This is a genomic window from Desulfurivibrio nitratireducens (genome assembly GCF_044068515.1).
GTDB lineage: Bacteria > Desulfobacterota > Desulfobulbia > Desulfobulbales > Desulfurivibrionaceae > Desulfurivibrio.
In genome coordinates this window covers 1-98,667 of sequence record NZ_JBIPKI010000004.1, presented here as the reverse complement: position 1 = coordinate 98,667, position 98,667 = coordinate 1, and the positions used below count along the sequence as shown (strand labels likewise).

The 98,667-nt window shown below is 61.2% G+C and carries 79 protein-coding genes and 2 tRNA genes; 32 read left to right on the top strand and 49 right to left on the bottom strand.

What is annotated here, in order from left to right; all coding sequences use genetic code 11:
• On the top strand, nt 1-775 hold a 775-nt coding region (gene mtnA / locus ACHHTY_RS03045), incomplete at its 5' end, for an S-methyl-5-thioribose-1-phosphate isomerase (protein ID WP_395492585.1).
• 219 nt (nt 776-994) lie between these two features.
• On the opposite strand, the gene ACHHTY_RS03040 is transcribed toward mtnA, so the two are convergent.
• From ACHHTY_RS03040 to ACHHTY_RS03030, 3 genes are all read right to left on the bottom strand, one after another.
• Nucleotides 995-2,107 carry an osmoprotectant NAGGN system M42 family peptidase gene (locus tag ACHHTY_RS03040; RefSeq protein ID WP_395492584.1) on the bottom strand — a complete coding sequence of 371 codons (1,113 nt, stop codon included), beginning with the start codon at nt 2,105-2,107 and terminating at the stop codon, nt 995-997.
• 9 nt (nt 2,108-2,116) lie between these two features.
• Entirely contained in the window at nt 2,117-3,853 is a 1,737-nt protein-coding gene (gene ngg / locus ACHHTY_RS03035; RefSeq protein ID WP_395492583.1) for an N-acetylglutaminylglutamine synthetase, read from the bottom strand.
• A gap of 121 nt (nt 3,854-3,974) precedes the next feature.
• On the bottom strand, nt 3,975-5,759 hold the full coding sequence (locus ACHHTY_RS03030; protein ID WP_395492582.1) for an N-acetylglutaminylglutamine amidotransferase: 1,785 nt from the start codon (nt 5,757-5,759) through the stop codon (nt 3,975-3,977).
• A 489-nt stretch (nt 5,760-6,248) separates the two neighbouring features.
• Between ACHHTY_RS03030 and ACHHTY_RS03025 the strand changes: the two genes are divergently transcribed.
• Entirely contained in the window at nt 6,249-7,199 is a 951-nt protein-coding gene (locus ACHHTY_RS03025) for a hypothetical protein (RefSeq protein WP_395492581.1), read from the top strand.
• 163 nt (nt 7,200-7,362) lie between these two features.
• Here the strand turns inward: ACHHTY_RS03025 and ACHHTY_RS03020 are convergent, their stop codons facing one another.
• The 6 genes from ACHHTY_RS03020 to ACHHTY_RS02995 form a co-directional block, all read right to left on the bottom strand.
• Nucleotides 7,363-8,058, bottom strand: a complete 696-nt coding sequence (locus tag ACHHTY_RS03020; RefSeq protein WP_395492580.1) for an HAD-IA family hydrolase — start codon at nt 8,056-8,058, stop codon at nt 7,363-7,365.
• 148 nt (nt 8,059-8,206) lie between these two features.
• Entirely contained in the window at nt 8,207-9,136 is a 930-nt protein-coding gene (locus ACHHTY_RS03015; RefSeq protein WP_395492579.1) for a dihydroorotate dehydrogenase, read from the bottom strand.
• Nucleotides 9,137-9,141: 5 nt separating this feature from the next.
• Entirely contained in the window at nt 9,142-9,951 is an 810-nt protein-coding gene (locus ACHHTY_RS03010; protein ID WP_395492578.1) for a dihydroorotate dehydrogenase electron transfer subunit, read from the bottom strand.
• Between the two features lie 82 nt (nt 9,952-10,033).
• The gene (locus ACHHTY_RS03005; protein WP_395492577.1) at nt 10,034-10,921 is read right to left on the bottom strand and encodes a ParB/RepB/Spo0J family partition protein; all 888 of its coding nucleotides are present in this window, start codon (nt 10,919-10,921) and stop codon (nt 10,034-10,036) included.
• Nucleotides 10,915-11,796 (bottom strand): ParA family protein, encoded by an 882-nt coding sequence (locus tag ACHHTY_RS03000; RefSeq protein ID WP_395492576.1) that lies wholly within the window; start codon nt 11,794-11,796, stop codon nt 10,915-10,917. Before ACHHTY_RS03000 ends, ACHHTY_RS03005 begins: the two co-directional genes overlap by 7 nt.
• A 382-nt stretch (nt 11,797-12,178) precedes the next feature.
• Nucleotides 12,179-13,339, bottom strand: coding sequence for a M20/M25/M40 family metallo-hydrolase (locus ACHHTY_RS02995; protein ID WP_395492575.1), 1,161 nt, complete (start codon nt 13,337-13,339; stop codon nt 12,179-12,181).
• Between the two features lie 353 nt (nt 13,340-13,692).
• Here ACHHTY_RS02995 and ACHHTY_RS02990 point away from each other — a divergent pair, with 353 nt between their 5' ends.
• Nucleotides 13,693-13,854, top strand: coding sequence for an RCKP-type rubredoxin-like domain-containing protein (locus ACHHTY_RS02990; protein WP_395492574.1), 162 nt, complete (start codon nt 13,693-13,695; stop codon nt 13,852-13,854).
• Nucleotides 13,855-14,046: 192 nt separating this feature from the next.
• Nucleotides 14,047-14,247 (top strand): DUF2905 domain-containing protein, encoded by a 201-nt coding sequence (locus ACHHTY_RS02985; RefSeq protein WP_395492573.1) that lies wholly within the window; start codon nt 14,047-14,049, stop codon nt 14,245-14,247.
• A gap of 24 nt (nt 14,248-14,271) precedes the next feature.
• On the opposite strand, the gene ACHHTY_RS02980 is transcribed toward ACHHTY_RS02985, so the two are convergent.
• The 6 genes from ACHHTY_RS02980 to ACHHTY_RS02955 all read right to left on the bottom strand — a co-directional run bounded on the left by ACHHTY_RS02980 (nt 14,272) and on the right by ACHHTY_RS02955 (nt 20,052).
• Nucleotides 14,272-14,550, bottom strand: coding sequence for an acylphosphatase (locus tag ACHHTY_RS02980; protein WP_395492572.1), 279 nt, complete (start codon nt 14,548-14,550; stop codon nt 14,272-14,274).
• A 77-nt stretch (nt 14,551-14,627) separates the two neighbouring features.
• Nucleotides 14,628-15,218: a P-loop nucleotide/nucleoside kinase family protein gene (locus ACHHTY_RS02975; protein ID WP_395492571.1), complete on the bottom strand. Its 591-nt coding sequence runs from the start codon at nt 15,216-15,218 to the stop codon at nt 14,628-14,630.
• Nucleotides 15,202-16,227, bottom strand: coding sequence for a hypothetical protein (locus ACHHTY_RS02970; protein ID WP_395492570.1), 1,026 nt, complete (start codon nt 16,225-16,227; stop codon nt 15,202-15,204). The genes ACHHTY_RS02975 and ACHHTY_RS02970 overlap by 17 nt, the downstream gene beginning before the upstream one ends.
• Before the next feature lie 3 nt (nt 16,228-16,230).
• Entirely contained in the window at nt 16,231-18,033 is a 1,803-nt protein-coding gene (gene aspS / locus ACHHTY_RS02965; protein ID WP_395492569.1) for an aspartate--tRNA ligase, read from the bottom strand.
• A gap of 94 nt (nt 18,034-18,127) precedes the next feature.
• Nucleotides 18,128-19,381, bottom strand: coding sequence for a histidine--tRNA ligase (hisS, locus tag ACHHTY_RS02960; RefSeq protein ID WP_395492568.1), 1,254 nt, complete (start codon nt 19,379-19,381; stop codon nt 18,128-18,130).
• Nucleotides 19,382-19,605: 224 nt separating this feature from the next.
• A complete protein-coding gene (locus tag ACHHTY_RS02955) occupies nt 19,606-20,052 on the bottom strand; it encodes a CoA-binding protein (protein ID WP_395492567.1) in 447 nt (148 codons plus the stop codon).
• Nucleotides 20,053-20,208: 156 nt separating this feature from the next.
• On the opposite strand from ACHHTY_RS02955, the gene ACHHTY_RS02950 reads away from it, so the two are divergent.
• Both ACHHTY_RS02950 and ACHHTY_RS02945 read left to right on the top strand, forming a co-directional pair.
• Nucleotides 20,209-20,391, top strand: coding sequence for a CooT family nickel-binding protein (locus tag ACHHTY_RS02950; protein ID WP_395492566.1), 183 nt, complete (start codon nt 20,209-20,211; stop codon nt 20,389-20,391).
• A gap of 18 nt (nt 20,392-20,409) precedes the next feature.
• Nucleotides 20,410-20,658 (top strand): hypothetical protein, encoded by a 249-nt coding sequence (locus ACHHTY_RS02945; RefSeq protein WP_395492565.1) that lies wholly within the window; start codon nt 20,410-20,412, stop codon nt 20,656-20,658.
• Nucleotides 20,659-20,710: 52 nt separating this feature from the next.
• Here the strand turns inward: ACHHTY_RS02945 and ACHHTY_RS02940 are convergent, their stop codons facing one another.
• Nucleotides 20,711-21,211, bottom strand: a complete 501-nt coding sequence (locus ACHHTY_RS02940; RefSeq protein WP_395492564.1) for a hypothetical protein — start codon at nt 21,209-21,211, stop codon at nt 20,711-20,713.
• A 234-nt stretch (nt 21,212-21,445) separates the two neighbouring features.
• Nucleotides 21,446-22,078 (bottom strand): HAD family hydrolase, encoded by a 633-nt coding sequence (locus ACHHTY_RS02935; RefSeq protein ID WP_395492563.1) that lies wholly within the window; start codon nt 22,076-22,078, stop codon nt 21,446-21,448.
• A gap of 151 nt (nt 22,079-22,229) precedes the next feature.
• Here ACHHTY_RS02935 and nadB point away from each other — a divergent pair, with 151 nt between their 5' ends.
• The 3 genes from nadB (at nt 22,230) to ACHHTY_RS02920 (ending at nt 24,593) form a co-directional block, all read left to right on the top strand.
• On the top strand, nt 22,230-23,891 hold the full coding sequence (gene nadB / locus ACHHTY_RS02930; RefSeq protein ID WP_395492562.1) for an L-aspartate oxidase: 1,662 nt from the start codon (nt 22,230-22,232) through the stop codon (nt 23,889-23,891).
• A gap of 151 nt (nt 23,892-24,042) precedes the next feature.
• On the top strand, nt 24,043-24,363 hold the full coding sequence (locus ACHHTY_RS02925; protein WP_395492561.1) for a TusE/DsrC/DsvC family sulfur relay protein: 321 nt from the start codon (nt 24,043-24,045) through the stop codon (nt 24,361-24,363).
• A gap of 153 nt (nt 24,364-24,516) precedes the next feature.
• Nucleotides 24,517-24,593, top strand: a tRNA-Met gene (locus ACHHTY_RS02920).
• Nucleotides 24,594-24,667: 74 nt separating this feature from the next.
• Here ACHHTY_RS02920 and ACHHTY_RS02915 read toward each other — a convergent pair.
• Nucleotides 24,668-25,012 carry a hypothetical protein gene (locus ACHHTY_RS02915; RefSeq protein ID WP_395492560.1) on the bottom strand — a complete coding sequence of 115 codons (345 nt, stop codon included), beginning with the start codon at nt 25,010-25,012 and terminating at the stop codon, nt 24,668-24,670.
• A 208-nt stretch (nt 25,013-25,220) separates the two neighbouring features.
• Here ACHHTY_RS02915 and ACHHTY_RS02910 point away from each other — a divergent pair.
• A tRNA-Sec gene (locus ACHHTY_RS02910) sits at nt 25,221-25,318 on the top strand.
• 106 nt (nt 25,319-25,424) lie between these two features.
• On the opposite strand, the gene glyQ is transcribed toward ACHHTY_RS02910, so the two are convergent.
• The 7 genes from glyQ to ACHHTY_RS02875 all read right to left on the bottom strand — a co-directional run bounded on the left by glyQ (nt 25,425) and on the right by ACHHTY_RS02875 (nt 31,899).
• A complete protein-coding gene (gene glyQ, locus ACHHTY_RS02905) occupies nt 25,425-26,297 on the bottom strand; it encodes a glycine--tRNA ligase subunit alpha (RefSeq protein ID WP_395492559.1) in 873 nt (290 codons plus the stop codon).
• A gap of 199 nt (nt 26,298-26,496) precedes the next feature.
• Nucleotides 26,497-27,246, bottom strand: coding sequence for a DVU0298 family protein (locus ACHHTY_RS02900; RefSeq protein WP_395492558.1), 750 nt, complete (start codon nt 27,244-27,246; stop codon nt 26,497-26,499).
• Nucleotides 27,247-27,484: 238 nt separating this feature from the next.
• The gene (locus tag ACHHTY_RS02895) at nt 27,485-28,672 is read right to left on the bottom strand and encodes an FprA family A-type flavoprotein (protein ID WP_395492557.1); all 1,188 of its coding nucleotides are present in this window, start codon (nt 28,670-28,672) and stop codon (nt 27,485-27,487) included.
• Nucleotides 28,673-28,846: 174 nt separating this feature from the next.
• Nucleotides 28,847-29,422, bottom strand: a complete 576-nt coding sequence (gene rbr / locus ACHHTY_RS02890; protein ID WP_395492556.1) for a rubrerythrin — start codon at nt 29,420-29,422, stop codon at nt 28,847-28,849.
• 164 nt (nt 29,423-29,586) lie between these two features.
• Complete coding sequence (locus tag ACHHTY_RS02885; protein WP_395492555.1) at nt 29,587-29,976, bottom strand: Fur family transcriptional regulator; 390 nt, start codon at nt 29,974-29,976, stop codon at nt 29,587-29,589.
• Between the two features lie 216 nt (nt 29,977-30,192).
• Nucleotides 30,193-30,783, bottom strand: coding sequence for a hypothetical protein (locus ACHHTY_RS02880; RefSeq protein ID WP_395492554.1), 591 nt, complete (start codon nt 30,781-30,783; stop codon nt 30,193-30,195).
• A 117-nt stretch (nt 30,784-30,900) separates the two neighbouring features.
• The gene (locus ACHHTY_RS02875; RefSeq protein WP_395492553.1) at nt 30,901-31,899 is read right to left on the bottom strand and encodes a YhdH/YhfP family quinone oxidoreductase; all 999 of its coding nucleotides are present in this window, start codon (nt 31,897-31,899) and stop codon (nt 30,901-30,903) included.
• A gap of 212 nt (nt 31,900-32,111) precedes the next feature.
• Here ACHHTY_RS02875 and ACHHTY_RS02870 point away from each other — a divergent pair, with 212 nt between their 5' ends.
• Nucleotides 32,112-34,220: an elongation factor G gene (locus ACHHTY_RS02870; protein WP_395492552.1), complete on the top strand. Its 2,109-nt coding sequence runs from the start codon at nt 32,112-32,114 to the stop codon at nt 34,218-34,220.
• Between the two features lie 206 nt (nt 34,221-34,426).
• Here ACHHTY_RS02870 and ACHHTY_RS02865 read toward each other — a convergent pair whose 3' ends face one another.
• The 9 genes from ACHHTY_RS02865 to ACHHTY_RS02825 all read right to left on the bottom strand — a co-directional run bounded on the left by ACHHTY_RS02865 (nt 34,427) and on the right by ACHHTY_RS02825 (nt 45,875).
• A complete protein-coding gene (locus ACHHTY_RS02865; RefSeq protein ID WP_395492551.1) occupies nt 34,427-35,305 on the bottom strand; it encodes a YitT family protein in 879 nt (292 codons plus the stop codon).
• A gap of 13 nt (nt 35,306-35,318) precedes the next feature.
• The gene (locus ACHHTY_RS02860; protein WP_395492550.1) at nt 35,319-38,045 is read right to left on the bottom strand and encodes a CBS domain-containing protein; all 2,727 of its coding nucleotides are present in this window, start codon (nt 38,043-38,045) and stop codon (nt 35,319-35,321) included.
• Nucleotides 38,046-38,154: 109 nt separating this feature from the next.
• The gene (gene xerD, locus ACHHTY_RS02855; protein ID WP_395492549.1) at nt 38,155-39,147 is read right to left on the bottom strand and encodes a site-specific tyrosine recombinase XerD; all 993 of its coding nucleotides are present in this window, start codon (nt 39,145-39,147) and stop codon (nt 38,155-38,157) included.
• A gap of 26 nt (nt 39,148-39,173) precedes the next feature.
• Nucleotides 39,174-39,368: a 30S ribosomal protein S21 gene (gene rpsU / locus ACHHTY_RS02850; RefSeq protein WP_462346274.1), complete on the bottom strand. Its 195-nt coding sequence runs from the start codon at nt 39,366-39,368 to the stop codon at nt 39,174-39,176.
• A gap of 226 nt (nt 39,369-39,594) precedes the next feature.
• Nucleotides 39,595-40,956 carry an MFS transporter gene (locus tag ACHHTY_RS02845; protein WP_395492548.1) on the bottom strand — a complete coding sequence of 454 codons (1,362 nt, stop codon included), beginning with the start codon at nt 40,954-40,956 and terminating at the stop codon, nt 39,595-39,597.
• A gap of 116 nt (nt 40,957-41,072) precedes the next feature.
• A complete protein-coding gene (hisF, locus tag ACHHTY_RS02840) occupies nt 41,073-42,716 on the bottom strand; it encodes an imidazole glycerol phosphate synthase subunit HisF (RefSeq protein ID WP_395492547.1) in 1,644 nt (547 codons plus the stop codon).
• Entirely contained in the window at nt 42,713-43,399 is a 687-nt protein-coding gene (locus ACHHTY_RS02835; protein WP_395492546.1) for an XTP/dITP diphosphatase, read from the bottom strand. Before ACHHTY_RS02835 ends, hisF begins: the two co-directional genes overlap by 4 nt.
• A gap of 66 nt (nt 43,400-43,465) precedes the next feature.
• Nucleotides 43,466-44,842 carry a nucleoside recognition domain-containing protein gene (locus ACHHTY_RS02830; protein WP_395492545.1) on the bottom strand — a complete coding sequence of 459 codons (1,377 nt, stop codon included), beginning with the start codon at nt 44,840-44,842 and terminating at the stop codon, nt 43,466-43,468.
• Nucleotides 44,843-45,248: 406 nt separating this feature from the next.
• The gene (locus ACHHTY_RS02825) at nt 45,249-45,875 is read right to left on the bottom strand and encodes a peroxiredoxin (protein WP_395492544.1); all 627 of its coding nucleotides are present in this window, start codon (nt 45,873-45,875) and stop codon (nt 45,249-45,251) included.
• 283 nt (nt 45,876-46,158) lie between these two features.
• Between ACHHTY_RS02825 and ACHHTY_RS02820 the strand changes: the two genes are divergently transcribed.
• From ACHHTY_RS02820 to ACHHTY_RS02780, 9 genes are all read left to right on the top strand, one after another.
• Nucleotides 46,159-46,746: a shikimate kinase gene (locus ACHHTY_RS02820; RefSeq protein WP_395492543.1), complete on the top strand. Its 588-nt coding sequence runs from the start codon at nt 46,159-46,161 to the stop codon at nt 46,744-46,746.
• Between the two features lie 85 nt (nt 46,747-46,831).
• The gene (gene aroC, locus ACHHTY_RS02815; protein ID WP_395492542.1) at nt 46,832-47,908 is read left to right on the top strand and encodes a chorismate synthase; all 1,077 of its coding nucleotides are present in this window, start codon (nt 46,832-46,834) and stop codon (nt 47,906-47,908) included.
• Between the two features lie 37 nt (nt 47,909-47,945).
• Nucleotides 47,946-49,727 (top strand): glycogen synthase, encoded by a 1,782-nt coding sequence (locus ACHHTY_RS02810; RefSeq protein WP_395492541.1) that lies wholly within the window; start codon nt 47,946-47,948, stop codon nt 49,725-49,727.
• Nucleotides 49,728-49,993: 266 nt separating this feature from the next.
• On the top strand, nt 49,994-50,998 hold the full coding sequence (gene gap, locus ACHHTY_RS02805; RefSeq protein ID WP_395492540.1) for a type I glyceraldehyde-3-phosphate dehydrogenase: 1,005 nt from the start codon (nt 49,994-49,996) through the stop codon (nt 50,996-50,998).
• 150 nt (nt 50,999-51,148) lie between these two features.
• A complete protein-coding gene (locus ACHHTY_RS02800) occupies nt 51,149-55,447 on the top strand; it encodes a PEP/pyruvate-binding domain-containing protein (RefSeq protein WP_395492539.1) in 4,299 nt (1,432 codons plus the stop codon).
• Nucleotides 55,448-55,722: 275 nt separating this feature from the next.
• On the top strand, nt 55,723-57,474 hold the full coding sequence (locus ACHHTY_RS02795) for a hypothetical protein (protein WP_395492538.1): 1,752 nt from the start codon (nt 55,723-55,725) through the stop codon (nt 57,472-57,474).
• Nucleotides 57,475-57,820: 346 nt separating this feature from the next.
• Nucleotides 57,821-59,233, top strand: coding sequence for a sensor histidine kinase (locus ACHHTY_RS02790; RefSeq protein ID WP_395492537.1), 1,413 nt, complete (start codon nt 57,821-57,823; stop codon nt 59,231-59,233).
• A 93-nt stretch (nt 59,234-59,326) separates the two neighbouring features.
• Nucleotides 59,327-59,983, top strand: coding sequence for a response regulator (locus ACHHTY_RS02785; RefSeq protein WP_395492536.1), 657 nt, complete (start codon nt 59,327-59,329; stop codon nt 59,981-59,983).
• 62 nt (nt 59,984-60,045) lie between these two features.
• On the top strand, nt 60,046-60,837 hold the full coding sequence (locus ACHHTY_RS02780; RefSeq protein ID WP_395492535.1) for a TSUP family transporter: 792 nt from the start codon (nt 60,046-60,048) through the stop codon (nt 60,835-60,837).
• A 151-nt stretch (nt 60,838-60,988) separates the two neighbouring features.
• Here the strand turns inward: ACHHTY_RS02780 and ACHHTY_RS02775 are convergent, their stop codons facing one another.
• Complete coding sequence (locus ACHHTY_RS02775; RefSeq protein ID WP_395492534.1) at nt 60,989-61,786, bottom strand: undecaprenyl-diphosphate phosphatase; 798 nt, start codon at nt 61,784-61,786, stop codon at nt 60,989-60,991.
• 163 nt (nt 61,787-61,949) lie between these two features.
• Here ACHHTY_RS02775 and ACHHTY_RS02770 point away from each other — a divergent pair, with 163 nt between their 5' ends.
• Complete coding sequence (locus ACHHTY_RS02770; RefSeq protein ID WP_395492533.1) at nt 61,950-62,267, top strand: ArsR/SmtB family transcription factor; 318 nt, start codon at nt 61,950-61,952, stop codon at nt 62,265-62,267.
• Between the two features lie 223 nt (nt 62,268-62,490).
• Here the strand turns inward: ACHHTY_RS02770 and ACHHTY_RS02765 are convergent, their stop codons facing one another.
• The 7 genes from ACHHTY_RS02765 to dnaN form a co-directional block, all read right to left on the bottom strand.
• Nucleotides 62,491-64,014, bottom strand: coding sequence for a DUF3373 family protein (locus ACHHTY_RS02765; protein ID WP_395492532.1), 1,524 nt, complete (start codon nt 64,012-64,014; stop codon nt 62,491-62,493).
• A 228-nt stretch (nt 64,015-64,242) separates the two neighbouring features.
• Complete coding sequence (gene selD / locus ACHHTY_RS02760) at nt 64,243-65,286, bottom strand: selenide, water dikinase SelD (protein ID WP_395492531.1); 1,044 nt, start codon at nt 65,284-65,286, stop codon at nt 64,243-64,245.
• Between the two features lie 78 nt (nt 65,287-65,364).
• Nucleotides 65,365-65,598 (bottom strand): DUF3343 domain-containing protein, encoded by a 234-nt coding sequence (locus ACHHTY_RS02755; protein ID WP_395492530.1) that lies wholly within the window; start codon nt 65,596-65,598, stop codon nt 65,365-65,367.
• Nucleotides 65,599-65,630: 32 nt separating this feature from the next.
• Nucleotides 65,631-66,725, bottom strand: coding sequence for an NAD(P)H-dependent glycerol-3-phosphate dehydrogenase (locus tag ACHHTY_RS02750; protein ID WP_395492529.1), 1,095 nt, complete (start codon nt 66,723-66,725; stop codon nt 65,631-65,633).
• A complete protein-coding gene (gene gyrA, locus ACHHTY_RS02745; RefSeq protein ID WP_395492528.1) occupies nt 66,725-69,340 on the bottom strand; it encodes a DNA gyrase subunit A in 2,616 nt (871 codons plus the stop codon). The genes ACHHTY_RS02750 and gyrA overlap by 1 nt, the downstream gene beginning before the upstream one ends.
• A 109-nt stretch (nt 69,341-69,449) precedes the next feature.
• Nucleotides 69,450-71,846, bottom strand: a complete 2,397-nt coding sequence (gene gyrB, locus ACHHTY_RS02740; RefSeq protein WP_395492527.1) for a DNA topoisomerase (ATP-hydrolyzing) subunit B — start codon at nt 71,844-71,846, stop codon at nt 69,450-69,452.
• Between the two features lie 85 nt (nt 71,847-71,931).
• The gene (gene dnaN / locus ACHHTY_RS02735; RefSeq protein ID WP_395492526.1) at nt 71,932-73,062 is read right to left on the bottom strand and encodes a DNA polymerase III subunit beta; all 1,131 of its coding nucleotides are present in this window, start codon (nt 73,060-73,062) and stop codon (nt 71,932-71,934) included.
• Between the two features lie 373 nt (nt 73,063-73,435).
• Between dnaN and ACHHTY_RS02730 the strand changes: the two genes are divergently transcribed.
• The 10 genes from ACHHTY_RS02730 (at nt 73,436) to ACHHTY_RS02685 (ending at nt 88,105) form a co-directional block, all read left to right on the top strand.
• Entirely contained in the window at nt 73,436-74,545 is a 1,110-nt protein-coding gene (locus tag ACHHTY_RS02730; RefSeq protein WP_395492525.1) for a serine hydrolase domain-containing protein, read from the top strand.
• A 416-nt stretch (nt 74,546-74,961) separates the two neighbouring features.
• Nucleotides 74,962-77,256 (top strand): multiheme c-type cytochrome, encoded by a 2,295-nt coding sequence (locus ACHHTY_RS02725; RefSeq protein WP_395492524.1) that lies wholly within the window; start codon nt 74,962-74,964, stop codon nt 77,254-77,256.
• Nucleotides 77,256-78,563 carry a hypothetical protein gene (locus ACHHTY_RS02720; RefSeq protein WP_395492523.1) on the top strand — a complete coding sequence of 436 codons (1,308 nt, stop codon included), beginning with the start codon at nt 77,256-77,258 and terminating at the stop codon, nt 78,561-78,563. Before ACHHTY_RS02725 ends, ACHHTY_RS02720 begins: the two co-directional genes overlap by 1 nt.
• Nucleotides 78,564-78,661: 98 nt before the next feature.
• Nucleotides 78,662-79,252 (top strand): cytochrome c3 family protein, encoded by a 591-nt coding sequence (locus tag ACHHTY_RS02715; RefSeq protein ID WP_395492522.1) that lies wholly within the window; start codon nt 78,662-78,664, stop codon nt 79,250-79,252.
• 14 nt (nt 79,253-79,266) lie between these two features.
• A complete protein-coding gene (locus tag ACHHTY_RS02710) occupies nt 79,267-80,412 on the top strand; it encodes a cytochrome c3 family protein (protein WP_395492521.1) in 1,146 nt (381 codons plus the stop codon).
• The gene (locus ACHHTY_RS02705) at nt 80,409-81,512 is read left to right on the top strand and encodes a multiheme c-type cytochrome (RefSeq protein WP_395492520.1); all 1,104 of its coding nucleotides are present in this window, start codon (nt 80,409-80,411) and stop codon (nt 81,510-81,512) included. The genes ACHHTY_RS02710 and ACHHTY_RS02705 overlap by 4 nt, the downstream gene beginning before the upstream one ends.
• Nucleotides 81,502-83,247 (top strand): formate dehydrogenase subunit gamma, encoded by a 1,746-nt coding sequence (locus ACHHTY_RS02700; protein WP_395492519.1) that lies wholly within the window; start codon nt 81,502-81,504, stop codon nt 83,245-83,247. The genes ACHHTY_RS02705 and ACHHTY_RS02700 overlap by 11 nt, the downstream gene beginning before the upstream one ends.
• On the top strand, nt 83,247-84,194 hold the full coding sequence (locus ACHHTY_RS02695) for an NHL repeat-containing protein (protein ID WP_395492518.1): 948 nt from the start codon (nt 83,247-83,249) through the stop codon (nt 84,192-84,194). Before ACHHTY_RS02700 ends, ACHHTY_RS02695 begins: the two co-directional genes overlap by 1 nt.
• Before the next feature lie 260 nt (nt 84,195-84,454).
• A complete protein-coding gene (locus tag ACHHTY_RS02690) occupies nt 84,455-86,878 on the top strand; it encodes a cytochrome c3 family protein (RefSeq protein WP_395492517.1) in 2,424 nt (807 codons plus the stop codon).
• Between the two features lie 123 nt (nt 86,879-87,001).
• Nucleotides 87,002-88,105, top strand: a complete 1,104-nt coding sequence (locus ACHHTY_RS02685) for a hypothetical protein (RefSeq protein WP_395492516.1) — start codon at nt 87,002-87,004, stop codon at nt 88,103-88,105.
• Nucleotides 88,106-88,274: 169 nt separating this feature from the next.
• Here ACHHTY_RS02685 and ACHHTY_RS02680 read toward each other — a convergent pair whose 3' ends face one another.
• Together ACHHTY_RS02680 and ACHHTY_RS02675 are read right to left on the bottom strand one after the other, a co-directional pair.
• Complete coding sequence (locus tag ACHHTY_RS02680) at nt 88,275-89,423, bottom strand: iron-containing alcohol dehydrogenase (protein ID WP_395492515.1); 1,149 nt, start codon at nt 89,421-89,423, stop codon at nt 88,275-88,277.
• 57 nt (nt 89,424-89,480) lie between these two features.
• Nucleotides 89,481-90,314, bottom strand: coding sequence for a mechanosensitive ion channel family protein (locus tag ACHHTY_RS02675; RefSeq protein WP_395492514.1), 834 nt, complete (start codon nt 90,312-90,314; stop codon nt 89,481-89,483).
• A 300-nt stretch (nt 90,315-90,614) separates the two neighbouring features.
• On the opposite strand from ACHHTY_RS02675, the gene ACHHTY_RS02670 reads away from it, so the two are divergent.
• A complete protein-coding gene (locus tag ACHHTY_RS02670) occupies nt 90,615-91,685 on the top strand; it encodes a DUF481 domain-containing protein (protein ID WP_395492513.1) in 1,071 nt (356 codons plus the stop codon).
• Between the two features lie 166 nt (nt 91,686-91,851).
• On the opposite strand, the gene ACHHTY_RS02665 is transcribed toward ACHHTY_RS02670, so the two are convergent.
• The 5 genes from ACHHTY_RS02665 to ACHHTY_RS02645 all read right to left on the bottom strand — a co-directional run.
• Entirely contained in the window at nt 91,852-92,790 is a 939-nt protein-coding gene (locus ACHHTY_RS02665) for a mechanosensitive ion channel family protein (RefSeq protein WP_395492512.1), read from the bottom strand.
• A gap of 96 nt (nt 92,791-92,886) precedes the next feature.
• Nucleotides 92,887-94,725, bottom strand: coding sequence for a DNA helicase RecQ (gene recQ / locus ACHHTY_RS02660; RefSeq protein ID WP_395492511.1), 1,839 nt, complete (start codon nt 94,723-94,725; stop codon nt 92,887-92,889).
• 8 nt (nt 94,726-94,733) lie between these two features.
• The gene (locus ACHHTY_RS02655; RefSeq protein WP_395492510.1) at nt 94,734-95,966 is read right to left on the bottom strand and encodes an LL-diaminopimelate aminotransferase; all 1,233 of its coding nucleotides are present in this window, start codon (nt 95,964-95,966) and stop codon (nt 94,734-94,736) included.
• A gap of 248 nt (nt 95,967-96,214) precedes the next feature.
• Complete coding sequence (locus tag ACHHTY_RS02650; RefSeq protein ID WP_395492509.1) at nt 96,215-98,458, bottom strand: BamA/OMP85 family outer membrane protein; 2,244 nt, start codon at nt 98,456-98,458, stop codon at nt 96,215-96,217.
• Nucleotides 98,415-98,667 (bottom strand): hypothetical protein (locus tag ACHHTY_RS02645; RefSeq protein ID WP_395492508.1); only part of this gene is annotated, 253 nt, incomplete at its 5' end. The genes ACHHTY_RS02650 and ACHHTY_RS02645, both read right to left, overlap by 44 nt.

Sequence of the window (98,667 nt, the reverse complement as noted above, 5' to 3'; positions counted from 1 at the left end):
AGGGCTGGCGGCCAAACAGGAAGCCGCCCTGGCCACCGCCCTGGCCATCGCCGACGAGGATGCCGAGGCCTGCCGCCGGATCGGTGAACACGGCCTGGAGCTGATCGCCGCGGTCAGCCGGCAAAAAGGGGGGCAGCCGGTCAATATCCTCACTCACTGCAATGCCGGCTGGCTGGCCTTTGTCGATTACGGCTCGGCCACCGCCCCGATTTACGCCGCCCACCGGGCCGGCATTCCGGTCCATGTCTGGGTGGATGAGACCCGGCCCTGGCTCCAGGGAGCACGACTCACCGCCTGGGAACTGGCCGGCGAGGGAGTGCCCCATACCCTGATCACCGATAATGCCGGCGGCCACCTGATGCAGCACGGCCGGGTGGACCTGGTCATCGTCGGCACCGATCGCACCACCCGCCGGGGCGATGTCGCCAACAAGATCGGGACTTACCTGAAAGCCCTGGCGGCCCGGGACAACGGGGTGCCCTTTTACGTCGCCCTGCCCTCCTCCACCTTTGACTGGCAAATTACCGACGGCTTCCAGGAAATTCCCATTGAAGAACGGTCCGGCGATGAATTACGATATATCGCCGGGCTCAATGAAACGGGGCGGGAAGAGCGGGTGCTGATCTGCCCGCCGCAAACCCCGGCGGCAAACCCCGGCTTCGATGTCACCCCGGCCCGGCTGATCAGCGGCCTGATCAGCGAGCGGGGAGTGATGCGGGCCGACGAGGCCGACATTCTCCGGCTCTACCCCGAACGGCGCCCTGAACGGCCCTGAAAGGCCTTTGCCGGGCGACGTCCCTCTCTCCCAGGGCGATACTAGGCCCAATAGCGCAAACCAGGAGGCAACAGCATGGCCGAACACGATCACCACGCCCACGAACCGGAAGATCCCATGGTCTGTTTCAAGGTCGGCATTTTCTTCATCTGCGTCATGGCGGCGCTGTTCCTGCTGGCCCTCTTCAATTAACCGGCCCAAACCCCGGGGCCCGCTGAGCTAACTGCCGAGAGCGGGAAAGTTTTCCAGCGGCCCCAGTTCATCCTTGTCGCGCAGGAAGGTGGGAGCGCTCTGCATGTAGTGGCTCAGGAGCCGGGCCACGGAAAGCAGGGCGTCGATATGGGTGCGCTCGTAGCCGTGGGAGCTGTCCACCCCGAAGCTGACCAGGGCGGTGCGGATATCGTTGCCCGCCTCCACCGCCGAGGCCGAATCGCAGCGATAATAACGGAAAATATCGCGCTGATGGGGAATCTGGTTCTGGTGGCAGAGATCGATCAGCTTGTGGGTCAGGTGGTAGTCGAAGGGTCCGCTGGAATCCATCATCGCGATGGTCACCCCGAACTCCCGGGAGTTCTGGCCCTTGGCCGGGGTGGCGTTGTCCACTGTCAGCATCTCGGCCACGTCCCGGTGGAGCACCGCCGAGGCCCCGGAGCCGATCTCCTCGGAAATGGTGAACAGCAGGTGGCAGTCCACCGGCAGGGTGATCCCGGCGGCCAGCACCGCTTTGGTCGCCGCCAGCACCGCCGCCACCCCGGCCTTGTCGTCCAGGTGACGGGAATTGATAAAGCCATTGGCCATGATCTCGGTGCCCGGAGCCACCGCGACATAGTCCCCGACATGAATCTCCAGGCGGTTTAAATCGACCTCGTTTTCACAGGGCTCATCCAGCCGCAACTCCACCTGGTCCCAGCTCACCGGCTGGAGATCGACTTCCTGCTGAAAGGTATGGCCCGAGGCCTTCAGGGGCAGAACCGTGCCCTGATAGCGCCGACCCTGGTCGCTGAAGACCGTGACCCGGGCCCCTTCGGCGAAACGGCTGGACCAGTGGCCGATGGGCACCAGGGCCAGGCGGCCGTTGCTTTTCAGACGCTTGACCATGGCGCCGATGGTATCGAGATGGGCGACAATCCCCCGGTCCGGGCTTTGCCGCCGGCCCCGCAGGTCGGCCCGGATCGCCCCCCGGCGGGTGATTTCAAAGGGGATCTCCAGCCGCTTCAGCTCATCGCCGACAAAGTGGACGATATCGTTGGTAAACCCCGAAGGGCTGGGAATCTGCAGCAAGTCGTAGAGAATCCGCAGCAGGTACTGGCGGTCGATGCTTACTTCGGTCATTTTTTATTCCTAAACGGTTTGGGGAAAGAGAAAATCGACAAATCTTTCCGCCGTGGGCTGGGGTTCGTGGTTGGCCAGACCGGGCCGCTCGTTGGCCTCGATGATCACGTAATCCGGCCGGTTCACCGCCGTTACCATCAAGTCCAGGCCCACCACCGGGATGGCCAGAACCCGGGCGGCCTCTTCCGCCACTTTGACCAGCTCGGGATGGAGCTGCTCGGTGACGTCATGAATGGTTCCGCCGGTATGGAGGTTGGCGGTATTGCGGACCCGAATCTCCTCGCCGGCCGGGGGCGCCTGCTCCAGGGTGTAGCCGGCGGCCTGCACGCAGCGCCGGGTTTCCTCGTCCAGGGGGATCCGGCTCTCGCCGCCGGTGGCCGCTGCCCGCCGCCGCGACTGCTTGGCGATCAGCTGGCTGATGGTATGTTCGCCGGTGCCCACCACCATCGCCGGCCGGCGCAGGGCCGCCGCCACCATCTTGTAGTTGATCACGATCACCCTTAAATCTTCCCCGGGGCAGAACTCTTCCAGCAGCACCCGGTCTCCGTCCCGACCGCAGGCCGCCACCGCCTTTTCCACCTCGGCGGGACTTTCCAGGCGAACAAAGACATTGTGCCCCTGTTCGCCCTGGGCCGGCTTGACCACCAGGGCCCCATGCCGGTCCAGGAACTCCCGGTTGGCGGCGGCGCTGCCCGCCGCTTGCTGCCGGGGCACCCGCAGGCCGGCCCGGGCCAACAGCCGACTGGTGACTCCCTTGTCGGCGCAGCGGCTCATGGCGATGGCGGTGGTCAACTCGGAAAGCGACTCCCGGCAAACGATCCGGCGCCCCCCCATGGTCAGGGCAAAATAACCTTCCTCGGCGTCAAGCACCTCCACCCCGATTCCCCGGCGCCGGGCCTCCCGGATGATGATCAGGGCGTAGGGATTGAGCAGATCCTCGCCGGGCACCGGTCCGGTGAAAAGAGGCTCGTTGATCGGATTCTTGTGCTTGATGCAGAAGGCGGGAATCCGCTGAAATCCCAGCTTGCGATAAAGGGCGATGGCCTGGTGGTTGTCGTGGAGCACGGAGAGATCCATGAAGGCCCGGCCCCGGACGTGAAAATATTGGGCCAGATGATTGATCAGGGCCTGGCCCAGGCCGGGATGGGGCGCCTGGGGGTCCACCGCCAGGCACCAGAGACTGGAGCCGTTTTCGGGATCGGCGAAAACCCGGGTATGGTCGACCCCGGTAACCGAGCCGACGATCCGGCCGCTGGCGGTATCCTCGGCCACCAGGTAAATCAGGCGCCGCGAGGTCCGGTTCTTCCAGACAAAGGCCGGGTCGGGGGGGACCATTCCGCAGCGGGCGCAGACCCGGCTCAGGGCGGCGGCATCGGCCCGGGTCCGCAGCCGGCGGACCGTGAAGCCCCGCGAGCGCTGACCCAGGGGCCGGTATTGGGCCAGCCAGAGACGGTAAGTATCCGAGGGATCGAGAAAAAGCTCCTGGGGAGCCAGGGCCACCACCACATGGGGGTCCCGGACATAGAGCGCTATATCGCGCCTTCCTTCCTCCTCCGCCCCCAGGGCCTTGACCAGGGCTTCCGGCGACCGGAAGGTATGGGCAAAAAGCAAACGGCCCCAGCCGCAGTCGACCCAGGCGTTTTCCGGCAGGGTTTCCGCTTCCTGTTCGGAAATTTCCGCCCAGCTGCGGGCGGTGGCGGAGTGAAGCTTGTCAAAGCGGTGTTTTTTCAGAAAATCCCTGGGCACCGTTGGTCCTCCCGTTGGTCCGCTTGGGGCTCCGGCGGCCGCCGGCCAGGTGAAACCGGCCTTAAATCAGCCCTATGGCCAGCCGACCGGCCTGGGGTTCGCCCCGGGCCGCCATGATCCCTCACTGGATATTGTGCCGCTGCAGCCAGTATTCCAGCAGGGCAACCTGCCAGAGCTTGGATCCCCGGAGCGGGGTGATATGGGCTTCGGGATCCTGCAGCAGTTGGGCCAGATAGTCGCGGTTGAAGATCCCCCGCTTTTGGGCCGCGGGCTGGTGGAGAATATCCCGGACGAAGTCGAGCACCTCCCCCCGGATGTATTTCAGGGCCGGCACCGGGAAATAACCTTTGGGCCGGTCGATGACCGCGGCGGGGATTACCCGGCGGGCCGCCTCCTTGAGGACATGCTTGCCCCCTTCCGCCACCTTGTGACGGGCCGGAATCCGGGCGGCCAGTTCCACCAGATCGTGATCGAGAAAAGGCACCCGGGCCTCCAGGCCCCAGGCCATGGTCATATTGTCCACCCGTTTGACCGGATCATCCACCAGCATGATGGTGGTATCCAGGCGCAGGGCCTTGTCCACCGCCTCCGCGGCCCCGGCGGCGGCAAAATGGGCGGCGACAAATTCCCGGCTGAAGTCCCGTTCCAGCTGCGGAGCGGTCACCAGCGCCGCCGTTTCGTTGTGGTCCCGGTCGAAAAAGGCCGCGGCGTAAGCCCCCACCGGATCTCTCTGGGCGGCGGCGGTCATCATCTTGGGATACCAGTGATAACCGGCGAAGACCTCGTCGGCCCCCTGGCCGCTCTGGACCACCTTGATGGTTTTGGCAACCTCCTGGGAGAGCAGGAAAAAACCGATGGCGTCATGGCTGACCATGGGTTCGCTCATCGCCCCCACCGTCGCGGCCAGGGAGTCCAGCAGGCCCGCGTTTTCGACAAAGATCCGGTGGTGGCGGGTGGCAAAATGGTCGGCGATCAGGTCGGAATAGCTGAACTCATCGCCTTTTTCCTCGCCGACCCCGGCAAAACCCACCGAGTAGGTGTTGAGATCCCGCTGGCCGGCTTCCGCCAGCAGGCCGACAATCAGGCTGGAATCGAGCCCCCCGGAGAGCAGCACCCCCACCGGCACGTCGGCGATCAGGCGCCGTTTGACCGCGGTGCGCAAAGACTCCAGGACCAGATCCTGCCATTCATTGAAGGAGCGTTCCTCATCGCCGGGCCGGCGCGTGAAATCGGGCTGCCAGTAACAGCGGCTTTGCCGGGAACCGTCGGCCTCGATCCGCAGCAGGGTCGCGGGGGGCAGCTTGCGCACCCCCCGCAGAATGGTATGGGGGGCCGGAACCACGGCATGAAAGGTGAGATAATGATGGAGGGCCGCCGGGTCCAGGCTGGTATCGACATCGCCGGCGGCCAGCAGGGCCGGCAGCGAGGAGGCAAAGCGCAAGCCCTGCCGGCTTTCCTGGAGATAGAGGGGCTTGATGCCCAGCCGGTCCCGTCCCAGCAGCACCCGTCCACTGTCGCGCTCCCAGATAGCGAAGGCAAACATCCCGCTTAGCCGCTCGACAAAATTCTCGCCCCAGGCGTGGTAGGCCTTGAGCAGAACCTCGGTGTCGCCTTCGGAAAAAAAACGGTAGCCTCGGGTTTGCAGCTCCTGCTTCAGCTCCCGGTAGTTGTAAATGGCCCCGTTGAAAACGATCCCGAGACCCAGTTCCGGGTCCAGCATCGGTTGCTGGGAACGATCGGAAAGATCGATTATTTTTAAGCGGCAGTGGCCGAAGGCCATCCGGTTCTGGACCATAATTCCCGAACCGTCGGGACCCCGGCGCTCCATGGCCGTGGTCATCCTCTCCAGGGTCTGACCAGTTGGCTTAGCCTGACCAAAACTGATTTCTCCGCAAATACCACACACAGGCAAACTCCTTTTTTCCGGCGGCAAGCGGTAAGCGGGTTCGCCGCTATCGAGCCCCCGCTTCGGGCAGCAGGCAGAATGGGCAACCGCTGTTTGCTCGCCGCCCCGCTTTCCAGCTCCCTGAGTTTCAACAGAGAGAGAAGCGTTGCCGGTCAGCGGGGCGAAAACCTCTCGCAACCGCACATTTTTTCCAGGTTTATTATAGCATAACCGCTCAGCGATATTGCGCAAGCCCGGCCGAAAGTTCTGGCCCGCCCGCACCAGAATGACCGTGGCGGCGCCGCGGGAGTTAAGCGTGGTCCTAACCGTTCCCGGCCTTCATTTGCTCATTGCATCACCATAAAGTAAAAAAAATTGTACTTTTACAGCAAAGCCGCTTGACCCGGGATTACAGACTAATTATAATCTGATTAGAAAATTGCTGCCCGGCGAAGGGTCAACCACGATAATTCAGGAACATAAACCCATTCAGGTTTAATTTTAGCGACCATGAAATTCCGAATCCTCGGCATAGCCCTACTGAGCAGCGCCGCCTGCCTGCTGGCGCCGGCCTCATCCGCCCTGGCGGATGACCGGGACGGCAAAGGAGAGCGTTTCTTCTCCGGCCCGCTGCTCAGCCGTTTTCTGCCCGGCTTCGGAAACCAAAGCAGCTCACTGGCCGATCAGGCCCTGCCCTCCCGCTTCGCACTCGGTTACTATACCACCGGCCCGCTGGCGGATGAGGGTGATTACGGCCTGACCTCCTCATACCTGGCCCGCTATCCCGGCCCGCCGACCACAACCGGCGTCGCCAGCCTGGGTTACGGTTCCTACTATGGGGCAACCCGGATCGACACCAATCGCCTGGCCCCCTCCGGGCTCAGCGAGCATGAAAGCCTGAATTATTTTGCCGGCCAAGCCCAGGATCAAGGCCTGTCCCTGAGCCTGGAAGCGGGAATGAGCCACGAATCCTTGAATGCCGGCCTGCTCTATGCTTACCAGAGCGGTTACGCAGGCTCCTCCGCCGCTACCATCGGGGGATCTTTGCCTTATCCCGCCTACATTTTCGCTCCTCTGGGCGGGCCGGACCAGGCCCTTGAAGCAAGGGGCCATGAAGGACGCGCGGTATTCCTCTACCTGGGCTATAACCTCTCCCAGCAGCTCAACCTGCGCGGCACCTTGGGCGTTGCCAAAACCAATCGCGGCAGCGACGAAAAAATCCCCGGCCTCACTGAACAGAGCCGGCGCTGGGGGCTGGACATCGCCGCCACCTACAGGTTGCTGGACAACCTGGTTTACGAAGCCCACCTGGGCTATGTCAGCATCGACGATGCTCCCCCCGGCGCCCCGCCAATCCCGCAGCTGCATGGCGCATCCGACGGCGCTCCCCTCTCCTCCAGCGGGGGTCAGAACCCCGACGCCATTTACCACATCGGCAGTCATATCCGGATGACCTTCTAGCCTCGTCCCCTTTCCTGGCCGCTTCCTCCAGGCCTAAGCTTTGCCCTGTTGCTTGCACTGCTTTAAGGGGTCGTCGCCGGAAAAGCCGGTAGCCCCAAAGCGCATCGCCGCCTGCTCCCGGACCCAGGAACCTTCGCCTGCAAAGCAAACCGGAAGGTCAGGGTTAAAGCTGCTGGCTTGAGCCGGAGATCAATTCGTTGAAGAAGACAATGGAAGGATATTTGGCGGAAAACCGGTGCGGAGCCCGGCTGCTGGCCCGGGCTACATGGACCAGGTATTTGAGGCCGTATGCGTTTGCCTGGTCCAAAACCCGCTCAGTATCATCGACCAGCAGCGTTCGCTGTTTATCGTACCCCAGGTGCCGCTCAAGACGCGGCCAGAAGGCCGCTTCCTCCTTGGCCTGGCCGATTTGCTCGGCGCAGACCGCCTGGTCCCAGTATCCATTGAGGGCGGCTTTGGCCATCTTGATGGCCAGGGTTTTGTGATGAGCGTTGGTCACGAGATATATCATCTTATCGTTTTTACGACAGAATTCTAAAAAGTCCACCACATGGGGGTGGACGTCGACCAAGGCGTCCACCCGGCGCTTGAGTTCGGGAATATCCAACCCCAGCTGCTCGGACCAGTAATCCAGGTTGGTCCAGGCCAGGGTTCCCTCCTGGTTATCGTAAGCGCTGCGCAGGCGCCGCCGCGCTTCTTCGATTTCCAGGTCATGGAGCAGGGCGTAATTTTCCGGCACATAGCAATGCCAGAAGTAATCATCAAAGTGGCGGTCCAGCAGAGTGCCGTCCATGTCCAGGAGCACGGTGTCGATCTGCTGCCAGTCGATGTGCAGAGGGATTTTTTTAGCGCTGTTCATAACCGATTGCTTGCCTGCGGTAATTTTTTTGATTTGACGGGAATTCGTGGCGCAAGGATTAGCCCGGCCCCGGCGGCCGGCCGCTGGTTCATGATAATTGTTGATGGGCAGGTGGCATAACAACAGGGCCGACGGGCCGGGCGGCTGATCAGGCAAGAAGCAGCGATCCCCGCAGCTCGGTGAGGGAGGCAATGTTCTGCACCTGGAGATAATTGCTGATCCCGTCGACGATTTCCCCGGCAGCCTCGGGGTTGATGAAGTTGGCGGTGCCCACCTGGACGGCATGGGCTCCGGCAACGATAAATTCCAGGGCGTCCTCGGCGGTCATAATGCCGCCAATCCCGATCACCGGGATGCGCACGGCTTGAGCTACCTGCCAGACCATCCGCAGGGCCACCGGCTTGATGGCCGGCCCGGAAAGCCCGCCCACCACGTTGGCCAGCCGCGGCCGCCGGGTGCGCAGATCAATGGCCATCCCCAGCAGGGTGTTGATCAGGGACACGGCATCGGCGCCCTCTTCGGCCGCTGCCCGGGCCATGGCCTGGATGTCGCTGACATTGGGGGATAGTTTGATAATCAGGGGCAGTCCGGTGGCCCTGCGCACCGCGCGGGTCACCGCCGCGGCCATCCGGGGATCAGTTCCGAAAGCCACCCCGCCCTGCTTGACATTGGGGCAGGAAATATTGACCTCCAGGGCGGCGACGCCGTCCTCACCATCCAGCCGGGCCGCCAGAGCGGTGTATTCCTCCACCGTGTTGCCGAGAATATTGACCACCACCGTCGTTTTCCGTTTGCGCAACCAAGGTAGTTTGTCCACCAAAAAGCGCTCCACCCCGACATTTTCCAGGCCGATGGCGTTAAGCATTCCGCACGGGGTTTCCACCAGCCGGGGCGGCGGATTGCCCGCCCGGGGCAGTAGCGATATCCCTTTGACCACCACCGCGCCCAGGTGGTGAAGGTTAACGAAGTCTTTGAATTCTCGACCATAACCAAATGTTCCGGAAGCGGTCATGACCGGATTGCGCAGCACCAAACTGCCGATTTTTACCTTAAGATCAATTTGATCAGCGGTCATCATGGGCTTTATTCCCGGCTCCAGGCAATATCTTCGGCGGCAAACACCGGTCCGTCCTTACAGACATGCAGATAATCTTCCCCGCCGGCGCTGCCTTGGACGGCGCACCCCAGGCAGGCCGAAATACCGCAGGCCATCATGGTTTCCAGGGAAACCTGGCACTCCCAGGCCCGCTGGCGGCAATAGGCGGCGACCGCGGCCATCATCGGCCAGGGGCCGCAACAATAAACCCGCAGGCCGGGGCCATCTTGATTGGCCAGGCTGATCGCCAGCAACTCCGGCACCAGACCGCCGTAGCCCAGGGAACCGTCATCGGTGGCCACCTGGGGCTTAAGGCCTAGAAGCTGAAATTCTTCCGCTAATTGACTGACTTCCCTGGCAGTTCGGGCTCCCAGAAAAAGATCGCAGGGCACCGCAGGCTGCCGGCGCTGGAGTTCCCGGGCCAGAAAAAAGAGCGGCGCGATCCCCATTCCGCCGCCGATCAGGCAGAAGCGGCCGTTATCGGCCGGCGCTTCCAGGGAAAATCCCTGTCCCAGTGGGCCGACTACGCCGGCCTGGGCGCCGGGCTCGAGGGCCGCCAAGCGCCTGGTTCCTTCGCCGATAACCTTGAACAGCACCTGAATTTGGCCGTCGGCCATGACCTGGTGCAGGGAAAAGGGTCTGCTCAGCAGAGGATCCAAGGAGCGCCCGGAGCGCAGCATGACAAACTGGCCCGGCCTGGCGGCCGCCGCGATGTCCGGAGCCTGCAGGGTGAGCCGGAAAATATCGCTGGCAATCTTCTCTTTTTTCGTAATTTCAGCTAAAAGCTGTCCGGGCATCTTAATTCACCGCAATCAGGTAGCTTCAGGATCAGTGGTAGGCCTTCCGCAACGGGATAGCCGGATTTTGCTTCGAGACGCTTTAATCTGGGGCCGTCGCCAACATCAAACCAATAACCCGCTCCAGATCGTCGGGGGAATAATAGTCTATTTCCACCCTTCCCCGCTCGCCGTTCTGGACAATTCGAACCTTGGTGTCAAAGCGACGATGGAGATCGTTGGTCAGGGTTCGGCAATAAGAGTCGGGTATTCCATTGCGGTTTTTTCGGGTGCCGGTCCGACCGGCACCAGCTCGGCCACCCTGGCTGTTTTTGCGCCGGCGGGCCAGTTCTTCGGCCTGGCGGACGCTCAGGCCCTTGGCGACGATTTCATTCCGCAACTCGCGCATCAGGCTTTCCTCGCCCAACCCGAGCAAAACCCGGGCATGGCCCATGCTGAGCCGGCCGGTGGCCAGGTCATCCTTGGCAAATTCAGGCAACTGGTTAATCCGCAGGGCATTGGCCACGGTGGAACGCTCCTTGCCTACCCTTTTAGCCACTTCCTCCTGGGTCAGACCGAATTCCTGCACCAGACGGAGATAGGCCTCGGCTTCCTCCAGGGGATTAAGATCCTGGCGTTGAATATTTTCCACCAGGGCGAGTTCCAGTTGATCCTGGGGCGAAACGTCCTTGACCAGTACCGGCACCTCGCTAAGCCCGGCCAGGCCGGCGGCCCGCCACCGCCGCTCCCCGGCAATAATCTCGTAGCGATCATCGTCCAGTCGCCGGACCACCAGGGGAAGCAAAACGCCCTTTTCCCGGATGGATTCGGCCAATTGCGCGAGCCCCCCATCGTCCATCTGCTTCCGGGGCTGGCGCGGGTTGGGAGCGATGGCATCGAGGGGGCAGATAAGATAAGCCCGCTCACCGCTGTCATCATATGAGGGCAACAGGGCTCCCAGTCCCTTGCCCAAAGGATTTCTTTTTACCATGATTCGCTCGACCCTCCTTTATTAGCCGCACGGTTAAGCGCTGGAGCGGCCGGGGCCCTGGCCGCCGTTTTTTTCTTCTGCTGCCGCAAAAACTCCCGGGCCAGCTGCAGATAGCTGATGGCGCCGCTGGAGCGCCGGTCGTAGCTGATGGCCGGCCGGCCATAGCTGGGGGCCTCGCTGAGTCGGACATTGCGCGGGATCACGGTCCGGTAAAGTCGGCCTTTGAAATGCTCGTTGACCTCGGCGGCCACCTGGTGGGTCAACCGGTTGCGACCGTCGAACATGGTCAGCAGCAATCCCTCGATCACCAGGCGGTTGTTGTAGGAGTTTTTCACCAGGCGAATGGTCCGGACCAGCTGGCTCAACCCCTCGAGGGCGAAATATTCGCACTGCATGGGGATAACCACCGCATCGGCCGCGGTCAAAGCATTGATGGTCAGCAATCCCAGGGAAGGCGGGCAGTCGATAAAGACAAAATCGAAATCGGCCCGCACCGGAGCCAGCAGTTGCTCGAGGTACCGCTCACGCTTGCTGGCCCCCATCAGCTCCACCTCAACCCCGATCAGGTCGATCCGGCTGGGCAGCAGAGAAAGCTTGCCGGCCATCTCGGCCACCGGAACAATGGCCTCGGCCGCCGCCACTCCCTCGACCAGGCAATGATAGAGATGCACCCCCGCGGCGCCCTCCCCGGACGACGGAATCTCCTGGTAACCCAGGCCGCTGGAGGCATTGCCCTGGGGATCCGAATCCACCACCAGCACCCGCTTACCCAGGGTCGCCAGCGAAGCGGCCAAATTTATCGCCGTGGTGGTTTTCCCGACCCCGCCCTTCTGGTTGGCCAAGGCAATCACCTTGGCCTGTTGCGCACTTTTCATGCCAAGCCTCCCGCCCCCTCAGGCCTCACAAATTGACGATGGTACAACACCACCGCCACCAAACCAAAACCAGTCCCCATAAACGCCAGCCTGAATATCCCACCTGTGGCTGATTTTGGCAACCACCAAATTACCGCCTCCGGACCACCACCGCAACGGTGTTTCACGTGAAACACGGGAATTAATAGCGCTTTTTCAGCTATTTACACCTAGGGGCATGTGAGGCGGCGCCGAATTCGCCACAGCCGTTGAAGGGCGAGAACCTGGGGACGGAACGGCTGATGTGCAGCAACACCGCCTCAGTTAAAGGGGGCCGACAAAGGCCGGGACACCGCGGCCAGCCGGAGCCGGGTCATGGGGACCGGCAACCTCCTAACAGTGATTATGCCGGGTCCTGGCGGGCCAGGGCCAACAACAGTTCAGTGGTCCTGACCATGGCCTTCAGGGTAATGGACTCTTCGGTGGTGTGAACATCGGTCATCCCGGTGCCGAGAATGGCGGTGGGCAGCCCCTGAGCGCTGAAGATATTGGCGTCGCTGCCGCCGCCGGCCACGGTGAAGCGCAATTGGCGGCGCAAAAGCGCCGCGGCCCGAGTGAGCCGCTGCAGCACGGGATCATCCTGGTCCAGGGCCATGGCCGGGAACTGCTCCTCCACCAGAAATTCAAGCTGGGCCCGGCGCCGCCCGGGACCGGAAATTTCCCGGGGCAAAACGCCATGCCGATCGATGGCCAGCCGGAATTCATCTTCAATGGCGGCGGTATAGCGCGCCAGCTTCTTGGCACTGTGGCTGCGCACCTCTCCTTCAATCCGCACCTGCTCGGGAATGATATTAGTCGCCTTACCCCCTGTAATAAGGCCGATATTGGCCGTGCTGTCCTTGTCCAGGCGGCCCAGGGGAATCGCCGCCACGGCCAGGGACGCCAATTGGATGGCATTGATCCCGTTCTCCGGGTGGAGGCCGGCATGGGCGGCCAGGCCTTGAATCAGAGCGGTGAAGTGATTGGCCGCCGGGGCGGCGATTACCGCCAGGTCGATGCCGGCGCTGTCGAGGGCGTAACCCGAGGAGGCCCGCAACAGGGAAAAATCGAACCGTTTGGCTCCGAGCAGGCCGATTTCCTCGCAGGTAGTAAAGACAAATTCCAGCGGTACCTGCAGGCGGCTCTCGTCCTTTAGGCAGCGGGCCATTTCGATCAACATGGCGATGCCGGCCTTGTCATCGGCGCCCAGCACTGTGGGGCCGGTACTGGTGAAGGTATCGCCGATGCGCCGGACCTTAACGCCTGCGCAAGGCTCCACGGTGTCCAAATGGCAGTTGCAGAAAAAAGGCGGCCGTATTCCATCCCGGCCGCCGATCCGGACCACCAGGTTGCCGGTGTCGGAACCGGTTGCTCCGGCGGAATCGTCCTCCAGGATCTCGGCATTGAATTCGGCGGCGAAAAGGCCTTTCAAAAAGACCGCCAGGCGTCCTTCCCGGCGGGAAGGACTGTCAATTTCACATAGGCGGACAAAGGTTTCGGCCAGTCTTTCCGGATGCAGGGGCATAAAAATCTCCACCATAAACGATAGCGGTGCTAAGGGCTGCCGGGTTATTGGGGCCTGAAATCGAAAATTACCACAGAGCAAAGCTCGAGCACAGGGAAAAGAGGACTGCACGGTCGGCTTGGCTCCATAAATCAACCGGGGTGGGATTTCATTGTTGCCGGGGGGAGGAATTCAAGGCTATGATACCCAAAGCAGGCCCTCTGCCGCCGGGGCCGCCTGATTCCCAAGCCGGCGAGAGTTCGCTCCCTTGATCTTCCACCTAATCGGTTTCCGGAGCAGCGCAAGGGGGCGGCGTATGGAGAAATCAGCAAGACGGCAACAAAACCTTACCCTCAAGATCGAAGGAGAAAAAGATGGCTCTGTTTAAATGTGAAAAATGTGGTGCCACCAAGGAAGGCCGCTGCAAACCCCAAAAATGCCCCCAGTGCGGCGAAAGCGGCTGCATGCTCAAGGACGAAAGCGCCGCTCCGGCCCCGGCCGGGAAATGCGGAGGCGGCTGCAAGGCCCGCAAGTAGACAGGAAGCGGGATTTATCCTGACAAACCGGGCAAATGATCGCGGTAAACCGCCGACCGACGCCGGCGGCCGGCGAGGCTCCAGCAGGGCAGGGCGGTCATTTCAACAGCTAAGGCTCCGGAGCCGGGCAGCACCCCCGCCAAGGGGTCAGGCTCCCGGCGGGGTCCCGGCAAATCTCAGCCGAGCAACACGATGCAGCGAGCATTGATTGTCCTGGGCTTGACAGCACTGCTGATCGGCCTTTTCTGGCCCTGGCTGGCCAGATTGCCCCTGGGCCGCCTGCCCGGCGATTTTTTCATCGTGCGGGAAAACTTCCGGCTCTATTTTCCGCTTACCACCGGCTTGCTGCTCTCGTTGGCTCTGACCCTTTTGCTCTGGCTGCTGCGCAAATAAGCCAGGCAGCCGGCTCGGCCTGACCTAGTACCTGATCGCAAAGTCGCCGAATTCTCCCCTGTAGTCCAGCCACTGGACGGCAATACCGCTAACCTGGGCCGCGGGGGGCCCCTGGCGCAGATAAGCCAGGAGCCGCTCCAGGTCGAGTCTTTCGCCTTCGATGACCGCCTCAACCTCGCCGGCCGGGGTATTCCGGACCCATCCCTGCAGGCCGAGTTCAGCCGCCTTCTCGGCGGTAAAGGCCCGGTAAAAAACGCCTTGCACCCTTCCTGATATCAGCAGTTGCGCCCTTGCCTTGGCCATGAAGATCTCGCTCCCTTAAAAAAGGCTGAAACCGGCCCCTCAGACCCCCCGGAAACCTTTACCGCCCCGGCTGGAAGTCAAGCCAGTAGGCGGGCAAGTTCAGCGAGCAGTTGCTCCAGGGGACGGGCCGTATCGATTACCACCAGCTGCTCGGGCTTCAGTTCGGTGGGCGGTTGAAATTTTTCCCGCTGCCGCAGGTAGATGGCCCAGCTGCCGTCGGAAACCGCCCGGGAGTCCCGGGCCCGGATGGCCAGCCGTTCCCGTTTAACCTCATCCGAGCATTCACAGAGGACAAAATCGACCGGAACCCCCAGTGTCTGGGCCAGGGCCGCGACCCGATCACGCTCGGCCCGCTCCAGATAGGATGCATCCAGGACCACCCCCCGGCCCCGCCGCAAATCGCCGGCGGCCCGCTGCAGCAGTTCGGCATAGGTGCGGCGGCTGAATTCGGGCGTATAGATGCCCCGGTCGGCCTCCTCCCGGCAGCGGGTGGCGGCATCCAGGCCGGCCAACTCCTTGCGCACCACATCGGAATTGTAGTACTCCCGGCCGTGGCGGGCCGCCCAGGCCCGGGCCAGGGTGCTCTTGCCGGTGGCGATCAAGCCGAAAAAGACCTGGAGCCGGGGTTCGGTCGCCGATGGGACGGGGGAATCAAGCGCCGCGGGCATAACGTTCCGCCAGGGCAAAATAACGGCCGGCCTGGGCCAGGGCCCCGGCCTTGGTGGCCGGATCGACTTCCGGGGCATGGGCGGTGAAGAGCCCGATCTTGCCCCGGACATAAGCCCGGTAGCAGCAATAGAAGGGCAGCATTGTCATCAGGCCGGAATCATCGGACCGGGCGGCAAACTGCTCGACAAAGTAGCGGGAGAGGTCCTCCAGGCCGTGGAAATCCAGATCCATGGCCAGGAACGCGATATCTCCGGCCTGGTCGCAGCAACGGAAGCGCTGGTTGAATTCGATACAGTCGAAAATGTAAACCGCGGTCGGGCTGAAACAGATATTGGCCGAGTAAAGGTCACCGTGGCCCTCGCGAATCCGGCCGCCCTCCTGCCGCTGGCGAAACAGCTGCTCCCGCTGGAGGAAATCCCGGGAATAGGCCCCGATCAGGTCGAACTGGGCCCGGCTCAAGGCCGGACAACCGACAAAGCCTTCGGTCTGGGTGAAATTTTCCAGCACGTTGACCGCCACCGCCTCGGCGCTGCCCAAGGCCCTGATCTCCGGCCCGCCGGCCGCCGCCTGGTAAAAGGGGACCAGCCGATCAACGATCAGATCGAGGTGTTTTTCGGATAATTCTCCCCGTTCAACCATGCCGGCCATCATGCCCGCGGCCGGCAGCCGCACCATTTTGACGAGAAACTCCTCCGGCTCCCCGGCCCCGCCCAGGCTGAGCAAACCATCATCCCCCCGGCTCAGGCTCAGGACCTCCAGGTAGATTTCGGGGCAGAGGCGCCGGTTGAGCCGCAACTCCTCGGTGCAGAAATAGCGGCGCTTTTCCAACTCGGTGAAGTCAAGAAACCCGAAATTCACCGGTTTTTTCATCTTGTAGACAAATTCCCCGGCCAGGAAAACATAGGATATATGGGTCTGGACCAATTCCACCCGCTCCACCGGATGGGGGTAAGCCCCCGGCTCCAGCAGCAAACGGACCGCTTCGGGCAGGGTAGAGACTGCCGGCATAATTTACTCCTTCTTTTGCTTTGCATCCTGCCAGTCAGGGCGAAGATACAGTTCGGTCAACTGGCGCCGGGCCACCGGAGCCGGGGCCTCGGTGAGCGGACAGGTAGCCTTCTGGGTCTTGGGAAAGGCGATCACGTCACGGATGGTGTCGCGCCCGGCAATGATCATCATCAGCCGATCCAGGCCGAAGGCCAAGCCGCCGTGGGGCGGGGCTCCCAGCTCCAGGGCCCGGACCAGGAAGTCGAATTTGTCGCTGACTTCCTCGGGAGTGATGCCCAGGGCGGCAAAAACCCTTTCCTGGAGGTCCTTGCGATGAATGCGGATGGAGCCGCCGCCGATCTCGGTGCCGTTGAGCACCAGGTCGTAAGCCCGGCTGCGAACCTTGCCCGGCTCGCTGGCCAGCAGGGCCAGATCATCTTCGTGGGGGGCGGTGAAAGGGTGATGGACCGCGACATGGCGCTTGGCCTCCTGGTCGTACTCGAGCAGGGGGAAGTCGGTGACCCAGACAAAGGAAAAATGGTCCCGGGCGGTCAGGCCCAGGCGGCGGGCCAGCTCCAGCCGCAGTTCAGCCAGGGCGCCGTGGACGATGGCGGGCTGATCGGCGACGAAAAACAGCAGATCGCCGCTTTCGGCCTTCAGGGCGGCCACCATGGCCTGTTTTTCCTCCTCGGTGAAGAACTTGGCAATAGGCGACTGCCAGTCACCGTCCGGCTTGATCTTGACCCAGGCCAACCCCTTGGCCCCGAACTGGCCGACATAGGCGGTAAGATCGTCGAGATCCTTGCGGGAAAAGTCGGCACAGCCCCGGGCGTTGATGCTCTTGATCATCCCGCCTTTTTCCACCACCTCGCGGAAAACCTTGAGGCCGCAATGGCGAACCGTTTCCGTCAAGTCCACCAATTCCAGGCCGAAGCGGGTGTCAGGCCGGTCGGTCCCGTAACGTTGCAGCGCCTCGGCATAGGTCATCCGGGGAAAAGGGGGGGCCAGCTCCAGGCCCAGGGTGGCCTGGAAGAGGGCCTTCATCATCCCTTCGGCGACTCCCATGACCTCTTCCTCCCCCACGAAGGAAAGCTCCAGGTCGACCTGGGTAAATTCGGGCTGGCGGTCGGCGCGCAGATCCTCGTCGCGGAAGCAGCGCACGATCTGGTAATAGCGATCCATCCCCGCCACCATCAGCAACTGCTTGAAAAGCTGGGGAGACTGGGGCAAGGCAAAGAAGCGCCCGGGATTGACCCGGCTGGGCACCAGGTAGTCGCGGGCCCCCTCGGGGGTGGAACGGGTCAGCACCGGCGTTTCGATCTCGAGAAAATCCTCGCCGTTGAGGTAGCTGCGAATGGCCTGGCAGGCGGTATGGCGCAGGATCAGGTTATGGGCCATGGCCGGGCGGCGCAGATCGAGGTAGCGGTATTTGAGGCGCAGGCTGTCGGATACCTCGAGATCCTCGTCGAGCGGGAAGGGCGGGGTCTGGCTCTGGTTGAGAATCCGCAGCTCACCGACCATGATCTCGATGGCGCCGGTGGCCAGCTTGGGGTTGGCCATCCCCTCGGGCCGGGCCTGCACCCGGCCCCGCACCGCCAGAACCCATTCACTACGGAGGCCGTGGGCCTTGGCGTGAACCTCGGGATTGATTTCCGGGTTGAACACCACCTGGGTAATGCCCCGGCGGTCGCGGAGATCGATGAAGATAACCCCGCCGTGATCGCGGCGCCGCAGCACCCAGCCCATCAGGGTGACTTCCTCGCCGATATTGCTCTGGTTCAAAATATTGCAGTGGTGGCTGCGTCGCAGACTGCCCATGGATTCCATGGTTGGTGACTCCTTTCCGGTAGGGTTAAGTTATAATAAGCGGGCAAAGCTCGCCCTTGGCCGGCAGCTTTTTTCCCCTTGTAGCCGGGAGGCGCTAGTCGGCTCGCACGACCCGCAGCAGGTCGGTCAGTTCAGCAGCCAGGGGAATTTGGCGTTCCTCCTTGCTGACCAGGTTGCGCAAGACCGCCTGGCCCGAGGCCAGCTCTGCCTCGCCGATGATCAGGACGAAACGGGCGTTGAGGCGATCTGCCTGCTTCATCTGGCTTTTGAGGCCCCGGCCCTGGACGTCCATCAAGGCGCTGAGGCCGGCCAGCCGGCAACGATCCAGCAGCTTGAAGCCGTAAGCGCCGGCGACCTCGCCCAGGCAGGCCAGAAAAAGATCGGGGCCGGAAGAGGGGAGAGCGTTTTGTTCCTGGAGCAACAGAACCAGCCGCTCCATGCCCAAGGCAAAACCGATGCCCGGCAGATCCGGCCCGCCCAACTGCCGGACCAGGCCGTCGTAGCGACCGCCGGCCCCCACCGCGCTCTGGGCCCCGAGGGCATCGGTGAGCAGTTCAAAGGTGGTGCGGGTGTAGTAATCGAGCCCGCGCACCATGAAAGGATTGAGACTGTAGGGGATCTGGAGGGCGTCCAAGTCCCGGCGCACCGCCGCCAGGTGTTCGGCGCAGGACGGGCAAAGGGAGTCGAGAATGGCGGGGGCGGCGGCGTTGAGCCGGCGGCAGTTGTCGCTTTTGCAGTCCAGGACCCGGAGAGGGTTGCTCTCGGTGCGGCGCTGGCAATCCTCGCAAAGCTGCTCCCGGTGGCCGCCGAGGAAAGCGATCAGCTTTTGCCGGTAAGCCGGACGGCAGGCCGGGCAGCCCAGGGAGTTGAGCTGCAGGGCGGCCGAGAGCCCCAGCTCGACCAGAATCTGCCGGGCCATGGCGATCACTTCGGCATCCAGGCGGGGATGATCGGACCCCAGGGCTTCCACGCTGAGCTGGTGAAACTGGCGCAAGCGCCCCTTCTGGGGGCGCTCATGGCGAAACATCGGCCCCACCGTGAAGAGCCGGTTGATCGGGCGCCGCAAATGGAGGGCATGTTCGATAAAGGCCCGCAAAACCGGGGCGGTACCCTCGGGCCGCATGGTCAGCGACTCCCCGTTGCGATCGCTGAAAGTGTACATTTCCTTTTCGACGATATCGGTGGCTTCGCCGATGGAGCGGGCGAACAGACCGGTTTTCTCGAGGATCGGCACCTTGATTTCCTCGAAGCCGAAACGGCGGAAAACATCGCGGGCGACAGCCTCCACCCGCTGCCAGAGCAGGGCCTCGTCGGGGAGAATATCCTTAAAGCCTTTCAGGGCTTGCATAAAAATGGCTTCCTGATGAAAATTGGTATAAACTTGACAACCAGAGCCCGGTCCTGGCGAGGACCAGGCTCCTTGCAAAGCGTCGGCCTGAAAGTAAGGCAAGGGCCTTCGCCGGCCAAAGCGGATGAACGCTCCCGGGGCGACCGGCCAAAAACATGAATTTCTAGCCCAATACCCCGGAAAAGTCAAGAAATGTCGTCGGGGCGGAATGTTAGCCCCTGAACTCAGCCGGTCGGAGGAGGGGAACCGGGGCCGAAAAGCTGTTCATCGACGGTCTTGATACATTGATCCATGACCACCTCCAAACCGGCGGCTTCGGCCAGCCGGGCAGCCTCCCGGTTAATCACCCCCTCCTGCATCCAGACCGCCCCGGCCCCCACGGCAATGGCCGCTGTCACCACCGGCAGCACCTGGTCTGAGCGCCGGAAAATATTGACCAGATCAATCCGGACCGTCAGGGCCCGGGCGGCGCTGTCCAGGTCGGGATAACAGGGCAGGCCCAGTATCGTTTGCTGACCGGGGTTGACCGGAATTACCCGGTAGCCCCGCCCCAGCAGATAACGGGCCACCTGGTTGCTGGGCCTTGCCGGTTTGGGCGACAGGCCGACCACGGCGATTACGCGGGCGGCGTTTAAAATTCGCCGGCTTTTGGACCAATCAAGTAATTGCATGCGGGTAGCAGTTGCGCTGGCGGCGGCTTTTTTGTATTCCTGTTTAAAGTAACTTAAAATAAATTGCGCCCGGTATTGCAACAAATCCGAAAAACCGGCTCCCGGCCGGGGCAGAGCCGGTTGGCGCCATAACCAGAGGTCCGAACAATGTGTCAGATGAGCGTAATGCTGAGCCGGCAGGATCGGCAAGAACTGGTGGCGGAAAACGCCACCCTGCTGGAAGTCGAAGACAACGGGGTCAAAATCAGCACCCTGTTTGAAGAACCCAAGGTTGTCGATGGGGTTAAGGTAGCCCGCATCGATTTTCTGGCCGGCAAGGTCATTCTTACCACCAACTGATAAGGATCGGTCGTAATTATGGAAAAAGAAACGGGGGAAAAACTAAGGCTGCTCTTGCCTCACTGGATCGAACACAACCAGGGGCACGCCACCGAGTTACGGCGCTGGAGCTCCACCGCCCGCAATGAAAACATGGAAGAAGTAGCCAACCTGATCGATCGGGCCGCCGATTTCCTGGAAGACGCGGACCGCCTGCTTTCCGAAGCCCTGATCAAGGCGGGGGGGCCGACCCATGGCGGTCATCAGCAACACCACCATCACGATTAGCCGAAGGGCGGGGAGAGCCTGGCTGAACCAGCCGCCGCCCGAACAGCCGTGATTACGACTCGAAGCTGCGCAAGGTGCTCACCAGTTGCTGGCGTTTGGCAAAGAAGAGTTCGGCCTTGACCGGCACCAGATAATAGTCTTCCGGGTTACGGCGGATTTCCCGGCCCAGCGGCTCGGAAATCCAGTGGGAATCCTCCACCAGGCTGTAAAAAACGCTGTCGATGCCGAAAAAGCCATCCAGCAGGTGGGTGGCGGTATGGGCCAGCTTGCTCTGGTAGCCCTGGGGCAACCCGGCGAGATCATCGAGGGAACGAATTCCGGACTTTTTCAGCTCCTCGATGATCTCCTGCAGAACCTGGCGGTTGCGGGCCAGGGCCTCGTCCACCTTGGGCCAGAAACCCGGGGTGTCGGCGGCCTGTATGGCCTGCTGGTCCACATCCACCTTATCGTAACGGACCAGCTGGGTCCGGGCGAAAAAGCGCCGGACCGCATCGGCGGCATGGTCCTGATCCGGCGCCAGGGCCAGAAGGTAGTGGGAATTTTCAATTTTCATCACTTACGCCCCGTTAACCATTTTATCAACGTCGCCAAAACCTTGATGGCGGCGGATTTGGTTTCGCTAGTTGCCGCCTTGCCTTTTGCGATCCAGGGCAATCCGGGATTTTGTCCCCGTTACCGGTTTCGGCGGCAAACAAACTCTCTGCTTGCATTTAATCCCGACCGGCAGCAACAATAAGCCATACCCGGCCGGCGGCGCCGGACCCGGCAATCCGGGCGGCAAAGCTCTTCAGGCCGGGCGGCGGAAGGGCGGCAGCCCGATAATCTCCATAAAGCTGCTGACGTGATATTCCGCCTCCAGGCCGGGGTTCTTAAAGGCGATCAGAGGAATCCCGGCGGCGGCGGTGTGCTCCCGATCCACCGAGGAGTCACCAATATAGATCGTTTGTTCCGGCTTCACAGCCAGGGTCCGCATAATCACTTCCAGGGCCTCGGGATGAGGCTTGGGATTGGTTACGTCCCGGGCGGTTACCACCTGGTCGAAATAGGCGGCCAGCTCAAACATCTCGAGCACGATGGGCATGGTGGTGGTCCGGTTGGTACTGATCGCGGTCTTGCGCTCCGGGCGCAGATAATCGAGAAACTCCAGCAGATCCGCTTCCATCTGCATATATTGGAGAAACGGGGTGTAGTCCAGCTCCCGGCGGTAGCGGTCGGCGGCGGCCAGGTCTTCGGGATAAAGGCGGAAGATATGGCGGACGGAATCCTCGACGTGGTGCATATGGACATAATCAAGCTCGTCCTTGTCCATGGGCGGCCGGCCGAACCGGGCCAGAATCTGGTTGTAATATTCCCGGTTGGCCCGCCGCGAATCGAACATGACCCCGTCGCAGTCAAAGACCACCAGCTTGATGTAACTCATAACCCCAAACCTTGTTTTAGGTTGAAAAATACTCCTGGGTAAAACCGCGGGGCAATGCCCGGGCTCCGGGCTTCCGCCCCGACCCCGGCCTTGGGACAGGGCCGGCGAATATTTGTCCAAACGTACCAGAAAGCCAGAGGAAAGCAAAGCCTTGGAACAGCATACGGATTTTCTCATCATCGGCAGCGGGATCTCCGGGCTCTCTTTTGCCCTGAAGGTGGCCCGGCTGGGCCGGGTCACCCTGGTCACCAAGAAGCGCCGGCTGGACAGTGCCACCAACCTGGCCCAGGGAGGAATCGCGGCCGTTCTCTCCCCCGAGGACTCCTTTGCCGCCCATATCGCCGACACTCTCAATGCCGGCGCCGGCCTCTGCCACGAGGACGTGGTTCGCATGGTGGTGGAAACCGGGCCGGAAAGGGTCCGGGAACTGATGGACCTGGGCGTTGATTTCCAGCGAACCGCCCCGGCGGGAGCCTTGCTGGACCTGGGCCGGGAAGGGGGCCATTCCGCTCGCCGGATCGCTCACGCCTTCGACCGCACCGGCAAGAGCATCGAAGAAAGTCTGCTCAAAAAAGCGGCCGCCGATCCGGCGATTACCATTCTCGAGAACCATCTGGCGGTGGATTTGCTGATTGCCTCAAAGGCCCAAGGGGAGGCAACGCCCCCGAGTGAGGCCGCGAGCAAGGAATTTCCGCTCGAGCGACCGGCCGGCCCCCCTTTCCGGGACCGCTGCCTGGGAGCCTATGTCCTCGACCGGGAAAGCGGCAAGGTGGAAAGCTGGACCGCCAAGGTCACGGTTCTTTGCACCGGCGGGGCCGGCAAGGTTTACCTCTATACCACCAATCCCGACATCGCCACCGGCGACGGCATTGCCATGGCCTACCGGGCCGGCGCCCGGATCGCCAACCTGGAGTTCGTCCAGTTCCACCCCACCTGCCTCTATCACCCCAAGGTCAAAAACTTCCTGATTTCCGAAGCGGTCCGGGGGGAGGGTGGGCGCCTGATCGACCGCCGCGGCCGCGCCTTCATGACCAAGTACGACCCCCGGGGGGATCTGGCCACACGCGATACGGTGGCCCGGGCCATCGACCTGGAAATGAAGGCCAGCGGCGATGATTGCGTTTTCCTTGATATCAGCCAGCAGCCGGCGGAGTTTCTCAAAAAACGTTTCCCCACCATTTATCAAACCTGCCTGGGGCTGGGGATCGACATCACCCGTGAGCCGATACCGGTGGTGCCGGCGGCCCATTACATGTGCGGCGGTGTCCTCACCGACCTGATGGGCCGTACCGACCTGGAAAACCTTTACGCCCTGGGCGAAACCGCCTGTACCGGCCTGCACGGCGCCAACCGCCTGGCCAGCAATTCGCTGCTGGAGGCGGTGGTCTTTGCCCACCAGGCCTGGCAGCAGTGCCAGGCCGACTGGCCGGGGCTGGCCGACTGGCAGCCGCCGCCCATCCGTCCCTGGCTGGCCGACCGGGCCGAGCCCATTGACGAGGCGGTCCTGATCAGCCACAACTGGGACCAGTTGCGCCGCCTGATGTGGAATTATGTCGGCATCGTCCGCAGCGAAAAAAGACTCAACCTGATCCGGGAACAGCTGGGACCCCTGCTGGCCGAAGTCGACCGTCACTACCGGGACTACCTCCTGACCGCCGACCTGGTAGAACTGCGAAATATCGCTCTGGTGGCCCAGCTTATCGTGCACTGCGCCCTGAGCCGCAAAGAGTCGCGCGGCCTCCATTACATCAGCGATTACCCCCTTCCCGATGACCGCAACTGGAAAAAAGACACCATTATTTCAAGGATTTAAATAATAAGCTGAACATCTCCCCGCCACAACGAAAAAAACCCCGGAGCCATGCTTGACAAAGGAAAAGTCATATAGTAAGAAACAGCATCCTGAATAGTAGGCAAATGGTGCTTTTCATATTAGATCAAACTTTTAGCCAAGGAGGAGAACAATGGCAACCATCGAGCATAATGGAAAAACCTTCAACGTTGACGAGGACGGCTTCCTGACCAAAGGGATGGAAGAATGGAATGACGAGTGGGTTGACTATGTCAAGAGCATCGAAGGCATCGAAGAGTTGACCGACGAGCATCGCAAGATCATCGACATTCTGCAGGACTACTTCAAGAAGAACGGCATCGCCCCGATGGTCCGGATCCTTTCCAAGACCACCGGCTACCCGCTGAAGCGGATCTACGAGCTGTTCCCCTCCGGACCCGGCAAGGGAGCCTGCAAGATGGCCGGCCTGCCCAAGCCCACCGGCTGCGTGTAATTTCTCCGCGCTGCAAAGTTTTTCCGGCAACATGCCGCAAGGAAGAAGGGGTAAAATCCTTCTTCCTTTTTTTATGATTCTCCTCCTCGCCGGGTGTCGACAAAGAGGTTGACAACCATGGAAAAATCTACCATATAGAACGCTCTTAACTACGGCGATGTAGCTCAGTTGGTTAGAGCATGCGGCTCATATCCGCAGAGTCCGGGGTTCAAGTCCCTGCATCGCCACCAGGTCATAATCCGGCAACGTCCGGCTAAAATAAAAAAGACCCCGCTTTCCGGCCAAGAAAGCGGGGTCTTTGGTTTCAGACTTCTTCGTCATCGTCGTCCAGTACTTCCTCATCCTCTTCATCAGCGTCTTCAGCTTCGGCTTCGTCAGAGTCCGCAACGGCATCATCCCCCTCGCCCAAGTCGGGGATGTCCTCCTCGTCTTCAGCTTCGACCTCGGGTGGTTTACGGGTTTTGGTCGCCGGTTGGACAATGGCGATGATCCGCTTCACCTCATCCCGCACCAGGGGATCCAGCCGGCAAACGGGACAATCGACCAGATGTTTCTCCATAAAAGCCACCATCCGGGCCGGGGCCATGGCCTCATCCTGAACCTGCAGATACCAGTTTTTGACAAGTTTCTGGAAACGCTGGCATTCCATCGTGGGACGTGCTCCTTGATACCTTGTTCTTTGCCGGGGTCACCCCGGGGAATGTTATAAGGGTTCGAAAATGCGCCCGGGCGGCAATAATCATGGCCGGGTGCCAGGGGCATATAATGCTCTTGGGCTGATCTGCCAATATTTTCCGGCCCAAGGGCGGAAAAAAGTTGTCGCTCAGGCCGGAACCAACTATGTTGGCAGGAACTGCGGAAGTGGAAAGGGCACTGGTGGCCCTCCCGGACTTCAAATCCGGTGCACCGGGTTAACAGCCTGGTGGGTGGGTTCGATTCCCATGCACTTCCGCCACCTTTTGCCTGGGTCGGCCATCCCGCTGCCGGCCGATCCGGAAAAACCCTTCCCGCCTGGTCTGCCGGAACCCCCGCCGCAATCCCGCCCCGCTAAAATCAACCCCTCAGTTGCGCCGCAGGAGGGGAAAGCCCAGCGCCTCCCGCCGGGCCACGTACTGTTCCGCGACCCGGCGGGCGATATTGCGGATCCGACCGATATAACGGGTCCGCTCGGCCACACTGATCGCCTTGCGGGCGTCAAGCAGGTTGAAGGTGTGCGAACATTTAAGGCAATAATCGTAAGCGGGCAGGGTCAGGTCGAGATCAAGCAGGCGGAAGGCCTCGGCTTCGTAAGCGGCGAAAAACTCCAGCAGCTTTTCCACGTTGGCGTGCTCGAAGTTGAAGGCTGAAAACTCTTTTTCCGCCTGGAGAAAAATATCACCGTAACTGACCCGGCCATTCCAGGAAATATCGTAAACGCTCTCCACTCCCTGCAGATACATGGCGATTCTTTCCAGGCCGTAGGTCACCTCCACCGTCACCGGGTGCAGGTCCAGGCTGCCGGCCTGCTGGAAATAGGTAAACTGGGTGATCTCCATGCCATCAAGCCAAACCTCCCAACCCAGGCCGGAGGCCCCCAGGGTCGGAGATTCCCAGTCATCTTCGACAAAGCGGATATCATGCTCCAGGGGGTCGAGGCCGAAGCTGGTCAGGCTCTCGATATACATTTCCTGAATATCGGGCGGCGACGGCTTGATAATCACCTGGTACTGGTAGTAATGCTGCAGTCGATTGGGGTTTTCCCCGTAGCGGCCATCGGTGGGTCGGCGGGAAGGCTGGACATAAGCCGCGCTCCAGGGTTCCGGCCCCAAGGCCCGCAAAAGGGTGGCCGGATGAAAGGTGCCGGCCCCCACCTCCATATCATAGGGCTGCTGAATGGCACAGCCCTTTTCCGCCCAGTAACGCCCCAGTTCAAAGATAATGTCTTGAAAATTCATAAACCGCCAAGGGGAAAAATTAACGCCAAACAACCGGGTCTGCTCGGACCCGGAAAAGTATCGTGACGTTTTACGGGAGATGCCCGCGGCCTGTCAAGGAGTTTTGCCAAACAGGCCGCGCTGCCAGGTTTTTCCTTAACATAACAGGAGCTTAAGGAGATGAAAAAGGCTTGCTGGCCGGGGTCGCTGAATATCTCCTCTATGGCAAGCGGTCCAGGGCCTCGCCGGCCAGTTCGCCCACGGTGGCCCTCAACAGCCGGCCGTGCTGATAGAAGGTAACCGGCTCCGGGTGGCCGCGCAATTTCTCCAGGGATGGACGGGCGGCCGCGGCGCCAAGCAAGCCCAGGGCCCGGGCGGCCAGGCCCCGGACCTCGGAGTCGGAGGAGTCCAGGTAGGGCAAGAGGTAATGGTCGGCCCCTTTTTTCCGGAGCAGGCCGGGCCGGGTGGCGGCTAAACGGCCCAGACCCCACATCAGCCCACGCTGCAAGGGCGGGTATTCGAGAAAAAATCCATCCTCCCGCATGAAGGAAACCAGGATGTGGCTATATTCCTCAGCCAGACCGGGATGATGGACCAGGCACTCGGCCATGGCCTCGGGGGCCCCCCAGCCGATGCCGCCGGATTCGTCATTGAGGCTCCACATGAAACGGCGCATTACCACCCGGGCCGCCTCGAGATCCTGCCGGGCCAGATCCGCCACCACCGGCCCCATGGCGCTCACCGCTCGCCAGCGCACCTGGGGCTCATGATGACAGAGGGCGGCAAAAAGCACCTTCAAAACCTGGGACCGGGGCAGGGCCAGAAGCTCCCCCAGCACCGCCGGGGGCAATTCCTCAGGCGCCAGATCCCGCCCTGCGGCCAAACTTACCTCCGGCAAAGATCCAGCTTGGGCCAACAACTCCAGCACCCGATTTTTAACCCCCCGCAACCCCATGGACCACCATAACAAAAAATCAGACCACCCGGCCCCGCTTAATTCCGACCAGCAGCCACGCCGGACCGGGCAATGCCGGTTTTCCGCCCCAGGTCAACCATTAGAACAAGAACAAAGAACGAGATGGCAACGCCGTCCGGCAGGTAAAATTGGGCCACAGCCCAGGCTGGGGCAGGTGCAAACAGATCCGGCGACCATACTCTTCAGTATGTCGCCGGACCTGATCACGCCCAGATGCGGTGGGGCGGCAATATTACCGCATGGCGCGGGCTACGGCCCGGCCCAGTTCCACGCAATCCTTGAGGGTCTCGTGGGCGGGGACATTCTTGATCCGGACCCCCTCGGCCACCAGGGGTATCCCCATGGCATCAAGGCGCTCGCTCAAATGCTTGACCGCCTCGCCGCTCCAGCCGTATGAACCGAAGGCGGCTCCGACCTTGTTTTTCGGGCGCAGCCCCTTCATATAGGTCAGCACATCGGCCATGGCCGGCATGATATTGTTGTTGAGGGTGGGCGAACCCAGGATCAAGGCCTTGGCGTCCAAAACCTCGGTCATGATATCGCTGCGGTGGTTTTTGCGGGCATGCAGCAGCTTGACGGAATTGATCCCTTCCTCCAGCAGGCCGCTGGCCACCGCGTTGGCCATCTTTTCGGTGCTGTGCCACATGGTGTCGTAAATGATCAGCGCCTTCTCCTTGGGTTCCTGGCGGCTCCAACGCTGGTAGGCCTCGAGGATGGCCCCCGGGTTCCGCCGCCAGATCAGGCCGTGATCCGGGGCGATCATGTCGATCTCCAGGCCGCTGGCCTCGACTTCCGCCAGCAGTTTCTGCACGTTGGGAGAGAAAAGCAGCAGGATATTGGCGTAGTACTTGGCGGCATGAGCCATCAGCTCGCCGGGATCCACTTCATCGTCGAAACGCTCGGAGGTGGCCCAGTGCTGACCGAAGGCATCGCTGGAGATCAGCAGTTTTTCCTCGGGAATATAGGAAAACATGCTGTCCGGCCAGTGCAGCATCCGGGTTTCGATGAACTTTACCGTCCGGCGGCCCAGGGAAATCGTGTCCCCGGTTTTTACCACCTCATAGGGCCAGTCGGGCCGATGAAAGTGCTCCAACAGGGCTTTGTGGCCCATGGGTGAGCAGAAGATTTTCTCCGGCTTGATCAACTCAATCATCTCCGGCAGGCAGCCCGAATGATCGAGCTCCACGTGATTGACCACGATGTAGTCGATTTTTTCCGGCTCGATAAGCTGGTGCAGATGGTGAAGCAAGTCGCTTTTAAAACCCTGCCGGACGGTATCGAAAAGGGCGGTCTTATCGTCCCGGATCAGGTAGGCGTTGTAGGTGGTGCCTTTTTCGATCAAGTAACCATGGAAATCGCGGCTGTTCCAGTCCAGGGCCCCGACCCAGAAAATATCCGGTTTAATTTCAGTCGCCTTCATCCGAAATACCTCCTTTCGCTTAAGTTCCGAGCTCCCCCGGCCCAATTGGTCAACGGGATCCCGCGGCCGCCCCGGTCAGAGCGCGCACGCCACCGTTTACGGCTGCGGGATTGGGGAAAAAACGGCGCCCCCAAAACCGGGGGGATGGACAAACGCCCAGGGGCCGCGCCCGGACTACCAGTTTTCTTTCAACAGCTCGAAATGGGCCTGGGCATGATCACAGGCCGGACAACAATCCGGGGCCGCATCACCGTCATGGACATATCCGCAATTACGGCACTGCCAAACCGTAGGCTGCTCGCGCTTGAAAACACGATCACCCTTGATATTGGCCTGCAGGGCCAGGTAGCGTTTTTCATGAAAGGCTTCGGCCACCGCTATTTTCCGGAAGATTTCGGCGATCTCGGGAAAACCCTCTTCGTCGGCGACCTTGGCAAATCCTGGATACATGATGGTATATTCGTAATTTTCTCCCCCGGCCGCCTCGGCCAGGTTTTCCAGGGTATCACCGATCACCCCGGCCGGGAAAGTCCCGCTGATTTCCACCTCGCCGCCCTCGAGCAATTTGAACAGCCGCTTGGCGTGCTCCTTTTCCTGGTTGGCGGTTTCCTCAAAAATCGCGGAAATCTGGACATAGCCGTCCTTTTTGGCCCGGGCGGAGAAATAGGTGTAGCGGTTGCGGGCCTGAGATTCGCCGGCAAAGGCGGTGAGAATATTTTTTTCCGTTTGGGTCCCTTTCAATGATTTCATCACATTCTCCTGAGTTTGCCAATTTTTTTATCATGGTAGCCGGAAGGCGGCGATTTCCTCTCCCGGCCCGGTAAATACCGCTGGGGAAGCCAGCCGTCGCCGGCCTGTTCCTGATGGTTAACTCCCGGTAGCGACCACGGTGGTAAACAGGATGATCCGACCAATCAGCGGCAGGCCGGACAGATTCCGGTAAACTCCAGGCTGTGCCGCAAAATGGTGAAGTCGGTGAGTTCGCCAGCTTGCCGATCGAGATCCAGATCCAGGGGCAGGTTCAGGTCATCCAGCCGCCCGCACTTGAGGCAGCGGACATGATAGTGGGGAGCCGCGTTGCCGTCAAAGCGCTTCTGGGTCCCGCCGACTTCCAGCTTCTGGATCATGCCATGTTCGGCCATCAACTCCAGGTTGCGGTAAACCGTGCCCAGACTGATGCGCGGCAGACGCTTGCGGGCTATCTGGTAAAGTTCGTCGGCGGTGGGATGAGTGTAAAGCTTGCACAACTCATCCAACAACACCTGGCGCTGCCTGGTTACACGAAGAGTAGTACCTAGGGACACGGGGGGCCTCCATTAGCTGATAAATTTCCTGGCCGCCTGGGGAACGGCTCTAAACTTTTGGCGCCGGCTAAGCGACCTTGCAACCAAATAGGAATCGTTTCTATTAAGAGCATAATATGCCAATAACACAAATGGCGCAAGAGGCCAATGGCAATTTAACAATCAAGCCTTTTTTCGGTCGCTTAAAATAACCCGGCGGCTTCGTGGACGCAGAGATTACAAAACTCCGAACAGGGCCGCGTCCCGGGCGGTATCCGCCGGCTCCTGCAGGGGGCCGAGGGGATTTTTTTGGTACAAATGTTCATCGACCCTGGGAACCCCGCCCCAAAGCTTATAGACCACCTGGTCTTCAACCAGGACCACCAGGGAAGTAAAGCGCCACCCGGTCTGGTGGGTCTGCCGCTTGAAGCGGAAAAGATCGAGAAAGACGTTGCCATGCCGTTCCGACTCAAGCCGGTGCAAGTTAAGCTGGAAGGCCTGGCAGTTGGCCGATTCCGCCACGCAAAGACGCAGACCGGGGTCCATTTCCCGGAGGTCAAAAGAAGAGTTGGGCATGAAGAGCTGGATAATTTCGGGGTAGGTCATAATCTGGATATTGGGGGTTTGACTCGGATCAAAATGGAGTTCCTGCAAATCCGCACGGGAGGTTCGATAGGGGATGATCTGGTCAAAGACCGCCTTGGATTCTTCAAAGCTCCCCCAACGCGCCTCACTGCGGGTTTTGGCCACCGGCAACATCGAGCCGCAACCTCCGACGAGCAGCCCAACCAAGGCTACGACAAAAACAGCTGATATTAATCGAGGCATGGTGGTTCTAGTCCTTGGTTTTTCGGTTCCCGCGGAAATCTCTCCCGCAATCGGTTGTTTCTGCTAAATTTTTGCTTTTATTGCAACTTGCGCCGAGGCTTGGGTGCTTGCGGCAAATCAGGCCAGATTAACCAGAATCCGACCGCGGTGACGACCCCGCAAAATATCTTCGATCTTCTCCTCCACCCCGTCAAGATAAATTTCAGTAATCATTTCTGTTAAATCGGGCACCTGCCATTCCGTCGCCAGCCGTTGCCAAATGGCCAGGCGATGAGCCCGGGGGCATTCGGCGCTGTCGATGCCGGCCAGGGTAACTCCCCGCAAAATAAAAGGGTAAACGTTCAAAGGCAAATCCGGGGAGGCGGCGTTGCCGCAGCAGGTAGCCAGGGCGCCGTAACGGCAGGACTTGATGGCGGTGGCCAGAATCGCTCCCCCAACCGTGTCCACCACCCCGGCCCACTTGCCCTTCAGCATCATCCGGCCGCTCCCATCGGTGGCCTCGGCCCGGCTCAGCACTCGGGCGGCCCCGAACTTGCGCAGGAAATCCGCCTGATCCGCCTTGCCGGTTACGGCATGAACCTGATAGCCGAGGCGGGCCAGCATCGCCAGGGCAACCATGCCCACTCCGCCGGTAGCTCCGGTCACTAAAATCCGGCCGTCCTCGGGACGCACCGGGAAATCAACCAGCCGGGCCAGACATTGAGCGGCGGTAAAGCCGGCCGCGCCGTACATCATGCACTGACGCAGGCTCAGCTGGGCCGGCCGGGGCAAGACCCAGGCCGCCGGCACCCGGATATACTGCCCCAGGCCGCCGGGGGTATTCATGCCGAGGTCATAACCGGACACCACCACTTCGTCTCCCGGCCGGCACTGGGGCGAGCGGCTTTCCACCACTACCCCGGCGGCGTCGATGCCTGGGGTATGGGGATAACGCCGGGTAACCCCCCGGTTGCCGGCGGCGGAGAGGGCGTCCTTGTAATTAAGAGATGAATAATGGACCCGGATCAGCACCTCGTGGTCGGGCAGTTCAGCCAGGTCGCGCTCGACCACCCGGCGCCGGAAACCGCCGCCGGGGCTTTCTTCCACTCGCAGGGCGCGAAATTTTTCTCCGGTCATGCTGTTATCTCCATAAAGTGGAAAGTCGTCTTGCCAGATCAGCCTTTTTGGGGGTAAAGAGTATAGGACGATGATCTCGTGTGCAATCGGGCCAGGATGCCGTCCTGCCGGTAAGCCGGGCGCCAAGCCGCGGTCGCTGAACGCTTACTATTGTGCCGGTCCATCCCGCCGTCAAGCTTTTTGTCCGCCAACCTTCAACAGAGAGGTGCTCCATGAAGCTTTATGATGACAAGTACATCAAAAACATCGTTCTCCTCGGCAGCGTCAAGTCCGGTAAAACCACCCTGGCCGAAACCATGGTTTTCGAGGCCGGACTTTCCAACCGCCGCGGCACGATTGAAGATAAGAACACGATCTCCGACTTCCACGAAATCGAACACGAGCGCGGCAACTCGGTCTACGCCACCCTGCTGCACACCGACTGGCGGGATTACAAGATCAACATCATCGACACTCCGGGCCTCGATGATTTTGTCGGCGAAGTGGTTTCCGCCCTGCGGGTGGCGGATACCGCGGTCATGCTGGTCAACGCCCAGTACGGGGTCGAAGTGGGGACCGAGCTGACCTGGAGCTACCTCGAGCGTTACGCGACTCCGGCGATTTTCGCCGTCAACCAGGTGGACCATCCCAAATCAGATTATTTCAAGGCGGTGGCCTCGATTCAGGAGAGTTTCGGCCCGGGGGCCATCGTCATGCAGTATCCCTTGAGCGAGGGGGAAAACTTCGACTGCATCATCGATCTGCTGAAAATGACGATGTACAAGTTTCCCCCCGAAGGCGGCAAACCGGAAAAGCAGGAAATTCCGGCCGGTGAGAAGGAACGGGCCGCTGAGCTGCACAACCAGCTGGTGGAAAAGGCGGCGGAAAACGACGAAGAGCTGATGGAGCTTTACTTTGAAAAGGGCAGCCTGGACGAGGACGAGATGCGCAAGGGCCTCAAGATCGGGATGCTCAACCGGGAGGTCTATCCGATTTTCTGCCTGTCGGCCAAGCGCAACATGGGCAGCGGCCGGATGATGGGCTTCATCGACAACGTCGCCCCTTCGGCCACCGAAATGCCCCCGGAAAAAACCGTCGATGGCAACGAACTGCCCTGCGACCCGGCCGGGCCCCCGGTCATTTTCGTCTTCCGCACCCTGGTGGAGCAGTTTTTGGGCAAAATCACCTTTTTCAAAGTTTGCTCGGGAGTTGTCAGCGAGGGCACGGACCTGGTCAATAACGCCACCGGGGAAACCGAGCGGCTCAATCAGCTCTTCATCATGGCCGGCAAGAACCGCCAGCCGGTAACCAAGCTGGTGGCCGGGGACCTGGGGACCACCTTGAAGATGAAGGGCACCAAGACCAACCACACTCTGCACAGCAAGGATTTTCCCGTGGCCCTCAAGCCCATCGAATTTCCCGAGCCCCGGATCCGGACCGCGGTGGTTACCACCGACAAGAAGGATGACGAAAAGCTGGGCGAGGCCTTGCGAGAGATCCAGGCCGAGGATCCGACCATCCGGGCCGAGCTTTCGCCGGAACTCAAGCAGTTGATCCTCTGGGGCCAGGGCGAACTGCATCTCAACCTGGTCCGCTGGCGGCTGGAAAAGTCCTACGGGATCAAGGTCGATTTTGTCGAACCCCGGATCCCTTACCGGGAGACGATCAGAAAGGGGGCCACCGCCATGTACCGCCACAAAAAGCAGTCCGGCGGAGCGGGCCAGTTCGCCGAGGTCCACCTGCGGGTCGAGCCCTACGAGGAGGGAATGCCCGATCCCAGTGATTTCACCGTGCGGGGCAAGGACGAAATCGCGCTGCCCTGGGGGGGCAAGCTGGTCTTTTACAACTGCATCGTCGGCGGGGTCATCGACGCCAAGTATCTGCCTTCGATTCTCAAGGGGGTGATGGAAAAAATGCAGGAAGGCCCGATGACCGGCTCCTATGTCCGCGATGTCCGGGTGATGGTCTTCGACGGCAAGATGCACGCAGTGGACTCCAATGACATTTCCTTCAAAATCGCCGGTTCCCAGGCCTTCAAGGAGGCCTTCCGCAACGCCAACCCCCAGATTCTCGAGCCGCTTTACGACATGGAAATCTTGGTGCCCGAAGAGTTGATGGGCGACGTGATGAGCGACCTCCAGAGCCGCCGCTCGATGATCCAGGGCATGGAGTCCCAGGGCCGCTACCAGCTGATCCGGGCGGTAACCCCCCTGGCCGAACAGCACCGTTACTCCACCACCCTTAAATCCCTGACCCAGGGCCGGGCCAGCTTCCGCTGCCACTTTCGCGAATACGCCCCGGTCCCCCACGAAATCCAACAAAAACTCACCGCCAGCGCCTAACCGCCTCGCTGGCCCAGCCGCCAACTCAGGTGCTCACCCTGTCCCAAGCCAAACCGGGCAGGGTGAGCACCCAGCAGCCCCCAATAAAACAGGCTCCAAGATGAAAACGGGCAGCAGTGCCGCAGGTTCGGGCAAGCGGACCGGTGCCGCGTACATCAGTACGCAAGCCGGGCCGATCGCCCGAAGATGCGGTGCTGCTGCCCGTTTTACCAGTGGGGCTGGTTGCCGATGCGGTAGTTCATCACCTCCAGGGTATCGGTGACCACCACGAAGGCATCGGGGTCGATGTTGCGGATCATCGCCTTGAGTTCGCCGATTTCGCGGAAGTTGACCACCGCGTAGAGCATGTTTTCCTCGCTGCCGGAATAGCCCCCCCGAGCCGGGATCACCGTAGTGCCCCGGCGCAGGTCGCGGAGGATCTCCCGGTTGATCTCCGGCCAGTGCTTGGAGATGATCATGACCGCCTTGCGCTGGCTTAAACCGGTGACCACCAGGTTGACCAGCTTGGCCGCCACATAAATCTGAATCAGGGTATAAAGGGCCGAATCAAGGGAAAAAACCACTGCGGCCAGGCTCAGCACCACCACGTTCAGAGCCAGCAGGGTGGTGCCCAGGGGAATGGAAAAGCGCTTCATCAGCATCACCGAGAGGATGTCCGCCCCGCCGGCCGAACCCTGGGAGCGCAGGGTTACCCCCGCTCCCAGGCCCATCAGGATACCGGCGAACATCGCCGCCAGGATATCATTCTCCACCGCCAGATCAACCTTGACCAGGGCCAGGGCCAGGGAAAAAATCAGCGTCCCGGCCAGGCTGTAAAGAAAGAAGCGCCGCCCCACCGCCATGTAGGCCCCGAAAAAAAGGGGCACGTTGATCAGCAGATAAATCAGGCCGATGTCCAGGGGAGGAAAAAGTTCGTTGATGATTACGGCCAGACCGGTGATGGCCCCGGCGGCGAAATCGTGGGGAATAATCACCCCGTTGACCGCCAGGGCGCAAATCACCCCGCCGACGGTCATCAGCAGCAGGTTGATGGCCACCTGGCGCAGGTCGGCAAGGCTGAAGGTCGGTTTAACGGGAATTTTCATCGCTCAAAAATCATCAGGGTTTGGTCCCGGGTTCCGGACTTCCCGGCCGGCAGTTGCCCGGGGGTGGGGCGGGGCCGGATTCGGCGCTATCCGGCGGGGAGCCGGCGGTCAAGGGAAAATGGCGCCGCACATAGGCCAGCTCCTGCTTGCGGTTGCGCAACTTGCCATCCAGCCGGGCGTCGAGCAGCTGATCAAAAATTTCCCGGAACCGGGGACCGGGCTGATAACCCATGTTTTTAAGGTCATGGCCGCTGATTTCCGGCCGAACGTCTATGAGCTCGGTAACATACAGAGAAATCGATTTTTTCGCAGCTTTTTTGCGGATTATCGCCATCAGATAAAGCAAACCCTCGGGCCCCAGATCAGCCAGGAGATGATAAATTCCACTGTTGCTGGTCGGCGCGTGGCGCCGCAAACTGGTGGCCGCCTGCTGGGCCGCCCATTTTTCCCGCAGCAGGGCCTGGCGAATCCGCACGGGCACCTCGAAGCGGGCACAAAAGGTTTTAACCTCCTCGCCCTTGAGGGTGGCGGTCAGGGCCAGGAGATAAACCAGCCAGGGGCGACAGGGTTTGTCGAGATAAAGCAAGTGGTACCAGGCCAGGCCCGCCTGGGCTTCGGAGAGAATATTTTCGAGGCGGGCATCCATCCGCAACTTGGGATGGAGAAAGGGCAGCAGCCCCAGCTCCGCCAGCCGGCGGATGGCCGGCAGGGGGTTGTCCTCGTTGAGCATCAGCTGCAACTCCCCGAAAAAGCGATAACCAAAAAAGCGGTCAAAGAGGTTCATCCGCACCGCATTCTTGATCAGGCGCTCGGTGTGGCGGCCGATGGCGAAACCCATCCGCTGCTCGAAGCGAATAGCCCGGAAGATCCGGGTGGGATCCTCGACAAAACTGAGGTTGTGCAGTACCCGGATCTTCTTGTCCTTGAGGTCGTTCTGGCTGTTGAAAAAATCCACCAGGAGACCGAAGTTTTCCGGGTTGAGATGAACCGCCATGGCATTAATCGTAAAATCCCGCCGATAGAGATCCAGCTTGAGGGAGGACAACTCCACTGTGGGCATGGCCGCCGGGTAGTCGTAATATTCCAGCCGGGCGGTGGCCACATCCACCTTGAGCCCGTCGGGCAGCCTGACCATCGCGGTTTTAAACTTGCTGTGGACCCGGACCTCGCCGCCGAGGCGGGCGGCCAGGTCCTTGGCAAAGCGGATTCCATCCCCCTCGATGACCACGTCGATATCGAGATTCTTTTCGTGCAGCAGCAGGTCGCGGACAAAGCCGCCCACGGCGAAGGCGTGATACTTGCGGGCCTCGGCGACTTCCCCGATGGTCCGGAGGAGCACGACGATCCGGCGCCCCAACCGCTCCACCATCAAATTCTGGAGATTGCGCTGCCTTTCACTGGAAGGGAGCTGTTCGCTGTAGAGATTGCGGGGCAGCCGGGAAGGATCGTTGACCAGCAGATTGAGCAGGTCGGTGCGGGTGATCACCCCCTGCAATTCGCCGTTGCGGCCGTCCACCACCGGGATGATGCGCTGGCGGTGCTCGATGATCAGCTCCTGGATATCACCCATGGTCGCCATGGGGGTCAGGGTGGCGAACTCGGTGCTCATGTAATCGCTGACCGGCTGCTCCTGCAGGCCCAACTGAGCGGCCTTGCCCGCCACCCGGCGGGAAATCAGGCCGATTACCCGGTGATTCTCGTCAACCACCGGCAGGACCGTGATGTTGTAGCGGTTGAGCAGTTCCTCGGCCTGGTGGATGGTGATGTTGGGCCGGCCACTGATCACCGGGGCGCTCATCAAATCACCGGCCAGGCGCTGGGGCCGGATCTGCTTGTGCAGAACCTGGATCAGTTTTTCCTCGGCCTCGATCATGGTCAGATCCTTGATCGTGGCCGAGGCGGCCGAGGCGTGCCCCCCGCCGCCGAACTCGCGGACGATTTCCCCGGCGTTAACCTCGGGAATCCGGCTGCGGGCGATGAGATAAGTGCGCTCGCCCATCCGGGCCAGGGCAAACAGGGTATTGAGGTTTTCCATCACCATGAAACGGCGGACCACCATGGCAAAGCCGTCGAAATAGCTATCAATGGTCAGTTTGGCCACGGTGATATCCAGGCCCTGGATGGTGTAGGTGGTGGCCGAACGGATCAGCTCGCCCAGCAGGGTCACTTCGGTGCTGGTCAGTTCCTGGGCGATGAACTGGGTGATGGCGTGGAGATTGGCCCCTCGCTCCAGCAGCCAGGCCGCGGCCTGGAGGTCTTCGGGGGTGGTGGTATCGAAATGGAAGGAGCCGGTGTCCTCGTAGATCCCCATGGCCAGCAGGGTGGCCTCCTGGGGGCTGAGCGTCACTTCCCGGCTCCGGAAAAGATCGACGAAAATGGTGACGGTGGAGCCCACCGGCCGGATATGCTCGACATTGCCCCGCAAATCCCCGGGATTGGCGGGGTGGTGATCGTAAATATGGATTTCCAGGCCGGGGTTGGCCAGGCATTCGGCGATGGTGCCAAGCCGGGAAGCCTGGCGGGTATCGACCACGATCAGGCGCTTGACCTCCTTGAAGGGAATGTTTTTCAGGCGCTGAAAATCGTAAAGATACTCGACGGACTGGCTGAAAAAATCGCGCAGATTCTTCTCCTGGGCCCCGGCAAAGGCCAGGATCGCCTCCGGGTAAAGCTTCTTGGCCGCCACCATCGAGGCCAGGGCGTCGAAATCGGCGTTGATATGGGTGGTGATGAGATCCATCGGATTACTCTACTGATTCACCCCCGTTTTTGCAATCAGCCACTGAGTCCGGCCCGGCCAGAACTCACCCTGGCTTTCTTCAGGTCGGACCAGCCGGCCGGCGCCGGGATCAGCCGCGGGGATGAAATTTACGATGGACGGCCTTGAGGCGGGCGGTGTCGACGTGGGTATAAATCTGGGTGGTGGCGATATCGGCGTGGCCGAGCATGACCTGAACCGCGCGCAGATCGGCCCCGTGCTCCAGCAGGTGGGTGGCAAAGGAGTGACGGAGCACGTGGGGGCTGATGGCCCGCTTAATCCCGCAGAACAGGGCCCGGTCCCGCAGAATCTGCCAGAAGCGCAGCCGGGTCATGGCCGTGCCCCGGCTGGTGACGAAGAGAAAATCGCTGCGCCGGCGCTTGAGCAGGCGGGGCCGGCCCTGGGTGATATAAACCGCCATGGTCTGGCGGGCGGCTTCCCCGAAAGGCACCAGCCGTTCCTTGGTCCCCTTGCCCAGCACCCGCAGGTGGCCGGCCCGGTTGACCGCGGCCACCGGCAGCTTTACCAGTTCGGAAACCCGCATCCCGGTGGCATAAAGCAGGTGCAGCATGGCATGGTTGCGCAGGGCCAGGGGGGTCGGCTGGGCCGGCGGGGCCAGCAGCAGGTCGACCTCGGCCATGCTCAACACCTTGGGCAAAGCCCGGCCGGGCTTGGGCAGGTCGAGCAGGGCGGAGGGGTCGCGCTTAAGCAACTGTTCTCCCAGGAGAAAACGGAAGAAGGCGCGGAGGGCGGAAATCCGCCGGGCGTTGCTGCGGGCAGAGATCCCGTCCCGGTGGCAGGCCGCCAGGTAGGCCCGCAGGTGATCGGGCCCAATATCGTCCAGCTGGGTGATCGGCCCGCCGGAATGGCGGGCGAGAAAGGAGAAAAAGGAGAACAGGTCGGCCTGGTAGGCCGCCAGGGTATTGACCGCCAGGCGCCGTTCGGCGGCCAGGTACTGGAGAAAAAAGTCCAGCAGGGGAGGGACAAAAGGAAACGCCCCGGCGACCGCAGCAAAAAGCGGGTCACGGGGGCGTCGTTTACCAGGGGCCTGATTGTCAGGACGCGGACCGCGCAGACCGGACATGAGAACCGGGCCCTTAAAACGGGACCTTAGTCCCGCTCCATTCTGAACATCAATTTGCGCAGCTTGCGCCGCGATTCCGCCGTCTTGCGCCGACGCTTGGCGCTGGGCTTTTCATAAAACTCGCGCCGCTTGAGCTCTTTCTTCATGCCGTCAAGCTGGAGCTTTTTCTTGAGGATCCGGATGGCATGCTCAACATCGCCCCTGACTTCAACTTCGATCATTTAGCTTTCACCGCCTTTTCGTCGATCGTCTGAGATTAACCGTTGGCCGGCCGCAAGGGTTGCGGAGCCGCCCTTTGTTGATCATAAAAGAGGTTAATTAACCAAAAAGCGGCTCTTTGTCAAATTATTTCCCCCAGCGGAGCCCGAAGCCGCAGTAAGCCCGGGTTCCGGCCGGGACAGGGCTGCCCGGCCCACTTTTTCCCCTTCCGGCCCCGGGCAGGCCGGATTAAAGCGCGGTCTTTTCGCTGCCATTGCCAGCCGTGAGAATACTCTCAGCGGCCGCGGCGGCCAGGCCCCGCGCTTCATCGATCCGGGCCAAGGGCACCAGAGCCAAGGCAAAAAGAACGATGCAGAAGAGCACCGCCCCTTCAAGGCCAAGAACGAACTGGAGCAGGCCGACCCCGAACAGACCAAGAATTGCGGCAACCTTGGAGAAGACGCCCCAGAAGCCGAACATTTCGGCGGCCCGGGCCGGGGGCGAAAAAACCCCGACCAGGGCCCGGCCCACCGACTGGCTCGAGCCCAGGCTCAAGCCGGCCAGCACCCCGGCCCCCAGAAAAAGGTGCTCGACGCTGACCGCAATCCCGGGCCCCCGGGCAAGCCAGGCGGCCAATTCCTGGACAAAATAGATCGCCAGGATCGCCAGAATCCAGAGCACCAGGGTCAAAGCGTAGGTCAGCCGCCCCCCGAGCCGGCCCTGGAGGGCGCCAAAGCCGAGGGCCCCGGCCAGGGCGGTGATCTGGACGACGACGAACATCAGGTTGCGGGTGGTCGCGCTCCAGCCGATGACCTGGGCCCCGTAAATAAAGGCAAAGGCCACAATCACATAGACCCCGGCCATGGCAAATAGAATTGAAACGAAGAGCAGGGACAGATCGGGCAGGCGGCGGATGGTCCGCAGGGGCCGCCCCAGCCGGCGCCTGCCGACGGCCAGCAGCCGGGCCCGTAGCGGACGCCGCCGCCCGATGGCCGGTTCGCGCAACCAGAGGAAAGTCGGAATCGCCGCCAGGAGAAAAAAGAGGGCCGCCAAGGGACCGACCCAGCGGACCCGGTCGAAATTGGCAAGGCTGACTTCCCCGAGCAAAAACAGGGCCAGGCCGGCGGCAACCAGGCCGCCGGCATAGCCGCAGGCCCAGCCCAAACCGGAGATTTTGCCCAGTTCCTCGGGACGGCCGAGAAAAGGCAGGAAGCTGGCGATGAAGGACTCGCCCAGGGAATAGGCGGTGTTGGAGATGACGATCAGGGCAAAGCCAAGCCACCAGTAACCGGGCTGGACCAGAAAGAGCAGGGCGGTGGCCGCCACCGTAACCAGATAACTGAGAAAGAGCAGCCGTTTCTTGGCCCGGGCCGCGTCCATGACCGCCCCCAGCAGGGGAGCGCTGACCACCACCAGCAGATAGCTCAGACAGAGGGCCAGGCTCCAGAGCAGATTGCCGAGCCGGTAGGCGGGGGCGTCGCCGACGATGATCCGGCTGTAGAGGTCGCCGAAAATCACCGTAATAATCAGCAGGGTATAGGCCTGGTTGGCAAAATCGAACATGCACCAACCGAAGATTTCCCTGCGGCCCGCCTTGCTGGTTATGATCATGCTCGCCGGTATCCCGCTGAAATAACACACCACCGCAGCATAGGTGGTTTTGGCCTTACCCAACGACGGTTTTTCCCTGCGGGACCGGCGGAATGACTGCTTGTCGGCCCCGAAAGTCAGCTGCGGATTTCAATCCCCTGCTCGCGGAGGTGTTGCTTGACCGCGCTGATCTCCACCTCGTGGCGGTGGAAGATGCCGGCGGCCAGGGCGGCCTCGGCCCCGGTGGCGGCGAAGACCTCGCTGAAGTGCTCGGGTTTGCCCGCCCCGCTGGAGGCGATCACCGGAATGGTCACCGCCTCCTTGACCATCTTGATCAGCTCCAGGTCAAAGCCGGAGTTGGTGCCGTCCTTGTCGATGCAGTTGAGGAGAATTTCCCCCGCCCCCAGTTCCTCGCAGGCCCGGGCCAGGGTGGCGGCATCGAGCTCGCGGCCCTCGCGGCCCCCCTTGACGGTGCACTGGTACCAGCAGTAGTTTTCCCCGTTGGGGCCGGGAAAGGCGGTGGGAATCACGTGATGGGGCACTTCCTCCGGGCTCCGGACATAAACCCGGCGGGGATCGATGGAAATTACCACGGCCTGGTTGCCGTAAACGTAGGCGATCTGCTCGATGGAGCTCTGGCCGGTTTTGCGCCGGCCGGAGCGCAGATATGCTTCCACCACCGCCACCGCGTCGCTGCCGATGGAGATCTTGTCGGCCCCGGCCCGGAAATAGCGGGAGGCCACATCGAGGGCCGAGTAGAAGCGGCCGTTGGCGTCGGTAAATTCGCGGATGCCGCCGCCGATGGTGAGGGGAACGAAGACCTGCTCGGAGGCGCGCTCGAGGACCTCCAGCATGGGCTGGTCCTCGAGGGGAAAATCGCGAAAGGCGGTGATGTTGAGAAAGGTGATCTCGTCGGCCCCTTCCCGGAAATAGCGGGCCGCCAGTTCCACCGGCCTGCCCAGGTTGCGGACCTCGCCGCCGGACTCGCGGACATCGTACTGGTCGCCCTTGGTCACCACCAGGTCGCCTCGGTCGTTGCTGCGCACATCGAGACAGGCGATGATCCGCTTGGCCAGCCTGGTCCCGGCGGGGAGGAAACCCGAGCCGCTCCCGGCCTCCGGGCTTGCTTGGCCCTGGGATGGCACCGTTCTAGCGGTAACGGCCAAGGCTGTTTCCCGGCTTTGCAGAAAATTGGCCAAAACGGTCAGGCCGGCCTGGCCGCTTTTTTCGGGGTGAAATTGGCAGGCCGCCACCGCCCCCTGCTGGACGGCACTGATAAAATCTTCCCCATAGGTGGTTTCGGCCAGCACCCAGTCGCGATTGGCCGGGGTGGCGGCGGCCCGGTAGGAATGGACGAAATAGAGCTTTTCCCCCTGGTAGCCGGCCAAAAGGGGCGAGGGCTTGCGGATGGCGATCCCGTTCCAGCCGATCTGGGGCACGGCCAGGCCCGGGGCCCGGAAGCGTTCAATCCGGCCCGCGATCAGGCCCAGGCCCGCCACTCCCGGCGATTCCTCGCTGCCTTCGAAGAGAGTCTGCAGCCCCAGACAGATGCCGAGATAGGGCCGGCCGGCGCGGAGATACTCCCGCAGGGGCTCGAGCAAGCCCTGGCGGCGCAGGCTCTCCATGGCGCTGCCGAAGCTGCCCACCCCGGGAAAGATCAGTTTTTCGGCCCGCAGGATATCGGCGGGCTCGGCCACGTCCCGGACCTCGTAGCCCAGTTTGCGGATGGCGTTGCGGACGCTGCGGACATTGCCGGCCCCGTAGTCGAGGAGGGTAATCATTTGACCATCACCTCTTTGGACCAGTCATTGTGTTCGAAGGCCCGGTGATCGGGCTTGGGATCCTTTTCCTCGGCCAGGCGCTGCTCCAGCCACTTGAGAACCTTGGCAAATTCCTCCCGAAGCTGGGCCATGGCCATTCCCCGATGGCTGACCCGGTTTTTTTCCGCCGACTCCATCTCGGCAAAGGTTTTGCCCAAGGGGGGATAAAACATCACCGGATCGTAACCGAAGCCCTTCTCGCCCCGGGGTTCATGGGATATTTGCCCCTCGCAGCGCCCTTCATAGGTCAGGGCGGGGCCGGAGGGTACGGCCAGGGAGATCACGCAGACGAAGGCGGCCCGGCGGTCGCTTTGGCCTTCCAGCTCCCGGAGCAGCTTGGCGATATTGGCGGCGTCATCGGCCTTTGCCCCGGCATAGCGGGCCGAATGAACCCCCGGTGCGCCGGCCAGGGCCTCCACCACCAGGCCGGAATCGTCGGCCAGGGCCGGCAACCCCAGGGCCTTGGCGGTAAACAGGGCCTTTTTATAGGCATTGTCATCAAAGGTGGCCCCGTCCTCCACCACCTCGGGCAGGGGTCCGAAATCGGCCAGGGAGCGGATCTCCACCGGAAAATCCGCCAGCATTTCCTGCAGTTCCTTGACCTTGCCCTGGTTGCGGGTGGCCAGCACGATTACCTGTTGCATAGCGTCTCCATCCTCATTGTTGCTCTATCTTAAAAAAAAGCCGAAAGCCCGGCCCTTTGCTTCCTCTTAAAACCACAGATTGCAGACGATGACCGCCGCGGTGATTCCGGCCGCGTCGGCGGTCAGGGCGGCGGGCAGGGCGTGGCGGGTCCGGGTGATCCCCACCGCCCCGAAATAGACCGCCAGCACATAAAATGTGGTTTCGGTGGAACCCTGCATCACTGAAACCAGAAAGGCGAGAAAGCTGTCGGGATCCCGGGCCACGATCTCGCTCATCATCCCGAAGGCGCCGCTGCCGGAAAGGGGCCGCAGCAGGGCCATGCCCAGGGCCTCGGCCGGCAGCCCGACCCGTTCGGTGAGCGGGGAAAGCACGGTGATCATGATTTCCATGGCCCCGCTGGCCCGGAACATCCCGATGGCGACAAAAATGGCGACCAGGAAGGGAATGATCCGCACCGCGGTGGCAAAGCCCTCCTTGGCCCCCTCGGTGGCCACTTCGTAAACCTTGACCCCCTTGAGGTAGCCGAAAATCAGCAAGCCGGCGATCAGCATCGGGATCAGCCAGGCGGAAACGGCGTTGAAAAAGGAAACCGCGTCCTCACCGCCTGCCCCGGGCCCGAAGAACAGGCGATAAATTATGCCCCCGGCAAAGGCGAGCAGCAGGAGTTGGATAAAAATCCGTCCGCCCCGACCCGGCGGGGTCAGGGCGGGAGCTGCCGGGAACTCGATTCCGTTGCCGCCCGGCTTGGCCGGTGCCGGGCCACCGGCGGCGGGTTGCGCCTTTGCCCCTGAGGACCCGGCGTCAGGGGCCGGACTGGCGGCGACGCCGCTCAAACCCAAAGTCCGGCCCGGTTCGCGTCCGGCCAGCAGTTTGGCCATGGTTATGGCCACAATGGTCGAACAGCAGGTGGCGACAATGGCCGGAATCAGGATTTCGGCCGGGCTGGTGGCCCCGGCGGCGGCCCGCACCGTGATCACCCCCAGGGGCAGCAGGGTGACGCTGGAGGTGTTGATCGCCAGAAAAAGGCACATGGCATTGGTGGCCGTACCCTTTTCCGCCGCCAGCTTGTCCAGCTCCTGCATGGCCTTGATCCCCATGGGGGTGGCGGCGTTGCCCAGCCCCAGGGTATTGGCGGCCATATTCATGATCATCGCGCTCATGGCCGGGTGCTCGGCCGGCACCTCGGGAAAAAGCCGGGTCATCACCGGCCGCAGGGCCCGGGCGATCATCCGCATCAGGCCCCCGGCCTCGGCCACCTTCATGATCCCCAGCCAGAAGGCCATGGGACCGATCAGGCCGATGGCCAGCATCACCCCGGCCTTGGCCGACTCGAAGGAGGCGCTGGTCACCTCGTCCATCCGGCCGGTATAGGAGGCGGTGACCACCGCCACCCCGATCAGACCGAGCCAGATAATGTTTATGGCCGAAGCTTTGGGCTGCATAACTGGGCCACCTTACCCAAAAACAGCCCCAAAAATCCAGCGGAAATAGCAAGGCGAGCCCCCGCGGCTGCGCCGGAAGAGAAGCAGGAACCAGTTTGGGGATGAGGGCAAAAGATGGCAGAGCCTTACCGGCTTGGATCGGCCGCCAAACGGACTTACTGTGTTGGACCGACTTGGAGCAGGTTGCTGAAAGAAAAAAAAGGGGCCCTTCCTGCCAAGAAGGGGGAGAGGGAGGGAAGGCAGGAAGGGCCAGGAGAGGTTGGGTTGCAGTTAAGAGACACGATCCGAACGGAAATAGTTCCAGGATAGTTCGAGGAAAATTCCCGCGCTAAAGCGGAGCTGAAAACCAGGGGTGCGGTGGCCCATTATACCGACCTGATCCACCGCCGCCGGCCATTGGCCGGTTTTATTTCAGGGCGTCATACACCTTGCCCACCAGCTGCGGTCCGGGGGTCAGGGTCTTGTCCCCCTTTTCCCAGCGGGCCGGGCAGGCTTCGTTGGGGTTCTGGGCCACATGGGCGCTGGCCTGGAGCTTGCGGAGCAACTCCTTGGCATTGCGGCCGACATTGTAGAAATTGATTTCGGAGGCAACCAGCACTCCGGCCGGGCTGATGATAAAGGTGCCGCGCAGGTCCAGGCCGGTTTCCTCGTTGTAGACGCCGAAGATCCGGGAAACCCGGCCGGTGGGATCGGCGGCCATGGGATAACTGGCCTTTTCGAGGAACTTTTCCTCCCGTTTCCAGGCCAGGTGGGTATAGACGGTGTCGGTGCTGACCGTGACCACTTCCGCTCCGACGGCCTTGAGATTTTCATATTCATCGGCCAGATCGGCCAGCTCGGTGGAGCAGACGAAAGTGAAGTCGGCGGGATAGAAAACCAGCACCGTCCACTTGCCCTGCTTTTTCTGCTCGGCCAGGGAGATCTTGTTGAAGTCGCCATTGACCGGATCGTAAATTTCCAGTTCGAAATCCGGCACTTCCTGCCCTACCTGGAGGGCGCCGCAACAGCAGTCGTCGTCGTAATGATGTTCCATGGTCAATTTCCTCCTATTAAGATGTTTATTGAAAAGCCTGACTTAAGAAAAGCCGGGCGGCGCCGGACCGGAACACCGAAAACCAGGTTGACTCCCGGCAACCCCCGGCCCTGCTATTCTCCGAAGAGAGTTACGCCGTCTTTTTGAGAGAGATTATCATTTACATTTTCTTTTGCAAGAACTTTTCGCCCCCCTCCGAAAATTTAAGCCCAAGGCGGCGAAGCTCAAGGCTTGGAGCCAGATTGCTTTTTTATTTTTGCCATATATATGGTAAGAGCAGGGGATGGAAAACGCAATGGCCTGCAAAGGCGGCGAGCCCCCTGGGAAAATTTTTCTGATCGGCTACCGGGCTTGCGGCAAAACCCTGGTGGGACGCATGCTGGCCGCCAATCTGGGCTGGGAATTTCTCGACATGGACGCGGAGATCAGCCGCCGGGCGGGGATGAGCATCCGGGCAATGGTCGCCCGCCATGGCTGGGAGTACTTTCGGAGCCGGGAACGGGAACTGTTGCTCGAACTGAGCCGGGCGCCGGCCCCGTCCCCAGGTTTAGTGGTGGCCACCGGCGGCGGAGCCGTCCTCCAGCAGGATCTCTGGCCGGAGATCCGGGCGAACAGCCTGGTGGTCTGGCTGAGCGCCGATCCGGCAACCATAGCGGGCCGGATCAGCGCCGACCAGGCCAGCGGCGAACAGCGGCCGGCTTTGACCGAGCGGGGACTGCTGGCGGAAATCAGCGAAGTTTTGGCGGCGCGGACCGAGCTTTACCGGCAGGCCGCCCACCTGCAGATCGACACCGCCTCCCTGGAGCCTGCCGCCATCGTCTCCCGGATCAGCGAGCGCTGGACTCAAGAGCGGCAAAAAAACGCGGCTTAAAACGGCTCGGCGGCCGCCGAGGAGCAGGGCGGCGACTTTGCGCGCTGCCCTGCAACAGCCTCAAAACCCGCACAAGGAAAGGAAAATGGCAGGAAATACCTTCGGCAAAGTTTTCCAGATCACCACCTGGGGCGAGTCCCATGGTACCGCCGTCGGGGTTGTGGTGGACGGCTGTCCCCCGGGAATCCCCCTGGGCCCCGAGGATATCCAGGCCGATCTGGACCGGCGCCGCCCCGGTCAAGGTGGTCCGGCGACCAGTCCCCGCCGGGAACCGGACCGGGTGGAAATTTTTTCCGGGATTTTCGAGGGCCGCACCACCGGCACCCCCATCAGCCTGGTTATTTTCAATAAAGATGCCCACAGCAAGTCTTACGACCATCTCAAGGATATCTACCGGCCGGGCCATGGCGACATCACTTACCAGGAAAAATACGGGGTGCGGGATCATCGGGGCGGCGGCCGGGCCTCGGCCCGGGAAACCGCGGCCCGGGTCGCGGCCGGAGCGGTGGCGGGCAAGATCCTGGCCCAGGCCGGCATCGAGGCTTGCGCCTACACCGTGATGCTGGGTGGAATAACCACCGAACAGCGTAATTTTAATGATATCAATGATAATCCGCTTTTTTGCCCCGACAACGCAGCCGCCGCCGCCATGCTGGCCCGGATCGACGAGGTTCGCCGCCAGGGCGACACCCTGGGGGGAATCGTCGAAATCAGGGTCAGCGGCTGCCCGGCCGGACTGGGGGAGCCGGTTTTCGACAAGCTCGACGGCGAGCTGGCCAAGGCGATGATGTCCATCGGGGCGGTCAAGGGGGTCGAGATCGGCCGGGGGTTTGCCGCCGCCGGCCTGACCGGCTCGCAGAATAACGACCCCATCACCCCGGCGGGTTTCAACGGCAACAACGCCGGGGGCATTCTGGCCGGCATCTCCAACGGCGACGAGATTATCATCCGGGCGGCGGTAAAGCCGATTCCCTCCATCGCCAGGGAACAGCACACCATCAACCGCGACCGGCAGCCGGTAACGATCAAGGTCGGGGGACGCCACGACATTTCCGCCATTCCCCGGATCATCCCGGTCTGCGAAGCCATGACCAGGCTGGTGCTGGCCGACCATCTGCTGCGCCAGCGGACCATCAGCGGCTTCTCCCCCCGGGGCGCTTGACGGCACCACCGGTCAAATACTCAGTTGCGAGGAAACCATGCCAGGTGCAGGTAAAAACAAACAAGGCGGCAACGTTCCCGAAGTACCGCTGCTTGCGGCCAGCGGGACGGCGGCGCGGCCCCCGGCCCGCAAGCGGCACCGGGGGCCGCAAGATGGGATGCCCCGGGAAAACCTGATCCGCGATATCTGGATGATCAGCCGGGAATACGACGGCCTGGCCGGCGCCGGCGGGGTTAAGGACGTGGTCCGCCAACTGGGCGAGGCCCTGGCCCGGGCCGGCCACCGGGTCAGCGTGGTCCTCCCCCTCTACGGCTTCATGGATCCCGAAGCGGCCGGGTTTGCTCCCCTGAACCTCCATTTCGAAGTGGGGATGAACTATGTCGGGGTGGAACGGCGCGAACTGGTCCGGATTTTTGCCCGCCACCTGGTTCCCCCCCCGGCCCGGAGCAAGGATCGCCGCCTGCGCCCGGCTACGGCCCCGCGCAACTCCGGGGGCTGCCTTTCCCTTTACCTGCTGGACGCCCAGCGCTACCAGGAAAAGCAGGGGGTTTACACCTATACCGCCGCCGAAGAGGCCCTCAACCCGGACCATCACCAGGGCTCGGGCCATTTCGATTATTTCGCCATGAACGTCCTGCTGCAGAAGGCGGCCCTGGCTTTGATGATCCGGCTCGGTGCCCGACCGGAGGTCATCCACTGCCACGACGGCCATGCCGCCCTGCTGCCGGCGCTGATCCGGGAACTGGAAGGGTTTCGCCACTATTTCGCCGCCACCGCCGCCGTGGTCACGGTTCACAACGCCGGGACGGGTTACCACCAGGAGGTCGCAGACCTGCGCTTTGCCGAGGCGATTACCGGTCTGCCGGCCCGGGTCATCCACGACAACCTCCTCGACGACGCTTTCGATCCGCTGCTGGCCGCTTCCAGCTATGCCCCGCTCAACACCGTCAGCGAGAACTATGCCCGCGAACTGCGGGAGACCGAAGACGACGCCCTGACCGGCTGGCTGGGCCACCGGCTGCTGGGCCGGGGCATCAGCCTGCGGGGGATCACCAACGGAATCAACCCCGCCGACTTCAACCCCACCGAACCGGAAAAACTCGGCCTGCCCGCCGCCTTCTCCCCCGAGCGGGGCGATCTGGCCGGTAAAGAGCTTTGCCGGGCCGAGCTGATCAAGGCCCTGGCCGAAGAGCGCTGGCCCGGCCTGCGCCGGGCCGGAACCCTGGCGCCGGTCCCGGCCGGCCAGGCGTTGCCCCTTTTCACCTTCGTCGGCCGGCTCACCAACCAGAAGGGGGTGGACAAACTGCTCGGCGCCCTGGAAACCCTGCTGCCCCTGGATCAGGGTTTTCAGGTGCTGGTGCTGGGTTCTGGCGACAAGAGCTGCGAACAGGCCCTGAGTCGCCTGGCCGAAAACGAAGCCAACCGGGGCCGGCTCTGTTTTCTCCAAGGCTATGATGCCCGGACGGCCAACCTGGTCTATGCCGCCGGCGATTTCTTTCTGGTTCCGTCCCGCTATGAACCCTGCGGCTTGACCGACTATATCGCCCAGCTGTTCGGCAACCTGCCCATCGTCCACCAGGTCGGCGGCCTGGTCAAGGTGGTGGACGGCCTCACCGGCCTGGCCTACCGCGAGCACAAATCCGCCGCCCTGATGGGGGCCATGCAGCGGGCCCTGGCCCTTTTCCGCCAGGAGCCGGAAAAGATCCTTGACATGCGCCAGGCCGCCGTTAAGCATATTCAGGAGTATTACACCTGGGATACGGTAATGCGCCAGTATCTGGATTTTTACCAGACGGCCCGCTCTTTCCTGCGGTCGTGAACCCCAGCAGGCGGTACTTTGCAACGCTAACCAGGGACCGCCGCGCCCAGCCGCCCCCCTTAGCCCGGGGCCGGCGAAAGCCCGGCGATCCCCCAGTCATCCCGGCAACCTCAAGATTCCGGGACTACCGGTCCGCCCTGACCGGCCATAACCCCGCGACCATTTTCGCGGGACGATTGGAGGCCGGGGCCGGCCCTTAACGACGGCGGGCCCTGCCGGCCCGGCCCAAGTCACCCTTTACCCAGCTCTTTCAAGGAGGCAAGTTCATGACCATCCGTGTAGGCATTAATGGTTTCGGCCGCATTGGCCGCAGTATTTTCCGGGCGGTGGATACCGACCCGCTCTTCGAACAGATCGAAATCGTGGCGATCAACGACCTCACCCCGTCTCCCACCCTGGCCCACCTGCTCAAATACGATTCGGTGATGGGCATTTACCGGCGGAAGGTCAAGGCCGGGGAAGGCGAAATCAGCGTCGACGGCCGCCCGGTCCGGATCAGCAGCCAGCGCAATCCCGCGGAAATTCCCTGGGGCGACCTGGGGGTCGAATACGTCATCGAGTCCACCGGGTTCTTCACCGACGGGGCCAAGGCCCAGGCCCACCTCGACGCCGGGGCCAAGAAGGTGCTGATCTCGGCGCCGGCCAAGGGCCAGGTCAAGACCATCGTCATGGGAGTCAACGAGGATGACTACGACCCGGCCAGCGACCATGTCGTTTCCAACGCCTCCTGCACCACCAACTGCCTGGCTCCGGTGGCCAAGGTGATCACGGAGCGCTTCGGGATCAAACATGGCCTGATGACCACGATCCATGCCTACACCAACGATCAGTCGCTGCTCGATTTTCCCCACAGCGACCTGCGCCGGGCCCGGGCCGCGGCCCTGTCGATGATCCCCACCAAGACCGGGGCGGCCGCCGCCGTCGCCTTGGTCCTGCCCGAATTGAAGGGCAAATTCGACGGCCTGGCGGTGCGGGTGCCCACCCCCAACGTCTCCCTGGTGGACGTGGTCATGGAGCTGGAGCGGGAAACCTCGGTGCCGGAGGTCAACCAGGCCCTGGCCGCCGCCGCCGGCCGCTTCCTGGGCTACTCGGAAGAGCCCCTGGTTTCCATCGACTACCAGGGCGATCCCCGCTCCTCGGTGGTGGACGGGCTTTCCACCAAGGTCATCGGTTCGACGGTGAAGATTTTATGCTGGTACGACAATGAGTGGGGGTATTCCAACCGGATGCTCGATCTGCTGCTGCTGATGGAAGATCGTAAAATACTCTAAAAAAATGCAGCGGGCTCCCGTTCCGGGGCAAGCCGGCCAGTCGCGAAGGGCAAGAATCCCGCCTGACTGGCCGGCTTGCTCCGGACTCCTGTCCGACTGCGGGTTTGCGGGGCGCCGGTGGCCCAGCCCGACACCAGAGCCAATTTTGCCATGAACCATAAAGAGGACAGTCCGACCCCCGGCGCGGCCCAGGCCTGCCGGCCGGCCATCGATTCCGACGCCCTGCGGGCCAACCTGCAGGAAACGGCGGTGGCCTGCGTCGAGCTCGACCCCTCCCTGGCCGTGCTCCTGGAGGTGGTGGCCGATTACCAGGGCATTCGGGCCCCCCTGGAAGAGCTGCTCTACGAAATCAGCCACCCCTACCGCAACTGGCGCCTGATCCTTCCCAAATTACGCTCGTTTATCCTTAAGCACCTGGATCATTACCGCCGGCATGAGCGGGGCCCGGAAGCGTGTTTGCGCCTGGGCGAGATCCTGCTGGCGGCCCTGCGGGAATCGGCCAAAAACGAGGTGCTGCTGGCCCAGGCCGCCGAAGCCCTGGCGGCCCTGCTGGACAAACTGGTCCTGCTGCTCAAGCCTGAGCAGCTGCAAGCCTACCAGCAAGCCCTCAGCCACTGCTGCAACCAATTGGCCGAGCTTGACGATCCCCTGTTGCTGCCCCTGGCCCAGGGCCAGTATTCATTCAATAAAATCATCACCCGCCTGGTCGGCAAATGCCAAAGCGGCGGCCCCGGCGCCCTGCAAGTCTGCGACCTGGGGGCGGCCGCCCGGCTGCTGCAACGGATTCTGATCCTCAATTACCGCTACTGGCTCAGCGAAGAAGATCCCCAGCCCTGGTTCGTCTCTGAGTGTGAAGCCCTCTGCCGGGGCTGGCAGGCCGGCCGCCTGTTCCAGGAAGTTTCCCATGCCCGGCTTCAGCAATACCTGGCCGAGGTGGAACAAATCACCCCCGAGCGGGAAACGGCCGCCGCCCTGGCCCGGCTGCTGGAATTGCCGGATCATCTGGCCATTATCCGCCTCTACAAGGAAATCCCCGACAAGCTGGCCGGGGAGAAGCCGGAGGGACCGGATTTACCCGAGTCCGACCGTTTCGCCGAAAACCGCAAGATGCTGTTTCTCTTCCGGATCATGGAGACCCGCGGCCTGGCCCTGATCCACGAGGAGACCCTGCGGGAGATCAACCGCAGCCTGGTCCAGCTCATCCGCCGCCAGACCTTCGAGGAAATCGAGCGCTTTCTGCTGACCACCCTGGCCCTGCTCAAAACCAATGTCCGCCGTTATCCCCACACCTCCCTGCAATGCATCCAGGTCATCGGCAGCGAGGTCTTCCGCCGCAACAACAGCCGTCTGGTGGAAACCTTTCTCTGGGAGACGGTGCGTTTCGGCTTCCAGCATGCCAACGTCACCGGGATCGGCGAAGACTGGCAACCCCTGGCCAACCCGGCCCACCTGGCCAATATCCGGGTCTGGCTCAACCTGATCAGCCAGGAGCCCAAGTGGTGCTCCACCCTGTTTTCGGCCCTGATTATCAACCTCAAGCTCTCCGGGACCTGCATCAAGGACACCGATCTTTTCCAGCGCGATATCACCGAACTGCTCAACCATCCCATAGAGCCGGTCTACAACCTGGTAACTCAGTTCGCCAAGCTGGTGCCGGTTTTTTTCAACGAAATCGGGGCGGAAGGGCCGTTGCGGGAGGTTTCCACCGAACTCGATGAAATTCACCAGCGCCGGGACAAGCTGATCCACTTTCTCCGCAAGCAGAGCCATGTGGAGTCCAGCAACCTGATCGTCGCCTTCATCGAGAGTATTATCCTCTTCTGGCGCGACCGTGACAAACAGCTGCTGGCTCCCTATCTGCCGGAAGAGGTCTGGAGCCAGATCAGCCCCGAGGGAGAATTCGTCGACGAACTCCACCGCCTGACCGGCCGGATCTGGCGGCTGAAACATATTCGCCAGGTCCAGGATCTGCTCAACTGGGATTTTACCAAGCGCCGGGCCTGGCTGGCCCAGCAGGAGGACATCCCCGAGGGCGAGCGCCGGCGCTTTGACTTAATGGTGCGGATGTACCGCCTCTGCCACCAGAAATACAACCTGGGCACCGAGGAACTGCGCCAGCACCTCAAGCAGGCCGCCGCCGAGGATTTCCCGGAAATGGAGCAACTCCTGGCCGACCTGGAAATCTGCGACACCTTTCAGTGCCTGAACGCCATGCTCGACCACCTGGAACAGCTCAAGCAAATCATCCTCAGCCCGGAAAAATTCCCGGCCAAGGAGAGCATTTATCACAAGCGCCACATCGCGGTGGACATCCCCTCGATTTACGGCCGCTACCAGGAGCGCAAGTTCGATGCCCTGAGCCTGACCTTTCGCCTGGAAAACCTGGCCAACACCTATCTCGAGAAGCTGCCCGAGACCGTCAACCTGACCATTATCACCAAGGCCACCTTCATCCGGATTCTCAAATGCCTGCGCCTTTATCTCCGGGCCCTGAAAATCGACGGCATTACCAGCCGCAAGCTCAGCACCTACATGTCGCTGCTCAGCAACTCTTTAGGAATCAAGCGCTTTTCCTACACCCAGTTTCTTGATATCTTCCGCGGCCTCTCGGAGGGGGTCAAGGACGTCATCTATACCTATTACACCAATCTTCACGAAAACAATCTCAGCATCATCATCCCCCAGATCGGGGAGCGGAACCTGCTGCCCAAGTACCGTTTTCTCTGGCGGGAAGGGGATCCGAGCGGCAACATCAACCGCCTGGCGGAAAGCTTCATGCGCGATCTCATTGCCGGCACCTTCGGCCTCCAGCATCTCGACAATTTCATCACCCGGATCTACCAGACCCTGGAGGCCCAGCGGGAGATGCTGGACGAAGAGCATCTCGACCTGCTGATGACCTACAACCCGGACCGGGCCCTGGGTCCCCTCCACATCCGCCATAACCGCAACGCCAACCTGATTCTGCTGGGCAACAAGGGCTACAATCTGAGCCTGCTGGCCGGCGACGGTCAACCGGTGCCGCCGGGCCTGGTGATCACCACCGAGGTTTTTCGCTGCTGGCCGGTCTTGCGGGAGTTTACCAAGTGCCGGGAGGACTTCATGGCCCGGCTGCGCCTGGGCCTCAACCGGGTGGAGGAGGAGACCGGCCGGATCTTCGGCGATCCGGTCAACCCCCTGCTTCTGTCGGTGCGCAGCGGGGCGGCGATCTCGATGCCGGGGATGATGTCCACCATCCACAACCTGGGCCTCAATGAAGATATCGTCGGCGAGTTCGCCCGCCAGGAGGGCAAGGAGTTCCTGGCCTGGGACAACTTCCGCCGCTTCATCCAGTCCTGGGCCATGGCCATGGGGGTGGAACGGGACCGCTTCCAGGAACTGATGGACGCGGCCAAGGAGCGCTGGGGAATCCGCTACAAACGGGACTTTTCCCCGGCCCAGATCCGGGAGCTGGCCCTGGAGTATCAGCGCATGATCCGGCGCCGGGGGATCGGCATTCCCGACGACCCCTGGCTGCAGCTGACCGGGGCGGTGGAGATGGTGCTCTCTTCCTGGAATACCCCCAAGACCCGGGATTACCGGCAGATCATGGATATTTCCGACAACTGGGGCACGGCGGTGATCGTCCAGACCATGGTTTACGGCAACCTCGGGGCCCAGTCCGGCAGCGGGGTTTTGTTTACCGCCCATCCCTACCGCAAGGTGAGCCGGGTGGCCCTCTGGGGCGACTACGCGGTGGGCGACCAGGGCGAGGATATCGTCAGCGGCCTGGTCACCACCAACCCGATTTCCCTGGAACAGGCCGAACTGGACGGCCGGGACCCCGAGGAAACCCTGGAGCGCCGCTTTCCCGAGATTTACAACCGGCTGCTGGCCATCTGCCGGCGCCTGGTCTATGAAAAACGCTGGAACGCCCAGGAGATCGAGTTCACCTTCGAAGGCCCCCGGGCGGAGGATGTCTATCTCCTCCAGACCCGGGACATGATCACCATCAAGAAGAAGGAAAGCTTCCGGGTTTTTGCCGACGGTGAAGCGGCCGAGGCCGCGGTGCTGGCCCACGGGGTCGGAGTCAGCGGCAGCGCCCTGGCCGGCCGGGTCGCCTTCAACGTGGATAATATCGCCCGGCTCAAAGAGCAGGATCCCACCGCGGCCATTATCCTGGTGCGCCAGGATACGGTGCCCGAAGACATCAAGGAAATCGCGGCGGTCGACGGCCTGCTCACCGCCCGGGGCGGGCAGACCTCGCATGCGGCGGTGGTCGCCACCCGCCTGGAAAAGACCTGCGTGGTGGGCTGCGCCAATCTCAAGGTTTACGAAAGCGAGCAGCGCTGCGAGATCAACGGGGTCAAAATCGGCCTGGGCGACTTTATCAGCATCGACGGCCGCAAGGGCCTGATCCTCCAGGGCGTCCACCCCACCAAACAGGAAATGCAGATCCTGCCGCTGTAGCCCCTGGCTGTCAAACCTAGAAAAAGGCCCGGCTGTGAAGAAATGTTCACCGCCGGGCCTTTTTTATCAAAAACTCTTATCTGGAATACCTCCTCTTTTTTCAGCACTGTGATTAGCGAGAGACAGGGAAAGGCTCCGGCTCCGGCGCCCAGGGAGGACAACGCAGCCGCAAAGGAGAATTTATCTCCCGGCCGGCCCCCTTGTAAGATCAACTTATCATTAAACCGAGAAGGGAGGCTTTTATGCTGCAAGATCGAAAAAAAGGGTTGAAATACTTGACTCTTCCACTGGCCTTGGGCCTGTTGCTGGGGCTGAATGCCTGCAGCGGCAGTGATGGCGCGCCCGGTGCCCCGGGTGCGGACGGTGCGGCGGGTCAGGATGTCGATCCCGCGCTGGTTGAAGATCTGCAACGGCAGATCGACGAACTGGCGGCGCGCCTCGATGAAGATGCCCCTGACGACGGGGTGCCGGTGCTGATCGGGCAATATGCCGGCTCCAAGATTTGCTCCTTGTGCCACAGCGGTCAGCATAGCGAGTGGGATGGTAGCTGGCATACCCGTAAAACCACCTGGGGGCCGGCGGTCCAGCCGGAAGCGGTGGCCACGGTATTCAACTCTCCCAAGAACCATGCCCAGTACCTGGCCGCCGCTCAGGCTAAGTTCCTGCCCGGAGTGATCAATATGTGGAACGAGGGGCAAATCCATTCCCATATGATTCTGGATCGGACCAGCCTGGCTGATGTTCCCGATGCAATCAAAGCAACTTGGCCCGCCGGCGTTACCAATGTAAACTATGTCACCGCCAAAAAATATGACTGGCGAGATGTTGAGGTAATTGTCGGCGAAACCCGCAAGCAGCGTTACGCCGTATATTATGACGGCAAGGGTCCGGTGGATGCCCATTATCAGTACAGTGTCAACGGCGGCATCGGCTGGACGGTGGATACTTCCGCAACGGTGCAATATCCCGGTAACCTGGAGCGGGCGGGCTATAAATTTCTGACCATTGAAATCGACGCCCTCAAAGAGAGCGAAAACGCAGGCTTTCAGAAGGCAAACATGTACGGCGAATTTTACTCCTGGCAGGAACGCTGCATCGGCTGCCACACCACCGGCTTCGACCCCGAGGCCTGGAGCGAGGCCAAGGCGGCCTATATCGCCAGTGAGGGCCAGGAGGGCGATTTGCGCGGGATTTACATCTCGGAAATCACCATCTCCTGCGAGGCCTGTCATGGTCCCGGCTACGATCATGCCGTGGCCTGGGGAGATCCCGGCAAGATCATTAACCCGGCCCGTTTGAACTTCGGCGATCCGACCCGCAAGATGGCCTGCGAACAGTGCCATACCCGAACCGCCGGCAACAAGCTCTATCCGGGGGCGCCCAACGACAACCGGGGCTTTATCCTCGGCGAGCATGACTACATGGACGTGATGACTCACGTTCGTCCGGCCTGGGACACCGGCAGCCGGGCGGTTTCCATCGACGGCAAGGGCCGCCGCGATCATCAGCAGGATATGGATATCCGCCTGAGCCGTTACGCCAAGGACGGCAACTCTTTTCACACCATTCTGGCCTGCTTCGACTGCCACGATTCCCATGGCGTGGGCAAAAAATCGGGCGAGACCGATTACGCTACTGCGCTGGTGGACAAGAACATTTTCACCACCAGTCAAGATCCCGATGGGCAGGTGCGGCTTACCGGTACCCGGGAGCAGCAGTGCATGGGCTGTCATGGCGGCATTTACGAAGATTATCTCAAGGTGTTGAACGGTGCCGCCGGCTGGCCCGCTGCGGGCTTCGGCAACTATAGCAACGAAAGGGGCCGCGGCGACCGCAAGCAGCATATCTTCAATACCGACGATGTAACCCATGCTGATTACCCGCTGGGCCGCAGCTACGGTCTGGCGCCCGAGCAGTACACCTGGGGCCTGACCTCGGCCGGCGCCTGGGTGGCGATCTGGCCCTGGGAAGCAGGTCTGGATACCTATGTGAGCACCCACACCGGTCCCACTAAACCGACCAACTAATTAACCACGATAAATCAAGGCGCTCCGCTCCGGTCCTCCCTCCGGAGCGAAGCGCCTTGGGCTCCACAATCCCCTTGGCCCCTTCGGACCCGGGGGATTTTTATCTCCCGGGCCGGCGGCCGCTCGAGACAAGAGTTGGTCCGGCCTGGAAGTTGGGGTATGGTGATGGGGGCGGCCGGCAATTCCCGCGTGGGTATCGGTCCCTCGGCTGCCACGGGCCGCGCCGGTAAAACCGCCGACCCCGACCGGCCGGGCGCCTCCTGAAACCAGTCGCCGGATTTTACCAGCCTTATCTTATCACCACTAACCGCAACGGCGCCGGTGAACCCCGGTCCGGCCAGGAATCATGGAAGAATCCGTTCTCTTTCTGATCTATCTCTTTTACGGGGCCGCCTTTTTCGCCATCGGAGTGGCCATCGTCGCCCGCCTGAAAACCTTTGCCAGTCTGCGAATCGCCGGCCTGTTCTGGCTGCTGGCCCTGTTCGCCTTCACCCATTCCTTTCACGAATGGCTGGAGCTCTACCTTTACCTGGAGATCGGAACCGAGCCCTTCCGCCTGCAGGCCCGTTACCTCAGCCTGTCGTTGCTGCTGGCCTCCTTTGTCTTTCTCTTCTTTTTCGGAATCAATCTCCACCGGGTGCTCAATCGCCGGACCCGGCCCTATCTGATCGCCCTCTTTCTGCTGCTGGCGACCAGCGCCTTTTTGTTCCTCTACATTCACTTGATCCTGCAGCAACCGTTGTTTCTGGGGGTGGTTGACCACAGCATCCGCAAGCTCTTCGCCATTCCCGCCACCCTGCTTACCGGCAGCGGCTTTATCCTCTACGCCCGCCAGCTGCAAACCCTGAGCCGCAAGGGCGCTGGCAATTTCATCGGAGCCGGGGTCGCTTTTATCTTTTATGGGATTTTTACCGGCATTTTCCCTTCCACGGCGCTGCTGGCCCAGCTGCCGATCCAGTTCTGGCGGGGCCTTACCGCCTTTGTCATTCTTCATTTCATCATGTACGCCCTGGACCGTTTTCTAACCGAACGCGACGCCTTGATCAGCGAAAAGCTGCAGCGGGCGGCCCATTCGGACAAGTTAAGCTCCATCGGCCGCCTGGCCGCCGGCATCGCCCATGAAATCAACAACCCCCTGGCCAACGCTTCCCTGCAACTGGAGTTGCTGCAAAAAGACCCGGCCCTGGCCGCCCTGGCCCCCAAAACCCGGGAAAGAGTGGGCAACGTCGAGCGCAACGTGGCCCGCTCGGCCCGAATCGCCTCGGATCTGCTGCTTTTTGCCGGCAAACGGCAGAAGCAGTTAATTCCGGAACCCGTCGACCTGGTCAAAGTCATTGCCGTTGCCTGGCAGACCCTCAGCCACCGTAACGCCGGGCATCGGTTGCGCTGCCGGTTGCCGGCGACCCTGCTGGTCCCGGGCGTGGCCCTGAGGCTCGAGCAACTGTTCGCCAATCTTTTTCACAACGCCATTGACGCCAATCCGGCCGGGGGGGTAATCACCGTCAGCGGCCGGGAAGAAGACGATCAGGCCATCATCACCATCACCGATCAGGGCGAAGGCATCGCTCCGGAAAAGCTGGGCCTGATCATGGAACCATTTTACACCACCAAGGAAGTGGGCCAGGGAACCGGACTGGGTCTGGCGATCTGCTACGGGATTATGATGGAGCACAATGGCAGCATCGACCTGTTTTCACCTCCGGAGGGGTTGGGAACCACCGTGCGCCTGGTTTTCAAACGTAAGTTGACGAATGACTAAGGGTTGGCGGCGGGATTGACGCGGCGCCGGCCGCCGCCGGGGAAAGCCGGACCGACCCCCAAGTCGCCGGCCCGCGAGGATAAAGGAAAAGCCATGAACAAAATCATGATTGTTGATGACGACCCGGAATTGAGAACCACCATCGCCGAAATCATCGAGCAGGAGGGCTTCGCGGTTCAAACCGCGGAAACCGCCGACCAGGCTTTGAAGCTGCTGGAAAAATCATTTTTCGACCTGGTCCTGCTGGACATGGTGATGCCCGGCACCGACGGGGTTGCCGCCATCGTCCTGATCACGAAGCTATCGCCCCGAACCAGGATCGTGATGATGACCGCCTATGCCTCGATCGAGAACGCCGTCCAGGCCTTGCAGCAGGGGGCCGACGACTATCTCAGCAAGCCCTTCAAGATCGAAGCCCTCCTCACCACGGTACGCAAAAACCTACAGGAAGCCCGCTTCGCCGAATGCGCCGAGGCGGTGGACAGCGATGGGGTTTTCCAGGGTCTGGCCAATCTCCTGCGCCGCCGGATCATCATTCTGCTTCAGCAGCAGGGCAATATGCGCTTTATGGACCTGGTCCGGGCCCTGGGGGTCGAGGATCACACCAAGGTCAACTTCCATCTCAAGGTTTTACGGGAGGCGGGCTTTATCGAACAAAACGAAGGAAAGACTTACACCCTGACGGCGGCCGGCAACAAGGCCGCCGCCTGCCTGGCCTACATCAGCAAGAGTCTGCAAACGACAAATTGAAGCGCTGAAAATTTTGCCGGCGGTCCTGTCCTGGCGCTGCCGGCCGTACAAGTGGAGTAAACATGCTGTCCTTCCTGATCGTCGCCGTCGCCGCCCTGGGGGCGGCGGGGCTTACCATGTATTCGGGCTTCGGCCTGGGCACCCTGCTGCTGCCGGTGTTCGCCCTCTTCTTTCCGGTGGAGGTGGCGGTGGCCGCCACCGCGGTGGTTCACCTGGCCAACAATGTTTTTAAAATCGGCCTGGTGGGCCGGCTGGCCGACCGCTCCCTGGTCCTCAACTTCGGGGTGCCGGCGATCTTCGCCGCCATGCTCGGCGCCGCCGCCCTGGGCTATGTCTCCCGCTTCGAAGTGCTGGCCGCCTATACCCTCGGTCCCCACACCGCGGTGATAACCCCGCTCAAGCTGCTGATGGGCGCTTTGATTTTTTTCTTTGCCCTCTTCGAGCTGCTGCCCGGCCTGCGCCGGATCAAGTTCGACCGCCGCTACCTGGCCCTGGGCGGCTTATTTTCCGGCTTTTTCGGAGGACTGTCCGGCCACCAGGGGGCCCTGCGCTCGGCCTTCCTGGTCAAAACCGGGGTTTCCACCGAGGCCTTTGTCGGCACCAACGCCATGATCGCCTTCATGGTGGACCTGGCCCGGCTCGCCACCTACGGCGGCTTTTTCCTGCTGGCCGCCAACGGCCTGCCCCTGGGGGCGAACGAGTGGCCCCTGGTGCTGACCGGGGTGGCCGCCGCCTTTACCGGGGTGATGCTGGGCAAACGGCTGCTGACCAAGGTCAAGATGAGCAGTGTGCGGACCCTCACCGGGGTAATGCTGCTGACCGTGGCGCTAGCCCTGGCCGCCGGCCTGGTCTAGGGTAAGCGGCCAGGGGGTGGCCCATCTTGCTCAATCAGACCGACTTGCGGACAGGGGTACGCGGCTCCGGTCTGCTGGCGCAACCTGGACCACCCCCTGGCCGCTTACCCGGAACTGTTGCGGCTCGACCGGTGGTGGCCAGCGGGATGATTTACCAGAAGAAATAGAAGAGGACCAGGCCGAGAGCGACCCGGTAGATCACGAAGGGCTGCATCCCGATCCGGCGAATGAAGGCGAGAAAGTAGTGGATGCAGAGATAGGCGCTGATCCCGGCCAGCAAAGTGCCCAGGGCCAGGCTGGCCCAGTCGACCGCTTCTTCGCCGCGAACCAGGGTCAGGGTCTCCAGGCCGATGGCCAGCAGAATCACCGGAATCGAGAGCAGAAAGGAGAAGCGGCTGGCGGCCTCGCGGCTCAAGCCGAGGAAAAGGGCGGCGGTCATGGTGATCCCGGAACGGGAGGTGCCGGGAATCAGGGCCAGGGCCTGGGCGCCGCCGATGATGGCGATATCCTTCCAGCTCAGGCTGTGCTCGTCGCGGCCGTTTTGGTGCTTCCAGTCCGACCAGGCCAAAATCAGGCCGAAGCCGATCAGGCTGGCGGCGATCACCAGCGGCGAGCGCCAATGATCCGCCACCATCCCCCGCAGGGCCAGGCCGGCCAGGCCCACCGGGATGGTGCCCAGCAGCACCCCCCAAGCCAGGCGGCTTTCTCCCACCAGCCGGCGCTCGACCAGGGACCGGCCCCAGTCCCGGCTCATGGCCAGCAGCTCCCGGCGGAAATAGCTGAGCACCGCCGCCAGACTGCCCAGGTGGACGGCAATATCGAAGCTCAAGCCCTGATCGGTCCAGTCGGTGAGAACCGGCACCAGGATCAGGTGGGCCGAGGAAGAGATGGGCAGAAACTCGGTGAGGCCCTGCACCACCGCCAGAATGATGATCTGCAGCAAATCCATGGAGCCAGCTATAACGACCCCAGCCCGGGGGGTCAACAGAAAAGCGGATGCGGCTTGCCTTAGGGATGATTTTTGTGGTAGTTATGCGACTGTTATGAATCATTACCAGCAACCATCCGGCAACCGCGAGGATAACGTGACCGAGTGCGCTCAGCTTTTACCCATGACTTCCCTTGAAAAAGCGGCCGAGTGCCTGCGCACCCTGGCTCACCCCCACCGGCTGCGGATCATCCAGATTCTCTTGGCCCACGAGGAATCGGTGGGAGAGCTGGCCCGGGCCTGCAAGCTCCCGAGCCCGATGGTTTCGGAACATTTACGGCTCTTGAAGGACCGGGGCTTTCTCGAAAACCGCCGCGAAGGGCGCCGGATATTCTACCGCATCGCCGAGCCGGCTTTGGCCAGCATCATGCACTGCGTTGAAAGCCGCTTCGGTTCTGCGACCGGCAATCCCGCCTGCGGCGGCGAGGACTGCGGCAATTGATGAGCTTTTCCCCTGCCCCTGGTTTAGCGCAGTAAGAAAGCCGACCCCGCCGCCGGAAAAGCCAGCATGTTCCGGGCTGTGAGGGAGAAACATCAGCGCAGGAAAGCTATTCGCTGCGGGTTTGATGAGCGGGCCGGATCCGAGCGTAAATGGAGCAAAAAAAAAGGTCCCATCCCGGGGTTATGACTGCCACCCGGGATGGGACCTTTTTTTTAGGCCTTAGTTAAAACTTGGCTTCAAAGGTGACATAGACCTGATCGGCCTTGTCCACCATGGCCGGGGTCATAGGCCCCAAGGCTTCGGCCAGGGCGGCAACGGTTTGGCGATCCGCCGCACTGCCGACATCGTAGGGCCGCAAGTTCCAGTCCAACGAGCCGGTGTAGTCGTAGCGGTAATGCTGGTAGCCCGCCCGGATAAAGGCCCGGCCCAGGCGGGAAACGGCCCGGCCGGGAATCTCGTAAATCCCGTAAACCTCGTAAACCTGGCCGCGGGTGGCCAGCTTGGAGGCGTAGATATCATCGTGGCCCGGGCTCATCCCGATCCAGTACTCGCTGCCGTAGTTGAACTCCAAACCGACCTTGAAGGGCTGCTGGGGCAGGTCATAGCGAACCCCGACATAGACCGAGTAACCGTTTTCCGAACTGGTGTTGGGCCCGGCTCCCATCATCATGGCAATCGGATCATTGAACATCCCGTGCTGGTTGGGATCGGTTCGGCTCCAGGCCCCGGCGACAAAGTAGTTCAGGTTCTGCCACTTGTCCAGGTAAAGGGCGGAGGTATGGTAGATATCGCCGATATTCTGGCGCGGTCCCATCATATCCGGGGCAAAAGCGTTAAACAGGGGGTCGGCAAAGTCGGGATAGTTGAAAACATCCATGGCGATATAGGACTGAAAATAAACGAAGCGGTCGCCCTGGTTGTAAATATCCCAGCTGATCCCCATGAAGTCGGTGTCTTTGATGGTATCCGCCCCCAGCCCGGCCTCAAAGCCCCGGCCGTAGCAGAAGCGGATCCGGCCGGGCAGGGCGATGGCGTTGAACAGCTGGTCGTAGGCGTAGCCGATGGTCAGGCCGTCAAAGGGCCAGTCCATGTAGGAAACCGGGGTGGCCATCCGGCGCTCTTCGTTCTGCCTTAACTGGTTGGGCATGCCATCGGTGGTGGGGCGCCGGCCGACGGAAAACCAGAAATTGCTGCCGCCGATATTGTTCCAGTTGACAATGGCCCGATCCACCAGGAGCTTGTCGTCGTCCAGGCGCCGGCCCGAGTTGCCGTCGATGGCCGGAAAACCGCCAAAGAAACCACCCTGGTCTTCGGGCGCGTTCTGCAGCCCCCAAGCCTTGTGCATGGCCAGGCGGCCGACGAACTCGACGTTTTCCTGGACCTGGGCATACATGTTCAAACGCAGGCGGTTGCTGACCAGGCTCTTGTTCTTTTCGTTGATGGTGGTGTTGGGATTGGCGACATCATAGCGATCGCGGCTGTAATAGTCATAACGGGTGCGGAAATCGCCGGACCAGTGGAAACGGGTGCTCATATCGTGCCAGACGGTGTTGTCAATGGCGCTGATCTGCTCCTGCTGTTCCTGCTGTTCCTGGTCAACTCGGGCCACCTGCGCCTTGAGTTCCTCCAACTGGCGGCTCAAGGCTTCAATCTGGGTCGCCAGATCCCCCTCATGCTGCCCGGCCTGGCCTGCCACCGGCATGACCAGCGCCCCCATCAGGGCCAAAATACCGATTTTTTTACGCATCTCGCTCTCCTCCACTTATGGTGTTTATATTAGTGACGAGCTTGACTCAAGGCCGCCACCTTGACCGGAAACATAACTTCTCCCAGCAACGCTTGATACTTCTATATATATAGATATGTCAACATAAAAAAAACGTGTTGGCTGGTCGCCGCAGAGATAGCACCATGTAACAGTAAAGCATGCTTTGCTGGTTTGGTTTTTGGGCGGGCTTGCAGGGCGAGGCGGGAATCAGTAGATAAAGATTCGACCGGGGGGGCCGGCGACGACCTCGCCGATGACCCCGTAGTCCAGGGGGTAGTCAAGCTGAGCGAGCTCGGTCGCCATGGCGGCGATGGCCTCGGGTGGGGCGGCGATCAGCAGGCCACCGGAGGTCTGGGGATCGTAGAGTACCATCTCCAAGGGGTCGGCCTGGTCCAGGGCGGACTGGACAAACTGGCGGTAGTGGCTGCGATTGCTATGGGCGCCGGCGGGGATGATCCCCATGCCGGCAAAGTTAAGGGTTTCCGGCAGCAGGGGCACCGCCGTCGCCTTGAGGCGGATCGCCACTTGGGAGGCGGCGGCCATTTCCTGGAGATGGCCGATCAGGCCGAAGCCGGTGATGTCGGTGCAGCCATGGGCCCCGCCAACGGTGATCATCACCCGGGCCGCTTGCTGATTGAGGAAGGCCATGACCCGGCCGATCATGGCCTCGCTGGCCGTTCCGGCCAGGCCCCCCTTGAGGGCGGTGGCGATGATTCCGGTGCCGATGGGCTTGGTCAGCAGCAACTGGTCCCCCGGCTGGGCCCCGGAGTTGAGGAGCACCCGGTCGGGATGAACGGTCCCGGTAAGCGACAAGCCGTATTTAATCTCATCGTCCTCGATGGAATGGCCGCCGACCAGCAGGGCCCCGGCCTCGGTGAGAGTATCGAGCCCCCCTTTTAAGATCGCCCGCAGCACGGCGCAGTCCATCTTCTTGATCGGAAAGGCCACCAGGTTCATGGCCAGCAAGGGCTGGCCCCCCATGGCGTAAACGTCGCTGAGGGCGTTGGCCGCGGCGATCCGGCCGAAGAGATAGGGATCATCGACAATGGGGGTAAAAAAATCCACCGTTTGAATCAGGGCGGTGTCATCGTTGAGGCGATAAACCCCGGCATCCTCGCCGCCGCCGATCCCGGCCAGCAGGCGGGGATCCCCCGGCACGCCCAGGTCGGCCAATACCCGGTCCAGGTCCCCCGGACCCAGCTTGGCCGCTCAACCGGCGGCTTTAACGGTGCTGGTCAGTTTTTCCTTCATCTTTCCCTTATCCGGCGATCAGCGGGTTTGCTGTTCTGGTTGGGCTCCCCGGGACTTGGCGGAGCCAGTAAAAACTCTTCAGGCAAGGGGGTGGAAATCCCCGTGCTCATCCAGGCGGAAGAGGCGGGGCATGGGCAGCCCGGCTTCCGCTAAAACCTGCTTTACCACCGCGAGATCGGAACAGTGAAAGGCCAGGGCCATCCCGCAAGCGGTGGAAATTTTGCGCGGCACCGGCACCAGGTCATGATCCAGTCCCCGGCGGCGAAAAAACTGTTCCGCCTTGAGGACAAAGTGAATCGAGGGCAACAGCAAAAAACAGCTCCTTGGGGCGGGGGGGGTGCCGCTCACCGGCCCTGCTCCGGCCGATACTCCAGCTCCTCCCGGCCTTCCCGAGCCAGCAGATCCCGGACCGCCTCCCGGCACGGTTTGTCCTGGTAAAGAACCTGGTAGACCTGTTCCAGGATCGGCATTTCCACCTGCTCGCGCCGGGCCAGGGCCCAAGCCGAAGCGGTGGTTTTGACCCCTTCGGCCACCATCCGCATTTCCGCCAGGATCCCGGCCAGTTGCTGCCCCTGTCCCAGCTTGAGGCCCACCCCCCGGTTGCGGCTCAAATCACCGGTACAGGTCAGCACCAGGTCGCCGAGGCCGGCCAGGCCGGCAAAAGTCAGGGGCTGGGCCCCCATTTTAACTCCCAGGCGGGTGATTTCCGCCAAGCCCCGGGTAATCAGGGCGGCGCGGGAATTGGTGCCGTAGCCCAGGCCGTCGCTGATCCCGGCGGCGATGGCGATGATGTTTTTCAGAGCCCCGCCCAGTTCCTGGCCGATCAGGTCGGTGCCGGCATAAACCCGGAAACGCTCGGTAAAAAAAAGATCCTGGAAAAAATGGGCGTCCTCCGCCCGGGCGGCGGCCACGGTGACGGCGGTGGGCAAGCCCTCGGCCACCTCGCGGGCGAAACTGGGACCGGCCAGCACCCCCAGGCGAAAAGCCGGTGCGGACAACGATCCTTGGGCCGCGGGGCCCGGCAGCGGCTCTCCGCCGGCCAGCGCCAGCTCCTCGGCCATAACCTGGGTCATGGTGAGCAGGGTTTCATTTTCAATGCCCTTGGCGGCGGAAATAATCGCCGCGGCGGGGGACAGGTGGGGGATAATCCGGCGGAAAACCGAGCGAAAGCCATGGGACGGCACCGCCATCACCACGGCGGCACAGCCTGCAACCAGGGCCGGATCGGAGCCGGGCTGGATATTACCCGGCAAGGGAAACCCCGGCAGATAATGGCGGTTTTCCCGCTCCCGCTCAATTTCCGCCACCCGCTCCGGGGTATGGCTCCAGAGACTGACCTGGTAATCCTTGCGGGCCAGCACCAGGGCCAGGGCGGTCCCCCAACTGCCGGCTCCCATCACCGCTACCCGGTGATTATTTCTTTCCCCAGGCTTGCTCATTAACCCTCGCCTGGCGCTTCGCCCTGGTCATCATCTTTCGCCCCGGGAGCCGCTTCCCGGTTAACCACCGTTGGGTCCTCGCAGTCGGCTTCATCCTCGTCCTCTCCGTTGACCGCTTCGGCCAGGCGATCCAGGGCCACCACCTGTTCATTCTCTTCCAGCTTGAAGAGCCGGACCCCCTGGGTGGAGCGGCCGATGACCCGCAGATCGCACATCGGGGTGCGAATGATCTTGCCGCGGTTGGTGATCATCATCACCTGGTCATCATCAACCACCTGCAGCATCCCCACCACCGCGCCGTTGCGCGCACTGGCCTTGATCGCGATCACCCCCTTGCCGCCGCGGCGGATCAGGCGGTATGCGTCGACCATGGTCCGTTTGCCGAAGCCGTTTTCGGTGACCACCAGGATCGAGCTTTGCGGATCACCGGAAAGAACCGTGACCCCCACCACCTCGTTGACCGTTACCGGCGGGGCTTCCTCGGGTTCAGCGGCGAAATCGGCGGAGGCGTCGGCCCCGGGCAGGTTAATGCCGCGAACCCCGCTGGCGCTGCGGCCCATGGGCCGGATATCGCTTTCATGGAAACGCACCGCCATCCCCTCGCGGGAAAGGAGCAGAATCTCGTTGTTGCCGTAAGTCAGCGCGGCGGCCAGGATTTCATCGTCCTCCCGGATGGTCAGGGCGATCTTGCCCCGGCGGATGGGCCGGCTGAACTCGCTGAGCACCGTCTTCTTGACCACCCCTTTCTTGGTGACCATCAGGACATAGCATTCGCTGCCCTCCGGCACCTCGAAGGACTGCACCGGCAGAATGGCCGCCAGTTTTTCCTCGGGGCCGAGATCAAGCAGGTTGACCACCGCCTTGCCCCGGGCCAGGCGGCCGGCCTGGGGCAGCTCGTAAACCTTGCGCCAGAAGACCCGGCCCTTGTTGGTGAAGAAGAGCAGGGTGTCGTGGGTGGAAGCCACGTGCATCCAGCTGACGAAGTCCTCGGCGGTGGTGCCGGCTCCCCGGATGCCCTTGCCGCCGCGGCGCTGGGCCCGGTAAAGATCGACGGGGTTGCGCTTGATGTAGCCGGCGTGGGTGACGGTGACCACCATCTCCTCGCGGGCGATCATATCTTCCGGCAGAATCTCATCGGGGGTCTCGATGATCTCGGTGCGGCGATCATCGCCGTACTGCTCGCGGATGGCCTCAAACTCCTCGCGGATGATCTTAAGCACCAGGGTTTCATCGGCCAGAACCGACCGCAGCCAGGAAATTTCCTTGATCAGGGCGTCATATTCCTCGATGATCTTTTCCCGTTCCAGGCCGGTCAGGCGATGGAGGCGCATTTCGAGAATGGCCTGGGCCTGGAGGGCGCTGAGCCCGAACCGGGCCATCAGGCCATCCCGGGCCTCCTGGGGATTGGCCGAGGCCTTGATCAGTTCCACCACCTCGTCCAGGTTGGTGATGGCGATTTTCAAACCTTCGAGAATATGGGCCTTTTCCTCGGCCTTGCGCAGATCGTAGGCGGTGCGCCGGTACACCACGGTCTTGCGGTGGAGGATGAAATGCTCCAGGATCTGGCGCAGATTGAGAATTTCCGGCCGGTTGTTGACGATGGACAGCAGGATGATCCCGTAACTGCGCTGGAGCGGCGTCATCTTGTAAAGCTGGTTGAGGACCACCTCGGCGTTTTCATCCTTTTTCAGTTCCAGCACGATCCGCATGCCCTGGCGGTCCGATTCATCGCGGACCTCGGAAATGGAGTCGATCTTCTTCTCCTTGACCAGCATGGCGATCCGTTCGATCAGGGTAGCTTTGTTCTGCTGGTAGGGAATTTCATCGATGATGATCGACTCGCGGCCGTTTTTCTGTTTTTCGACGTGGGACTTGGAGCGCAGCAACAGGGAGCCGCGCCCGGTTTCGTAAGCCTCGCGGATCCCCGCCCGGCCGCAGATAAAGGCCCCGGTGGGAAAATCCGGGCCGGTGATGACTTCCATCAGGCCGCTGACCGTGATATTGGGATCTTCGATCATCGCGATCAGGCCGTCGATGACCTCGCGCAGGTTGTGGGGGGGGATATTGGTGGCCATCCCCACCGCTATTCCCGCCGCGCCGTTGATCAGCAGGTTGGGAATCCGGGCCGGAAAAACCAGGGGTTCGCTGAGTGAGTTGTCGTAGTTGGCGATGAAATCGACCGTTTCCTTGTCGAGATCGCTGATCAGCTCCTGGTCGATCCGGGTCATCCGGGCTTCGGTGTAACGCATGGCCGCCGGCGGATCGCCGTCCACCGAGCCGAAGTTGCCCTGGCCGTTGACCAGGGGATAGCGCATGGAAAAATTCTGGGCCATTCGGACCAGGGTGTCGTAAACCGCGCTGTCTCCATGGGGATGATACTTACCGATAACGTCGCCGACGATGCGGGCGGACTTGAGAAAGGGCCGGTTGTAATAGTTGTTCAACTCCCGCATGGCGAAAAGAACCCGCCGATGAACGGGCTTGAGGCCGTCACGAACATCGGGCAGGGCCCGGCCGATGATCACGCTCATGGCGTAATCAAGATAGGACTTGCGCAACTCCTTTTCGATGGAAATGGTGGGAAAAGGGGCGGGGTTTTCTGTTGCTTCAACCATGGGATTCAAAACCTTTCCGTTAAATTAAGCGGGTCAGGACCCAAAGCCCAAGAGGCAAGAAGGTGCCTTTCAACCGCTGCCGCTTGAACCTGGAACCTTGAACCGACCTTTAAATATCGAGGGAGGAAACCTCCAGGGCGTTGTTCTGGATGAATTCGCGGCGGGGCTCAACCTTGTCGCCCATCAGGGTGGTGAACATTTCATCGGCCTTTTCGGCATCATCGATGCTGACCTGGAGCAGGATCCGGTTTTCCGGGTTCATGGTGGTTTCCCAGAGTTGTTCCGGGTTCATTTCACCCAGACCCTTGTAGCGCTGCAGCGAGCTGCCCTTGAAGGATTCGCTGCGGATGAAGGTCAGCATTTCGCGCCAGGAAGAGATCTCGGTTTCCTGGCCTTTCACCGTCACGGTGAATTTTTCTTCGAGATAATCGCGGATGCGCGGATACTGGCCCAGGACCTGGCGGTATTCCGGCAGCAGGGGAATCTGGGGGCCGACGGTGATCAGCAGGTGGGCCTTGTCCTTTACCGCCGCGTCAAACTCGTAACAGCTCGGCCGCCAGCGGCAGGGCCGGACGTTGCCCAGGATAAAACGGCCGCCGCTCAGGCGCTGGCGCAACTGCCCCAGCATTTCCTCGTTTTCAAACTGGTCGGCGGAATGGATATCCTCTTCCACCAGGAAGCGGAGCATTTCTTCCCACAGGTTGATCCGCTCCAGGTAGTCGATCAGGCGCTGATAATGGGAAAGTTCCCGCAGCAGCCCCACCAGTTCCTCGCCTTCGATGACCCGGCCGCTGCCGGTGCGGATGGCACAGAGGGTGCTGGCCTGCTGAAAGAGAAAGTTGTTCAGGGCGTTGTCATCGAGAAAAAACTGTTCTTTTTTGCCCCGGCTGATCCGATACAGCGGCGGCTGGCCGATATAGACATTGCCGCTTTCCACCAGGGGCAGCATCTGGCGGTAGAAGAAAGTCAGCAGCAGGGTGCGGATATGGGCGCCGTCGACATCGGCGTCGGTCATGATGATGATCTTGTGATAGCGCAGTTTTTCCGGATCAAACTCCTCCTTGCCGATCCCCGTGCCCAGGGCGGCTATGATCTGCTTGATCTCCTCGCTGCTTAAGATCTTATCAAAACGGGCTTTTTCCACATTCATGATCTTGCCCCGCAAGGGCAGGATAGCCTGAAAATAACGGTCCCGGCCCTGCTTGGCGCTGCCGCCGGCGGAGTCGCCCTCCACCAGAAAAATCTCCCTTTTTTTCGGATCCTTGGTCTGGCATTCGGCCAGCTTGGCGGCCATCATCAGATCCATCCCGCCCCCCTTCTTGCGGGAAAGCTCCTTGGCCCGGCGGGCCGCCTCCCGAGCCCGGGCGGCATCCACCGCCTTGCCCAGGATCTTGCGGGCTTCCTGGGGGTTTTCCTCGAGATACTGGGCTATTTTTTCGTGGCAGATGATTTCGACGATGGATTTTACTTCACTGTTGCCCAGCTTGGTCTTGGTCTGGCCTTCAAACTGGGGGTTGGGTACCCGGATGGAAATAACGCAGGTTATCCCCTCCCGGACATCATCGCCGCTCAGTTTTTCCCGCAGGTTCTTGGGCACGATATCATCGCTGGCGTAGCGGTTGATGCACTTGGTCAACGCGGCCCGGAAACCGACGACATGGCTGCCGCCTTCCTTGGTGTAGATGTTGTTGACATAGGGAAACAGCCGTTCGTTGTAGCCTTCGAAATACTGAAAGGCCACCTCTACCTGGACATCATCCCGCTCACCCTGAACCATGACCGGCTCATTGTGGACCGGGGTCCGGTTGCGGTTGAGATATTCGACAAAGGACTTGATGCCGCCCTTAAAATGAAATTCATCGCTCGCCCCGGTGCGCTCGTCATGGAGCAGGATTTTTACTTCTTTGTTCAGAAAAGCCAGCTCCCGCAGGCGGGTCTGGATTATCTCATACTTGAATTCGGTGGTCTCGGTGAAAATATTCGGATCGGGGAGAAAGGTTATCCTGGTTCCGCTCTTTTCGGTGGTACCGATGACCTCCACTTCGCTTTCCTTGATCCCGTAACGATATGTTTGCCGGTGAATTTTACCGTCCCTTTTGACCTCGGCCACGGTGCGCAGGCTCAGGGCGTTGACCACTGAAACCCCGACTCCATGCAGACCGCCGGATACCTTGTAGGTGGAATGATCAAACTTGCCCCCGGCGTGCAAGGTACACATGACCAGTTCCAGGGCGGAAACCCCTTCAGTGGGATGCATCCCCACCGGAATTCCCCGGCCGTCATCTTCAACACTGACGCTGCCGTCCTTATGGAATACGACCTTGATATGGCTGCAATATCCTGCCAGGGCCTCATCAATGCTGTTGTCGACCACTTCGTAAACCAGGTGGTGCAAACCTTCTTCGGCCGTATTGCCGATATACATCGCCGGTCTTTTTCTTACCCCTTCAAGACCGGATAAAACCTTTATCTGCTCGGCACCATAACCGTTGTTGACTGAATCCATCTCGCTCAAAGTCTTTAATCCATTGGTTTTTATTTTTTTACAACTGGAACAATAATTGTCTTATTTACTTAAAGCATCACTTAGCTCAGAGTTTCATTGGCATTATAATACTGAGATATCCGGGATCTTTATCTCCCTGAATAAGACAGGGGCTTTCTTCCGAGTTTATATATGCTTTTATATTTTCACTTTCCATTACCTGTAATGATTCATAAAAATACTTGCCATTAAAACCCAGTTGCATGGTGTCTCCTTCATATTCTACGGTGATATCCTCTTTGGCGCTGCCGTAATCCATATTTTGTGATGAAAGAGTTATTTTGTTGTTTTCAATGACAAAGCTGACCGCATTAAAACGATCTTCGGTAAAGATGTTTACTCTTTTCAGAGAATGCATCATGATTTTTCTGTTCACGGTTATATATTTAGCTTTGTTGATAGCTTTAACAATACCCTTGTAATCGGGAAAATCACCACTCATCAAACGAATAACCAGAATAAAAACTCCGGCTTTAACCACCACCTGTTTTTCTTCGACCCCCAGGAAAAGGCTGTCCGCTTCTTCGCATAATTTTCTTATTTCCTGGGCCCCTTTGCGGGGAATCAGAATAACCCGGTCCTGGGGAATGGGACTCAAATCCCCTTCGACCTTGCCCTCCATCATTGAGAGGCGGTGACCATCCGAGGATACCATCCGCAGAAAATGATCTTCTTCAATACTCTCTCTTTCCAGGAGAAGACCGGCCAGATTGAAATTGTTCTCTCCCTCCTGGGCAACGGAATAGATGGTTTTGTCGATCAGGTTGTTCATCAAACGGGAAGAAACGGTAACCATGTTGTCTTCCCGGTAAGGGGGAAAGGTGGGAAATTCGTCGGCTCCAATCCCGGCCAAGCGGCAATCACTGGCCTGGGCACTTATTCTGACCCAGAAGTTTTCCTGTTCTTCCAAGTGAATATGACTTTCTTCCGATTCGCGTACCAGCTCAAAAAGCTTTCTGGCCGGCAGAGTTATCCTGCCGGGGGAAATAATTTCCGCCGGGACCTGGCAGCGAATCCCTACTTCCAGATCGGTAGCCGTCATTAATAGCCCTTCCTGGTCCGCTTCCAGCAAAATGTTGGCCAGAACTGCCAGAGTTCCTTTTTTACCGGTTATATTCTGCAAGGCGGCCAGGCCGGCCAGAAATTCGGGACGGGGAACATTGAGGGCTAGTGTCATGGCAGCGTCCTTTTGCTAAAAAATAAGAATAAAGAGATAAAAAGATATTATGATTATTAAAGGTGTTGGATTGTTGATTTGTGAGCTAAACCGATAAATCCCTTAATTTATTTTTCAATAAAGGCGGTTTGGAAAAAAAAGGGACAAACGGCTTTTCCAGCTATGAACAACTTTTCAACAGCCTGTCAACATCGGATGGTAGAGGTTTTGTTGGTTACCTGTTGGCAAGAAGCCATACCCCCTTTTTCCCTTGCTTTTCGAATCGGTAAAAATTAAGGGAAAGAATCGCACAATTGTACCGGAAAAACGGAAAAAAACAAATAAAAATAGGTAAATAAAAGCGGTGAGCAATTTTTTTTCACAGCAAAACAAAATGTTAGAAAAAATTTTCCGCAACGCGATCAGCCAAGGGATTTTTCCGGGAGCTGCCAGCTCGGTTTTTCAGGGCCTGGGAAGCTCCCGACAAGGGATGATATCCTGTTATGGCAGCACTTCTTATGAAGCGGGGAAATTGGTGGATCCCGCCACTATTTATGATCTGGCCTCGCTGACCAAACCCCTGGCTACCTTGCCGGCCCTGGTCTCCTTAATGGGGGAGGCCAGAATAAATTTTAGCCAAAAAATGGAAGACTTGCTGCAAACCAAGGTTCCCGGCGACAAAAGAGAGATAAGCTTGCGGGATCTGATGGGTCACAGGGCCGGTCTGGCGTCTTATCTCCCCCTCTTTTCCCTGGTTGACCAAAAGGATCCGGATCAGGTCAAAAGGGAGGTATTGCGGATAATTCTTGACCATCCCCTGGTTCATCCTCCGGGCCGGCAATCGCTTTACAGCGATCTTGGCTATATCCTGGCCGGTTTTATTGTCGAAAAGCAAAGCGGGCAAAACCTGGCCGAGTATCTCCGGGCAGCAATTTATGAACCACTGGGCTTGGGGGATAGACTTTTTTTCAACCCCCGGGGCAACATCCGGGCCGGCGTGTACGCTCGTGGTGAATACTGTCTCTGGCGCCAGCGGTTGCTCGATGGAGAGGTGAGCGATGAAAACTGCGCCCTGCTGGGTGGAGTGGCCGGTCATGCCGGTCTGTTTGGTGATATCGGGGCGGTCTCGGCTCTGGTTTGTTTTTTGCTCGATAATTGGTTGGGCCAAGAAATAAAAGGAGGGAAGAAACCGCGCCTGGCCCGGGATGTTCTGCTATCCTGCTTTGAGCGGCAAAACCAGCAGAATCAGGATACCTGGGCCTTGGGAGTGGATACCCCTTCATCCCGGCACTCATCCGCCGGTCGCTATCTTTCCCCCCGGAGCATCGGGCACCTGGGCTTCACCGGCACCTCCTTCTGGATTGATCCCCGCCGGGAGTTGGTAATGGTGCTGTTGAGCAACCGGGTGCACCCCTGCCGCAGCAATCAAAAAATAAAAAAATTTCGCCCGTTATTCCACGACACGGTAATCGGTGAGCTGGAGACGGCTCGCGAATCACAGTAAGAATAACCATTTTTTTGCGGTTTTTTAATACGAAGCAGAAAAATGTAAATTTTTTTTACAAAGAGTATGGTCAACTAACTTCCTGTCACCCGGTTTTTTTTTTAAAGACATGGGGAGTGTAAGAACCATTTTTCTCTGTTTATGAGAATTTTTTTAATGTTGACAACAACTTTACCTTTTCCCTATAGCTATTCTTCAAGGCTGATTATCAGCCGGGTTATGTTTTGGCCAGGGCGTCGGCAGTTGGCACGCCAATGTTTTTGAGGAGGGGTTGATTAATGATATTTATACTCTGGAAACGCCGCGGGCGTTTCCGGTCAGAGACCGGTTCGCCCCCTTACTTCCCTTCAAAGTCCGTTACCCCTACCCCTCAAGCAGTATTCTCCCCTCGTTCCTTCCCTTATTTGTTTTTTTCAATGATGACCGTTTTTTTCGCGGCCCTGCTGGTTTCCTGCGGGGGCGAAAGCGACGGTCCGGGGATTGTTGTTCCGCCCGGCAGCACCAGTCCTACCCAGATACAGGAAGCCACTGCCCCGGTCAGCGCCGCCGGCGTAGTTGATTTTGTCGGCAGCGGCGATTTCAGCGGTTTGGTTATCAAGGCGGAAGGCATGAACGAGGCGGCCGGCGGCCGGCTGCGGATTGTTCTGGATCCCAATCCTCCCGACCCTTTCCAGGGAAATCTTTTTCCCGCCGGCAACCTTTTTACGCTTACCCTTCTTGACCGCAACGGCCAGGTCGTCAATAACGGCGCCGGCCTGGTCTCTGCCTGTTTTCCCTACCGCAACAAGGTGGTTGCCCAGGCGGGCATAGAACCCGCCGATCTGCGGTTGCTGCGCAACGGCGAGATTTTGAGTGCCACCGTGTCGGAAGACCGGGCTGTGCTGACCGCCGCCTTTGCCGGTTTTTCTTCCTTTATCGTGGTCTTCGAGCTGATCCCCCCCACCGCTTTGCCCCACCCCCTGCCCTTGATTGAACCGGCCTGGGATGGTTACGTCGATGCCCCGAAAATCATGGATCCGACCGGCAACCCGATAGCCGATTCGGCCCGGGGGATCAATATTGTCCAAGTGGGTGAGCGGGTGATGCTGCAAGCCCGCCGCCAGGATATCAGCGGCCACGACTACACGACCTTTGATTGGCAGATCACGGCCCGGCCGGCGGGGGACAGTTCCCTGCTGAGCGGCTCGGGTTCCCGGGTTGAACTGATTCCCCAACAGGTGGGCCGGTATGAAATTACCCTGACCGCCAGCAACGCTTTTGTCAGCGAGACGGCGGCGATCACCGTTACGGCCGGCAGTTACAGTTATGCCGAGCAAAGCGGCGCTATTCGCAACTACTGCCAGTTCTGTCACGATGGGATCGACATCGAGCCCTTTGATCAGCTTCTGGATATTTACGGGCGCCCGATTCTCCGGGACATCGTCGGTCCCTGGAGCCAAACCAACCATGCCAAGGCCTTTGCCAATCTTTCCCCGCTGGAGAGGAACAACACCGTTTGCCTTAACTGTCATACCACCGGTTTTCTCTTTGCCGATCGCACCGGCAACGTGATTGATGATTATCCAGAGGCTTTTGGCTTCGACGATTTTATCACTGACTGGAACGAGCCCGCGGCGGCGGCCGCCGCCGCCCCTCATCTCACCGGGGTTTCCTGTGAATCCTGCCACGGTCCCGGGGGGGCCGGCACTCCTCCTCCCAGCAGCGGTTTCCAGCACGACTATCGGGCCACCCTGGCCCAAGGGCCCTGCATGGCCTGTCATAATATCGACCCGGATCAGCAGATTGAAGGGCGCGACTATTTTTACGGTTGGGAGGGCGACCTTCATGTCGATGCCCACCGGGTTCGCGAGGGCCGGGTCCGGGTTGCCGACACCGACCCCTGCTACAACTGTCATGTCGGCCAGTATTTTATCGGGCGGATGCACAATAAAAACCTGGTGCCGGCCGATATCGATGAGCCGGAAGGGATTACCTGTGTGGTCTGTCACGATCCCCACGGGGAAAGCGGCCACCCATTTCAGCTGCGGGTAGCCGGCGAGGTTTCCGTCCGCCTGAAAACCAACGGGGGAGCGGAAGACTTCCAGACCCTGACCTTTGATGCCGGGATGTCGGGCGTTTGCTACAGCTGCCATAACGCTTTTTTTATGCTGCCGGCGGTGGGGGAGGATCTCCACGGCAACCAGGCTGAAATGATGGAGGGCATCGGAGGATTTACCTACGGCCGGGAGCTTGGGGGCCTGACCCACGGGCTGCGGACGGTGCCGGACAAGTGCGTCAGGTGTCACATGATCGCCGAACACGAGGGCGAACCGGTGACCACCCATCAGCGCCGTCTTTTCGCAGGAGAGGATATCTTCACCGGGACCGATTACACCATCATCGGCTGCTCCACCGCCGACTGCCACCAGGGGCCCCTGGCCCTGCCCGCCACCGGCAACCGCTTTGATTATGACGGCAAGACCACGGAAATCCTGGCCAGCCTCGAGGCCCTGCAGCTCAGAATCAATCAAATTCTCGGCCGGGCCCCGGATTCGGCGATTTCCCACAACTACGGATCGGTGACATCTCTCACCGAAGAGCAATTGACGGCGATCAACCGGGCAGCCTACAACTACTTTTTTGTCATGCGGGACGGCAGCTTCGGGGTCCATAACTATCCCTACGCCGCCGCCCTGCTGGAATTGAGCATGGCAGACCTGGCGAGGTTCTGATGAACATTTCAGCCCGAACAATTGGCGGCTTTTTCCTCGTTCTGGCCTTGCTGGCCCCACCGGCCGCCCTCGGGGCTGAAATCACCGGCAAATACAGCGCCGCTCTCGAGGGCCGGGAAACCCGGGACGGGATCAAGGAGTCCGTTCTGGTCAACTATCTTTCCTTTGATGTCGACCGGCTGCCGCTGGCCAACCTTTCCCTGCATGGGCTGGGAAAATACGCCCACGAGTGGCGGGAAAACGATTCCGCCACCAGCATTTATTATCTTTACGGCCAGCATCGCACCTTCGAAGGCCGCCGCGACCTCCAGTTCGGCCGTTTTCCCCTGGAAAGCCACCGTTTCCTGACCCTGGACGGGCTTCATCTGACCATGCGCCCCGACCGGCCCTGGGGCTATTCCCTCTATGCCGGTCAGCCCCGCTATATGGAAATTCACAGCGACCGTTTCGAACGTCAATTTCGTGATACCGGAGACTACCTGGCCGGCGGCAAGGTTTTCCTGCGGGGAATCGAGGGTCTGCGGGCCAACGCTTCCTATTCCCGGGAGGGCGACGGGAGTACGGTGTATCGGGAACTCTTCGGGATCGGCGGCGGCAAGGATTTTTTCTTTCCCCGGGCGGATGAGGAAATGGTCCTGGCCCTGGACGGCAGCCTCGATTACAACCCGGCCGATTCGGCCCTGGACAAACTGAGCGCCCGTTTATTTCTGCTTTATTCGGCCAAGTTGCGGGTCGTGGTTCAGGCCGACCGTTTTGATGTCCGGGAAGATTACCCGGCCGGGCGGGAATTGATCATTTCTCTCTTTTCCACCGGCCGCGAGGATCGGGCCCAGTACACCATAACCTACGACCTCCGGCCGGAAATCTCCCTTTACCAGGGGACCGTCTTCACGGAAATGGAAATGCCCGACGGCGCCTGGCGCCAGGGCCGGATCATCAAGGGCGGGATCAGCGGCAATTACCGGGAAAGGTGGGGGGTTGGCTTCGATGCAGGGCTTTATCACTTTGACAGCCACAACTCGGATGCCACCGGCCTGGCCTTAAACCTCAATTACTGGCCCGCCGAAGCCTGGTTTACCCAACTGGGCCTGGAGGTGGTCAAGATCGACGCTCCCTTCCGCGAGCGGGAACGGGCCAGCAGCGTGATCGCCGAGGTGGGCTATCAGCCCGGCAATACCTGGCGGCTGGCCGGCTATCTCGAGCGCAGCGACAATCCCGAGTTCAAAAATGATTTTCGCACCGGGATAAAACTGGATTACCTCTTCGGCTTTGCCTTCGGCCGGGCCCGGCAACAGACATCAAGGTAAAAAGCACCATGACTTCCCATGCTCCGCGAAAACCAAGCTTCAGCGACGGTGGACCGGCCAGGAAGCAGCTTTTTACCGAGCAGACAAAAGGTTGGCCCATGAACCGTTCTCCCAAAAATCTGGCCCTGCTGTTTTTCTCCCTGCTGGCCATCGCCGGTTGCGCCGGGCTGATTTCGCGGACCCCGGCCCAGCTGTTCGACCATGACGTTCATGTGGACAGTCTGGTGGAACACGGCTTCGGCTGCATGGATTGCCATTATTTCACCACCCTGGAGGAACGGGAATTTCCCGAAGTCTTCGCCGAGTCAAGGGAATCCCTCTTCGGCCAGCTGGCGATCTGCCACTACTGCCACGTGGACAGTGAAACCAGGGACCGCAAGGCCCCCTACCAATGCCTGGCCTGCCACACCGACATGGATGCCATCCGGCCTCCCACCCATATCCACGACTGGACCAGGCATCACGGCCTGGAAGCCCGTAACGATCGCCAGACCTGCGTGGCTTGCCATAACAACCCGGTTTTTTGCGCCGATTGCCATACCCGCAGGGATACGGTTCTGAAGGTGGTTCATCCCCGGCCCTACCGTTATTTCCACGGCATCGAGGCTCAGGCGGACCCGGCTTCCTGTAATGCCTGCCATACCGCCAATTTTTGCATCGACTGCCACAGCGGCAGGCGAAGATTTTAAGGAGAGTGGGCCGGATGAAACAGCAGCAAGGGATAAGCAAAGGAAGCTGGCCACGGGATGGGGGGGGGGTAGGCCCCGCCGCCTGGTTGGCGGCGGCTGGGGTTCTGGTCCTGGGGCTGGTTTTGCTGCCGGGCCAGGCGCCGGCTTTGACGACCGCCGCCCCGAGCGAGGAGGCCGCCTTGGAGCAGCTCTTTGGCGTTGAATTTTACCTGGAAGATCCTCACTGGCGGGCCGACGCCTGCGCGGCCTGTCACCAAAATACGCCGACCCGGGACGAGCTTTATCTCCGGGGCGATCAGAACACCCTCTGCACGATATGTCACAGCCGGGGCCGGGCCAGCCGGGAGCCCCACCCCGTCGGTACCTTTAACGAGGCCAAGGTGGATATTCCGGCCGGCTTTCCCCTGGATGACCAGGGCGCCCTCAGTTGCCTGACCTGCCACGACCATGTTCCCGCCTGCCGCTTGCGGGACCGCCGGACGAAGATCAACTTTCTGCGCCCGGTTCCTGCCGAAAGCGAACCGCTCGGGCCCCGTTCGGAGCTGCTCAATTTTTGCTATGCCTGCCACCTGGCCGCCGATGTCGAAAGCTACAACCCCCACGAAGGCCAGCTCAGCAACGGCGAGATCGAGCCGCGCCGCTGTCTTTTCTGCCACAGCAAGACCCTGGATCCCCGGGAGGAATTCAAGGATCGGCAATATCACCTGCGCAAGGATATGTCGGTGATCTGCATCGGCTGCCATCTGCTCACCCCCCATGCCGGCGCCGCCGAACACCTGGAGCAGCCCCCGGAAACGGTGGCCGCCGCCCGGCGGGAAGCGGAGCAGCGGCACGGGGTTGTTCTGCCCCTGGACGAACGGGAGCGAATTTCCTGCTCCACCTGCCATAATCCCCACCAGCAAGGGGTTTTCCCCGCCGGAGCCCCGGCCGGTATCCGCTACGACGAGGAGCAACTGCCGCCGGAACTGGTGCAGAGATATGAAAGAATGACCCGATCCGGAGTCAGAACCACCAGGAGAAATTTCCGCCTCGGGGTGCCGGATTATAGCCTGGCAATGAGGCCGCTAAGCGAACTTAAACCGGAAAAAAACATGCGTTTGCCGGCCCGCGACGGAACTTTGTGCGCGGCCTGTCATGGTGCGGGAGGAATCGATAGATGATGGGAAGAAGAAAAACGCTCAAACTGCTGGTCGCCGCTCTGGCGCTGTTGTTGTCCGGCCTGGTTGCCGCCGGGACGGCGGTTGCTTACCAGCATAATCAGCGCGGGGGAGCCGACCCGGAAAATTGCCTGATGTGTCACAAGTTTCCCGGCCTGGCTCGGGTGGATGAAAACCAGGAGTTGCGGCTGCTCTTCATCAACGAGCAGATCCTCCGGCATGGGCCCCACGCCCGGGCCCAGTGCGGCGACTGCCACAGCGACATCGATCGGGTTCCCCACGGCCTGCCGGTGGAGGATGTCAACTGCCTCAAGGAGTGCCATGTGATCGAGCCCTCCACCGGCAATCGCTTCACCCACCAGCGGGTGCAGGATTTCATGAATATGGGGATTCACTCCCGCTACGACGCCGAGGGCAACCTCAAGGAGCATTACGAGGACTTGCCGCTCTGCATCGATTGCCACTGGGACGAGCCGATTTACGAACCGGTCAGTCTCTACAAGGGCACCCGTTACGAGGGGCTGGACGAGCGAGCGCTGGAGCGCTGCGTCTCCTGCCATGAGGGCGCGGGCTTCACCGAGTCATTTTACAGTCATGTCACCAGCCGGCTGGACCGGACCAGGACCGCCCAGCAGGTCCAGGAAATGTGTTCCAACTGCCATGACGATCCCGGCATCATCGAGCGCCACGGTTTGAAAAAAGCGGTTTATTCCTACAAGGAGACCTTTCACGGCAAGTGGACCTCCTACGGCGGAATCCGGCAACCGGATTGCGCCGACTGCCACTCCAGTCCCGGAGAGTCGGTTCACCTGATCCGGGCCCAGCAGGACCGGCAATCCTCGATCCATCCCGACAATCGCCAGGCCACCTGCAGCCAGGTCGGTTGCCACGAGGGGGCCGGCAAGTACGTCGGCGAGATCGGGGTCCATATCGATACCCATCTGCCCGAATATATCGTCGAGCGCTATGTCTTCTACTTCTTTACCGTACTGTTGGCGGGAACGCTGATCAGTTTGTTTGTCTTGATGATTCTGGAGCAGATCAGGGGGATCTTCCCTGACGCGGCGCTGATCAAGGAAAGGGAAAAGTACCATGACAAATAACAGTGAACGACCGAACCTGCCCCAACTGCCCACCTCGCCTTACGAGTTCCGGCGGGCGCAGATTTACGAGCACAACGGCCATAAATTCTTTTTCCGCTTCACCCTGCACCAGCGCCTCCAGCATATCGTGCTGGCCACCTCGGTGCTGGTGCTGATCCTGACCGGCTTCGGGCTCAAGTTTCCCGACTCGGCTTTCTGGCAACAGGTGTTCGCCCTCTTCGGCGGCATCGAAATGGCCCCCCATATCCATCGCTTCTTCGGGGTGGTGCTCTGCAGCCTCTTCGTTTACCACGGGATCTACTTCCTCACCGTGTTCTACAAGAACGATATTAAACCGATGAAGGCCCGGGGGGAGCTCAGCGCCTGGAATCTCCTGGTCGCCTTCTACCGGGTTCCGATGATTCCCCATTACAAGGATGGCACCGACCTGGTCGACTACCTTAAGTACGTCCTCTTTATCAGCGACAAGAAGCCGGCCTACGACAAGTTCATGTGGAAGGAGAAGTTCGACTACTTCGCGGTTTACTGGGGTACCCCGATGCTGGGCCTGACCGGGATCTTCATGTGGAACCTGGAGTTTTTCTCCCACTACCTGCCGGGGATCGTTTTCAACATCTCCTATATCGCCCATACCGACGAGGCCCTGCTGGCCGGCACCTTTCTGATGGTCTGGCATTTCTACAACACCCACTACCACCGCCACAAGTTCCCCATGGGCCGGGTCTTCATCACCGGTTATCTCTCGGAAGAGGACATGATCGAGGAGCATTACGACGAGTACGTGGCGATGATGAAGGCCCAGGGCCTGGAAGAAGAGATCAAGGGCCAGTACGACCATGACATTCATCCACCCCACTGGAAGGACAGCCTCATCGTTCGGGTGCTTTACGGCGGCTTTCTCTCAGCGGTTTCGGTGGTGCTGATCTGGATGGTCCTCGACCTTTCGGTCTTCAGCGCCCACGGCTTCCTGCCCCGGGAGCGGCCGAAGGTGATCGAGCCCTTGCCCAAGACCCAGCTGGACGAAATCCGCCTGGTCGGCCTCAGCGCCCTGGAGGGCTTCAACAACAAGGAAATTTACCGCGGCTATCGCCTGGATTCCATCGAGGCCTTGAGCGGTCATTTTCATAATGTCGGCATCCAGATCTCCTCAAATCTCCAGTCCTCCTGCGTAGAGTGTCATGGCGACCTGGTGCACGAGGATCTCCCCGAGGTCCGCTCCTACCTCAATATGCACAACTTCTACTTGTCCTGCGAAGTCTGCCATGTGCCCCAGGAGCAGGAGGGCGAGCAGCTCTTCACCAGCTTTCAGTGGTTTGAGAAGATCAGCGGAACCCTGGCCGCCGAACCCATGGGCCAGCATGACATGCTCGGCGAGAGGGCCAATTATCGCATCGCCCCCTTTATCCGCCGGGCCGACGGCCGGCTGGAGCGTTTCGATGGGCCGGCTCTGGCCGCCTTGAGCCGGGAATACCGCAACCTGGAACCGACCCTGAGCCGGGGCCAGAAGGTCGACTATATGCAGCGGATTCACGCCGGCCTGACCCCGGCGCCGATTTCCTGCCGGGATTGCCATACCCAGGAAATCTCCTATCTGCCCTTCCGCGAGCTGGGTTATTCCGAGCAGCGGATTGCGGAGCTGGTCGGCACCGCGGTGATCGGCTTGATCGAGAAATATGACGAGGAAGAGGTCTTTTATCTGCCGCAACTCTTTTCACCGCGCCGGGAGAGTCGCTGATGGTGGCCCGGAGACTGAATAATTCAACGCGGCGGCCGTTGGGGCCGGCCCTTGGGCTGCTGCTGGTTCTGGGGCTGCTGTGGCCCGCCGTGGCCCCGGCCTATGAAAAAATCCGGGTGGACTACGAGTTTGCCATCGAGGGGGCAGCCGGGCTCGCCTTTGAGCAACCGACCGATCTGGCCCTGGTCGGCGAGGAACTTTACGTGCTCGACGGCCTTAACCACCGGGTGGCGGTTTTTGACCTGCAGGGCAACTTTCGGCGCCAGTTCGGCAACCGCCAGGAGTTGGGCCGGGCCATCGGCCTCTGCGACGCCCGCTCCCCCCAAGGCGGGGTGTATGTCGCCGATATTCCCAGCGCCCGCCTGCATCATTACGACGGCCGGGGGGCTTTGCGCCAAAGCCTGGCCGTTGCCCCGGTGAGGGAGCGGGAAAAGCCCGATATCACCGATTGCGCCGTTTCCGCCGCCAATGAAATTTTCTTGGTGGACAACAACAACCACCGGGTGCAGGTTTACAGCCGGGAGGGAGAGCGTCAGCGCCACTGGGGCGGGTTCGGCGAGGCCGCCGGCCAGTTCCGGTTTCCCGCCACCATTGCCATCGACCGGGATGGGGTGGTCTTTGTGGTTGATGTGATCAATAACCAGGTCAAAGGCTTCCGGGCTTCCGGCCAACCGGCCCAGTGGCTGGGCGGCTGGGGCATTACCCCGGGGCGCCTCTTTCGCCCCAAGGGGGTGCTGGTGATCGCTGACCGGGTTTTAGTTTCCGACAGCTATACCGGGGTGATCCAGGTTTTCCGGAGCTCCGGCCGCTTCGAGGGCTTGCTGACCGGGGCTGACGGCGAGATCACCCGCTTCCGGACCCCGACCAACATGGCCTTTGCCGGCAATCGGCTCTATGTGGTTGAACAGCTGCTCAACCGAGTAAGCGTCTGGAGGCTGGAGCCATGAGAGATAAACGCGCCACCGAGCCCCGGCTCCGTTCGCCGCAACCAGCCGGCCGCCCGGGCCATGGGAAGCAGCCTTCGGCGCCTGAACCGGGGGGCCGGCGGTCCGCTTATCCGGATGGTGAGTTTATGCTAAGCGCGCAGCAATTACCCCCCCGGCTTGCCGGCCAACCATGTGTCGACCAGGGGCCGGGAGAATCGCGACCCGGCCGGCAACCGATGGAGGCCCGGGTCTTGCGGCTTGGCGGGCTGGTTGGGCTGCTGTTGCTGTGGCTGTTGGTCGTGGACCTGGCCCCGGCCCGGGCCGCGGTGCTGGAAGAATCCTCGCGCCGGGAATGCGCGGTCTGCCATGTAATGTGGATGGACGAGTTCAAAACCGGCGAGGAAACCCTGATCCCCTGGGTGGGTCATGCCGCCCTGATGCGGGGAACCTACGGAGTGGTCAGCGACGAGTTCATGTGCTACAGCTGCCACGATGGCTATATCGCCGATTCCCGCTATGTCTGGACCGGCAAGCGCCACACGGTCTTCGCAGAACCCTCGGATGACGTGACCATCGATGAAAGGCTCTTTCCCTTGAGCGCCCAGAATGAAATTTATTGCGGCACCTGTCACACCGTTCATTCCGCCGAATCCGGCGAGATGGTGGAAGAACTTTCCTACCAACTCTTTTTGCGGATGGGCAACCCCAATTCCGAAATGTGCATGGCCTGCCACCAGGAATATGATGTAGGACCCGGTGAAGGCAAGCATACGGTGGGCAAGGAGGTGGAACCGGGCTTTCCGCCGGGGCTGCGCGAGATGCGCCTGCGGCCCGGCCGGGACACCGACGAGGTGATCTGCAACTCCTGCCATAATGTGCACGGCGCCCGCCAGGACAACCTGCTGCCGGTGGAGGCGGGAATGGCCAACTTCTGCGGCCAGTGCCATGAGGACCAGAATATCCGCCAGCCCGGAGCCGGGGCCTTTCTCGCCCACACCATGGACGTGCCCTTCGCTGAGGCCGAACTTTCGCCGCAACTGCTGGCGGCCGGGGCGCAACTCGAAGATGACCAGCTGACCTGTCTCTCCTGCCACAGCATTCACCAGGGCCAGGATGAGGAAGTTCTGCTGGTGCAGGCCGACACCATGGAGTCCCGGTTTTGTCTTTCCTGCCACGACGGCAAGGAAGCGATCAAGGATACCCCCCACAACCTGCTGATTACCGATCGGGAATTACGGCTGGTCAACCTTAATGAACGCAACGTCCGCCAGGCCGGCCTGTGCGGGATTTGCCACGGGGCGCACGGCTGGCAGCAGGAAATGCGGCGGGGCGAGGATCCGGCCCTGGAAGCCTGCAACACCTGCCACGGCCAGGGTCGCCAGCGCCTGGAAATGGAGCTTAAAGGGCCTTACAGCCACAGTGTCGGGGTGGAGCTGGACGCGGCCAGCCCCCGGGCGGATATGACTCTGCCTCTCTTCAACCATGATTTTACGCCCGGAGAGAAGATCTATTGCAGTACCTGCCATGATTCCCATCAATCCCTGGGCCAGGTATACGGCGCTCCCGGCGGCCGGGATGAACGTGGCCTGATCGCCACCCGCTTTCTGCGAATCGAGCAGTACACCGACCTTTGCGCCCAGTGCCACGATGATCAAATGGTGGTGGAAGGGGCCAACCACGACCCCCGCCTTTTCGAACTGGAATACCGCAATGTCCGCGGCGAGGTTCCGGCCATGACCGGGGCCTGCGGGGCCTGCCACCTGATGCACGAGGGCCCTGACCCGGTGGGATTTGCCGTGGCTCCGCCCGAGCGGGAATATCCCGAGGAAATCAGCCGCAACCCGGAAAATTTTTATTGTCTGGCCTGCCATGAGGTTGACCGGGTCGGCCGGGAAAAGCTGGTCGGGGAAATCAGTCATCCCCTGGGAGCCCGGCCCGCCGCCAGCGAAAGCAGCGCCGAGCTGGCCGAACGGGAAGTAACCTGCCTTTCCTGCCACGACGTTCATCGTTGGGCCCCGGATCAGACCGGCCCCGGCCCGGGCCACCTCAGGGACGGTGACCTGAGCAGCAGCTTCCTCCTGGTGGACAACCGCCGCGGAGAGCTCTGCGCCGATTGCCATCGGACCCCGGCCCTGGTTATCGACAGCGATCACGATCTTTCCCTGCATGCCCGCCGGGCTGAAGAAATGGGGGTCTGCGAGCAGTGCCACGCCACCCACAACGCGCACGGCGACCGGCTCTGGGGGCGCGACCTGGCCGGAGTGCTGCCGGAAGAGAAAGCGGAAAACCGGCTCTGCCTGGATTGCCATCGCCTGGGCGAGCCCGGCGAGGAGTCCCGGGTCACCCTTTATCGCCATCCCGAACAACTGCTGCTCAGCGATCCCGCCCTGCTGGCGCAGCTGGAACTGCTTAATGGCGAAGGCCGGGGCGAAGTGGAGCGCAAATTCGTCTGCGCCACCTGTCATGACCCCCATATCTGGAGCCGGCGCCTGCTGGCCGAGGAGGATGCTTCGCCCCAGGCGGCTTTCCTCCGGCTGGGAGACCCGAGCCAGACCTTCTGCGCCGACTGCCATGGGCTCGAGGTTCGGAGCAAGTATCTCTTCTACCACGAAGAGAAAACGCGCAGCGAGGAAAGCCCCTATTATGCGATGGATCCGGTCGAGGCCCTGCGGGAATTGCTGCGCAAATTCCGGGGTGAAAAGTGATCAGAACACCAGAAAATTTTGACTCCGGCGCCGGTGCCGGGCAAACAACAAAATACCGGGCCGGCACCGTCCGCGGGGCTATTTTTTGCCAGGCTGACCAGAGCCTGCTGATAGAGGTTGGCGATGAACAATAGGTGGCATAATCTGCTGGCTGCGGGGCTGATGCTCCTGCTGGCCAATCTTCTGCTGAGTGCCTGCGGCGGCAGCAGTTCCGCCAGCGACAGCTACCAGCCTTCCGGAGCCATCGAGGCGCCGCGGCTGCTCTTTTCCACCGCCCACGGGGGCGGCCAGGGCTGGGGGCAGGCCAAGTGTTTCACCTGCCATCCCATGAGCAAGGTGGAAAATGCCCATGTCCGAGTCCCGGTTATTCGGGACAGCCTGGTCAGGCTGAGCGCCAAAATCGGCGGGGAAGCGGACCGGGCCTGTCTGGCCTGCCATGACACCAACGGCCTTGATCCCGTGGCCAGCCGGGAGTGCCTGATCTGCCACGGCGACAACGACATCGTGGCCGGGGCCCGGATGTTCAGCGGAGCCCACCAGCACACCATTACCAAGATCGGCGGCAGCGCCCAGCGGGATGCCGACTGCATCATTTGCCACGAACGCTCCAACATGGACGGGGTTTTTGAGCGCGATGTCGATTTGACCAGGTTTTCGGGGAGCAGCAACGCCTGGATCAACGATTTCTGCCTGGCCTGCCATGACGTTTCCGGCGCCGCCGGCATTCTGCCGCCCCCCCTGCGCTTTCCCGAGCCGCCCGAGGAGCCTTTGCAGTTCAGTGACTTGAGCCGGACCTTCCTGGGCGCGGGGACCACCGATGCCGAGCGCCAGGCGACGGCCGATTTCCATGGCTTCGGCCGGGGCACCGACCCGGCAACCAAGCCGATTCTGTTCGGCGGCAATACCTACCGGCCGGGTTATGATCAGCATGATCACTCTCCCCTGGCCTGTACCGATTGCCACCTCGTCCACGCTTCCTCCAACCCTTACCTGATCACCGATTCTGGGGCCAGGGCCAGCATGCTGGACCAGGATGAACCGGCCCGCAATGCCGGGGTGGCGGTGACCGAGCGTAATTTTGAGCAACTCTGCGCGGTCTGCCACACCAATCCCGCGGGGGTGGAAGTCGGCAACGGTCTGCAGGCCCACCTGCATTTCACCGGTTATACCGGCGACTGCGTTTCCTGCCATTTCCATGGGGCCGGCTTTATTTCCAACCTCTTCTGAGCAGCTCAAGGGACCGGAAACCTTAGCCGGGGCCTTCGGCAGGGCTTTGGCTGGAACGAGGATGATGGTCGGCAGAGGGGCGCCGCCGTGGTGAAATAATCAGGCGAAACCAGGGGGTAAGGAACTGAACAAAAGAGCCCGGGGCGCGAACTTGCGTCCCGGGCTCTTTTTATTGGGCCGACAGGTGGAGAATTTCGGCGATGGTTTTGGCCGGGTAAAGCTGATCGATTTCCCAGCGCTGGGCCAGGCCGTAAGCGTTGGCGGCGATCCGGTCGATGTCCCCGTTGGGGATTTGCCCCTCCGCCAGGCTGACCGGGCAACCGAGGCCGCGGAACCACTCTTTGAGGGCGCTGATGCCTGCTTCCCCGGTCTGCCGGTCGAAGATTTTGGCGGCAAAACGTTCGAACTGGGCCGGATTCCGGGGTTGGTACCATTGCATCCAGGCCGGGATGACGATGGCCAGGCCGGCCCCGTGGGCGATGTTGTACAGAGCGCTCAGGGAATGTTCGATCATGTGGTTGGGGAAGGTGTAAGGACCGACTCCGGCCGGAGTCAGGCCGTTCAAGGCCAGGGTGGCGGCCCACATCATGCTGGCCCGGGCCTGGGGGTCGGCGGGCCGGTCCCGGATGATCTCGGCGTTTTCAATGATGGTGGTGATCAGCCCTTCCACCAGCCGGTCCTGCAGCCGGGTGCCGGGCTCCTTGGTGAAGTAGGCTTCGATCAGGTGGGCGATGGCGTCCACCGCCCCGTACGCCGAGTACGCCGGGCTGACGGTGTAGGTCAGTTCCGGATTGAGGATTGAAACCCGGGGATAGGCATGGATGGTGCCGATATTGTATTTCTGCCGGGTTTCCTCGTTGGTGATGACCGCGTTGCCGTTCATTTCGCTGCCGGTGGCGGCCAGGGTCAGAATCGAGAAAACCGGCAGGGCCGCGGTTACTTCCCGGCCGAGGAAAAATTCCCAGACATCGCATTCGGCCGTGGCCCCCACGGCGATGGCCTTGGCCTCGTCGATCACCGAACCCCCGCCCACGGCCAGCACGGCTTCGACCCCGCTCTGGCGGGCCAAGGCGATCCCTTCCCGGGTATGGCTGAGGACCGGATTGGAAACCACCCCGCCGAATTCGACAAAACCGATCCCGCTCTGGTTGAGAGTGGCGATCACCCGGTCGAGCAGGCCGCTTTTGCGCACCGATTCCCGCCCGTAAACCAGCAGGACATTGCCGATTCCGGCCGCGGTCAACTCGGCGCCGATTTCCATTTCCCGGCCCGGGCCAAAAATGATCTTGGTGGGATTATGAAAGACAAAATCGTGCATGCTGCTCCCCGCAGAGAAAATGATTAAGCCAGCAGGTCAAGGGCCGGCATAAGACGATTACTCCGGCTTCTCGGCACTGCCGCCGGCCTGTTCGTTATACAAATGGACATCCCGCTGGGGAAAGGGAATGGTGATGCCGGCCTGATCAAAGGCCTGCTTGACCTTCTCAAGCAATTCGAAGCGGATGGCCCAGTATTCGGAGGTTTTGACCCAGGGGCGGGCGATGATGTTGACGCTGCTGTCCGCCAGCTCGGAAACGGCGATCAGCGGGGCCGGCTCGGGGAGAACCCGGGGTTCGGCGGCGATGATCGCGGCGATGATCTCCTTGGCCTTGGCGGTATCGTCGCCGTAGCTGATGCCGAAGAGCAGGTCCAGCCGGCGGGTGGGGTGGGCGGTGACATTGGTGATCACGTTGCCCATGATGGCGCTGTTGGGCACAATAACCTTCTGGTTGTCCGGGGTGGTCAGCTCGGTGTTGAAAATCGAGATTTCCTTGACCGTGCCGGAAACCCCGCCGGCGGTGACGAAATCTCCGATTTTAAAAGGCCGGAAAAGGATCAGCATTACCCCGGAAGAGAAGTTGCCCAAGGAGTCCTTGAGGGCCAGGCCGACGGCCAGGCCGGCGGCGCCCATGACAACGAGAAAGGAGGCGGTGTTGATCCCCACCTGGTTAAGCGCGGCCAGCGCGACCGCCGCCATCAGGGCATAGTAAATGATGTTGCGTAAAAAACTGACCAGGGTTTGTTCGATCTGGCGCTGCTCCAGGGTATGACCCGTAAAGTTGCTGAGTGACCGGGCGATGGCCCGGCCGATGACCAAAATCGCCAGGGCGATCAGCAGGTTGATCAGCAGGGCGCCCGCCTGTTCAAAATACGGTACGATCTGGTCCATGGCGTAAAATCCTCGCTTGGTTGGTGGGGGTGGGGAAAACGTTTTTTCCCCGGCAGTTCGCCGGATAACAGTCTTCTTTACCATAGGAGGTGGCCGGGAAGGCTGTCAAGGTCATAATCCGGTTCTCCGGCGGCCAGTGCGAACCCTGGGTGGTAAGGAGGTCATTTCATCCCTCCCAGGTGCTTGGGCCGGGTGGAAAAAAGGGGTCATTTTTGTTACCCTTGCTTTCCGCCCGACCAACAACCGGAAAACAATGAGCCGTAGGTGTTTATTAGCTTACGGCCAACAGGGGGAGTTATCATGATTTTTCGAACTTGTGCGGTTTTGCTGTGGTTTTTGCTGCTGGCAGTACCCTTGACGGCCGGGGTGGTGGAGACCCGGGACGGTTCGCGCCTGGTGGGCAAAATCATCCGCATCGATCAGGGTCTGCTCCACCTGGAAACCGGTTATGCCGGGACCCTGGCCATCAGCCAGGACCAGGTGGTCAGCTTCAGCAGCGAGGATGAGCTGGTCCTGCGGCTGGCCGGGGGAGCCACCATGACCGGCCGGGTGGCTGCCGCCGACTCCTCAGCAACACCGTTGGAGCCGGTGCTGGAAGTCCACGGCGAGGATGGAGTTTTGCGGGCCCCGGTAAGCCGGGTGGCGGCGGTCTGGCAAAAGGATCAGGCCGATCCCGAAATCAGCCGCCTCCGGGAGGAGAAAGAAAAAATGCGCCGCCGCTGGCAGTACGAAGCCGGCCTGGACCTGCTGGGCAAGGAAGGCAATGTCCGCGAATTCGGCCTGGGCGCCAACTTCACCGCCACCCTGAAAAGCCCCGATGACGCCCTGAAGCTGATCAGCGAATACGAGCGCCGGGAAAAAAACGACGAAAAGACCGCCGACCGCCTGCTGGGGGCCATTGACTACGAGGCCTTTTTCCACGAGCGTTACGGCTGGTATGTCCGCACCGCCCTGGAGAAGGATGATATCGAACTGGTCGATTTGCGTTCCACCAGCGGGGCCGGTTTTTCCTACCGGCTGCTTAACCGGGAACACCACAGCCTGGTAGCCCGGACCGGTCTCGGCTATCGCTACACCAGTTATATCGGGGAGCATGAAAACGACTCCGATCCCACCCTGGATCTCGGTCTTTTTCATCGCTTCGATTTTGGCCAGCGCTGGAGTTTGCGCAACGAATTAACCTACAGTCCGAGTATTTCCGCCTTCTCGGATTATCTGGTCCACCATGAAAGCGCCCTGGAAATGCCGGTGGGCACCGGGGAGTTCTGGAAACTGCGCCTGGGCGTGCGCAACGATTATGACAGCCAGCCGGCGGCGGATAAAAAACTCGACACCACCTACTACACCCGCATGATCCTCAACTGGCAGTAAAACGCCCGCCAGCACCGAATCTTCGGGCGATCAGCCCCCGCGGCATACCGGGGTATGGCCGCCGGGGCTGCTTGCCCGAATCTCCGGCACTGGCGGGCGTTTTACCGGTGGCCCCGGCCAGATGCTTTTTCCGCCCTCCAATACATGATTCTTGGCTCCCGGGTCTTTAGGCGGCGTTTTGTTTGGGGATTGGGGGCTCCTGGTTGGGTTGCTGGTGCAGCAGTTTCAGGTCCACCGGCTTGCTGGCCTCGCCGAAGTACAGGGTGCGGTGGGGGAAGGGGATCTCGATCCGGTTGGCGTCGAAGGCCTGCTTGACCCGGCGCAGGTATTCCCGGCCGATCATCCACTGGCGGATGGGTTTGGTTTTGATCCGGCCCTTGATCACCACCGCCGAGTCGGCGAACTTGTCCACCCCGAAAATTTCCGGCTCTGCCAGCATCAGGGGGCCCAGTTCGGGGTCGGCCTTCAGCTCTTCACCCACCTTTTTCATCACCTCGATGACCCGGTCGGTGTTTTCCTTGTAAGCCACCCCGATATCGAAGATATAGGCCGACCACTCATTGGTAAGGTTGCTCAGGGTGGTGACGGTGCCGTTGGGGAAGACATGCACCACCCCGCCGAGATCGCGGAGGACCAGGGTGCGGAAATTGATCTTTTCCACCAGGCCGCCGGTACCGTTGACCACCGCCACGTCGCCGATCCGGACCTGGTTTTCCAGGATGAAAAAGAAGCCGGAGATGATGTCCCGGACCAGGTTCTGGGCCCCGAAACCCACCGCCAGGCCGACGATCCCGGCCCCGGCCAGAATGGGGGCGATATCCACCCCCAACTCCCGCAGCACGATCAGCGAACTGGTAACAATTACGGCGATCAGGGCAGCCTGGCGGACCAGGCGGACCAGGGTTTCCACCCGCTTGGCCGCCTCACTGGGCGGTTCCCCTTCCTTTTTGCCCTTTTCCAGCAGCCGTTGTTCCAGCCGGGCCAGCACTCTGCGAATAAAAAGCATCAGGCCCCAGGCCAGCAGCAGAATCAGCATGATCCGCAAACTGGTGAAAATGATATCGTCCCAGCTGACGTTTTGCAGGTACTGTTCGATGAGATCCATCTGGTTCCCTCTTTAATGTTCCGGTTGGGTGTTTATGCGGTCGCTGCCTGCCGGGCGAAGAGATCCCGGTCCGGCAATCGGCAGCCGGCCAGGCGCCTATGGCGAATCGGCTGTCTCGGCGGGCAGGTCGGCGCCGCGGGAATTGATCAGGCCCAGAAATTTTTCCCCGTAGCGCTGCAATTTGTATTGGCCGACTCCGTGAATCTGTTGAAAAGCAGCGGCGTCGGCGGGTTGTTTGGCCGCCATTTCGACCAGGGCGGCATCGCTGAAAACGACAAAGGGCGGCACCCCGTCGCCAGCGGCGATTTCCTTGCGCAGGCGCCGCAGGGCCGCGAAAAGTTCGCGGTCGTAGTCCAGGTCCGCCGGTTCCTGGCCGGATCGCAGCTTGCGGTCCCTTCCTTTGGCGGCCGGCGGTCTGGACCGGGGCCGGCCCATCTCCAGCCGAGATTCTCCCCGCAGCAGGGACCGGCTTGAGGGGTGGAGCTTGAGAACCGAAAAGTTGCCGACATCCTGCTCCACGTAACCCAGGTGAATCAGGTGGCGCAGCAGGGCGGCCCAGTAGTCCCGGTCCCGGTCGGCGCCGATGCCGTAGGTGGAGAGCCGCTCATGGCCCAGCTCCAGCAGGCGTTGGTTGCGGGAGCCCCGCAGGACATCGATGACATGGCCCAGCCCGAAACACTGCCCGACCCGATAGATGCAGGAGAGGGCCTTGCGGGCGTCCTCGGTGACATCGAGCATTTCCGGTGGATCGAGGCAGGTATCGCAGTTGCCGCAAGGCTCGGCCAGGGTATCGCCGAAATAACCGAGCAACACCCGGCGCCGGCAACCGCAGGCCTGGGCGAAACCCACCATGGCGTTGAGCTTGTGGCTTTCGATGCGCCGCCGCTCTTCGTTGTCGCTGTTGTCGATCAGGCTCCGGGCCAGGGCGACGTCGCCGAGTCCGAACAGCAGCAGGGCTTCGGCGGCCAGCCCGTCCCGGCCGGCCCGGCCGGTTTCCTGGTAGTAGCCCTCGATATTCTTGGGCACGTCGTAATGAACCACGTAGCGGATATTGGATTTGTCGATGCCCATGCCGAAGGCCACGGTGGCAACGATGATCTGGAGATCGTCGCGCAGGAAAGCGTCCTGGACCGCGGCCCGTTCCTCGGCCCCGAGCCCGGCGTGGTAGGCGGCGGCCTTGCAGCCGGCCTGGCTGAGTTTGGCGGTGAGCTGTTCGACCCGCTTGCGGCTGAGGCAATAAATGATCCCCGCTTCATCCCGGCGGTCGGCCAGAAAATCGGTAAGCTGGTTAAAGGGCTTTTTTTTCTCCAGCACCGTATAGCGGATGTTGGGCCGGTCAAAGCCGGTGAGATAGCAGCGGGCCTGTTCGAGCCCCAGCCGTTGGAGGATATCCCGCCGGGTGTGGGGCTCGGCGGTGGCGGTCAGGGCGATGACGGGCACGGCGGGGAACTTTTGCCGCAGGCGCCCGAGCTGGATATATTCGGGGCGAAAATCATGGCCCCACTGGGAAACGCAGTGGGCCTCGTCGATGGCGAACAGGGCGATTTCGACTTCACCCAGTCGGGCCAGGAAATCCTCCCCCATCAGGCGCTCCGGGGCGACATAGAGCAGGTCAAGCTCGCCCTCGTGCAGTTGGGCCAGAACCTGGCGGGCTTCCCGGGCTTGCAGGGAGGAGTTGTAGCAGGCCGCCCGGAGGCCGTGGCTCCTGAGGGCGTCGACCTGGTCCTTCATCAGCGAGATCAGGGGGGAAACCACGATTCCCACCCCGGCCCGGTGGAGGGCGGGAATCTGGTAGCAGAGCGATTTGCCGCCGCCGGTGGGCATCAGGACGAAGGCGTCCTCCCCGGCGATCAGGCCGCTGATGATTTCCCGTTGCCAGGGGCGGAAGCTCTGGTAGCCGAAAACCTCCGCCAGGGTTTGTTCAATATTCGCCATGGTTTGGTTCAGGCCAGATTCTTTCTGATGCGGCTCACCGCTTCGCTGACGTTTTCCCGCTGACCGAAGGCCGAGAGGCGGAAATAGCCTTCGCCGCTGGGGCCGAAGCCCGAGCCGGGGGTGCCCACCACATGGCATTCGTTGAGGAGCTGGTCGAAAAAGTCCCAGGAAGAGAGCCCGGCCGGGGTTGTCAACCAGATATAGGGAGCATTGGTGCCGCCGAAGCAGGTTACGCCGGCGTCTTCCAGGCCTTCGCGGATCAGGCGGGCGTTTTCCATGTAGTAGTCGATGATTTCCTGGTTCTGGCGCCAGCCCTCGGGGGAATAAACCGCCGCCGCCGCCCGTTGCACCGGGTAGGAAACGCCGTTGAACTTGGTGGCCTGGCGCCGGTTCCAGAGCTGGTTGAGGGCCACCGGCTCTCCTTGGGCGTTTCTGGCGCGGAGGGCTTCGGGCACCACGGTGAAAGCGCAGCGGACCCCGGTGAAGCCGGCGGTTTTGGAAAAGGAGCGGAATTCGATGGCGCACGTTTCCGCCCCGGGAATTTCATAGATGGAATGGGGAATGGCCGGGTCGGTGATAAAGGCCTCGTAGGCGGCGTCAAAAAGGATGACGGCCTCGTTGGTCCGGGCGTAATCGACCCACTGCTGCAGCTGTTCCTTGCCGGCCACCGCCCCGGTGGGATTGTTGGGAAAACAGAGGTAGATCAAATCGACTTTTTCTTGGGGGATCGGCGGGGTGAAATGGTTTTCCTCGGTGCAGGGGATGTAGACGATTCCCTCATAATAGCCCCGGCTGTCGGCCTCGCCGGTGCGGCCCACCATGACGTTGGTGTCGTTGTAGACCGGATAGACCGGATCTCCGATGGCCACCTTGTTGCCGAGGTCGAAAATATCGAGGATGTTGGCGCAGTCGCACTTGGAGCCGTCGGAAATGAAAATCTCCGAACGCTTGAGATTAACCCCCCGGGGCTTGAAGGCGTTATCAATAATGGCGTCGATCAGCCAATCGTAGCCCTGCTCGGGCCCATAGCCCATAAAGCTCTCGACCCGGGTCAGATCATCCACCCCCCGGTGAAAGGCCTCGATCACCGCCGGGGCCAGGGGGCGGGTGACGTCGCCGATGCCCAGACGAATGACCTTGGCCTGGGGGTTGGCCTCGGTAAAGGCCTTGATCCGGCGGCCGATTTCCGGAAAAAGGTAACCGGCCTTGAGTTTGAGATAATTGTCGTTGATCCGTGCCATCTAAAAAATTCCTCCCTTAGAAGATTGAGCTTCAATTTTATTCTGCTGCAAATGGGAGCCCCTTTGGGGCGACAAAGGTGACCCGGCCCCGGCAATCCGGTCCGGCCCGGGGCAAAAAGACCTTTGCAAATTTGACAAAGTTGTTGAAAACCGGCCCTTACCATAAAGGCCCCGCTTTTTCCTGTCAAGCCGGGGCCGCTTGCCGCCGGCCAGGCTTGCATCAACCCGCGGAGCGGCCGAGCTTCTTCCTAGAAGGCCATGCCAAGGCTGAAATGAACCACGAAATCAGGCTCATGCCGGTCAGGCCGCCGGTCGGGGTTGAAGGCGAAATCAAGGCGGGCCGGGCCCACCGGCAGCAGGTACTGGAAGCCTACCCCCAGAGCCGGGCGGAAATCCTTGAGATAATCGCTCATGGTGGCCCTGATCACCTCGGAGCGGCTTTCCGCCGCCTCCTTGCCCTCTTCGGCCCGGGAAAGGTTGGGGGCCAGGTTGCCGTAATCGGCAAAGAGCGACACGGCCAGGTTCTCACCCAGGCGCCGGCGCAACTCGATGCTCAAAATGTTGAAGGCCATCCCGCCCACCGGCTGATTGTCGAGATCCTTGGGACCAAGCTGCCCTTCGCGGAAACTGCGGACCGACCTTTCTCCCCCGTTGAAAAAGCGTTCGCCGAGAGGAATGGTGATCTGATCCCGGCCCGGCAGGATCAGGCCGGTATCGGCCCGCAGGCCCAGGGTATAAAGCGGCGAAAGGGGGATGAAGCGGCGCAGGCCGCCGGTGAAGCGGTAAAAGGCCAGATCGCTGCCCAGAACGGCGTCGGCTGTTTCCACCGCGCCGTAGGCCCGTTGGCCGCGGCTGGGGAAAAAGATGTCGTCGCGGGTATCCCGGCTGAGCTGGAACTTGATGCTGGCGATATTGTAGGAACTTTCCAGGCTTTCGCTGGCGATGTCGGCCTCGATTTTGCCGATATTGCTGCGGCGGATCTGGTAGCCCAGGGAGGCGGTCATGGCCTGGCGCAGATCCCGGGAGAAAAGCGCCCCCAGGCCCAGCTCGCTGCGGGTGAAGGAGGGCTCTTCGCGGACCCGGTAATAGAGGGGGAAATCGGCGCTGATGCGGCTTTCCAGCAGCCAGGGATCGGTAATCCCGGCCAGCACTTCGGCCCCTTTGAGCGAGCCGCCGGTCTCCAGGCGGAAGACCCGGCCGTGGCCGAAAAGGTTGCGATTGGTAAAACCGGCCCGAAGCCGCAGCATTTCATATGATCCCCAGCCGCCGGCGAGAAACAGTTCCCGCGAGCCGGCTTCATCCACCCGGACCAGCAGCTTGCGTTTTACCGGCTGGTCTTCATCCGGCAGGATCGCCGGCGGCGGTTCGGCTGGATCATCCAGCGGCGCCAAACTGAGATCGATCCGGGTGAACAGGCGGCTGCGGTAGAGTTCGTTGAAAGACTGGCGGCGGGCGCTGTCGCGATAGATATCACCGGGCTTGAAGGCCAGCCGTTGCCGGATGAAGCGGCTGGAAACATGCTGGTTGCCCTGGATTTCGATTTCCGCAATCTCTACCAGAGGACCACTGGCCAATTCGGCCTGGAGGATGATTTCCCCCGGCTTTTCTCCCGGCAGATCGTCAACCTGGACCCGGGCTTCGGGGTAGCCCGTCTGGTGGAACGCCTCCAGCAGCCGGCTCCGCAGCACCAGTTTGCGGCGGGTGAAATAGGGTTGGCCGGTCAGTTCGGCCTCGGCTGCCAGCAGGGCCCGGTCAATGGCCGGAGCGGCGCCGGCGGGCGGTTCGTCCGCGAGCTGGACGGCGACAATCACCTGGCGCAGGCCTTCACTGAGGCTGATCGGGATATCCACCCGTGCTTGGGCTGCCTGTTGGGGCTCCTCGGGAGTGAAACGCCATTCGCCGATCTCGATCCCGATATCACGATAACCTTCGTTGAGATAAAGCTCCCGGATCAGGCCCACCGCCTGGTTGAGTCGGCTCTCGACGAAGGGCAGGGGACCGGTCCCGTTTTCCCCCCGCAGGGCGTTTTCCACCAGGTCGGTCAGCTCCCGGTCGGTAAAAACGGTATTGCCTCTGAATTCGAGCGCTCCCACCAGAACCCGCGGCCCTTCGTGGATCAGGAAATCGACCTGGTGGGCGTCCGCGGTGCTTTCCAGGCGGTACTCCACTTCCGCGAAGTGGTAACCGGCTCGGCGGTAGGCCAATTGCATCAGGTAGGCGGCGTCATCGATGGCCGGTCGGCGGCCCAGGCGGCTGAAGGCGGCCAGATCTTCGGCGGCCGCGGCCCGCAGCCGGGCCTCGCCGAGGGCGGTGTTGCCCTGAAAGCGCAGCACCACCGTCGGGCCGGCCTGTTCCTGCTCGGGTTCGGCGGCCCAGGCCTGGTCGGGCCGGGGTCCGGAGCCCGGGAACAGGCCCAAAACCAGGAGCAGAAAGCCCAGCCGCCATAATTTAGCGGAAGCGGAAAACAATTTTGACTCCCACGTTGAAGTCATCGTAAACATCCTTTTCCCCGGTGATGAAAAGGCGGTCGCCGGCCCGGAAAAGATCGTCGACCAGCCGCAGCTCGGCCTCGATGGTTTCATCGCCGGCCCGGGTGATATCCCTCCCCACTTCGAGATGGAAGCGTTCCAGGATCGACTCGTCGCTGGGCGGCTCATCGCCGTGGAAGAGGCCGGCCAGCAGGCCTCGGCCCAGGTAGAGA

Coding starts and splice junctions, on each gene's coding strand:
- ACHHTY_RS03040 (WP_395492584.1), bottom strand. CDS start 2,107: ATGACCGAAGTAAGCATCGACCGCCAGTACCTGCTGCGGATTCTCTAC.
- ACHHTY_RS03025 (WP_395492581.1), top strand. CDS start 6,249: ATGAAATTCCGAATCCTCGGCATAGCCCTACTGAGCAGCGCCGCCTGC.
- ACHHTY_RS03020 (WP_395492580.1), bottom strand. CDS start 8,058: ATGAACAGCGCTAAAAAAATCCCTCTGCACATCGACTGGCAGCAGATC.
- ACHHTY_RS03015 (WP_395492579.1), bottom strand. CDS start 9,136: ATGATGACCGCTGATCAAATTGATCTTAAGGTAAAAATCGGCAGTTTG.
- ACHHTY_RS03010 (WP_395492578.1), bottom strand. CDS start 9,951: ATGCCCGGACAGCTTTTAGCTGAAATTACGAAAAAAGAGAAGATTGCC.
- ACHHTY_RS03005 (WP_395492577.1), bottom strand. CDS start 10,921: ATGGTAAAAAGAAATCCTTTGGGCAAGGGACTGGGAGCCCTGTTGCCC.
- ACHHTY_RS03000 (WP_395492576.1), bottom strand. CDS start 11,796: ATGAAAAGTGCGCAACAGGCCAAGGTGATTGCCTTGGCCAACCAGAAG.
- ACHHTY_RS02995 (WP_395492575.1), bottom strand. CDS start 13,339: ATGCCCCTGCATCCGGAAAGACTGGCCGAAACCTTTGTCCGCCTATGT.
- ACHHTY_RS02990 (WP_395492574.1), top strand. CDS start 13,693: ATGGCTCTGTTTAAATGTGAAAAATGTGGTGCCACCAAGGAAGGCCGC.
- ACHHTY_RS02985 (WP_395492573.1), top strand. CDS start 14,047: ATGCAGCGAGCATTGATTGTCCTGGGCTTGACAGCACTGCTGATCGGC.
- ACHHTY_RS02980 (WP_395492572.1), bottom strand. CDS start 14,550: ATGGCCAAGGCAAGGGCGCAACTGCTGATATCAGGAAGGGTGCAAGGC.
- ACHHTY_RS02975 (WP_395492571.1), bottom strand. CDS start 15,218: ATGCCCGCGGCGCTTGATTCCCCCGTCCCATCGGCGACCGAACCCCGG.
- ACHHTY_RS02970 (WP_395492570.1), bottom strand. CDS start 16,227: ATGCCGGCAGTCTCTACCCTGCCCGAAGCGGTCCGTTTGCTGCTGGAG.
- aspS (WP_395492569.1), bottom strand. CDS start 18,033: ATGGAATCCATGGGCAGTCTGCGACGCAGCCACCACTGCAATATTTTG.
- hisS (WP_395492568.1), bottom strand. CDS start 19,381: ATGCAAGCCCTGAAAGGCTTTAAGGATATTCTCCCCGACGAGGCCCTG.
- ACHHTY_RS02955 (WP_395492567.1), bottom strand. CDS start 20,052: ATGCAATTACTTGATTGGTCCAAAAGCCGGCGAATTTTAAACGCCGCC.
- ACHHTY_RS02950 (WP_395492566.1), top strand. CDS start 20,209: ATGAGCGTAATGCTGAGCCGGCAGGATCGGCAAGAACTGGTGGCGGAA.
- ACHHTY_RS02945 (WP_395492565.1), top strand. CDS start 20,410: ATGGAAAAAGAAACGGGGGAAAAACTAAGGCTGCTCTTGCCTCACTGG.
- ACHHTY_RS02940 (WP_395492564.1), bottom strand. CDS start 21,211: ATGAAAATTGAAAATTCCCACTACCTTCTGGCCCTGGCGCCGGATCAG.
- ACHHTY_RS02935 (WP_395492563.1), bottom strand. CDS start 22,078: ATGAGTTACATCAAGCTGGTGGTCTTTGACTGCGACGGGGTCATGTTC.
- ACHHTY_RS02925 (WP_395492561.1), top strand. CDS start 24,043: ATGGCAACCATCGAGCATAATGGAAAAACCTTCAACGTTGACGAGGAC.
- ACHHTY_RS02915 (WP_395492560.1), bottom strand. CDS start 25,012: ATGGAATGCCAGCGTTTCCAGAAACTTGTCAAAAACTGGTATCTGCAG.
- glyQ (WP_395492559.1), bottom strand. CDS start 26,297: ATGAATTTTCAAGACATTATCTTTGAACTGGGGCGTTACTGGGCGGAA.
- ACHHTY_RS02895 (WP_395492557.1), bottom strand. CDS start 28,672: ATGAAGGCGACTGAAATTAAACCGGATATTTTCTGGGTCGGGGCCCTG.
- rbr (WP_395492556.1), bottom strand. CDS start 29,422: ATGAAATCATTGAAAGGGACCCAAACGGAAAAAAATATTCTCACCGCC.
- ACHHTY_RS02880 (WP_395492554.1), bottom strand. CDS start 30,783: ATGCCTCGATTAATATCAGCTGTTTTTGTCGTAGCCTTGGTTGGGCTG.
- ACHHTY_RS02875 (WP_395492553.1), bottom strand. CDS start 31,899: ATGACCGGAGAAAAATTTCGCGCCCTGCGAGTGGAAGAAAGCCCCGGC.
- ACHHTY_RS02870 (WP_395492552.1), top strand. CDS start 32,112: ATGAAGCTTTATGATGACAAGTACATCAAAAACATCGTTCTCCTCGGC.
- ACHHTY_RS02865 (WP_395492551.1), bottom strand. CDS start 35,305: ATGAAAATTCCCGTTAAACCGACCTTCAGCCTTGCCGACCTGCGCCAG.
- ACHHTY_RS02860 (WP_395492550.1), bottom strand. CDS start 38,045: ATGGATCTCATCACCACCCATATCAACGCCGATTTCGACGCCCTGGCC.
- xerD (WP_395492549.1), bottom strand. CDS start 39,147: ATGTCCGGTCTGCGCGGTCCGCGTCCTGACAATCAGGCCCCTGGTAAA.
- rpsU (WP_462346274.1), bottom strand. CDS start 39,368: ATGATCGAAGTTGAAGTCAGGGGCGATGTTGAGCATGCCATCCGGATC.
- ACHHTY_RS02845 (WP_395492548.1), bottom strand. CDS start 40,956: ATGATCATAACCAGCAAGGCGGGCCGCAGGGAAATCTTCGGTTGGTGC.
- hisF (WP_395492547.1), bottom strand. CDS start 42,716: ATGATTACCCTCCTCGACTACGGGGCCGGCAATGTCCGCAGCGTCCGC.
- ACHHTY_RS02835 (WP_395492546.1), bottom strand. CDS start 43,399: ATGCAACAGGTAATCGTGCTGGCCACCCGCAACCAGGGCAAGGTCAAG.
- ACHHTY_RS02830 (WP_395492545.1), bottom strand. CDS start 44,842: ATGCAGCCCAAAGCTTCGGCCATAAACATTATCTGGCTCGGTCTGATC.
- ACHHTY_RS02825 (WP_395492544.1), bottom strand. CDS start 45,875: ATGGAACATCATTACGACGACGACTGCTGTTGCGGCGCCCTCCAGGTA.
- ACHHTY_RS02820 (WP_395492543.1), top strand. CDS start 46,159: ATGGAAAACGCAATGGCCTGCAAAGGCGGCGAGCCCCCTGGGAAAATT.
- aroC (WP_395492542.1), top strand. CDS start 46,832: ATGGCAGGAAATACCTTCGGCAAAGTTTTCCAGATCACCACCTGGGGC.
- ACHHTY_RS02810 (WP_395492541.1), top strand. CDS start 47,946: ATGCCAGGTGCAGGTAAAAACAAACAAGGCGGCAACGTTCCCGAAGTA.
- gap (WP_395492540.1), top strand. CDS start 49,994: ATGACCATCCGTGTAGGCATTAATGGTTTCGGCCGCATTGGCCGCAGT.
- ACHHTY_RS02800 (WP_395492539.1), top strand. CDS start 51,149: ATGAACCATAAAGAGGACAGTCCGACCCCCGGCGCGGCCCAGGCCTGC.
- ACHHTY_RS02790 (WP_395492537.1), top strand. CDS start 57,821: ATGGAAGAATCCGTTCTCTTTCTGATCTATCTCTTTTACGGGGCCGCC.
- ACHHTY_RS02785 (WP_395492536.1), top strand. CDS start 59,327: ATGAACAAAATCATGATTGTTGATGACGACCCGGAATTGAGAACCACC.
- ACHHTY_RS02780 (WP_395492535.1), top strand. CDS start 60,046: ATGCTGTCCTTCCTGATCGTCGCCGTCGCCGCCCTGGGGGCGGCGGGG.
- ACHHTY_RS02775 (WP_395492534.1), bottom strand. CDS start 61,786: ATGGATTTGCTGCAGATCATCATTCTGGCGGTGGTGCAGGGCCTCACC.
- ACHHTY_RS02770 (WP_395492533.1), top strand. CDS start 61,950: ATGACTTCCCTTGAAAAAGCGGCCGAGTGCCTGCGCACCCTGGCTCAC.
- ACHHTY_RS02765 (WP_395492532.1), bottom strand. CDS start 64,014: ATGCGTAAAAAAATCGGTATTTTGGCCCTGATGGGGGCGCTGGTCATG.
- ACHHTY_RS02750 (WP_395492529.1), bottom strand. CDS start 66,725: ATGAGCAAGCCTGGGGAAAGAAATAATCACCGGGTAGCGGTGATGGGA.
- gyrA (WP_395492528.1), bottom strand. CDS start 69,340: ATGGTTGAAGCAACAGAAAACCCCGCCCCTTTTCCCACCATTTCCATC.
- gyrB (WP_395492527.1), bottom strand. CDS start 71,846: ATGGATTCAGTCAACAACGGTTATGGTGCCGAGCAGATAAAGGTTTTA.
- dnaN (WP_395492526.1), bottom strand. CDS start 73,062: ATGACACTAGCCCTCAATGTTCCCCGTCCCGAATTTCTGGCCGGCCTG.
- ACHHTY_RS02730 (WP_395492525.1), top strand. CDS start 73,436: ATGTTAGAAAAAATTTTCCGCAACGCGATCAGCCAAGGGATTTTTCCG.
- ACHHTY_RS02725 (WP_395492524.1), top strand. CDS start 74,962: ATGATGACCGTTTTTTTCGCGGCCCTGCTGGTTTCCTGCGGGGGCGAA.
- ACHHTY_RS02720 (WP_395492523.1), top strand. CDS start 77,256: ATGAACATTTCAGCCCGAACAATTGGCGGCTTTTTCCTCGTTCTGGCC.
- ACHHTY_RS02715 (WP_395492522.1), top strand. CDS start 78,662: ATGAACCGTTCTCCCAAAAATCTGGCCCTGCTGTTTTTCTCCCTGCTG.
- ACHHTY_RS02710 (WP_395492521.1), top strand. CDS start 79,267: ATGAAACAGCAGCAAGGGATAAGCAAAGGAAGCTGGCCACGGGATGGG.
- ACHHTY_RS02705 (WP_395492520.1), top strand. CDS start 80,409: ATGATGGGAAGAAGAAAAACGCTCAAACTGCTGGTCGCCGCTCTGGCG.
- ACHHTY_RS02700 (WP_395492519.1), top strand. CDS start 81,502: ATGACAAATAACAGTGAACGACCGAACCTGCCCCAACTGCCCACCTCG.
- ACHHTY_RS02695 (WP_395492518.1), top strand. CDS start 83,247: ATGGTGGCCCGGAGACTGAATAATTCAACGCGGCGGCCGTTGGGGCCG.
- ACHHTY_RS02685 (WP_395492516.1), top strand. CDS start 87,002: ATGAACAATAGGTGGCATAATCTGCTGGCTGCGGGGCTGATGCTCCTG.
- ACHHTY_RS02680 (WP_395492515.1), bottom strand. CDS start 89,423: ATGCACGATTTTGTCTTTCATAATCCCACCAAGATCATTTTTGGCCCG.
- ACHHTY_RS02675 (WP_395492514.1), bottom strand. CDS start 90,314: ATGGACCAGATCGTACCGTATTTTGAACAGGCGGGCGCCCTGCTGATC.
- ACHHTY_RS02670 (WP_395492513.1), top strand. CDS start 90,615: ATGATTTTTCGAACTTGTGCGGTTTTGCTGTGGTTTTTGCTGCTGGCA.
- ACHHTY_RS02665 (WP_395492512.1), bottom strand. CDS start 92,790: ATGGATCTCATCGAACAGTACCTGCAAAACGTCAGCTGGGACGATATC.
- recQ (WP_395492511.1), bottom strand. CDS start 94,725: ATGGCGAATATTGAACAAACCCTGGCGGAGGTTTTCGGCTACCAGAGC.
- ACHHTY_RS02655 (WP_395492510.1), bottom strand. CDS start 95,966: ATGGCACGGATCAACGACAATTATCTCAAACTCAAGGCCGGTTACCTT.
- ACHHTY_RS02650 (WP_395492509.1), bottom strand. CDS start 98,458: ATGACTTCAACGTGGGAGTCAAAATTGTTTTCCGCTTCCGCTAAATTA.